Annotated in this window: 103 protein-coding genes, 1 tRNA gene and 11 pseudogenes (2 of these 115 only partly in view); 55 read left to right on the plus strand and 60 right to left on the minus strand. The window is 67.7% G+C overall.

What is annotated here, in order from left to right; translation table 11 throughout:
* Both CP977_RS00280 and CP977_RS00285 read left to right on the plus strand, forming a co-directional pair.
* Positions 1-56, plus strand: the 3' end of a protein-coding gene (locus tag CP977_RS00280; RefSeq protein ID WP_152369324.1) for a LysR family transcriptional regulator. The gene continues 901 nt to the left of window position 1, outside the view; the window shows 56 of its 957 coding nt (coding positions 902-957); the start codon falls outside the window, past its left edge; its stop codon occupies positions 54-56.
* Positions 57-103: 47 nt separating this feature from the next.
* The gene (locus CP977_RS00285) at positions 104-403 is read left to right on the plus strand and encodes a hypothetical protein (RefSeq protein ID WP_152369325.1); all 300 of its coding nucleotides are present in this window, start codon (positions 104-106) and stop codon (positions 401-403) included.
* A 992-nt stretch (positions 404-1,395) separates the two neighbouring features.
* Here the strand turns inward: CP977_RS00285 and CP977_RS00290 are convergent.
* Positions 1,396-2,013, minus strand: coding sequence for a HEAT repeat domain-containing protein (locus tag CP977_RS00290; protein ID WP_152369326.1), 618 nt, complete (start codon positions 2,011-2,013; stop codon positions 1,396-1,398).
* Between the two features lie 508 nt (positions 2,014-2,521).
* On the opposite strand from CP977_RS00290, the gene CP977_RS00295 reads away from it, so the two are divergent.
* Genes CP977_RS00295 through CP977_RS00305 form a run of 3 tightly spaced genes read left to right on the plus strand, consistent with a single transcriptional unit; the run spans position 2,522 to position 4,954 of the window.
* Positions 2,522-2,953, plus strand: a complete 432-nt coding sequence (locus CP977_RS00295; RefSeq protein WP_308017228.1) for an ABC-three component system protein — start codon at positions 2,522-2,524, stop codon at positions 2,951-2,953.
* Positions 2,950-3,216, plus strand: a complete 267-nt coding sequence (locus CP977_RS00300) for an ABC-three component system middle component 6 (RefSeq protein WP_152369328.1) — start codon at positions 2,950-2,952, stop codon at positions 3,214-3,216. Before CP977_RS00295 ends, CP977_RS00300 begins: the two co-directional genes overlap by 4 nt.
* Complete coding sequence (locus CP977_RS00305; protein WP_152369329.1) at positions 3,194-4,954, plus strand: ABC-three component system protein; 1,761 nt, start codon at positions 3,194-3,196, stop codon at positions 4,952-4,954. The genes CP977_RS00300 and CP977_RS00305 overlap by 23 nt, the downstream gene beginning before the upstream one ends.
* A gap of 239 nt (positions 4,955-5,193) precedes the next feature.
* Here CP977_RS00305 and CP977_RS00310 read toward each other — a convergent pair whose 3' ends face one another.
* The gene (locus CP977_RS00310) at positions 5,194-6,603 is read right to left on the minus strand and encodes a HEPN domain-containing protein (RefSeq protein WP_152369330.1); all 1,410 of its coding nucleotides are present in this window, start codon (positions 6,601-6,603) and stop codon (positions 5,194-5,196) included.
* Positions 6,604-6,759: 156 nt separating this feature from the next.
* Between CP977_RS00310 and CP977_RS00315 the strand changes: the two genes are divergently transcribed.
* Positions 6,760-7,491: a hypothetical protein gene (locus CP977_RS00315; protein WP_152369331.1), complete on the plus strand. Its 732-nt coding sequence runs from the start codon at positions 6,760-6,762 to the stop codon at positions 7,489-7,491.
* Between the two features lie 364 nt (positions 7,492-7,855).
* Here the strand turns inward: CP977_RS00315 and CP977_RS00325 are convergent, their stop codons facing one another.
* Entirely contained in the window at positions 7,856-8,320 is a 465-nt protein-coding gene (locus tag CP977_RS00325; RefSeq protein ID WP_152369333.1) for a hypothetical protein, read from the minus strand.
* Between the two features lie 472 nt (positions 8,321-8,792).
* Positions 8,793-10,004, minus strand: a complete 1,212-nt coding sequence (locus CP977_RS00330; RefSeq protein ID WP_152369334.1) for a hypothetical protein — start codon at positions 10,002-10,004, stop codon at positions 8,793-8,795.
* Positions 10,005-10,891: 887 nt separating this feature from the next.
* Here CP977_RS00330 and CP977_RS00335 point away from each other — a divergent pair.
* A complete protein-coding gene (locus CP977_RS00335; protein WP_152369335.1) occupies positions 10,892-11,554 on the plus strand; it encodes a hypothetical protein in 663 nt (220 codons plus the stop codon).
* A 184-nt stretch (positions 11,555-11,738) separates the two neighbouring features.
* On the plus strand, positions 11,739-12,182 hold the full coding sequence (locus CP977_RS00340; RefSeq protein WP_152369336.1) for a hypothetical protein: 444 nt from the start codon (positions 11,739-11,741) through the stop codon (positions 12,180-12,182).
* A gap of 552 nt (positions 12,183-12,734) precedes the next feature.
* Here the strand turns inward: CP977_RS00340 and CP977_RS00345 are convergent.
* The 5 genes and pseudogenes from CP977_RS00345 to CP977_RS00365 form a co-directional block, all read right to left on the minus strand.
* Positions 12,735-12,983: pseudogene (locus CP977_RS00345) on the minus strand (hypothetical protein); the annotation flags it as partial.
* Positions 12,980-14,748, minus strand: a pseudogene (gene mobF / locus CP977_RS00350) (MobF family relaxase). The pseudogenes mobF and CP977_RS00345, both read right to left, overlap by 4 nt.
* Before the next feature lie 444 nt (positions 14,749-15,192).
* A protein-coding gene (locus tag CP977_RS00355) for an IS5 family transposase (RefSeq protein WP_152369337.1) occupies positions 15,193-16,067 on the minus strand; the annotation gives its coding sequence in 2 pieces (ribosomal slippage) (positions 15,193-15,389 and positions 15,389-16,067; 876 coding nt in all).
* Between the two features lie 135 nt (positions 16,068-16,202).
* The gene (locus tag CP977_RS00360) at positions 16,203-18,011 is read right to left on the minus strand and encodes an endonuclease/exonuclease/phosphatase family protein (RefSeq protein WP_152369338.1); all 1,809 of its coding nucleotides are present in this window, start codon (positions 18,009-18,011) and stop codon (positions 16,203-16,205) included.
* Between the two features lie 219 nt (positions 18,012-18,230).
* Positions 18,231-18,479: pseudogene (locus CP977_RS00365) on the minus strand (relaxase domain-containing protein); the annotation flags it as partial.
* 61 nt (positions 18,480-18,540) lie between these two features.
* Between CP977_RS00365 and CP977_RS00370 the strand changes: the two are divergent.
* Complete coding sequence (locus CP977_RS00370) at positions 18,541-19,347, plus strand: AbiTii domain-containing protein (RefSeq protein ID WP_152369339.1); 807 nt, start codon at positions 18,541-18,543, stop codon at positions 19,345-19,347.
* A gap of 120 nt (positions 19,348-19,467) precedes the next feature.
* Here CP977_RS00370 and CP977_RS00375 read toward each other — a convergent pair whose 3' ends face one another.
* From CP977_RS00375 to CP977_RS00380, 3 genes are all read right to left on the minus strand, one after another.
* Positions 19,468-19,671, minus strand: a complete 204-nt coding sequence (locus CP977_RS00375) for a hypothetical protein (RefSeq protein WP_152369340.1) — start codon at positions 19,669-19,671, stop codon at positions 19,468-19,470.
* A gap of 166 nt (positions 19,672-19,837) precedes the next feature.
* Positions 19,838-20,200 (minus strand): hypothetical protein, encoded by a 363-nt coding sequence (locus CP977_RS33905; RefSeq protein ID WP_167309065.1) that lies wholly within the window; start codon positions 20,198-20,200, stop codon positions 19,838-19,840.
* A 283-nt stretch (positions 20,201-20,483) separates the two neighbouring features.
* A complete protein-coding gene (locus CP977_RS00380; RefSeq protein WP_152369341.1) occupies positions 20,484-21,119 on the minus strand; it encodes an esterase/lipase family protein in 636 nt (211 codons plus the stop codon).
* Between the two features lie 1,190 nt (positions 21,120-22,309).
* Here CP977_RS00380 and CP977_RS00385 point away from each other — a divergent pair.
* The gene (locus CP977_RS00385; protein ID WP_167309064.1) at positions 22,310-24,217 is read left to right on the plus strand and encodes an NHL domain-containing protein; all 1,908 of its coding nucleotides are present in this window, start codon (positions 22,310-22,312) and stop codon (positions 24,215-24,217) included.
* A gap of 241 nt (positions 24,218-24,458) precedes the next feature.
* On the opposite strand, the gene CP977_RS00390 is transcribed toward CP977_RS00385, so the two are convergent.
* Positions 24,459-25,157, minus strand: coding sequence for an HNH endonuclease family protein (locus CP977_RS00390; RefSeq protein WP_152371460.1), 699 nt, complete (start codon positions 25,155-25,157; stop codon positions 24,459-24,461).
* Between the two features lie 584 nt (positions 25,158-25,741).
* Here CP977_RS00390 and CP977_RS00395 point away from each other — a divergent pair.
* Together CP977_RS00395 and CP977_RS00400 are read left to right on the plus strand one after the other, a co-directional pair.
* A complete protein-coding gene (locus tag CP977_RS00395) occupies positions 25,742-27,169 on the plus strand; it encodes a glycosyltransferase family 4 protein (protein ID WP_308017227.1) in 1,428 nt (475 codons plus the stop codon).
* Positions 27,166-29,091, plus strand: a complete 1,926-nt coding sequence (locus tag CP977_RS00400) for a hypothetical protein (protein WP_152369343.1) — start codon at positions 27,166-27,168, stop codon at positions 29,089-29,091. Before CP977_RS00395 ends, CP977_RS00400 begins: the two co-directional genes overlap by 4 nt.
* A 49-nt stretch (positions 29,092-29,140) precedes the next feature.
* Here the strand turns inward: CP977_RS00400 and CP977_RS00405 are convergent.
* Positions 29,141-29,591: pseudogene (locus tag CP977_RS00405) on the minus strand (helix-turn-helix domain-containing protein); the annotation flags it as partial.
* 211 nt (positions 29,592-29,802) lie between these two features.
* On the opposite strand from CP977_RS00405, the gene CP977_RS00410 reads away from it, so the two are divergent.
* Complete coding sequence (locus CP977_RS00410) at positions 29,803-30,609, plus strand: transposase family protein (protein WP_152369344.1); 807 nt, start codon at positions 29,803-29,805, stop codon at positions 30,607-30,609.
* Positions 30,610-30,989: 380 nt separating this feature from the next.
* On the opposite strand, the gene CP977_RS00415 is transcribed toward CP977_RS00410, so the two are convergent.
* Positions 30,990-31,325 carry an STAS domain-containing protein gene (locus CP977_RS00415; protein WP_152369345.1) on the minus strand — a complete coding sequence of 112 codons (336 nt, stop codon included), beginning with the start codon at positions 31,323-31,325 and terminating at the stop codon, positions 30,990-30,992.
* A gap of 599 nt (positions 31,326-31,924) precedes the next feature.
* Entirely contained in the window at positions 31,925-32,260 is a 336-nt protein-coding gene (locus CP977_RS00420) for an STAS domain-containing protein (RefSeq protein WP_152369346.1), read from the minus strand.
* Positions 32,261-32,580: 320 nt separating this feature from the next.
* Between CP977_RS00420 and CP977_RS00425 the strand changes: the two genes are divergently transcribed.
* The 5 genes from CP977_RS00425 to CP977_RS00445 all read left to right on the plus strand — a co-directional run bounded on the left by CP977_RS00425 (position 32,581) and on the right by CP977_RS00445 (position 36,747).
* A complete protein-coding gene (locus CP977_RS00425) occupies positions 32,581-32,787 on the plus strand; it encodes a hypothetical protein (protein WP_152369347.1) in 207 nt (68 codons plus the stop codon).
* Between the two features lie 1,493 nt (positions 32,788-34,280).
* Positions 34,281-34,511 (plus strand): hypothetical protein, encoded by a 231-nt coding sequence (locus CP977_RS00430; RefSeq protein WP_152369348.1) that lies wholly within the window; start codon positions 34,281-34,283, stop codon positions 34,509-34,511.
* A 12-nt stretch (positions 34,512-34,523) separates the two neighbouring features.
* Positions 34,524-34,793: an RICIN domain-containing protein gene (locus CP977_RS00435; RefSeq protein WP_167309063.1), complete on the plus strand. Its 270-nt coding sequence runs from the start codon at positions 34,524-34,526 to the stop codon at positions 34,791-34,793.
* A 511-nt stretch (positions 34,794-35,304) separates the two neighbouring features.
* Positions 35,305-36,174, plus strand: coding sequence for an IS5 family transposase (locus tag CP977_RS00440; protein ID WP_152369350.1), 870 nt, complete (start codon positions 35,305-35,307; stop codon positions 36,172-36,174).
* A gap of 57 nt (positions 36,175-36,231) precedes the next feature.
* The gene (locus tag CP977_RS00445) at positions 36,232-36,747 is read left to right on the plus strand and encodes a PIN domain-containing protein (protein ID WP_167309062.1); all 516 of its coding nucleotides are present in this window, start codon (positions 36,232-36,234) and stop codon (positions 36,745-36,747) included.
* 58 nt (positions 36,748-36,805) lie between these two features.
* On the opposite strand, the pseudogene tpg reads toward CP977_RS00445, so the two are convergent.
* Positions 36,806-37,021: pseudogene (tpg, locus tag CP977_RS00450) on the minus strand (telomere-protecting terminal protein Tpg); the annotation flags it as partial.
* A gap of 127 nt (positions 37,022-37,148) precedes the next feature.
* Between tpg and CP977_RS00455 the strand changes: the two are divergent.
* The 3 genes from CP977_RS00455 to CP977_RS00470 all read left to right on the plus strand — a co-directional run bounded on the left by CP977_RS00455 (position 37,149) and on the right by CP977_RS00470 (position 39,937).
* A complete protein-coding gene (locus tag CP977_RS00455; protein ID WP_152369352.1) occupies positions 37,149-38,402 on the plus strand; it encodes a PP2C family protein-serine/threonine phosphatase in 1,254 nt (417 codons plus the stop codon).
* Positions 38,399-38,770: an STAS domain-containing protein gene (locus CP977_RS00460; RefSeq protein WP_152369353.1), complete on the plus strand. Its 372-nt coding sequence runs from the start codon at positions 38,399-38,401 to the stop codon at positions 38,768-38,770. Before CP977_RS00455 ends, CP977_RS00460 begins: the two co-directional genes overlap by 4 nt.
* 537 nt (positions 38,771-39,307) lie before the next feature.
* A complete protein-coding gene (locus CP977_RS00470) occupies positions 39,308-39,937 on the plus strand; it encodes a hypothetical protein (RefSeq protein WP_167309061.1) in 630 nt (209 codons plus the stop codon).
* A 153-nt stretch (positions 39,938-40,090) separates the two neighbouring features.
* Here CP977_RS00470 and CP977_RS00475 read toward each other — a convergent pair whose 3' ends face one another.
* Complete coding sequence (locus CP977_RS00475) at positions 40,091-41,755, minus strand: IclR family transcriptional regulator domain-containing protein (protein ID WP_152369356.1); 1,665 nt, start codon at positions 41,753-41,755, stop codon at positions 40,091-40,093.
* A gap of 5 nt (positions 41,756-41,760) precedes the next feature.
* Complete coding sequence (locus tag CP977_RS33910; protein WP_167309060.1) at positions 41,761-42,369, minus strand: RNA polymerase sigma factor; 609 nt, start codon at positions 42,367-42,369, stop codon at positions 41,761-41,763.
* 863 nt (positions 42,370-43,232) lie between these two features.
* Between CP977_RS33910 and CP977_RS00485 the strand changes: the two genes are divergently transcribed.
* From CP977_RS00485 to CP977_RS00495, 3 genes are all read left to right on the plus strand, one after another.
* Positions 43,233-43,514 carry a hypothetical protein gene (locus CP977_RS00485; RefSeq protein ID WP_152369358.1) on the plus strand — a complete coding sequence of 94 codons (282 nt, stop codon included), beginning with the start codon at positions 43,233-43,235 and terminating at the stop codon, positions 43,512-43,514.
* Between the two features lie 156 nt (positions 43,515-43,670).
* Entirely contained in the window at positions 43,671-44,900 is a 1,230-nt protein-coding gene (locus CP977_RS00490; protein WP_152369359.1) for a helix-turn-helix domain-containing protein, read from the plus strand.
* Between the two features lie 206 nt (positions 44,901-45,106).
* Complete coding sequence (locus CP977_RS00495; RefSeq protein WP_229991728.1) at positions 45,107-45,793, plus strand: HNH endonuclease family protein; 687 nt, start codon at positions 45,107-45,109, stop codon at positions 45,791-45,793.
* 58 nt (positions 45,794-45,851) lie between these two features.
* Here the strand turns inward: CP977_RS00495 and CP977_RS00500 are convergent, their stop codons facing one another.
* From CP977_RS00500 to CP977_RS00510, 3 genes are all read right to left on the minus strand, one after another.
* The gene (locus CP977_RS00500; RefSeq protein WP_152369361.1) at positions 45,852-46,844 is read right to left on the minus strand and encodes a helix-turn-helix domain-containing protein; all 993 of its coding nucleotides are present in this window, start codon (positions 46,842-46,844) and stop codon (positions 45,852-45,854) included.
* Positions 46,845-46,943: 99 nt separating this feature from the next.
* The gene (locus CP977_RS00505) at positions 46,944-47,390 is read right to left on the minus strand and encodes a hypothetical protein (RefSeq protein ID WP_152369362.1); all 447 of its coding nucleotides are present in this window, start codon (positions 47,388-47,390) and stop codon (positions 46,944-46,946) included.
* Positions 47,391-47,458: 68 nt separating this feature from the next.
* A complete protein-coding gene (locus tag CP977_RS00510; protein WP_152369363.1) occupies positions 47,459-47,647 on the minus strand; it encodes a hypothetical protein in 189 nt (62 codons plus the stop codon).
* Between the two features lie 9 nt (positions 47,648-47,656).
* On the opposite strand from CP977_RS00510, the gene CP977_RS00515 reads away from it, so the two are divergent.
* The gene (locus CP977_RS00515; RefSeq protein WP_152369364.1) at positions 47,657-48,028 is read left to right on the plus strand and encodes a hypothetical protein; all 372 of its coding nucleotides are present in this window, start codon (positions 47,657-47,659) and stop codon (positions 48,026-48,028) included.
* A gap of 158 nt (positions 48,029-48,186) precedes the next feature.
* Here the strand turns inward: CP977_RS00515 and CP977_RS00520 are convergent, their stop codons facing one another.
* On the minus strand, positions 48,187-49,023 hold the full coding sequence (locus tag CP977_RS00520; RefSeq protein WP_152369365.1) for an alpha/beta fold hydrolase: 837 nt from the start codon (positions 49,021-49,023) through the stop codon (positions 48,187-48,189).
* A 190-nt stretch (positions 49,024-49,213) separates the two neighbouring features.
* Here CP977_RS00520 and CP977_RS00525 point away from each other — a divergent pair.
* Positions 49,214-49,387: pseudogene (locus tag CP977_RS00525) on the plus strand (IS5/IS1182 family transposase); the annotation flags it as partial.
* A gap of 190 nt (positions 49,388-49,577) precedes the next feature.
* On the opposite strand, the gene CP977_RS00535 reads toward CP977_RS00525, so the two are convergent.
* Complete coding sequence (locus tag CP977_RS00535) at positions 49,578-50,738, minus strand: IS701 family transposase (RefSeq protein ID WP_152369366.1); 1,161 nt, start codon at positions 50,736-50,738, stop codon at positions 49,578-49,580.
* Between the two features lie 205 nt (positions 50,739-50,943).
* On the opposite strand from CP977_RS00535, the gene CP977_RS00540 reads away from it, so the two are divergent.
* Positions 50,944-51,417: a hypothetical protein gene (locus CP977_RS00540; RefSeq protein ID WP_152369367.1), complete on the plus strand. Its 474-nt coding sequence runs from the start codon at positions 50,944-50,946 to the stop codon at positions 51,415-51,417.
* A 34-nt stretch (positions 51,418-51,451) separates the two neighbouring features.
* On the opposite strand, the pseudogene CP977_RS00545 reads toward CP977_RS00540, so the two are convergent.
* The 4 genes and pseudogenes from CP977_RS00545 to CP977_RS00560 form a co-directional block, all read right to left on the minus strand.
* Positions 51,452-52,258: pseudogene (locus tag CP977_RS00545) on the minus strand (transposase family protein).
* A 263-nt stretch (positions 52,259-52,521) separates the two neighbouring features.
* Positions 52,522-52,905 (minus strand): toxin Doc, encoded by a 384-nt coding sequence (locus tag CP977_RS00550; protein ID WP_152371463.1) that lies wholly within the window; start codon positions 52,903-52,905, stop codon positions 52,522-52,524.
* 2 nt (positions 52,906-52,907) lie between these two features.
* Complete coding sequence (locus tag CP977_RS00555; RefSeq protein WP_152369368.1) at positions 52,908-53,147, minus strand: antitoxin MazE7; 240 nt, start codon at positions 53,145-53,147, stop codon at positions 52,908-52,910.
* Positions 53,148-53,414: 267 nt separating this feature from the next.
* Complete coding sequence (locus CP977_RS00560) at positions 53,415-54,032, minus strand: DciA family protein (RefSeq protein ID WP_152369369.1); 618 nt, start codon at positions 54,030-54,032, stop codon at positions 53,415-53,417.
* Between the two features lie 208 nt (positions 54,033-54,240).
* Here CP977_RS00560 and CP977_RS00565 point away from each other — a divergent pair, with 208 nt between their 5' ends.
* Positions 54,241-54,576 (plus strand): SCO4225 family membrane protein, encoded by a 336-nt coding sequence (locus CP977_RS00565; protein ID WP_152369370.1) that lies wholly within the window; start codon positions 54,241-54,243, stop codon positions 54,574-54,576.
* A gap of 1,030 nt (positions 54,577-55,606) precedes the next feature.
* Positions 55,607-55,924 carry a hypothetical protein gene (locus CP977_RS35305; RefSeq protein ID WP_152369371.1) on the plus strand — a complete coding sequence of 106 codons (318 nt, stop codon included), beginning with the start codon at positions 55,607-55,609 and terminating at the stop codon, positions 55,922-55,924.
* A 148-nt stretch (positions 55,925-56,072) separates the two neighbouring features.
* Here the strand turns inward: CP977_RS35305 and CP977_RS00575 are convergent, their stop codons facing one another.
* The 5 genes and pseudogenes from CP977_RS00575 to CP977_RS00605 form a co-directional block, all read right to left on the minus strand.
* Entirely contained in the window at positions 56,073-56,588 is a 516-nt protein-coding gene (locus CP977_RS00575) for a lamin tail domain-containing protein (RefSeq protein ID WP_152369372.1), read from the minus strand.
* Between the two features lie 136 nt (positions 56,589-56,724).
* Complete coding sequence (locus tag CP977_RS00580; RefSeq protein ID WP_152369373.1) at positions 56,725-56,925, minus strand: DUF6207 family protein; 201 nt, start codon at positions 56,923-56,925, stop codon at positions 56,725-56,727.
* Between the two features lie 120 nt (positions 56,926-57,045).
* Positions 57,046-58,290, minus strand: a pseudogene (locus CP977_RS00585) (IS3 family transposase).
* A 744-nt stretch (positions 58,291-59,034) separates the two neighbouring features.
* A complete protein-coding gene (locus tag CP977_RS00600) occupies positions 59,035-59,427 on the minus strand; it encodes a VOC family protein (RefSeq protein ID WP_152369374.1) in 393 nt (130 codons plus the stop codon).
* Between the two features lie 134 nt (positions 59,428-59,561).
* Positions 59,562-60,476 (minus strand): LysR family transcriptional regulator, encoded by a 915-nt coding sequence (locus CP977_RS00605; RefSeq protein WP_183953379.1) that lies wholly within the window; start codon positions 60,474-60,476, stop codon positions 59,562-59,564.
* A 231-nt stretch (positions 60,477-60,707) separates the two neighbouring features.
* On the opposite strand from CP977_RS00605, the gene CP977_RS00610 reads away from it, so the two are divergent.
* The 9 genes and pseudogenes from CP977_RS00610 (at position 60,708) to CP977_RS00645 (ending at position 68,861) form a co-directional block, all read left to right on the plus strand.
* Positions 60,708-61,349: a mycothiol-dependent nitroreductase Rv2466c family protein gene (locus CP977_RS00610; RefSeq protein WP_152369376.1), complete on the plus strand. Its 642-nt coding sequence runs from the start codon at positions 60,708-60,710 to the stop codon at positions 61,347-61,349.
* 54 nt (positions 61,350-61,403) lie between these two features.
* Positions 61,404-62,357: an EamA family transporter gene (locus tag CP977_RS00615; RefSeq protein ID WP_152369377.1), complete on the plus strand. Its 954-nt coding sequence runs from the start codon at positions 61,404-61,406 to the stop codon at positions 62,355-62,357.
* A gap of 46 nt (positions 62,358-62,403) precedes the next feature.
* Positions 62,404-63,615 (plus strand): MFS transporter, encoded by a 1,212-nt coding sequence (locus tag CP977_RS00620; RefSeq protein ID WP_152369378.1) that lies wholly within the window; start codon positions 62,404-62,406, stop codon positions 63,613-63,615.
* Between the two features lie 108 nt (positions 63,616-63,723).
* Positions 63,724-63,840 (plus strand): annotated as a pseudogene (locus tag CP977_RS35415) (peptidase inhibitor family I36 protein); the annotation flags it as partial.
* A 289-nt stretch (positions 63,841-64,129) separates the two neighbouring features.
* Positions 64,130-64,225: a helicase associated domain-containing protein gene (locus tag CP977_RS35420; RefSeq protein WP_375790332.1), complete on the plus strand. Its 96-nt coding sequence runs from the start codon at positions 64,130-64,132 to the stop codon at positions 64,223-64,225.
* Between the two features lie 478 nt (positions 64,226-64,703).
* Positions 64,704-65,642, plus strand: coding sequence for a helix-turn-helix domain-containing protein (locus tag CP977_RS00635; protein ID WP_152369379.1), 939 nt, complete (start codon positions 64,704-64,706; stop codon positions 65,640-65,642).
* A gap of 200 nt (positions 65,643-65,842) precedes the next feature.
* On the plus strand, positions 65,843-66,223 hold the full coding sequence (locus tag CP977_RS00640) for an ankyrin repeat domain-containing protein (RefSeq protein ID WP_229991732.1): 381 nt from the start codon (positions 65,843-65,845) through the stop codon (positions 66,221-66,223).
* 56 nt (positions 66,224-66,279) lie between these two features.
* Positions 66,280-66,389: pseudogene (locus CP977_RS35425) on the plus strand (transposase); the annotation flags it as partial.
* A 492-nt stretch (positions 66,390-66,881) separates the two neighbouring features.
* A complete protein-coding gene (locus CP977_RS00645) occupies positions 66,882-68,861 on the plus strand; it encodes a hypothetical protein (RefSeq protein WP_152369380.1) in 1,980 nt (659 codons plus the stop codon).
* 79 nt (positions 68,862-68,940) lie between these two features.
* On the opposite strand, the gene CP977_RS00650 is transcribed toward CP977_RS00645, so the two are convergent.
* The gene (locus CP977_RS00650) at positions 68,941-69,597 is read right to left on the minus strand and encodes a hypothetical protein (protein WP_152369381.1); all 657 of its coding nucleotides are present in this window, start codon (positions 69,595-69,597) and stop codon (positions 68,941-68,943) included.
* Between the two features lie 1,155 nt (positions 69,598-70,752).
* On the opposite strand from CP977_RS00650, the gene CP977_RS00660 reads away from it, so the two are divergent.
* Entirely contained in the window at positions 70,753-71,418 is a 666-nt protein-coding gene (locus tag CP977_RS00660; RefSeq protein WP_152369383.1) for a restriction endonuclease, read from the plus strand.
* A gap of 207 nt (positions 71,419-71,625) precedes the next feature.
* On the opposite strand, the gene CP977_RS00665 is transcribed toward CP977_RS00660, so the two are convergent.
* The 3 genes from CP977_RS00665 to CP977_RS00675 all read right to left on the minus strand — a co-directional run bounded on the left by CP977_RS00665 (position 71,626) and on the right by CP977_RS00675 (position 72,625).
* A tRNA-Met gene (locus CP977_RS00665) sits at positions 71,626-71,699 on the minus strand.
* Between the two features lie 48 nt (positions 71,700-71,747).
* The gene (locus CP977_RS00670) at positions 71,748-71,951 is read right to left on the minus strand and encodes a cold-shock protein (RefSeq protein ID WP_152369384.1); all 204 of its coding nucleotides are present in this window, start codon (positions 71,949-71,951) and stop codon (positions 71,748-71,750) included.
* Positions 71,952-72,118: 167 nt separating this feature from the next.
* Positions 72,119-72,625 (minus strand): ATP-binding protein, encoded by a 507-nt coding sequence (locus tag CP977_RS00675; RefSeq protein WP_152369385.1) that lies wholly within the window; start codon positions 72,623-72,625, stop codon positions 72,119-72,121.
* A gap of 164 nt (positions 72,626-72,789) precedes the next feature.
* Between CP977_RS00675 and CP977_RS00680 the strand changes: the two genes are divergently transcribed.
* Positions 72,790-73,167 carry an STAS domain-containing protein gene (locus CP977_RS00680; RefSeq protein WP_152369386.1) on the plus strand — a complete coding sequence of 126 codons (378 nt, stop codon included), beginning with the start codon at positions 72,790-72,792 and terminating at the stop codon, positions 73,165-73,167.
* A 102-nt stretch (positions 73,168-73,269) separates the two neighbouring features.
* Here the strand turns inward: CP977_RS00680 and CP977_RS00685 are convergent, their stop codons facing one another.
* Together CP977_RS00685 and CP977_RS00690 are read right to left on the minus strand one after the other, a co-directional pair.
* Entirely contained in the window at positions 73,270-73,527 is a 258-nt protein-coding gene (locus CP977_RS00685; protein WP_152369387.1) for a DUF1622 domain-containing protein, read from the minus strand.
* Positions 73,524-73,934, minus strand: a complete 411-nt coding sequence (locus CP977_RS00690; RefSeq protein ID WP_152369388.1) for a DUF1622 domain-containing protein — start codon at positions 73,932-73,934, stop codon at positions 73,524-73,526. Before CP977_RS00690 ends, CP977_RS00685 begins: the two co-directional genes overlap by 4 nt.
* Before the next feature lie 111 nt (positions 73,935-74,045).
* On the opposite strand from CP977_RS00690, the gene CP977_RS34575 reads away from it, so the two are divergent.
* The 4 genes from CP977_RS34575 (at position 74,046) to CP977_RS00705 (ending at position 76,775) form a co-directional block, all read left to right on the plus strand.
* Complete coding sequence (locus CP977_RS34575) at positions 74,046-74,309, plus strand: hypothetical protein (protein ID WP_167309059.1); 264 nt, start codon at positions 74,046-74,048, stop codon at positions 74,307-74,309.
* A gap of 5 nt (positions 74,310-74,314) precedes the next feature.
* Positions 74,315-74,545, plus strand: a complete 231-nt coding sequence (locus CP977_RS34580) for a hypothetical protein (RefSeq protein ID WP_229991734.1) — start codon at positions 74,315-74,317, stop codon at positions 74,543-74,545.
* Between the two features lie 376 nt (positions 74,546-74,921).
* A complete protein-coding gene (locus CP977_RS34380; RefSeq protein WP_183953378.1) occupies positions 74,922-76,010 on the plus strand; it encodes a hypothetical protein in 1,089 nt (362 codons plus the stop codon).
* 276 nt (positions 76,011-76,286) lie between these two features.
* Positions 76,287-76,775, plus strand: a complete 489-nt coding sequence (locus tag CP977_RS00705) for a DUF4265 domain-containing protein (protein ID WP_183953377.1) — start codon at positions 76,287-76,289, stop codon at positions 76,773-76,775.
* A 77-nt stretch (positions 76,776-76,852) separates the two neighbouring features.
* Here the strand turns inward: CP977_RS00705 and CP977_RS00710 are convergent, their stop codons facing one another.
* Positions 76,853-77,722 carry an IS5 family transposase gene (locus tag CP977_RS00710; RefSeq protein WP_152371466.1) on the minus strand — a complete coding sequence of 290 codons (870 nt, stop codon included), beginning with the start codon at positions 77,720-77,722 and terminating at the stop codon, positions 76,853-76,855.
* A 54-nt stretch (positions 77,723-77,776) separates the two neighbouring features.
* Positions 77,777-78,868, minus strand: coding sequence for an IS630 family transposase (locus CP977_RS00715; protein WP_152369389.1), 1,092 nt, complete (start codon positions 78,866-78,868; stop codon positions 77,777-77,779).
* A gap of 345 nt (positions 78,869-79,213) precedes the next feature.
* Between CP977_RS00715 and CP977_RS00720 the strand changes: the two genes are divergently transcribed.
* Positions 79,214-79,903: an HNH endonuclease family protein gene (locus CP977_RS00720; protein ID WP_229991736.1), complete on the plus strand. Its 690-nt coding sequence runs from the start codon at positions 79,214-79,216 to the stop codon at positions 79,901-79,903.
* Between the two features lie 118 nt (positions 79,904-80,021).
* Here CP977_RS00720 and CP977_RS00725 read toward each other — a convergent pair whose 3' ends face one another.
* The 9 genes from CP977_RS00725 to CP977_RS00770 form a co-directional block, all read right to left on the minus strand.
* The gene (locus tag CP977_RS00725) at positions 80,022-80,300 is read right to left on the minus strand and encodes a hypothetical protein (protein WP_152369391.1); all 279 of its coding nucleotides are present in this window, start codon (positions 80,298-80,300) and stop codon (positions 80,022-80,024) included.
* Between the two features lie 199 nt (positions 80,301-80,499).
* Positions 80,500-81,510: a helix-turn-helix domain-containing protein gene (locus CP977_RS00730; protein WP_152369392.1), complete on the minus strand. Its 1,011-nt coding sequence runs from the start codon at positions 81,508-81,510 to the stop codon at positions 80,500-80,502.
* A 697-nt stretch (positions 81,511-82,207) separates the two neighbouring features.
* On the minus strand, positions 82,208-82,759 hold the full coding sequence (locus tag CP977_RS00740) for an SUKH-4 family immunity protein (protein WP_152369393.1): 552 nt from the start codon (positions 82,757-82,759) through the stop codon (positions 82,208-82,210).
* A 39-nt stretch (positions 82,760-82,798) separates the two neighbouring features.
* Complete coding sequence (locus CP977_RS00745) at positions 82,799-84,316, minus strand: WXG100-like domain-containing protein (RefSeq protein ID WP_152369394.1); 1,518 nt, start codon at positions 84,314-84,316, stop codon at positions 82,799-82,801.
* A 99-nt stretch (positions 84,317-84,415) separates the two neighbouring features.
* The gene (locus CP977_RS00750; RefSeq protein ID WP_152369395.1) at positions 84,416-85,942 is read right to left on the minus strand and encodes a WD40 repeat domain-containing protein; all 1,527 of its coding nucleotides are present in this window, start codon (positions 85,940-85,942) and stop codon (positions 84,416-84,418) included.
* A 128-nt stretch (positions 85,943-86,070) separates the two neighbouring features.
* A complete protein-coding gene (locus tag CP977_RS00755; protein WP_152369396.1) occupies positions 86,071-86,940 on the minus strand; it encodes a nucleic acid/nucleotide deaminase domain-containing protein in 870 nt (289 codons plus the stop codon).
* A 305-nt stretch (positions 86,941-87,245) separates the two neighbouring features.
* A complete protein-coding gene (locus CP977_RS00760; RefSeq protein WP_152369397.1) occupies positions 87,246-88,745 on the minus strand; it encodes a UvrD-helicase domain-containing protein in 1,500 nt (499 codons plus the stop codon).
* A gap of 105 nt (positions 88,746-88,850) precedes the next feature.
* On the minus strand, positions 88,851-89,708 hold the full coding sequence (locus CP977_RS34585) for a DUF6083 domain-containing protein (protein WP_152371467.1): 858 nt from the start codon (positions 89,706-89,708) through the stop codon (positions 88,851-88,853).
* A 159-nt stretch (positions 89,709-89,867) separates the two neighbouring features.
* Complete coding sequence (locus CP977_RS00770) at positions 89,868-90,128, minus strand: helix-turn-helix transcriptional regulator (protein ID WP_152369398.1); 261 nt, start codon at positions 90,126-90,128, stop codon at positions 89,868-89,870.
* A gap of 627 nt (positions 90,129-90,755) precedes the next feature.
* Here CP977_RS00770 and CP977_RS00775 point away from each other — a divergent pair.
* The 3 genes from CP977_RS00775 to CP977_RS00785 all read left to right on the plus strand — a co-directional run bounded on the left by CP977_RS00775 (position 90,756) and on the right by CP977_RS00785 (position 92,931).
* On the plus strand, positions 90,756-91,328 hold the full coding sequence (locus CP977_RS00775) for a hypothetical protein (protein WP_152369399.1): 573 nt from the start codon (positions 90,756-90,758) through the stop codon (positions 91,326-91,328).
* 395 nt (positions 91,329-91,723) lie between these two features.
* On the plus strand, positions 91,724-91,909 hold the full coding sequence (locus CP977_RS00780; RefSeq protein ID WP_152371468.1) for a DUF397 domain-containing protein: 186 nt from the start codon (positions 91,724-91,726) through the stop codon (positions 91,907-91,909).
* Between the two features lie 167 nt (positions 91,910-92,076).
* The gene (locus tag CP977_RS00785; protein WP_229991738.1) at positions 92,077-92,931 is read left to right on the plus strand and encodes a helix-turn-helix domain-containing protein; all 855 of its coding nucleotides are present in this window, start codon (positions 92,077-92,079) and stop codon (positions 92,929-92,931) included.
* A gap of 13 nt (positions 92,932-92,944) precedes the next feature.
* On the opposite strand, the gene CP977_RS00790 is transcribed toward CP977_RS00785, so the two are convergent.
* Positions 92,945-93,727, minus strand: a complete 783-nt coding sequence (locus CP977_RS00790) for an SAM-dependent methyltransferase (protein ID WP_152369401.1) — start codon at positions 93,725-93,727, stop codon at positions 92,945-92,947.
* A gap of 214 nt (positions 93,728-93,941) precedes the next feature.
* On the minus strand, positions 93,942-94,220 hold the full coding sequence (locus CP977_RS00795; protein ID WP_152369402.1) for a hypothetical protein: 279 nt from the start codon (positions 94,218-94,220) through the stop codon (positions 93,942-93,944).
* Positions 94,221-94,272: 52 nt separating this feature from the next.
* On the opposite strand from CP977_RS00795, the gene CP977_RS00800 reads away from it, so the two are divergent.
* Entirely contained in the window at positions 94,273-94,932 is a 660-nt protein-coding gene (locus CP977_RS00800; protein ID WP_260321884.1) for a transposase, read from the plus strand.
* Here the strand turns inward: CP977_RS00800 and CP977_RS00805 are convergent.
* Positions 94,842-96,002, minus strand: a complete 1,161-nt coding sequence (locus tag CP977_RS00805; RefSeq protein ID WP_152369403.1) for an IS30 family transposase — start codon at positions 96,000-96,002, stop codon at positions 94,842-94,844. The genes CP977_RS00800 and CP977_RS00805 overlap by 91 nt on opposite strands.
* A gap of 50 nt (positions 96,003-96,052) precedes the next feature.
* On the opposite strand from CP977_RS00805, the pseudogene CP977_RS00810 reads away from it, so the two are divergent.
* Positions 96,053-96,799, plus strand: a pseudogene (locus tag CP977_RS00810) (IS256 family transposase); the annotation flags it as partial.
* A 168-nt stretch (positions 96,800-96,967) separates the two neighbouring features.
* On the opposite strand, the gene CP977_RS00815 reads toward CP977_RS00810, so the two are convergent.
* The 5 genes from CP977_RS00815 to CP977_RS33925 form a co-directional block, all read right to left on the minus strand.
* A complete protein-coding gene (locus CP977_RS00815) occupies positions 96,968-98,299 on the minus strand; it encodes an AAA domain-containing protein (RefSeq protein WP_152369404.1) in 1,332 nt (443 codons plus the stop codon).
* On the minus strand, positions 98,296-99,729 hold the full coding sequence (locus tag CP977_RS00820) for a hypothetical protein (protein WP_152369405.1): 1,434 nt from the start codon (positions 99,727-99,729) through the stop codon (positions 98,296-98,298). The genes CP977_RS00815 and CP977_RS00820 overlap by 4 nt, the downstream gene beginning before the upstream one ends.
* Positions 99,726-100,868 (minus strand): hypothetical protein, encoded by a 1,143-nt coding sequence (locus CP977_RS00825; protein ID WP_152369406.1) that lies wholly within the window; start codon positions 100,866-100,868, stop codon positions 99,726-99,728. Before CP977_RS00825 ends, CP977_RS00820 begins: the two co-directional genes overlap by 4 nt.
* Before the next feature lie 51 nt (positions 100,869-100,919).
* Positions 100,920-101,738 carry a hypothetical protein gene (locus tag CP977_RS00830; protein ID WP_152369407.1) on the minus strand — a complete coding sequence of 273 codons (819 nt, stop codon included), beginning with the start codon at positions 101,736-101,738 and terminating at the stop codon, positions 100,920-100,922.
* 185 nt (positions 101,739-101,923) lie between these two features.
* Positions 101,924-102,160 (minus strand): hypothetical protein, encoded by a 237-nt coding sequence (locus tag CP977_RS33925; protein ID WP_167538846.1) that lies wholly within the window; start codon positions 102,158-102,160, stop codon positions 101,924-101,926.
* Between the two features lie 123 nt (positions 102,161-102,283).
* Here CP977_RS33925 and CP977_RS00835 point away from each other — a divergent pair, with 123 nt between their 5' ends.
* The 5 genes from CP977_RS00835 to CP977_RS00855 all read left to right on the plus strand — a co-directional run bounded on the left by CP977_RS00835 (position 102,284) and on the right by CP977_RS00855 (position 110,749).
* Positions 102,284-103,525 carry a metallophosphoesterase family protein gene (locus tag CP977_RS00835; RefSeq protein ID WP_167538847.1) on the plus strand — a complete coding sequence of 414 codons (1,242 nt, stop codon included), beginning with the start codon at positions 102,284-102,286 and terminating at the stop codon, positions 103,523-103,525.
* A complete protein-coding gene (locus CP977_RS00840) occupies positions 103,522-106,728 on the plus strand; it encodes an AAA family ATPase (RefSeq protein ID WP_280117708.1) in 3,207 nt (1,068 codons plus the stop codon). The genes CP977_RS00835 and CP977_RS00840 overlap by 4 nt, the downstream gene beginning before the upstream one ends.
* A gap of 477 nt (positions 106,729-107,205) precedes the next feature.
* A complete protein-coding gene (locus CP977_RS00845; protein WP_244412624.1) occupies positions 107,206-108,804 on the plus strand; it encodes a Mu transposase C-terminal domain-containing protein in 1,599 nt (532 codons plus the stop codon).
* The gene (locus tag CP977_RS00850; RefSeq protein ID WP_152369410.1) at positions 108,801-109,577 is read left to right on the plus strand and encodes an AAA family ATPase; all 777 of its coding nucleotides are present in this window, start codon (positions 108,801-108,803) and stop codon (positions 109,575-109,577) included. The genes CP977_RS00845 and CP977_RS00850 overlap by 4 nt, the downstream gene beginning before the upstream one ends.
* A 131-nt stretch (positions 109,578-109,708) precedes the next feature.
* Positions 109,709-110,749: a hypothetical protein gene (locus tag CP977_RS00855; protein WP_152369411.1), complete on the plus strand. Its 1,041-nt coding sequence runs from the start codon at positions 109,709-109,711 to the stop codon at positions 110,747-110,749.
* Between the two features lie 64 nt (positions 110,750-110,813).
* Here the strand turns inward: CP977_RS00855 and CP977_RS00860 are convergent, their stop codons facing one another.
* Positions 110,814-111,476, minus strand: a complete 663-nt coding sequence (locus CP977_RS00860) for a hypothetical protein (RefSeq protein ID WP_152369412.1) — start codon at positions 111,474-111,476, stop codon at positions 110,814-110,816.
* 631 nt (positions 111,477-112,107) lie between these two features.
* Positions 112,108-113,843 carry the 3' portion of a hypothetical protein gene (locus CP977_RS35165; protein WP_152369413.1) on the minus strand. 271 nt of this gene lie beyond the right edge of the window, so the window shows 1,736 of its 2,007 coding nt (coding positions 272-2,007); its start codon lies off the right edge, out of view; it ends in the stop codon at positions 112,108-112,110.

The following is a 113,843-nucleotide window of genomic DNA, read 5'->3' on the forward strand; positions in this document are numbered from 1 at the left end:
CTGGCGTGTCTACCGCTGCCCCGAATGAAGCGGGCGCAGCTGAGAGAGAATGCTGAGCATGACGACTTGAAGGGCGCCGGCAGGGCGGTGGCACTGGGGCAAGGTGGCGATCTGGGACACGGTCGAGGACGGTGATCGCCGAATCTGTGCTGCCTGCGGGACCGCCGTCCGCTCCTACCAGTTCCGTCTCTATCCCACCGAGTCCTCGATGTTCGAGCGGTGCGTCGGCTTGGCATGGTGCTCCGGGTGCCGGATCTACTCCAGTGCGATGGTCCATATTTCCCGAACACGTGTCCTTGCCGATGCGCTGAGCTCCTTGCCTGAGGACGAGTCTGTTCGACTGCGCCGCAGCGAAGCGAAACTGGTCGACTACCTCGATCGCCAAGATCACCGGAAGCCGTGATCCACCCCAGGCGCACCACTTGGTCCCATTCGGTACGGCGTACGCCGAGGCGACGGACGGCCTGATCCGGGCCGAGAGGGACATGACGGTCCGGGAGCACGGGTAGGTCCCGGCGGCGGGCCAGAGTCGCGACCTGCTCGGGGTGTACGTTCGGGGTAGTGACATCGGCGCCGAGTAGGCGAGCAGGCCCGCGCGGACGAGGTGGCCGGCCGCCGTGGCGGTCACGGGCGGCTGGCCGAACGGCAACGGCTCCCCCGGTGCTGCGGTCAGCCGCTCCGCCGCCCACCGCGCCGACGCCGCCCTGGCAGCGCGGCCCGGATCCCCTCCGCGTCGGCCGCCTCCACCACCGCCCGTGACCACCGGCCCGGCATCGGCGGGCGGGACGGCCCCCGAGGCCGCCACCCACCGCCAGGCAGCCACCGACACCCGCAGGCGGCCCGCCGTCCCGTACACGTCGTACGACTCCCGCATTCCTCGCTCCTCATCCCGCACCATCACGCGGCCCGCCAACCAGACCAGGACCGAAAGACGCAGGAAGATCTCATCTGCTGTCAATAGCCTTATTTTCAGGGAAAGTTGGGGGGGACACCGCACAAGTCATGTACGTGTACGCGAGGACGAAAGTCACCCGTGCGGGGAACACGCCCGACGAGTCCGGCCGGGCGGAGCCGGCACGTCTGCGCCCCCTTGACCGGCGGGCGGTCAAGGGGGCCCGAAGATCCGTCGACCTGGGCGGGACGAGACGCTGCGCGGCAAGGCGCGCCGGGGCTCGCGGCGTGGGCGTACTCCTGACCACGCCCGGCGGAGAAGCGAAGGGTGGGGCGGCCCAGCGGTACTGCGTCCCAGAGCGCGTCTGGGCGCTGGGCCTCATCCGCGCACGCCATATCAGCACGGGCTGAACGGGGCCCTATCCGCCCCGGCTATCTTCTGGCAGGTGATCTTGATCGATTGCCAAGAGATCTTGACCGCTGGATTTTCTCCGGGGTAGGTCTCTATGAAGGCGAGTAGGTCTGGTACTTGCCCTGCAGAGATGAAGTGGCCACGTCGGCTACGTCGGCCCGGGGGCCGCCCGCGCATGTCTGGAGGAACTCCGTAACCCGAGGGCCCGTCCACCCTGCTGCCGCGGCAGCGGCCCAAAACCGGAGGCTGTCATGCGGGTCCAGGGGATCGAGGAAGTCGAGGAGATCCTCGATCGTGGCCGCGTCAAGGAGGAGTCGCTGCATGGCGACGGCGCGCAGTGCGCCGTCGGCCAGCATCGCGGTGCCGGTCTCCAGGCACCAGCGCAGGGAACGGGCCATTTCCTCCGGCGTACTCAACCGGATGACAGCGTCGCCAAGCGCGGTGTACACCATGGTCGCCTCGACAGGACGCTGGGCGAGTTCCCGGATCAGACCAAGGGCGGGCCGGTAGCCGCATGTCCCCAGAGCCATGACCATTTGGTACTGGGTCTCCCACGTGCGGGTATCACGGACCTCTCTCCTGAGGGCCTCCAGCAACGACGGGCCTGCAGCGGGATCGGCAAGCCGCCGCAGCCGCGCCGCAGCGGAACGGCGCTTGGTCGAAAGCCGATGGTCGAGCTGCGCCACAGCTTCGTCCAAGGTCAGTGCCATCTCAAATCCCGTCCGGTCGATTCCGTGCTGGTGAAGAGTAGGCCTTCGCACTGACAGCGCAGTACACGTCTTTACAACACCGAGGGATCCCGTCACCAACCAAGATCGCTTGGCAGAAACCGGTCGTCCGTCAAGAACACCTGGCAAACGATCAAGATCATCTGCCAGGGGGCGGTGACCGAGCTGGTCACCGCCAGCTGGCGGCTGCCTCACAGTTCACAGGACGCACGCCCACCAGGGGATTCGCCGGTCCTGCCTCACAGATCCACGGCCCGGGGCGGGCCTGGTGAGTACGACGACCGGGCAGTGGCAGGCGCGCTGAGTCTTTTCCAACCTGGCTGTCAGGTCCGCCGACCATGCCCGGCGAAGCATTCGTCTCACGGCGGCCGACTGTGGATCTGCTGGTCACAGGCCTGTCACCGGCTAACGTGGCTACTCACCGGCACGCCCTTGACCAGCACAAGCGTGAGGTTGGAAAAGGCTCAAGGACACGACTTTCGGCATCGGGATGGAGGACCTGGCGCCGTTGCTGAAGCAGCTGCAGGACATCCGCGCCGAGTCCAACCCTCTGATGTCCCTGCCCGACGTGCCGGTGGAGAAGCTGGACTTCAACCGGATCGAGGGAGCGGATCGGGAGGACCTCCTTCGAGGCATGCGACAGAGCTACCTGGTAGACGCGTTCTACGCCGGCACCCGGAGCGAGCTGGAGCACGACGAGGTCGCGGAGGGCTTCCGCCTGTACTACCAGCAGGTGCGTCGCGACTACAGCGACGCCGACGACGTTCTTTGGCAGCTCAAGATGTACTTCCTGGGGAGCGCCCAGCCGCGACCAAAGGTGCTGCGCGCCGCCCTTATTGTCCTGGCGCACTTTTTCGAACGGTGCGACATCTTCGAGACGCCGCCCGCCGGCTGGCAACCGGGCATCGGACTGACCGCATGATCACTCCGACGAAGGGAATTGCTCCTGACCGCTGCCTGCTCGCCGTCGGCGCGCAGGTTCTCCTCCAGCTCGATGAACCGCGGACCGTTAGTCAGACGTGGGCGAGGCTGAAGAGCTGGCGCGCTGATCAGGCCCATACCTCGCCGGTATCGTTCGAGTGGTTCGTTCTGGCCCTGGGCATTCTCTTCGCCATGGGTGCGGTGGAGCTGGTCCAGGACGTTCTCGTCGCAAGGAGTACGGATGCTGCGCCGTCTGAGCGCTGACGACGCGCGGTTCAAGACGGTGGAGTTCTCGCCGGGACTGAATCTGCTGGTCGCGGACACCACCTCGTCGTCGGCTGAGACCGACAGCCGTAACAGCGCCGGCAAGTCGAGCGTGATCGAGCTGATCCACTTCCTGCTGGGAGCGAAGTCCGCTGGGTCGCTGGCCACGAACAAGGCGCTGCGCCACATCACCTTCAGCCTCGCTATGGACTGGCCGTGGCAGGACGATCCGATCGAGGTACGACGACGCGGAGACAACCCCAAGGTCGTACGGCTGAGCCAGGATGTATCCGGCGTGCAGGCCGACACTCTCTTTACGGACAGCCAGGATGTCGAGCTGTCCGTGGAGCAGTGGAATCGCGTTATCGAGCGGGACCTCTTCGGGCTGGAGGGAGACCATCCCGGAGTGAGCGGTCGCACGCTCCTGTCGTTCCTCATCCGTCGCGTCTCCGCTCACGGCTTCAACGAGCCGACCCGGACGTTCTCCCGACAGGCCGCTGCGGAAGCGTCGTCGAACCTTGCCTATCTCCTGGGGCTGGACTGGCAGCTGGTCAACGGATACCGCGAGCTCAATGCCCGCAAAGCGACCAGAGATCAGCTGAGGAAGGCCGTCAACGATCCCGTATGGGGACGGATCGTCGGGTCCACGGCCGATCTCAGAGGCCAGATCGCTCTCGCCGAGGCACAGGTCGAACGCCTGCGGGCTCAGGTTGCCGCCTTCCAGGTGGTCCCCGAGTACGAGCGGCTCAAGGATCGGGCTGATCAGGTGAGCCGCCGGATCAAGCAGCTCGCCCAAGAAGACATCATCGACCAGCACAACCTCGAAGAGCTCCAAAGCGCGGTCACCGAGACCACTGATGTCGAGGTGTCCTATCTCGAGCCGGCATACCGCGAGCTCGGGGTCATTCTCAACGACCAGGTGCGGCGTCGCTTCGACGACGTCAAGGCGTTCCACCACTCCGTCGTACGCAACCGGCGCAGGTTCCTGGAGGAGGAGATCCAGGAACTCACCGCTCGCCTGGCCGCCCGGCGTCAGGAGCGTGCCGCCCTGGGCGAGGACCAGGCCCGCCTCCTGCGCGAGCTGGCGGAGGGTGGAGCGCTGGAAGCGCTGACCGCCCTGCAGACAGCCCTGGGCCGGGAGGAGGCCGCTCTCGGTGCTCTTCGCCACCGCTTCGACGCAGCGCAAGCCCTCGAAGCCAGCGCCCGCCAGATCACCGCCAAGAGCGTTGAACTGCAGCAGGCCGTCGACCTCGACCTCCGAGAACGCCGGCAGCAGACAGACGAAGCGATCCTGCTGTTCTCCCGGTACGCCCAGCGTCTGTACGGCGAGGGCCGCGAAGCCTACCTCGCCATTGAGGCCGGCCGGACCAGCCTCAGCATCACGCCCCGGATCGACGCCGACGACAGCCGCGGCATCAACAACATGGTCATCTTCTGCTTCGACCTCACCCTGGCCGTCCTCGCACACCGCCACGAGCGCGGTCCTGACTTCCTCATCCACGACAGCCACCTCTACGACGGCGTCGACGAACGACAGGTGGCACGAGCCCTCGCGCTCGCAGCCGAAGTCACCCAGGAAGAGCACATGCAGTACATCGCCACCCTCAACACCGACACCCTCAGCACCGCTGCCCAGCGCGGATTCAACCCCGAACCCCACATCCGAAGCCCCGGCCTCACCGACGCCGAAGAGGGCGGCCTCTTCGGCTTCCGCTTCAAAGCCGCAGGCAAGGCATAGCGCCGACAGCACGCTGGGTGTGCTGATGGACAGCTACCGCGGCCGGTGGTCCCAGCAGCGGAGGTAGCTGGCCCCCTGGGTACGGCTGCTGCCCGAGCAGCAGGCACGGCTGGCACAGAATCCCTTCAAGGCCGCCCCTCGGACCGAGTACCAGCGCGGCTTGGACTCCGGCGGCAGGCTGTACCGCCCGGACGTCTGGGGTACGGCGCAGGCAGGCTGCGGAGCTCCCCCGCCGGGGGCTAGATGGCGGTGATGTCGGCGGGCAGGCTGCTGGGCGGGGTGGCGGTGAAGAAGTCCCGCAGGGGCTGGTCGATGCGGTCTCTGCAGCTGGTGCACTGCGCGGCGTCGTCGAGGAGGGGCGCGAGGTCGTCGGTGTCGGAGGGTGTCAGGACGAGCCAGCGCAGGATGATCTGCCGGGTCAGGAGTCTGAGAGTTCGCAGGCCATCCAGCTTCTCCCGTTCTGTCTGATTCTTGATTACGTCGCCATGTACGTAAGTGGATCGGGCCGAGTAGGCGCGCTGGACGATGTCCCCGACCTGTTTCTGGTGTTCAGGGGTGAGGAACAGGGCGGACGCGCGAGAGCGGATGTTGTTGGCGATGCCTTGGCGTTCGTCGTGGGGGCTGATCAGGAGGGCTTCCAGGGCGATGACGTAGTCGAGGTGCAGTTCGTCGGCCTCTACCTCCCAGACGGTGTAGTCGTTGTAGGTGCGCTGGTAGGCGGTCAGGAGGTGGCGGGCGGCGCGTTCGAGGCGCCGGGCGCGACGGTTGAGGATGCGCCGCTGATGGGACGCGCCGGCCATGACCGCGTCGATCTTTGCTGAGATCGCGGTGCAGAAGGCTCTCATGGCCGGAAGGTCTGTGGCCGGGACGTAGAAGTCGCCGGTGTCGCGGACTTTGAACTCCTGCTCTCTTCCGTGTGAGCCGTCGTAGATCTTGGTGGTGGTCGGTACTTCCTGGGGGTTCAGGTCGAAGCGGCGTCCGCGTGCGACGGTGAAGGTCGAGTCCACGCGCAGGAGTGCGCTGTCCCACAGCATCAGAGGCAGAAGGGCCCGCCAGTGCTGGGCTTCCGCGCGCGGACCAGTGAAGTCGAACCAGGTCGGCCGGCGGGTGACCTTGCGGCCGGGATCGGGGACATGGAGGAACGGCGCTTCGGCGATTAGATCAAGGTCGAGGCTGTGGGGCAGCAGGCCGTGGATCGCCGGCATCGGGACCGCTCGGCGCAGCTCGTCCAGGGTGAAGGTCTGCAGGGTGTACTGGCCCAACGGGATCCGCGTCCCGCGGGGGAGGTCGGCGTTGAGGAGCAGCCATCGCTCGGGAACCGGCGCCGGTCCGGTGCAGAAGGCGACGAAGCTGTCGGCGACCTCGGCAAGGGGCACGTCCGCGCCCTGGGCGAGCAGGCGTGTCGCCTCGCCCAGGCCCGACTCGCCCAGCAGGGCGGAAAAGCTCGGGATCCAGTCCCCGTCGACCTTGCCGTAGAGGTCGGGGTGCTCGTACCTGGGCACCGCAGCAGCAACCGCGCCTTCCAGAAGTTCCCACTGCGGCAGGACCGCCAAGGCGACATCGGTGATGGCCTGGGGTGTCGGTGGCAGGTCGCGGGCGTACTCGAGCCACGACAGCACGGCTTCACGCAGGGGGAGAGTCTCGTTCATACGGCCCGAAAGTAGTTGGCCGCTGTGCTCACGGGCAGCGGTTTTCCCGCATTGAGCTCGGCCGGAGACCGTGACGGCACCTGGAACCGAGAAGGCACGGGGGCCGGGCCCGAAAACGCAGGACGCCCCGCTCTGGGCGGCTGCACACTGGCGAACATGCCCATGGAACCGACCGACCTGCCGATCATCGACGTGGACGTCCCTGCCACCTGGCCCGATCCGCTCGCCAACCTTGTCGGCCGGCTCGCCGACGATGCCCGCCGCTCAGGCCACCCCCCGCAGTACTACCAGGACCTCAACCTCCTGCCGTACGAGAACGCCGTCCTCGCCGAGCTCGAAGGGCACCTCGTCCGGGCCCGCCACCACACCCGTCTGCTGGACCACGAGAAGGACGCGATCCGCCTCCAGGGCCTGCGGCTGCTCAACGCCCACCTCGTCAACGACCGCTTGGACCAGGCTCTCGCGCTCGGGTACCTGACAGCGGCGGAGCACGAGAGGCTGCGGACAGTAAACGAGACGGTCCCCGGACAGCGCGGCTGGGGCAAGCGCGAGGGCCAGGTGTGCCTGACCCTGTCGGCCGCGCCCCAGGTCCATGACGTCGACGGGATCCACCGGCTGCTGACCTACTGGGGCGGCGAGGCCATTTACTGGCAGCACTGCGAGGGCTCCCCCGCTCTCGCTGAAAAGCTCCGCAGCCTGGGAGCCCCCTCGGTCGTCACCGCCCTGCTGGATCTCGCCGCCCCAGTCCCGGAGGGGCACAGCGTCTTCCCCTCCGTCGTCCACGTCTTCGTCGGCAAGGCCCTGGGCCACGAGCCGGCCGACGCCGATGTCCTCTACAGATCGCCGATTCCGCCCCAGCGGATCGAGTCCATCGTGACACCCGCCTGACCCCGGCTCCAGACGCGTCGCCCTACCAGTGGCCCCGGGCGCCGTGGAAGCGCCGACCGCCGACGCCATCCGAGCCGCGATGCCCTCCCCGCCGATCTATCGAGGTCCGTTTCAGCGCCAGCCGGGCCGGGGCCGCCAATGTCGCGCTCTACACCACGGCGTCCGTCGACGCGGTGCCCGCCGGACACCCCGAGGTCAACTGGGAGCAGCTGCGCACCGTGGAAAAGGGCCGGCGCTCCCCGCTCGCGGCACTGCGTCCGCAGTCGGCGCCCGTGGCGGCGTAAGCCTCCGGAGTCCGTATGCCCGCCCGCGTCCCGCACCGCCCGGAAGGGTGGCCCGGGACGCAAGCGTTCTTGCGTGCTGCTCACGCGTGCCCGGCCGCTGGCTCCCACAGGGGGCGGGCACGTCCGGTCCCGCCGCAGTGGAAGCACGGGCCGCTTCCCGGCGTGCTGCGGGCGCCGACGGTGCCGGCGGCGTGGCGGAAGAGCCGGGTGAGGCCCGCCGCGTGGGCCTCGTGGAGCGGGAGCTCCTGCCGTCTGCCGAGCGTGACCTCCAGCGCGACGCCGGGACCGGTGAAGTGGGCCTGCATGCCCCCGGCGACCGCACGCAGTGTCTCGTTCACCTCGCGCATCGACTCCGCGCCGGACAACTGCACCCGGGCCGCCAGGACGGTGTCGTCGGCCGCGGCGAAGGACAGCAGCCCGGCCGGGCGGGCGAGCGGCCCGACACGGCCCACGGGGTCGGGATGGGTGTGGTGGAGCTGGGCCAGGGCGTGCCACAGGTCGCCCGGCAGATCCTGGGGTGTGGTCTCTTCTCGGCTACGTCTCATACAGCCCTGTGTAGGGCCTGCGGGTTGCCGGCGGCGCCGGGTGGGCCCGCCCGTCCCGCGCGGTGGCACGGGGACTTCGGTGCCTGTTCCGCCCGCCGGGCCGCCCGCCCGCCCCGCGCCATGAGAGAGGAGGAGAACACCTCCTCTGTCCTACAGGGGAGGTGTCGGCGGCCAGCTCGACTGACCCACGGCCCCTGGCCTGTGCAGACGCGGGGCCAGCTCGGTGAGGCGTGCAACCGGTGACGCAACCTACCGCGCAATTGGCGACGCAACCGGTGGCGCAACCTACTGCGCAACCGGTGGCGCAACCTGAGCCGTACGCGCACCAGGCGCCGGGTCAGTACCCGGGCGCAGCGGGCGTGGCGAGGCGGGCCCTTTGCGTCAGACGCCGTGGTGAGTGACCCAAGCCATGACCCTCGCAGGTCACAGCGGTGCGGGCAGGGCGTGGCCCGGCTGGCGGCGAAGGGAATCGTCAGGGTCGCTGGCGGAGCCAGCCGCGGCCCCTCTTCGCCTCGGGACCGTCCTGCGGCTCCGGCGGAGCGGCGACCTCGAGGCGGGCGGCTTCGGCGGCGGCCTCCTGGCGGGCGACGTCGTCGGCGCGGCACAGGCCGCACACGGATTTGTCCCCGGCCCGGACGGCGGTCCGGTGCACGGTGATCTCCTCCCAGCGCTCGTCGCTGAACTTCCGCCCGCACCGCGTGCACACCGGGCGCTGCGCCTCTCGCTCGGCGGCCCGGCGCCGCTGGTCCTCCGCGTCCGCGCGGGCTTCCTGGGCGCGGTAGAGGGTGTGGCCGTCGGGGTTGTCGAGCGCGTCCGTCAGCGTCTGCTCGCCGTCCCGTCCCAGGCGCCGCCACACCGTCGCCCCGGCGCCGTGCTCCTGGAGCTGTTCCAGGGTGGTGACGACGACGGGCACCGCCTGGCGGTAGTCGAGCGCGGTGATCGCCTTCTCGTAGAGGGAGTCGTATCGGCGCGGCGCCCAGTAGCGTCGGCCGGCCTCCTCCAGCACGGCGACCGTGTTGGCGACCTTCGCCTCGGTGGTGTCGGCGAACACGAACGCCACCGGGGCCAGGCCCTCCCGGCCGGTCGGCGGGTAGACCCGGCGCCACAACCGCTGCTCGTGACCGACGTGCTCGATCGCGTCCGGCCGGGAGCGGACCAGGTCCACGGTGCGCTTGTCCACATCCTTCGCCAGCAGCCGGCCCCACTCCCAGTACCGGCGCAGCTTCACGACCAGGTCGTGCGCGTCCTCGGAGCGGCGGTCGACCTCCACCAGGAGCACGGGCACCCCGGCCTGCGGCGCCCGCACCACCAGGTCCACCCGCTGCACGTACCCGTCGCCGAGCCGGTGCCCGATCTCGGTGGCGAAGCCGAGCCGGTGGCCGATCCCGGCGCGGTGGAGTTCGGCGGCCGTCGAGGTGACCGCCGCGGCGTGCTCGTCGTAGCCGGCACCGAGCAGCTTCCCAGTGACCGGGTCGTACTTCTTCTCCCGCAGCGCCGAGATGCGTATGCCCTTCGGCTCCAGCAGCAGCTTCGCCTCGCCGTGGCCTCGCTTCGTCAGCACCCACACCTGCCGCTGGTCCTCCCGGACCAACTCGATCCTCACCAGGTGGTGGTCCTGAAGGTCCAGGAGGTTGTCCCGCGTCAGCTTGTCGTGCTGGTTGCCCGGACGGGTCAGCTTCCACAACTGGTCGGGCGTAGCCCGCTGGAAGATCCCCAGTGTTTGCAGCAGCTCCCGGCGCCGGGGCCCGGTCGAGTTCTTCCGGTGCTGCGGACTCCTTGCTACATCTACATGAGGGATGTCGGCGCTTCGTCGACCCCCTTTCCGCCTGACCTGACCTGCGGAAACGCCCGGCTTCCGACGGCGCGGCGCGGAGGGGGTGATGGAGGGGTCCACGGAGGGGGTCTGTCCGGCCGGGTCAAAGGGCTGCTCGGGCTCGGTGCTCGCCACAGGATGCTCCTGAAGGTGGGGCGGGCCTATCCCGCCATTCACCTTCTACAGGTGCGGAATTCGGGCTCCGTGTGACGCCGGCCTCAAAGAACCCCTCCGCCGTGACCGCATCGTGATCAACGCGAAGGGAGAGTTCTCCCCCGTCGGCGGCCGGACTCTGTCCACAGGCCCGCCGTTCGAGGGTGTCTTCAAGGCCGCCGCGATCAGCGGGGCGGCCCGTACGTCGAGGTGTCAAGCGTGGAACGCGTACGCGGGTGCCGGCGGTGATCGCCCCTGGACGGTGCGACGGCCAGGTTCGAGGATGCGGTTCCGGTACCGCCGTTTTGGTGGTCGCGGGACGGGCGCCATTTCCCGGGCTGGCACTGGGCGGCGACGACCGGGCAGTACGTCGGCTTCGATCTGTGGCTGGAGCGGGACCGTCTCGTGCTTGGGGCCGATGCGACTGGCGATCGGCTCGCAACGCTGCCCAACAATTGGGAGACCAACTACCGTTTTTCATCGCATCATTGACGGTAGCCCAAGCGATAGCACAACGAGGCGAACCTCTCGCCTGTCGCGATGAGGGCCAAGCCGGCGTAACGCAGCCTCATGGGCGTTGAAACCGCACACGAAGAAGGTGGCAGTTGAACTCTGGCAACATATACGGCGTTTGTCAGCAGATCGTCGATATCGATGTAGATGGCACTCTTCTTCCTCACTATGCCGGTATGAGCTTCATGCGATGCTGCGGATCCGGGAGGTCCGCCAGCGAAGAGCTCCGGGCTTCCGACAAGCGCGATCGAGCGCGACCGCCGACTCGCGCGAAACGCATCGGGGCAGGATCGGGAAAGATCCTCGCTTCTCCAGAATGGCTTCCGAAGTGGGATGGTGAGGACCTTCCGTCGGTTGCGCTTCCGGCTTCGGGGCCGCTTCGCGTGTGGATGCCCCGCCAGAACCGCTGGGTGCAGGAGATGCACCTCAAGGAGTACGTGAGCACTCGCCAGGGGCCGCAGTGGGACGGGCAACAAGGGTGTCTGACGATCCCCAAGGGGCACTTCCTCAATCTCGCCAGCAAGTTACTGGCGCGGAATCAGCGCATCGTGATCGGTCGTGAATATGATCCGCTCGAGGCGTGCACGGCCAGTTGCCAGGAAGCCGAGCTTCCGATCTGCCACTGCTCCTGCCGGGCCCGATATCACGGTGGGGGCCGTTGGATGGCCGGTTGGGCAATCCTCGAGGAGCGTGACACCCGGATCGGCAGGCAGTCATGGGACTGGATCGTCGTGACACTCTCTGATTCACCGTAGCTTGCCCCAAGCCAGTCCCTGCAGGCCAGCAACTTCCGCCGGACTGACTTCACTGTCAACGGACACAACCCAGAGGGGAGAGTTTCCCCCGTCTACGGCCGGACTCTGTCCACAGGCCCATGGTTCGAGGGTGTCTTCAAGGCCGCCGCGATCAGCAGGGCGGCCCGACGACGAGGAGCCACCCATGCCCAAGAACACCGTCACCGCGCCGCTCGCCCCGATGGAGCCGGACGACGGCGCCGCCGCCTTCGCCTACATCCGGGCGATGCAGGCCGACGACATCGGCACCGCCTGCGCGGTCGCCGACGACACAGGCCCGGAACTGCACCGGCTGCTCCTGGACGTCGCGGCGCGCGTCATCATCCCCATCACCGCCTCGGACGACCACAACGGGGAGCCCTGCGAGCACTCCTTCCTGGCCGCCTCGCTCGGCTGGCTCCTGCTGGAGCTCCTGCGCGACGGCGTGTGCCTGTGCGGTCTGCCGGGCATCGCCGACACCATCACCCGCTTCACCGAGAACATCCTCACCGAGGACCACGGCGACGTCGCCGACGTCCTCCGCCGGCTGGAGGCCGCGGGGATGAAGCAGGCGATGGAAGCGCACCCGGCGGACCGCCCCACCGCGTAACCGCACCACCGTGGTGCGCTCCACCCGCACCACCGCACCGCACCACTGTGGTGCGCTCCACCGCACCATCGAGACCGCACCGCCGGGCGCCGGCGGTGCGGTCTCCCGGCGTCACCGCGCCGGGGCGCGCCCTGGCCGGGCGGGCTCCTCTATCACACACCCCCTTGACCGCGACCTGCTCGCGAGCCGAAACCCGCGATGGCAAGGAGAAATGTCGCGGTAGCAGAGGTGGTCAAGGGGGGTGCAGCAGAGGTGGTCAAGGGGGGCGCGCGCGTCCGGCCGCACCCGGACAAGAGGCCGTCGGCAGGCGCACCGGCGCGGTGCGGAGCACCAGATACGGCGCACTGGTGCGCGTCGGAGTGGTGCGGTGCTGGAGACGGTGGCGCACCACAGTGGAGTCCACTCAGTGGAGCCCACCGGGTGGAGCCCACTCGGTGGAGTCCATGGGTGGTGAGGGGCTACGTCGGGTGGGCTCCACTCAGTGGACGGTGTACGGCATCGTCATCACAGCTAGGCGCTGGAGTGCCGCACCCGGGACAGGGCGCGAGGTCAGCGCGAGTTCCTCGCGGCGAGGCGACGCTTGGCGGCTTCTTGGAGTCGCTTGCGCTGCTTGCGCAGCTCCGCCTTCTTCGCCGCCTCCGACTTCAGCTTCCGCGGACGCTTCCAAATCGGCTGCCACCCCACGGGCTCATCGGCTTCGAGCTCCTGGTCCTCGCCGAGGGCGGCGGCCATCTGCTCGCGGGTGGCACGAGCACAGGCAAGCGCGTCGTCGAGGCTGGGCTGGTCTTCCGGGGTGCTCACGTGACTCCTCCAATGGTTCGGCCCGGCATGTGCTGGGTGCCGGACTGTTGGGTGTGCGGCGGCGGGACTGCCGCCGGGGCGGGTTGCGGACGCGGACCGTGGGCGGCTCCGCGCGCCCGCCGGCCCTCCTGGAGCGTGGCGGCCAACTTCGCGGCGGCGGCTTCCAAGGTCTGTCGGGTCCGCTCCACCGTGTCGACGCCGGTCTCCTGCTCCAGGACGCGGCCGTCCTTCCGGCCGTCGCGGAACGGCCGCGGGCGCGGGCGCGACCTCGAGGTGGCAGGCACCGCGACGGTGTACGGGCGGCGGCGCGAGCCCAGGCGTTCCGCACGGCGCGCAGCGTGGACCCGGGCGGCCAGGGCACCGGCGGCGAGACGTGCCCGCTCGTACGGCGGGGCGGTCCGCTTGCGGGTCAGCGGGCGCAGCACGGCCTGGTCCTCGGTGTCATACGGGTACAGGGCGCGCAGGTCGGCGGTCACCCTGCGGCCGCGCCCGACGGGGCGGGTGTAGTCGTTGAGGACCGTCTGCACGATCTGTTCGTCCAGGCCCGGTTCGTGGCGGCGGCCGCGCAGGGCGTAGGAGAGGTGGCGGCGGGCCTCGGCAAGCAGGTGGTGGCGCGCGAACGCGCCGCGCATCACGTACACCACGGCGACGACGTCGACGGCCGCCAGGGCGAGGTCGACCACCGGCCGCACCCGCGCCCACACCGCCGCGGCCGCCGCCCGCGCACGCTCGGCCAGCCGGTAGACGACGCAGGCGCCGAACACCCGGATCGCGGAGGTGCGCCATCGCGTGCGCAGCTCGGTCAGCGACAGCAGCTCGGTGCGCTTGGGCGGGCGGGTCTGATCGGCGGCCTGACAGGCCAGCGCATAGGCGGCCCGCTCCCCCGGCTCGTGCCCTTGCCGCTCCTCGTACCGGACGGTGAGGACGGACAGCGCGTCCTCGATCTGCTGGCGGCGGGTCGACTGCCAGCCGATCAGACGCCGGTCGATCCCGGCGATGTCCATCACGGGCCGGCGCCCCGGAGTCACTTCGCGCGGCTCCCACGCCCCCCGAGCCGCGCCATCACCTCCTCCATGAACAGGAGGGTGTACAGGGTGTCGGCGGCGACGATGCGGGTCATCAGCGAGTCCGCCGACAGGTTGCCCCACTTCCCGTCATGCGGCCGCCGGGCCCGGACCGACACCACCGCGTGGCTGTGGAGCAACGGCCGTGATTCCGTGGCGCGTGACTCGTAGTGCCGGAACACGGCGACGACCAGCCCGTCCTTGACCCGGGCGCGTTCCCTGCCGCCGGCCTTCGAGCGAATCTGGGCGACCGACTCCTCGATCCACGCCAGGGTCTTGTCGCGGGCGATGCCGTCGCACAGCTCTAGGACCCGGCGGTGCGTCTCGTCCATCAGGGCCCACGCGATGTGGGCGGTCGGCGGGGGCCGGAACACCAGGTCGAAGGCCAGCCAGGGCGTGCGCTCCTTGGCCTTGCCGGTCTTGGGTGAGCGGTTGTGCTCGATGGGCCTGCCCAGCACGGTCGCCCGCCGGGCGCGGGCCGGGCTCTCCCCCTGCGCCAGGAGCTCACGCTCGATCCGGTCGGCGTCCGGGTGTCGGCCCTCCCCCAGGAGCAGTTCGGCCTGCCGCTCGCTCACCACGTCTTCGGCCTTGAGGCCGAGCGCGGCCAGGCCTCGGCCCTTCCACACGCCGGGCGGGACACCGGCCTCGTCCTGGGCGTCGCGCAACGGCGTGCCCGCCCGGCGATGGCCGTCTCCGACCATCACGCCACGGAACAGGTAGCGCACCCCGGCCCCCGGACGAACTGGCGACATACTGATCACCCGCCCATGGAACCCCGCCGCTGACCTGCGCAGAAGCGTGATCCGGGGTCGGTCCCGCCGGGCGGGAAGGCATCACCAGATCTTCACCGCAGCGCCCGCCAGACGGGCCGCCGGATGAGCACGCGACAGTAAGCCACCGGTGTGTGCACCCTCCCGCCCATGAACACCACCAGGTACGGAGAGCCCTGTCCCCTCTGCCGCACGCCGCTGTTCCTGGACGTGCTTTAGGCCGTGTATCGAAAGTGGATCTTTATTCGTGAGACGGTGTGGTGATCGGGCTCGGGTATCGTCGTTCTCGGCTGCAATCTCGGTGCTGCAAAGACGGGCGATCGCGCAATGGAAGACCGGGAGTTCCCCTTGCGTGCGCCCGTACCAAAGCCCTTGTCACAGCCACTCGTTGATGGCAGCGACGAGGACGGTCGCCTCGTAGCGGACCGCGAGCTTGTCGTAGCGCGTGGCGACAGCTCTCTGCCTCTTGAGGCGGTTGATCCCGCACTCCACCGCGTGCCGCTCGCGGTAGTCGACCGGGTCGAAGCGCGGTGGCCGGCCACCGCGAGGTCCGAGCTTTCGGCGGTTCGGGCCTGGTCGGCCTTATCGGGGATGGTGCAGCGGATCCCGCGGCGGCGCAGGTAAACACGGTTCTTGTGGGAGGCGTATGCCTTGTCCGCGCGAACCCGGTTGGGGCGGACGCGTGGCCGGCCCGGCCCGATGCGGGGCACACGGACCTTTGCCAGGACGGGTTCGAACTGCGGCGAGTCCCCGCGCTGCCCGGCGGTCACCACGATCGCCATGGGCTTCTGGCCCTGCTCGACGGCCAGGTGCAGCTTGGTGGTGAACCCTCCGCGCGACCTTCCCAGTCCGTGATCTCCGGGCTCTTCATGGACACCGCCCGGTGGTTCCTTCTGCAGGTCACCCTGCCTTCGGGCGCCGGCCGCGTGCTGATGGGCACGGCAGACCGTGGAGTCGACGTTCAGGTCCCACACGATCGCCCCCTTCGCGTCGGCCAGGGCCTGGAGGCGGGTGAGGATACGGTGCCAGGTGCCGCTGCGCTGCCATCGGCGGAACGGGTCGTAGACGCGGTTCCACGGTCCGTACTCGAGGGGCATGTCCCGCCACGGAACACCGGTCCGGACCCTGAACCGTATGCCGTCGATCAGCTGCCGCCGGGGCCAGACCGGTGGCCGCCCCGGCTTCGTCCCTCTCGGCAGCAACGGCTCCAGCGTTGCCCATTGCTCGTCTGTGAGATCTCCCCGACCCATGAACCGTGATCATGCACAGCCCAAGATCCACTTTCGATACACGGCCTAGGTGTATTGGACCGCAGCCAGCGGAGCCTGGTGGCCCGATCACTCCTTGCGGCGTACGGGGTCAGCCGCAAGGAGTGGCGGGTCGCGTCAGAAGAGCAGGTCGGTGGGATCGAAGCCCCAGCCGCTGCGGTCGGCGTTCTGGTGGGGCCACGGCGGGTTTACGAAGGGTGCGGCCGCGTTCCCGGTGCCGGCGTAGAAGAAGACGTCGCCGTTCTGCTTGCGCCCGAGAAGGTCCGGGCGGCCGTTGCCGTCGCCGTCGAAGTTCCCCGGGGCCACGATCGTGTTGTAGATGTTCCAGCCGGTTCCGATCCGGGTGCGGGCCGCCAGGGTGCCGTCGGTCCGGCCGGCGTAGAGGAACAGGTCGCCTGCCGGGGTCCGGGCGAGGATGTCGGGGCGGCTGTCGCCGTCAATGTCGCCCGGCGCCAGGATCGTGTTGTAGGTCCCCGTACCCCAGCCTTCGGCGCCGGCGAGGCTCACCAGGGTGCCGACGGTGCCGTCCTGCCGGGTCGGGACGCGCCACAGGGTTCCGTTGTCGCGCCGGATGATCAGCTCGGGGTTGCCGTCGCCGTCGGAGTCGGGGCTGACGGCCATCGTGCGGACGTCGCCCCATCCGCCACCGAGGATGCGGGGTGCCCGAAAGTACAGCTCGGTGGGGTCACCGGGGTAGAAGCGCAGGTTGCCGGCGCCGTCGATGGCGTAGAGGTTCTCGACGCCCCCCGCGCCCGCGGCTCCCGTGCGGGCGATGTGCTGCATGCCGGTCCATCCGACACCGATCTTGCACGGGTCGGCCGCGATCTTGCCGTCCGCGCGGCCGAAGTGCCTCCACAGGTCGCCCGCGGCGTCGCGGCGCAGCATGTCGGCCTTGCCGTCGGCTGGGTTGTTGCAGTGCGAGAACGTCGCGGCTCCGAGGTACGGATAGTGGTCGGAGATGCGGGGGTCGCGCTCCTTGGCGTCGGCTGCCACGTTCTTGAAGTGGGCCTCGTCGACGAAGACGTAGTCCAGCTTGGCCTGCGTGCCGCGGCTGGCATCGTAGTTCGTGAACTCACCCGACCTGCAGTTGTCCGGGAGCGGTGCCGCGCAGTCGAAGTGGTCGGCGTCCGTCTCGTCGGTCTCGATGAAGCGTCCCGTCCCGCCCAGGGCGGGGCGGTAGAACGGGTCGAGGTCCGAGGACCGCGGGGCGTTGGCCCTGCTACCTCCCGGGTTGCGGTTGACCGGGTTGAAGTCGCCGCCCAGCACTACGGGGGTTCCCGCGTTCAGCCAGGGGTTCGCGGCCAGGTTCTTCGCCTGCGTGGCGTTGATGTCCGCAGGGACGACCGGGTGCTCGCCGGTCTTCAAGTACTGGGGGTAGAGGTGGACGGAGCAGGCGCGCGTCCTGACGGACTGGATCCTCGCCTCGACGCACGCCGCGTACCACTCCTCCGGGCCAGAGTACGTGTTGGTGTAGGCGTCGTCCGGGTCGAGGGGCACGCCCGTGCCACCGGTGAGGGGCCCCTTGGCCAGGACGGCGATCCCGTACGCACCGTTGGTGACGGTACCGTTCAGGCCCTTTACGTTGCACACGTCGGAGCGGGTGAGCGTGGGGACGAAGTAGCCGTCGTACCCCTCCGGCGTGAGCGAGCCCAGGATCCCGTCGTACTGCTGGCGGCAGACCTCCTGCAGGAAGATCAGGTCCGCCTTCCAGGCGCGTGCCTCCTGCACCACCTTGTCACGCCGCTGCTCGACCTCCCGAGTTAGGGAGCAGGCATCCTTGTTGTCACTGTTTCCGCAAATGTTGTAGCTCAGGAACCGGACGACCGGCGCGGTGCTCGGTGACGGCGCGTCGGCCACGGCCGGCTGCACCACCCCCAGTGCGACCAGCAACGCCAGCAATAGGGTGAACGTCTTGCGCCTCCGCATGGAGTGGCCCCCTCCTCGTTAGTCGAGCCGCTCGGAAGCGGAGCCGGCGTGCGCCGACCGGGCCCGAGCGGAGTAGATCAAAATCACTCGACGATACCTTTCGGCTAAGCGGGCCGAGAGTCGACCCTGGCACCCGGCTCCGCTGAACCGGCTGGTCACCGACCCCTCGTCACCGCCCGAGGCGCGGGCGGGCATCACGGCCGAGGCCGGTCGCTCCTGCGCGCAGCCGGCCTTCTCCCCCGGCGGGTGCCCCTGCCGTTCTTCGTACTTGTCCGCGAGAACGGACAGCGCGTCCTCGATCTGCTGGCGCCGGGTCGACTGCCAGCCGATCAGCCGCCGGTCGATCCCCGCGATCTCCATGACAGGCCAGCGGCCCGGGGTCACCTTGCGCGGCTCCCACGCCCACCCGAACCTCGCCGTCACCTCCTCCATGAAGTGGAGGGTGTAGAGGGTGTCGGCCGCGACGATGGGGCGCCGGATCCACGTCCTGGGCAGGGGCTGTTGTCAGTGGTGACGGGACAATGAGGTCATGAACAGACGACAGCGCGGGCTCTTGGCCGAGATCGAACAGGAAGCGCTCGACGAGTCGAAGCCGCTTTCTTCGGTTCTGCGCAAATGTGTGGTCCTCGGCGGTCACAGTAGTTCCGCTGAGCTTCGCGAGTGGGCGACACGTGAACTTCGTGGCTATGACGGCGTTGCCACGGATGCTCTGCCGGGGTACCGAAGGCTTCCAGCGCCGATCCAGGTGAATGCGCTGCTCGGACCCAACTCCGTACGAGGCCAACGGATCAATACATCCGAATTGCCTGAATTCGCACGAAACGAGGTGAGGGAGGAAGTCGCTCTGCGAAATGGCATCGGTGAAGTGGAGGCACTGGCACAGCGATGCGAGACCAGTGGGGAGCACGCGCATCTAGGTATCCCCGGCGGCCTAGAACTGACCCGGCTCATGGACGCGGCGTCCGGGAACCCATTCCAGCGCATCACGGACATCTATTGGTCCGTTTCTCCCGCAGCCTTGCGAGGGCTGGCGGACCAGGTGCGCACCACGGTGGTCGAACTGGTTGCCGAGCTGCGCGCAGCTATGCCCGATGACCAGCAGATACCCACGCCCGATCAGATGGAGCATGCTCTGCACGTTGTGGTGCACGGGGACCGGGCTCGAGTGAACGTTAACGCCGCGCAGACATCCGGCAGCGGCAGCAGTAACGTCGGTCAGGCGGCTGCGGACGAGGACCCGTTTTGGAGCCATGGCAGACGTATCGGTGCAGCTGTCGTGGGGCTCGCCACGCTGATAGGCACCGGAGCGGCCCTGTGGCCATTGCTGGGCAAGTAGATACGCAGGGGAAGCTAAGCGTGCCGATCACCTGAATTGTCATAGCGGTGCGGCCGCCCGGGAGTCCGGATGGCTGCCCCTTCTTGGTGCGCCCGGCGGGTCAGGCGGAGGTGGAGGAGGTCAGGACGGGGTGGTCGGCTCCAGGTAGGCGAGAGGCCGTGCGGGCGGAGGCGGGGCGATCTGTTCGGCCTGCGTGAGCAGGTCGAGCACGGCGGCCGTCCGGCTGGCCCGCCATCCGGCCGCCACCTCCTGCGACAGGTCCGGCAGAACGGTGGCGGGATCGTTCAGGAGCCGCTTGGCCGCGTCCAGGACGGCGGCCTCCACTCACCCGCAGCAGCTCCTCGGGGGCGTAGTCCGTACGCGTCCGGCATCGTGAGATCAGCCTGAGGAGCTAGGCGCGGGCACGGCGGGCCCAGGCCGGGAGACGTGAGGGGCAGCAGGCGGGCATGTTCCCCCAATAACCCGGATGCGTCGGCCGGTACGGGGCCGGTCAGGGATGGCCGGTCACGGCCAGGGCACCGTCGCCATCGCGCTCGGCGTAGTGGAGGGTCAGCTCCGGTGAAGCGTAGAGCTCCTGGCCGTCGAGGTACAGCTTGAACCGGTAACGCTCGGCGCGCTCGAGGTCGCGCCGCTGCTGCGGGTCGGCGTCCGGCAGGACGAGTTCCGCGTAGCCCTGGCCTCCTTTGGTGAAGCCCCTGACCGAGGTCTTCCCGACGAAGACAGAAGCTCGTCGCTGGGGAGGGCAATGCGACGGCCCGCACTTCGGCGACAAGCCGGCCGGTGGGCAGTGACCGCTGAAAAGCAACGGCGAGCAGGAAAACGGCCCTGCCGCCGGGCGAGGAAGCAGGGCCATCACACGAATCCGGCCCAAGATGGGAGGCCGGGGGCACGTGTCGCCGGCCTCAACGGCCCACCCGGCCACAGGTCACGCCAACTGGTCCATCCAGGTAACGCGCAGCGAGCCGGCATCGTCATCACAGTGCTCTCCCTGCCCAACCACCAGCTCCTGGCAGCTGCCTGTCGTCCGGCAAGCTTCTGAAAAATACCAAGAGCGCCAGGCCGAACCGGCCTCACCTGAGCTCCTGGCTCTCACCGGCGCGGGTGGCGGGACGGTTTCGCAGCGGAGCGTTGTTCGTTTAGCGGAGGTGCTTCTTGACCTCTTCGTAGATCGTCTGGTCGGCCTGCAGGTCGCTGTGGCCCAAGCAGGCGGTCGTGTTGTTGGCCGCACCATCGAGGGCGACGCTGTCGCCGGGGCTGATGACCATGTCGCACGGCGAACGCCAGGTGGCGTAGCGGGGGGATCCAGGAGTTTCGTCGCCGGAGTTGAGGGCGCTCAGAAAGTCCGAGCCCGGTCGCATCTCGGTGCAGGGGGCGCCGGCGCACCAGCGTGCGGCGTCGGTTCCGTGGTTGGGCCCTGCGAGGGAGACCCATGCGTCGACCTTGGCGGTGCCGTCGAGGTTCTTGAGGTAGTGACGGGAGGACAGCGCGCCCATCGAGTGGGTGACGACATCGACCCTGGCCGCCCCGGTACGGTCCAGGACGCGCTCGATCTCCTCGGCCAGCCGCGCGGCGGTCGTGGCATTGGACCGTGTGGCATCGTAGGTCCACTGGACGAGGTGACCGGTCGGCCAGCCGTCCGCCCGGAAACGCTCGGCCATGGTCCGCCAGGTCGAACCGTCGGAGTTCCAGCCGTGGACGAAGACGACAGGGTCAGGACGCACCGCCTCGTGCCGTCCCCCGGCGGCGGACGCGGTGGCGGGAAGAAGGGGCATGAGCGCGAGAAGAAGCGCGGACGAGCTCCGCAGCAGGTTTCTGATCACGCTCGGTTTGTAGCGCCCCCCGCCGCAGGACCGACAGGTCTTGGCGTGAGCACTCACCCGCCTGGAGGCGACACTTCACCCAGAAACGTGGCAGTGCCCACGCCACGGCAGCCGGCGAGGAGAACGCAAGTCGTGATGGCTCGATGGCCGTCTACAGCGTGGACTGACCGACAGGGGAAATTTGTCGACTGCCCGCTTCGTCGCTCGTCTCCAACACAGATAACTCATGCCTCGGCAAGACCGCCACGAAGGCAGGACCCGGCAGAACTCAAAGTAGAAGTTGGCGGGAAGGTGGATGATCTGTACGCCGACTACGATTCTGGCCGGACCACCGCGCTGGCAGGACTTTCCTATTATTCCCAAACGCTGACAGAAGGCAAGAGACGGCCGTATTGGCGGCAGGCTCCGGAGTGCCGGGCCCAGGAAGGACTGTTCGTGCGGTATCGGGCGCGCTCGTTGGCCCGGGTGTGAACGGCAGGGCCAGGACCGGGCAGCCGAACGAGTTCGCGGTGATCGAAACGCGGGTGATCCGCAGCGCACTCACCGGCGCCGGGGGGCGGAGCTGATCCGGCACAAGTCGGGCCTGCCGCCCGTGCTGGAGGCGCGGGGGCGGTGGGAAGCCGGACGTCGAGGCAATGGTTCGGTAAGCGCTCATATCCGGCCCAAGTGCCGTGTAGGGGTAGGTGTTGGGCTGGGGTCGGGTCAAGTGTCGGCAGGGGTGTGCAGGTCAAGCTGGATGGCGGCCAGGACGGGATGCCCGTTTATGGGCGCTTGGAGAGTTGCTCCAGAACACTCTGAGCAGCGCAGAGCGGGAACCTGACCAGCCTGTGATCGATAATCACCCGGCTTCGGATCGGCGGTCCCGGGCTGTGGCCGGGATGCATTCGTCTTCCGCGTCTGCAGCCTGATGTGCTGCAGGCGTCTTGAGAAGACCTGTTCATGATCGTGTCAGGGGCTCTAAGGATGCGGGCTGTCATGTCCTGATAGACGATGTTCGTGAGTAATGTACTGGCCTCTTCCTCTTTCGGCCTCCCTCTTTTCCCATGGAGGGGCGGCGTCGTCATGGCCGCTCACGGCAGGTGCGGCGGTATGAGACCTTCCGGGGCCATTCGTGTCGCACGATCAAGGTAGGAGCTTCAACGGTGACTCAGAGTGTGGATTTCGCTGAGATGAACATGCCGCCGACGATTCCGGCTTCGCTGGACGGTCAGCTTGTGTCAGCGGCTGTAGAAGGTTTCATCACCACGGTGTCCGTCACCGAATCGGAGGGCAATGGCGGAGGGGCCGTTGTCGATGCCGAATTCAGGCATCCGAAGGGTGTGGTGGTTGCCAGTGACGGCACTCTGTTCGTCTCTGAGTCCAGCGGCCATCGGGTCTGGAAGGTAACCCCGGACCACAGGATGTCCTTGCTGGCGGGAGACGGGACGAAAGGCCATGGCGGTGACGGCGGGCTCGCGACGGCTGCCCAGCTCGACAGTCCCGGGCCACTCGCGCTTGACGCCGAGGGGAGCCTGTACGTAGCCGAAAGCGGCCGGGTACGGAAGATCACGCCAGATGGAAAGATCACTACGGCGGTCGACGACCTGGTCTGGCCTCGGGGCTTGGCGTTCGACTCCCAGCGGAATCTGTACATCTCCGAAAGCGGTAAGCACCGGGTGCAAAAGGTGAACCTGGAGAACGGCGAGGTCACCACGGTGGCCGGCACGGAGAACCGGGAGGGTTCCAGCGGTGACACCGAGCGCGCGGACACGGCCCATCTCTATTACCCCGCTGGGCTGTGTGTGGACGAAGACGACAACCTGTACATCGCCGATCATTACAACGGTCGCGTGCGGAAGGTGGACCGCAACGGCATCATCACGACAGTTGCAGGCGGCGGGTCGAGGGACCTAGGTGACGGCGAACCGGCAACCGAGGTTGTCCTCCGTGCTCCCGAAGCGCTCGTGCGGGGCATTCACGGGAGTCTGTACATCGCCGATTCGGGCGGCCACCGGGTACGCAAGATGGACCGGGGCGGCATCATCACGACAGTTGCGGGAACAGGCGAGGGCGCGTTCGGCGGGGACAATGGGCAGGCCACGAAAGCCCAGCTGAAATTCCCCTACGGGCTGGCGATGGACCCGTACGGCAACCTTTACATCGCCGACTGCTACAACGGCCGGGTGCGCAAGGTTGAGGGCCCGCAGGAGCGGAGCCTGAGGATCCGCCAGGTCAAGGTCCCCCAGGTCAGTGTCGGCGAGAGCGCCGAGCTCACCGTGGAGATCACCGCCTACCGCGCCGGACAGGCTGTCGATGCCGGGAACGTCATTCAGACGTTCACCGCGCCCACCGGTTTCGCCTTCGGCGAATGGCCCACCTACTCCTACAACGGCAATGAGGCTCTGAGCGGAAGCCTGAACTGCCGGTTCGAGCGCGACCGCAAGGTCATGATCGTCACCAGCAGTCTGCACCTCAACACCTGCGCCGGGGACAAGGGCCCGCTGCTCTACACCATCCCGGTAAAAGCGGTAGCCGCAGTGGATCCCGGCACCTACCACGACGGGCGGTTGCTCGTGGGCCGCAACCCGGGCATCCGATTGAGTGCCACAGTCACCGGGGGGCTCCGGATCTCTGTGACGCCGGGAGACTCTCCGGTGAAGATCGCGCGGGGCGGCTTCCGGTACCCCGGGGTGGTGGTTAGCGGAGAGAGGCCGGTCCCTCCGCAGGCCATCACCGCGACCCTCCCCTCAGAGGTCGGTCTGGCCTTCAATCCGGAGCGCGGAACCAGACACCAGATGACCGTGCGCTCGCACTCCCCCGGGTCGGAAGATGACTTTTACGATGCGGAACTCTCCGATGATGGACAGATGCTGACATGCCGGGATGTGAGCCTCGGCTTTTCGCAGCAGTATCCGGTCTCCGTATGGGTCGCCGTGACGGCCGCGGCCACGGCGACAGCCGGATTTACCCATCTGACCTTTCGGGTGGGCGGCATCGAGTCGGCTTCTACCGAGCTAGAGGTGGTGTCCGGGGAGCAGCGCGACTTCCCGCCGGACATGAATGCGCCCTGACGGATCATTTGCGCGCCAGGCACAGTCGGGAAAGGCAGCGCCTTCGGCCGTCGCCCTCAGAAGGGCGACGGCCGAAGGCGCTGTGAGCGGACGATCAAGTTCCGGCGCGTGACGCAGTCCCTGGGGGAGGCAGACCGCTTGTTCCCTGCCGCGCTTGGGCGCGCCACCAAATGAGCTGCCCCGGGCACCTCACATCACGGCGCGAAGCACTTGATGGGGATCGGTAAGACGGATGCGAGTTCTACGGGGCGGGGGTGTATTCGACGTCGGTGCCGCCGCAGTCGGCCGCGATGTCCAGCAGGCGCTCTTGTTCGGCCTCGTCGACCGCAAGGCCCCAGCGAAGCTTGGTCGCGGTCCATTCGGCAACGTAGCGGCACAGCGCGCCGGGCGCCGGGGGCAGCCACTGCGCCGGGTCCTGGTCCGCCTTCGAGCGGTTCGACCGCGCGGTCACCGCGACCAGGGAGGCAAGCTGGCCTTGGTCGTTGGCGTAGGCCTCGCGCCGTTTGGCTGTCCAGGCGCTGGCGCCGGAGTCCCAGGCTTCGGCGAGGGGGACCATGTGGTCGATGTCCAGGGCGCCGGCCGGGGTGACTTCGCGGTCGTCGTAGTACGACCACCACACCCCGCCAGTCAGAGTGCAGCCTGGCCCGACCTCTGGGGCCACGACTGCCTCGGCCAGGAGGACTTCGGCGCGGGTGTTGCAGCCATCAGCGGGGATGTCACCGGCGTTCCAGTGCCGGAAAGAGGTACGCCGGTAGCCGGTGCGGTCCTCCGTCCCCAGAGGGAGTGCGGCAACCGCGGCGTTGATCGGCAGCACCTGCGGCACAGCCGATGCGGCTCGGGCCGGGACGGCGGATTGGCCGGCGGTGCCTGCGGCAGCCGAGGCGGGGCAGGCTAGGGCGAGGGCGGCGGCCGCGATGGCCGTGGCGGCAGACCACTTCATGATCATCACAGGCCGGTTCTAGCAGTCACCGTCCTGCCGACGGCAGAGCGTGCCAGGCCGGTTCACCCATCTGCGGGTGTGCGTTCACCTGAGAAACGCCACTGCACTCATTCCTTTTGCTTCACCTGACCGCGGTTGGGCGGGCAACGGATTGCGGTGTCGAAGGCCCGGGCCGACGGGTATGGGGTCGGTTTCCTCGGTGTGCTCGTACCGCCGCGCACAACGGCGCACTTCGTGACAGGTACGTGCGCCCCCGGGAGCGCCCTTGTACCACCCCGCGTCGCGGTGAACCTCGGCGCGGGCGGGGGTATCGCGGCGTTTTCGTGGAGCACTGCTGTTCGGGGCTGGGACACACTGACACCTGAGTTGATCTTCGTGCGGGAGATGGCCGGCTGATGTCCGGAGGCGTGCGCAGGACTGCCCCGGTGCTGCCGGATAGCTCTGCCGCGATGCGCCCCGGCGTGTTCGCGCCCTGACCCGGACAGCTATCCGCCCCCTGCAGCCTGAAGTTGCGGTGGCGGCCGGCGCCCAGGGCGCGCAAAAGGGCGCGTACCGGTGGTGGCGCACTCTACGGAAGGAGTTTCGTGCAGCAGGACAGGGCGGCGGCGGCCGGTTCGTTACCGCGGGCTACCGGGATGCCGACCGCGCGGCGGTTGTCGGTCGTGGCACGGGTGTACGGATATCCGCCGGACCACAACGCCGGGTCGGAGTGGATGCTGCACTCGATGCTGCGGCCCCTGGCCGAGCGCGGGCACCGGGTGGAGGTGTGGCTGTCCCACCCGGGCAAGAGCCACGAGCCCTACGAGATCGACGGCGTGCATGTGGTGCCCTTCCAGGCCGGGATCGACTTCGTTGCCCGCGCCCGCCGGGCGGACGTGCTGGTGTCCCACTACGAGAACGTGCCCCTGGTCGCCGGCATCGCGCAGGACCGCTCCATCCCTGTGGCGGTGATCTGCCACGACAACTTCGCCAGCAGCTTCCACAACGCCGCCGGCGCCGACCTGATGGTCTACAACAGCCAGTGGATCCGCCGCGACGGCGAGATCTTCTACGCCCGCTACCCGGCCGAGTTCCTGCCCCGGCGCAGCATCGTGGTGCGCCCGCCGGTCATCGCACACGAGTACCGCACCCAGCCCGGCGACTGCGTCACCCTGGTCAACCTCAACAGCGACAAGGGCGGGGAGCTGTTCTGGCGGATCGCCGCCTGGTCCCCGGAGTGGCGCTTCCGAGGGGTGCGCGGCGCCTACGGCGAGCAGGTGATGCCGCCCCCTCGGTTGCCGAACTGTGAGGTCGTCGATTCCGTCCCTGGCCATCAGATGCGCGAGCACGTCTACGCCCACGCCCGGGTGATGCTCATGCCCAGCCTGTACGAGTCGTGGGGACGTGTCGCGATCGAGGCGTTCGCCTCCGGTATCCCCGTGATCGCCCATCCCACCCCCGGCCTGGTCGAAGCGCTCGGGGAGGCCGGGGTTTTCGCCTACCGCGACGATCCCACCGCCTGGATCGACGCGCTCAGGTCCTTGCGCGATCCCGAGGTGTGGGCTCGCGCATCCAGGCGGGCACGGGCACGCTCCAAGGAACTGAGCGCTGCCGGCGATATCGATCTGTGGTGCCAAGCCGTCGAAGCGCTGGATGCCGAGCGTCCGGTGCGAGGCCCGCGCAAGCGCACCGTCGCCGATCTCGCGGACGCCGCCCTCACCGGGGCCCGCAGCCTCAGGGACAGCGCGGCCACCACAAACCTCCCCCGCCTTCCCACCCTGCGGCGGGTGAGGAAGGCGCTCGAAGACCGCGCCGAGGCGCTGCGTGCAGGCCTCGGGCAAAGCCCCACCCGGCCAGGAACAGGCCCGACACCCACCGCGGCCGATACGGCCCGGCCGGTCGGCCCGGACCACTACGACAAGGGCCTTCACAAAGCGGGCTGCGTCGGCGGCAATGCCCTTCGTCGCATCACAGCTCCCGGGCACACACAGGCCGATCTATTTGGTCTTCAGCGAAAGGACGTTACGCCATGACCACTCCTACAACCGGCTACCACTGCGTCAAGCGGTTCAAAGCCACCGGCAAAGTACAGGACTTCCGCGTCCCGGACGGGGTGACCTCCCTCGACGTCCGCGTCTGGGGTAGCGGGGGCGGTGGCGACCTGGGCGGAGGCGGCGGATTCACCTCCGGCGTCGTAGCGGTAACGCCCGGTGAAGTGCTGAAGGTCGTGGTCGGCAGCGCCACCTTCGGCGGCGGGATCAAGAAGGGCGGAGGTCTCAGCGCTCTGCACCGCTCCGGCAGCGGGCCTCTGCTCATCGCCGGTGGCGGCGGAGCGAGCAACGGAGGAAGCCTTGCCGGCGGTGCGGGCGGTGGCACCCGCGGCGGTGACGGGATGGGCCGAGACGAGGGCTGGTCCGCCGGAGCACCGGCACGCGGCGCCTCGGGCGCCAAGGGCGGCGCCGGAGCCGCCTGCCAGCCCAAAGTCGGCGGAGGCAAGGGCGGCGATCTGGGCAAGGAAGGCGGCAACGGCGGCGGGACGCTCCCGCTGCCCGAGATGGGCGGAGGCGGCGGCAACTCCTACGCGGGAGGCAACCACGGTGGAGGCGGCGGCTACGCGGGCGGCGGAGGCGGCGGAGGCGTCAAAGGGAACAAGAACGCCTACGCTTCCGGCGGAGGCGGCGGTTCCGGCTTCGTTGCGACATCGGGTGTGAGCGGCGGCAAGACAGTGACCGGCTCGGCCAACAAGGCCGCGGGCAAGTCCGACCCGCTGTATGAGACAGGCGTCGGTGATGCCGACAAGCCCGGACAAGTCGTGCTGCAGTGGCGGCTGCCGGCCGGAGTGCTGCATGCGCTGGCTGGAGATGACCAGATCGCCGACCAAGGCGAGGCGTTCACCGACCCGTTGACGGTGAAGGCGTGGTCCGCCGACGGGAAGACACTGATCACCGGCACGTCTATCACCTTCACCGTGACCGAGGGCGACGCGGTCTTCTCCGGCGGCAGCAAGTCCGCGACCACGAAGACCGACTCCGACGGGCAGGCCAGCCCCGCGGCCCTGGTCGCGGGCACGACGACGGGGACGGTGAAGGTGACCGCACAGGCCGACAGCGCCCAGGTGGTGTTCTGTCTGGAGGTCGTCCCGGCCTTCGAACTGGCGCCGGGCGGCCCGCCGGATGTGGACCTGCTCGGCGGCGGCGGGGTGGGGTACCCCGGTTTGAAGGTCCTCACCGACAAGGTCATCGGCCCCCTGGGCCCGCAGCGGGTCGAAGTGAGCCTGCCGGACGGAACCGACCTGCGGTGGGGCACCGCGGACGCACCCGACTACCAGCTGACCCTGCTGGGCAGCGACTCCTACCCCGGCACCCTGTCCGGCGACGGCATGACGCTCACCTTCGACGACGTCGACCTGGAGAAGATCTCCGGCACGGAGAAGACCGTGTATGTCGCGGTCAGCGCCGGGCCGGACGCCCCCCTCGCCTCCACTGCTCTGACCTTCACCGTGGGCCGCAAGACCTCACCCTCCACCCCGGTCGTCATCAAGCCGGCCTTCTCCCTCAACCCAGGCGGCATTCCCGTCGACCTCATCCCCGACGGCCAGGCAGTGCGCTATCCGGGCGTGGAAGTCGTCAACAACGGCGTATCCGGCATCGCCCCACAAAACATCACCGTCACCGCACCCACCGGCCTCCGCTTCGGCACAACAAGTAACCCTGACCACCAGCTCACCGTCATGGACACAAGCGGCACCATGACCCCCCACATCGGCAGCCTCTCCGCCGACGGGCAGACACTCACCTTCACAGGCATCGACCTGAAGATCCCCGCCGACCAGAACGTCGCCAACCTGTGGGTGTGCGTCAGCGCCGACCCTGCAACCCCCCAGGGCCCCACCGGTGTCCAGTTTACCGTCGGCCCCTACATGACCGCACAATCCACCACCATCAACATCACCTGACACCTGCAAGGGGCGGTGGAAACGACGGCATCATTTCGCTGCTCCGCAGCAGGTCGTGGGTGCGGCCGGGCAGCGCGGGCGAGATCCACAGCAGCCTGCCCGCGGGATCGGCCACGACCTGCACGTTCACGCCGTGACGGCGGTGCTTCTGCGAGAAGTCGGCCCGGCTGTCGCCGACGCGGTCGCACTCGGGCGAGCGTTCCGTCGAGCAGGACGTAGTCCGGATCGGCCTCGCGCAGAACCCGCAGGAGGTCCGGTGCCCGGCCGGACAGGTGCCGGACGACTGCTGTGACGTAGGCGTGGGCGGTGCCGACGGATATGCCGAAGCCGGCGGCGATCTGCGTGAGCGTGTCGTGGCGGCGGAGGTAGACCAGGCCGACGAGGGCGCGCTGGTGGGGCGGAAGCTTGCAGCGGCGGTCACCCTCACGGGTGACGATGAGCATGGATACCCACTCGACCAGAGCATGCGGCAGGTCGAGTGCGGCAGGATGGGGAACCAACAGGGCTCCTGTGCCGATGGGTTGAGACTTCGAACACCTCCCTCAACGGCACGGGAGCCCTGTGCGTTGCGGTCCTCATCCTGACTCGGCCTGGGTCACTCGACCAGTGGCCACTCTGAAAGAGCTCAGTGAGCCTCTTTCATCCTGTGCTGGAGGGTGAAAAGAGCTGGTCAGCGAGGGCGGTGACGAGGCAGGGCCCCTCGTCGTTGGCGTGGTGATCTCACTCAACACGCTGGCGACCGAAGGGGCCCTGGTGGTTCCATATCCTGCCATGCTCGATGTCCCGCACGAGCTGGTCGAGCATGTTTCCTGGCTGCTGCACGAGCACCGCCGGGCCCGCAACACGCGGTGGCGCAGGCTCGGCTGCTTCCAGCAGGCGCTCCTCACGCTGGTCCATCTGCGGAAGAACGAGACGTTCTCACAGCTCGGAGCGGGTTTCGGGATATCGCAGGCCACCGCCTGGCGGTACGTCGACGAGACCCTGGACGTCCTGGCCGGCTGGGCGCCCGGCCTCCATGAAGCCCTCACCGGCCTTGGTGAAGGGGACCACGTCATCGTTGACGGCACCCTGATCCCCATCGACCGGATTGCCGCGGACGAGCCGTACTACTCGATGAAACACCGCAAGCACGGGATGAACGTGCAGGTCATCGCCCGTCCCGACGGCACACCGCTGTGGTTCTCGCGTGCGACACCCGGCCGGACCCATGATCTGACCGCGGCCCGGGCCCACGGCATGGTCCAGGCTTGCCTGACTCGGCAGATCCTCGTCCTCGCCGACCGCGCCTACCAGGGCGCCGGCGCCACCTTCCGCACCCCGTACTACCACCACCGTGAACAGCCGGAGCACTACCAGCAGTTCAACCGCGACCACGCCCGGCTCAGAGCTCCTGGGGAACGGGCCTTCGCGCAGCTGAAGTCCTGGCGCCTCCTCCGCCGAGCCCGATGCTCCACCCGAAGCATCGGCACCATCGTTCAAGCCGTCCACACCCTGCTGACCTGCAACTATTCAGGATGAAAGAGGCTCAGTGATCCCACCCATCAACCTCTCATCCCATGACAGCGGCCTGCCCATCCGTAAACAGCCGCTGACCAGCCCCGTGTGAACAGGCATGCCCATGGCAGCCGGCCATCCTCATGATGGGCACCCGGCAGCAGTAACCTGGTCACCGCGCGACAGCCATGATCACCACTGCGGTGCACTCTGGGCAGGAAAAGCTCCCCCAGCCCTGCTGCTGCCCATCCGATGCCACCGGCGCACACACTCACAGGCAGACGGCTCCGGCACACAGGGCTGGACAGCCCTGCCGGGAACGCCACGGAAGACAGCCAGGAAGGCCCCGGGGGCAGCCGTGCAAATGCTGCGCGGCCACGCATGGGTGGGCTTGGTCCGGGTTTCTAGGCGCGGGGGTTGGTCTGGTCGATGACCTGCTGCACAGAGGCGGCGAAGGTGAAGTGGGCCAGGGTGTTGGTCACGGTGAAAAGGGAGTGGACCTCACCGGCCAGGGGGCTGGTGAGGACAAAGGCGCGGCCGTCGCGGTGGTGGCGGTCCTGGGCCTCCAGCAGGGCGCCGAGGAGGGTGCTGTCGGCAAAGGTGACGGCGGACAGATCGACCGCCGTGGCCGGCAGCCGGAGCTCGTCGACCTCGCCCCAGGCGGCCTGGAGCAGGTCCCTCTCGTCGGCATCGACCTCACCGCGGATCGTGACAACGAAGACGCCGGCTTCCTCGTGCACCTTGACGACGGCTCTGGAAATCCGATGACATGAAGATCATTCCCCGCCGCGACGCGGTCTGCCGCGACAGGGGGCGGAGAGGGTGTCGAGGCATGCTGCGCCCCGCCTGCACAAGGGTGTGCAAGTAGGACGCGCCGCCGATGTGGTCGAGTTCGCTGCGCTTGTGCAGTTCAGCGCCGAGGTCTTTCGGCCGATCTCCCGGGCGGAATGGGCTCGAAGACCCGATGGGTCTGGACGTTGTCGTGCCCTGTGCGGATTGAACTAGCCTGGCTGGGTACCCTCACGGCTGATCCTCGTCTGGATCATGTGGCCGCCGGTTGCCTGGGGAGGTTTTACCGGCGGCCACGCTGCGCGCAGACGCTGTAGCGGATCCCCACCGACCAGCCCTGGTGGAGACGGCCACGCTCGAATGGGCGCTGTCGCCCCGCCAGGACAGCAGGAGAGCGCACAGATAGTTCGCCGGGCCGAAGCTGTGCGGCGGCGAGGAGGAAGGTGGGGTGCCGGTCGTGGTGGCCGGCCGGTGTCAGCAGTCGATCTGGGGCCGGTAGCAGAGGAGCGGGCGCTGGCCCAGGCCCGGAGAAGTCTGCCTCCGGGGTGGGTCAGGGCTTGCAGGCGATCAGGTCGGCGGGGGTGTGGGGGATCAGTCGCGTCAGGTCATAGATCGCGGGGAACAGGTCGGCCGCGATGAGCAGGAGCTGCAGGGGCTGGTCCTGCAGTCCGGTCATCGTCGTGCGGTGGTGCGGAGCGGGGGCGAAGATCAGGCGCAGGCCGGCTATGTCGGTGAAGGGCAGGTGCTCCAGGTCCCACAGCAGGTCGGTGACCTGCGGCGGCAACCGGTCCACGACCGCGCGCAGTGAGGGCAGGGTGCCGAGGTCGAGTTCCCCGTGCGGGGTGATGCGGGCGGTGGTGCCGGTGATCGTGGTGGTGATGTTCATGCGGGGCACGGCCCCCTTCCGGGGGTTGATGAGCCCACAGACGAAGCACCCCTGAATCCGCAAGGAGGAGGGGTGGACGGCGATGGCGGGACCTGGGTGCCCGGAGGGGGGCAACTCCCTTGTCCCAAGGGCCGCCGTTATCGGTGGCGGCCGGTCTCTTGCCCCCCCCACCGCCCCACACCTGGTCCCGGACGCGAAACGGCGCACGAGCGCATGGCTGCCGAAGGGCAGGGGCCGGGTTCGGTATGAGGTGTCCGGTTCCCGGACCCGGACGGCTCTCGCCCAGCCGGTAGAGGGGCTGCGCTCCGTACGATGATCAAGTGACTTCTCACCGCGTCCTGGAGATGGGCCCGCAGATCCGGGCCGCCGAAGCGGGTCTCCTCGCTGCACTTCCCGGCGTCCGTCTGCCCGATCCCGACGAGCTGCGCGCCCGCGGCGTCCTGGGCACCCCTCCCGCAGACACGCCCGTCCGGCGCCGTGCGCTCGGAGCCGGCGGTCATGCAGACGAATCCGGAGACGGGAACTGAATCGACGACCCGGGTAAGGCCGACGCCCGCCAGGAGCGCCGAGCACAACCAAGAGGTGCCCGAGGGCCAGGACCAGACCATGACACACGAGCGCCATCGGCCCTACCCGGGAAACGACACCACCCTTTCACCGGCCGGACGACACCCGCCGCGAGGAACCACCCCCTACAGACGGCCTCGACACCGGTGAAAACAGACGACGCCCAGCAGTGAAAAACGTGCGACACCCATCAAGCAGGGAGAACGCCTCCGGCACCCACGGCCGGACAGCCCGCCGGGAGCGCCCGGAGGACGGCCCGGGAAGGCGGCCGTGCAAATAGCCGCGCCCCGCCTCCGAGGGGCCGGAGACGAGGCGGGGTTACGCGTACACGCGTCACCCGAGCCGCCCGGGCAAGGGCGGGCCGGTGGGCGGGCGTGCGGGCGTGCGGGCGTGCGGGCGCCTGACCGAGGTCAGGCCTCAGCCGGGGCATACAGGCCGAGCTGGACAGTGGCCAGGTCACCTACGCACACGGCAGTCAACCTTCAGCGGGAAACGACACCCTGCAATCGGCCCGCCAGACAAGACATATCCTGAAAGCACTGTCGCTGACCGCTGAAAATTACACGGAGCCCATCAGCCAGGGTTTGAGAGGGTAAAGCGCGAAGTAGCTCCGGGGGAAAGACCGGGGCTAGTCGGATGCCGCTGATTCGCGAAGCGGGCGCTGGAAGCGGCGAAGGGCTGACGGAGGGATCCGAAGGGGCGGTTCTTTTTGGCTTCCTGCCATGCTGTGGATTCTTCGGCGGTGAGGGTTTCGACTTCTTCTCGTTAGCGTTTTTAATGCTGGCGCAGTCGTTGCCCGGGGTCGGGTCTCACAGTCGTCATCGGAGGAAGACTTCGTGGCCGCAGGTCGGGCAGGCGATGCGGTCGCCTTGCGCCGGCTCCCGGTCTCCTTGCGCTCCTGGCGCTCGCGTTCCTCCCGGGGGCACGCTCGGTGCGGTGCTGTTCATGGCGGTGCCTTGGCAGACGTGGTGGTCGTCGGGGTCGTCGGGGTCGCCCAGGGTGTCCTGGAGCGTTTCCCGGCCGGGGTGTCCGTAGCGCCACCAGAGGGTCGAAGCGGCCCCAGGCCTGCGATCGGGCTGAACTCGTCGCCGGGATCCGCTGCTTCTTCCACCGATGTCGGCGCCGATGCCGGCTATGCGTCGCCTGCGGCTGCTTCGGCAGCCCGCACGTCCGCTGCGTCCTGGACAAGAGTGCCATGAACTTCCGGTTAATAGTTCACCCTTGCATTTCCAATTCCCTGCAGTGAGCGAGGGGAAGGAGTTGCGTAACACGCTATGGTAAATGGCCATCGCCAGCTTAAAGGATTTTCTTATCGCGACGTTTCACGGAAAGGTTTCCTCTACTTGTTTCTACTCCATCGAGTGGATAGGGCTTCCGTCTCGCGAAGATTGGTGGGTAATCTCCGTACGCGTCCCGAGGATGGGCCGTGTACAACTCACGACAAGGAGAGAAAATGTTCGGTACGAAGAAGACAGCGGTGCTGTGCGGAGTGGCGGCGCTGGCCTTCACCGGTCTGGTGGCGCCGGCCAGCTTCGCGGACGAGGCGCCCGCTCCGGGCACCTCGGCGCAGGTCCGCCTGCTCAACGTCGGCCAGGCTCAGCGCCTCGACAGCAACCACACCAGCGACGACCAGCCGAACGCCATCGTGTGGGCGCCGAACAACATCACGCCGGCGCAGGTGTAGACCACTCTGCCGGTGGGCGACGGTTTCCAGCTGCAGGCGGACACCGGGGAATGCCTCGAGGCCGCCGGAGTGGGCCCGGGCAGCAAGGTCTTCAAGTCGGACTGCAACGAGGACAACGAGCTTCAGATCTGGCAGTTCGAGGAGTCCGGCGACATCGTCTTCATCCGGCCGGAGTGGAGCACGAACCTCAGGATCGAAGCCCCTCGCAAGAACGCACCGGTCGAACTGCGGCAGCGCAGCGCCAACAACAAGAACCAGCAGTGGCTCGTCTCCAACCGGTAGTCACTGCCGTCCGTCCGCGCCCCGGCCAAGGGGAAGCCTTCGGGCCGGCGGATGAGAAAAGCAAGGGCCGGACCGTCCTGAGCTCGCGACGGTCAACCTGAGCAAGAGAGGGCCGGAACCAGTGAAAGTGGTTCCGGCCCTCTCGCGCGCATAGCGCGCTGAACAACTTTACAGCCACCCACGGCAGCAGACCCCACCTCAGTGATGAGCACCGCGACGCCTGCACCCGCCCGGCAGCCGTCCAGCCGACGACGTCGCCCAGCGGGCGCCCACCCAAGAGGGCGTTTTCGTCTGTACTGCCCCTGTATCCGGTGGATTTTTGACTGCCGGGTTGTGGTGCTTGTGCTGCTGGAGATGCGGGCTAATTCTTGCTGGTCAGGTGGGGTGGCAGGCGGGTCAAGAGATGACTTGTGCCTGTCTCGTCTCAAGATGCCCGGTCTTCAGGCCACGTGCCTCTACTGCCACTGCTGTGCGCCTGGGCGCATGTGGTTCGCGGCGGTAGGCCGGAAGCATGGCGAAGCGACGCGCGTATCCGAGTGATCTGTCCGATGCCCGCTGGGAGTTGATTGAGCCGGTCCTGTCCGCGTGGCGTCTCGAGCGCCGAAGCAGAGCCCTGCACTTCGGCCGGCCGCCCGAGCACGACCTGCGCGACATCATGGACGCGATCTTGTATGTCGACCGTACCGGCGTGCAGTGGCGCTACCTCCCCCATGACTTCCCGCCCTGGAACACCGTCTGCGGCTACTTCGCCAAATGGGCCGACGAGGGCGTGTTCGCCAAGCTCAATGGCTTACTGCGGCAACTGTTGCGGGAGAAGGAGGGCCGGAACGGCGAGCCTTCGGCCTGTGTGATCGACGCGCAGAGCGTCAAGACCTCCACCAGCGTTCCGGCATCGAGCCAGGGTATCGACGCCGGCAAGAAGATCGTCGGTCGCAAGCGGAGCATCATCACTGACACTCTCGGCCTGCTTCTCGCCGTGCTGGTCACCGCGGCGAGCGTGCAGGACTCCACCGCCGGCGCCGCACTGCTGGACCGGGTCGCCGCCGACCATCCCCGCGTCCGCAAGGTGTGGGTCGACGGCGGCTACCGCCAGCACCTCGTCGAGCATGCCGCCACCCTCGGCATCGACATGGAGATCACCGCCCGCAAGCCCGGGACCAGGGGCTTCACCCCCATCCCGAAACGATGGGCAGTCGAGCGAACCTACGGATGGCTCATGCTGAACCGGCGCCTGGCCCGCGACTACGAAAGCCTGCCCACCCGCTCCGAAGCCATGATCCACCTCGCCATGACCAGTCTGATGGCCCGCCGCCTCACCAGCGAGAACACCATCTCCTGGCGCGACCCAAGAAGTGCCACAGAACATCCCATCACGGGATGAAACATTGGGCGAAAACGACCTCTAAAGGCCGCGCATGCCCATCACCAGGGCCGGACCGTGGTTCTGGACACCAATGACCTGCTGCACTACTCCCGGTACGACAAGATCCCCTGGGCCAAGCTCTATGGCAAGAACACGGTCGTGGTCATCCCCCACGTGGTCGTCGACGAGATCGACAAGAAGTCCTACGCCACGAGCGACACCATCCGGCGGCGGGCCCGGGGCGTCTTCGCCTTGCTGGAGCAGACCCTTACGGAGCAGCGCCAGGGCGAGGCGACGGCCGGCGGGGTACGGTTTGAGGTGCTCCTGGACGAGCCCCAGCATGTGCGGCTGCCGAACAACGACGACGAGATCGTGGCCCGGGCCTGCGAGCTCCAGCAGGCCATCGCGCCCGTTCAGGTCACGGTCCTGACGGGGGACAACGGCATGAGGACGCGAGCGCTCGCCTGGGGCCTGGAAGCCGAGAAGCTGCCGGAGAAGTACAGGATCGAGCAGATCGCGGCCCGGCAGAAGGAAGAGTACCTGCAGATCATCACGGCGCCGGACGAGCTGGAGCCGGCTTCCGCTCCTTGACCGCACAGACCGAGCGGGCCCGGACCGTCTGGTCCGGGCCCGCTCGTCGTTCGGGGATCTACAGGTCGAACTCCAGGTGCTGCACGTCGGTGAAGCGCACTTCCTCCAGGGACCCGGCGCGGCGGCCGCCGTCCTGGAAGTACACCTCCTTCAGGGCCTCGGCGGCGATCTCCTGGAGCTCTGCGTCGCTGGCGTCGGCGTCCTGGACGTCGAAGAGCCGGGCGGCGTAGATGGGGGGCAGGGCGACGGTCAGGTACCGGATGCGGTCCTGGTCCGCTGGCAGAGGTGGCTCTCGTGTGGTGCGGTGGGACAGCCGGGGTACGAGAGCGGCTCGAAGGCCGTTGCCAGGCGAGGAAAAGGGTAGGGCTGTGGATGTGGACCGTGAGGCGGGTGGGCGAGCGATGCTCGCCAATCTGCTGGAGGCCAGCCACCTGACGCCTCTGGAAGCACTGCCGCAGGCGGCCGCCGAGCACGCCGGCGCCGCCGGGTTCACCGATCTGCGCATCTATGTGGCTGACGTCAGGCGCCAGCACCTGTATCTGCTGCCTGGACCGGACGACGTACCCCCGGACGCGGAAAGGGATATCCGTATCGAGGGCACAGTCGCCGGGCGGGCCTACCAGTACGGCCGCATCACGTCCGCTGCTCCGCAGGAGACGACATGCCCCGGGTGGTGGGTGCCCCTGGTGGACGGCACCGAGCGCCTGGGCATGCTGCGCCTGCGCTCCGCCCATGACGACGCGCGGGCCCGCGAGGACGCGGACCGTCTCGCTGCTCTGCTGGCGATGCTGATCGCCGGCAAGCGCACCTCCAGCGACACCCTCGCCCGGCTGACGCGGACCGAGCCGATGAACATCGGGGCCGAGATGGCCTGGAACCTGATGCCGCCGCGCACCTACGCCGATGGGCGGGTGGTGATCTCTGCATCGATGGAGATGGCCTACCGGATCAGCGGCGACGTGTACGAGTACGCCATCGATGGCCCGCTGCTGCACTTGACGATCTTTGACGCGATGGGGCATGACACCGCCGCCGGACTGTGCGGGGCTCTGGCGCTGGGGGCCTGCCGCAGCGCCCGCCGGCAGGGCGCCGGCCTCGTCGCCAAAGGCGAGGCGATTGAGAAGGCGCTGATCGAGCAGTACCGCCATCGGCGCTACGTCACCGGCATTCTCGCCACTCTCGACACCCGCACTGGTGTGCTGAGCTGGGTCAACCGCGGCCATCACCCGCCCGTGATCATCCGTAGCAACCGGTGGAGCAGCCACCTGAAGTGCCCGCCGGCCCACCCCATGGGAACCGGCCTGGGGCTGCCTAGCCATGTCTGCCGTGAACAGCTCGAACCCGGGGACCGCATCGTCCTCTACACCGACGGCATCACCGAAGCCCGCCGCCCGGGCGACGAGGAGTTCGGTCTGGAACGCTTCACCGACTTTCTCATCCGCCAGCACGCCGACGGTCTGCCCGTCCCCGAAACCCTGCGCCGCCTGGTCAAGGCCGTCCTCGACTACCACCACGGCGAGCTTCAGGACGACGCCACCGTCATGATGTGCGAATGGCTCGGCCCCGCCCTGGAGAACACTGAACCGGCGGCTACCCTGGCCGGACTGCCCTCCAGCAATTCGCCTGCCGCGCAGGAGGGAGACAGCCGGCCATGAACTCTGTCCTGCATCTCGGCCTCGTCGACACCCGCGGACAGACAGCCGCCCTCGCCGTGGCCGGTGAACTCGACCTGTTTACCGCCGCCGACCTTGGCCGCGGCGTGGAAGAGGTCCTCAACGAGTACTCCACGGTCATCCTGGATCTGGCGGGCGTCACCTTCTGCGACTCCTCCGGCCTCAATGCCCTCCTGCACTTGCGCCGCCACGCCCAGGACACCGGCGGGCAGCTCGCCCTGGCCGCGCCGCCGGCGCAGATGTTGCGCCTGCTCACCCTCACCGGCATGGACAGCGTCTTCGCCCTCTATGGCAGCCTGGCCGAAGCCTGGGCAGCACACCCCACGCCCGGCGCTCCGCCCACGGCCTGACCGGTTTCTTTTGTTCTCGCGGACACTGGAGCTCAACGTGCCGGGTCTCTACAGCTTCGCCGCCTTGGTCCAGGTCAGCGGTCTGCGCCCGCTGCGTGCCCCGGACGCGGCCGGGCTCGATGACGACGGGCAGGACTGACGGCCGACGCCTTGCAGACGCCGGCCCGTTTGCCGGCCGGGCGGCGTGGAGCCGGGCTGAGCGGGGCGGGTGTGCTCATGGCGTTCTCCTGGCGGGTGGAGAGCAGGGGGCTCGGAGGCCGGTGGCGGTCTCCCAGGCGTGTGGATCCTGTGCCTCCCTACCGTACGGGCACCTGCCCTCGGGAATCGCGCTCTTCCGGGAAAACCGGCGCGGACCGGCCACACCCCGCCCGCGCCCGCCCTGCGGTGGAAGCGCGCGCCGCCTGCGCGCACTACACCTGCCTGTGGAATATGTCGCGATCCGCCTACGGGAGGACCAGGACGGGTCGCATCGTGGTTCCGGGAAGTCCCGGGCGCCGTGCGCGGGGCGCCGGCTTCGAGGCAGAGGAGGAGCTTGTGATGTACGGGGAGCGCAGCGGGTGGCGGCGGGACGGGTTCGAGTCGCACGAGGGCATGGTCGGGGTGCTGCTGGCCGACGGCAGCGAGCCGAAGCCAGTCCTCTTCGACCTGGGCAGCGGCGCCACCTTCCACGAGTCGAGCGACTGGTGGCACTACGACGGCACCTTCCGCCGGCCCACCGCCGTGTCGATGCGGGGCCGGTGCGCGTGCGGCTGGCGTGGGGCGAAGACGTACCCGATCGACTGGGAGAAGGTCCGTGAGGATGACGACCCTGATGCCTACGACACGTCGGGGCCGTACGAGGAGTGGGAGGCGCACCTCGACGACGTCGCCGGGCGCGCGGTACCCCTGCCCGAGGACCTGGCGAAGCTGCTGGGTCAGGTGCGCGAGCGCCTGGACCGGCTCTGGCTCGAGGAGGACAAGACGCGCGCGTACGCGACGATGCTGAAGACCTGCGACGGCCTGGAGGCGATCGTCGCCGAGGTCGGCCCGGAAGCCGCCCAGACCCTGAGCTGCGAACAGGACAAGGACGAGGACGGGTCGATGTCCGCGCTCGCCGAGGCCCTCGGCATGACCGAACAGGCGACCTGCGCCCGCCTCCTGCACTATGAACACCTCACCTGGCGATGACTGCCGGACCTTGTTGTTTTCCCGGAACTCGCCTGCCGTGGTCGAACGCGATCTGTCTCGGCCCTTGCACGTTGGTGGGGCATGGACAGCTTGCTTTTCGAGAGTGCCTGGTCCCGGCAGAGCCACGGCCGGGACCAGGCGCGAGCGCCTCTTCTACGGCAGGGCGCGGCGAGGTGAAGGGGCTGTCTGCGACCAGTCGTCCCCTTCGTGCTGCTGCATGTCGTCGGTGAGCAGGTGGGCGAGGAGGAGGCCGGTGGCGCGGCGGCTGAGGGTGATGGCGGTGTCGATGAGGCGGAGGTGCTGGTGGGCGGGCAGGGAGAGGGCGATGCTGGACGCGCGGCCGGGCAGTCCGAGGGAGAAGGCGACGCACAGGGCCTTGTCGGAGTACTCGAGAAGGTCGAACTGAGCTGAGTGCGGTCCGGGACCGTCGAGTTCTTCGATGAGCGCGCGTCGGCTGGTGATGGTCCGTCCGGTCAGCTGGACCGAGGGGTAGCGGGTGAGGTGGTCCATGCGGGAGGGGAAGTCGAGCTGGGCCAGGAGGCTCTTGCCGTTGGCGCTGGCGTGCCCGCTGCCGTTGAAGGGGATGACTTCTTCGACGGGGGGAGCACTTGTGCTGGAGGCGGACTGCTGGACGGTGATCTCGCCGTCGGTGTAGGTGCTGAGGTAGACCGCCGCGCCGAGTTCGTCGCGCAGGGTGGTGAGCGCGTCCTTGAGGAGTGTCTGGTCGGGGTCGGGTCGTGTGGCCAGGGTCATCAGCGGGCCGGGAAAGTGGGCGCCTGCATTGGTGTGGATGAACTGTTCGTGGCGCAACCAGTCCAGGAGCCGGACGACGGCGTTCATCGGCATTCGGATCCGTCGGGCGAGGGTGCGGGTGTCGATGCCTTCGGTGCTGTGAATGAGCAGGAGCATGTCGCGTGCCCGTTGGGTGGTCTGCCAGCGCATGGGGACTAAGGCGGGGGTGGTGCTGTGGCGGGCCATGTCGGTGAGGATGGCCGGGCGCAGGGCGCTCGCTGTCCATGGTTCGCCCCTGAGGTCGGCTGAACCGTGAACGATGAGCGGGCGTGTGGGGGCGTCCGCAAGGTCGGGTACAGGCAGGGCTAGCCCGCCGGCGAGTGCGGTCAGCCGGGGCCGTTTCGTCTCTCGCGTTGTGTGGGGAGGCGGGATGGGTCCGCACTGGGTGGGCAGGACGGGGGCGGGGACGAGGACGAGTCCGTCTCGCCCTGACTGCCTTTCCTGGTGTTGCGGCTTGGTGGCCGAGGAGATCTTCGAGGTGGTGCCGGGCTGCGGGTGAGAGGTGGGAGCGATGGGTTCCGGGTCGGTCTGGAGGAGTTGAAGAGAGATGCCGAGGAGTCGGCGTAGTTCCTCGAAGAAAGAGGTGTCCTCGATCCGGGGGGGCGCGCCTGGGGCGGGCTGGCGGTTGCGGGCGGCGGCGAGCAGGCGTTCGGCGTCGCCGTGTCCGTGCCGGGCGGCTTCTTCAACGAGGAACCAGGCGTCGTCCGTCCGGTCGGTGCCGGTGCGCAGCACGACCAGGGCGAGGCGGATCATTGCTCCGGGATGTCCGGCCGAGGCTGCTGCGCCCAGCCAGCCTGCCGCGGCGGTCAGCTCGCCCCGGCTGAGTGCCTTCGATCCGAGCCGGTAGTGCGAGTTCGCCCGCTCCCGGCCTTGTGCGGTCAGTTTGTACATGTGGGTCAGGGGCCCGAAGTCCCCGTCGGGGCGGTCCCAGAAGTCTGGTGGTCCGGTGAGCTGGTGCATGAGCGCCAAGAGCTCGGCTCCGGCTTCTGACGCCGGGCGGCCGCCGTCTTGGTTGAAGCGGCTCACGGCCCTCACCTTTCCTTCTCCACGCGTCGTGTCTTCTTCTTGCGGTGCCCGTCCCGGATGTATTCGCCGAGCCGTCCTCGCAGCTCGAGCAGGGCCAGGTACCGGTCCCGGTGGACTCGGTCGGCGCCTATGCCAAGAATCCTGGAGATCTGTGTGTCGGTGAGGCCCTGGCTCTGCAGCTGCACCACTTTGCGGGGCCGGCTCAGTGGCATGGCGTCGATCGTGGGGACGACCAGTTCTTCCAGCGGATCGAAGTCGTCGGTGGGCTGCCGCTGGCCAGGGATCGCCACGGTGAGCCCGGTCTCATCCACGAAGTCGAGACGCATCTGTGCCCGCAGTGCGTCGATGGCCAAGTTCCTCGACGTCCTGCGCAGGTAACCCGCCAGCTGCACCTCAGGGCCTAGCTGGCCGTCCATGACCCTCTTGGTCACCTTCAGGTATGCCTCATGGGCAACGTCCTGGCATGCCTGGTAGGAGAGCTGGCGGTTGGTTTTCCTGCGCAGGATCCGCGGCTCTGCCTCCATGAACGTCGGGTAACACTCCCGCAGCCGCCTGACCAGAGCGGCGTCGATGACCGGGCAGAGCTCGCCTGATGCCTCGTCTTCCACTACCACGGACCGTGCTCCTTCACCGCTGGCACCGCCTGGCCGTCCATGCCACTGCCCTTGCCCGCCTGCACAGTCACCGAGGCCGCAATCGAGAAGGGCCGGAGTGTGCCGGTCTGGACGCGGACGGATCCGTGCGCCGGGTCGTCGGCATACACGGGTCCGGGGTGGCCGAAGGCAGGACGCCGTGTCGAGGCACCGTGCGGTCGCCGGTCCCGGTGCGCCTGCACCACGACGGCCGCTGTCTGCGCGACGGCCGCAATGACCGGGGCGCGCCCGGCCCAGTCCAAGGACGGCATCATGCGAGTCGTTCTCCATCTGAGGTGTCAGAGGCGCGTGGGATGCGCCTTCGCCCTCTTGACGGTCGAGCACCCCGCGTTCTCCTGCCGAGACCGAAGAAAACCGGAAATGTTCGAGGCGGAGGAGAAAGTGATCACTTTTGATAAAAGACCTCTTGGTGAACGGTGCTCGCCGGGGGCTGCAGGCCTGAGCGATCCGGCAGGCGCAGGTAGCCGGATGAGAGATCGAGTCGGTTCTGCGCTCGCGCCCCGGCAGTCGTCCGCCGGTGGGTTCGCCGACCCACGGGAGAGGCTCACGGCGGCTTATACCACGAAGGGAAGCTTTCCTCTCAAGGATGAGGAAATCAGGAGAGAAAAATTCGCCGCGACCCGCTATGGATCTTGAGGTGGCTCGAATTGGACCGATTTGCGAGGCGCAATCTTCGCGAAATGGTCGAAATGAAGTTCGCTTCATGGATTGGCGCTGGCACGCTGCGTGAGGCTAGGGTCGACGGCGTGGGTCACGAAGGGATCGCACCCCTGTAACTCGTGACTCACGCCGCCTAAAACACCTCAAGAACAGGAGGGCCATCCATGCCCTTTATCCCTGCCCTCGGCAGAACCAAACCCGCACGTGGGGGCCGGTTCCGCGTTAGTGACACTAGCAGGCGTGACGAAAATACCCAACGTCACGATCGGCTGGTTCACACCGGGTTTATCGCGATCCCGGCGACCCCGATCGTCGTCATCGCGATCCCGAACTGGAACCCGTGGGACGCATGGCAGTCGTGGATCGCGTCGGCAGTCCTCACCGGTCTGATGGTCATCAGCCGTCTGGTGTGGAACTTCGCCACCCAGCGCCACCTCACCGTCTGATTCGTGCGCCGGGGGCGCGTCATCGTGCCCCCGGCGCATTACCGGCCAGTGCGCCACAAGACGAAAAGGTGGAACTGCACCGGCCCACCGTGACGAAATATCCCTCGTTCAGAGGACGTCCAGCTGCGGTCCTGCCCGCAGGAGAGGATCTCCCCGGTGTCCAGCCCCGTTCCCGACCGCTATTGCAGCCATTGCCACAACCCCCTGCCGCCGCGCGCCCCCGGCAGGGGCCGCCCGTCCGCCTACTGCGGCCGCCCTTGCCGGCAAGCCGCTTACCGCGACCGGCACAAGGACCGGCAAGTCGAACTGACGCAGAGCCCCAACCCTGAGGACAAGCCACACAAACCCCCCCTCGAGCTCCTGCACGCGCACCTGTTCGGCCTCGCCGAAAACCTCAACACCGACGCCCGCCACCTCGTCCGGCTGCTTCAGCCCGGCCCGCTCGCTTCGGCCGTCGAATACGTCGAGATCGCCGTCCAGATCCAGCGACGGATCGACGCCCTCGTTGCCGGCCTCGTTCTTCTCGCCCGCACCCGCCAGATCCCCTGGGACGTCCTGGCCCATGTGATGAAGGCCAGCCCGGAAACCCTGCGCAAGTCCTTCCACACAGACAAGGTCGAGCGGCTGCTGGTCGCCGAGTCGGACAAAGCGGAAGCGATCGTGGAGACCCTTCGCGCAGCCGAAGACACCGCTGCGTCCGAAAGCCCTCCTCCCCCAACCGTGCGCGCCGCACGCCGCGTGTCCAACCAGCTGGCTCCCGTCCTCTCCCAGCTCCACCGAAGCAGCGGCATGCCACTGCGCGCGCTGAGCCTGCGCGTACGCGTTTCCGCCAGCTACCTCAGCCGCATCCTCGCCGGCGAGAAGCTCCCGACTCTGGAACTCACCGAACGGATCGGCCAAGCCCTGGGCGCCGACTGCGAGGTACTCAGGAAGGTCTGGGCAGACGAGAAGGACCGCGCACACAACCCCTCCCCCGACCCCGCAGCCGGACGGGGAACAGTCCCGAACTCACTGGTAACCGCAGTCCGCTACCTTCACCGCCGCGCCAACCGACCCGCTCTGCGCGTCCTCGCCGCCGCCACCGGAAACGCACTCACCGAGGCCGAGATCAGAGACGTCCTCCGAGGAGCGCGCCTGCCGGACTGGAACACCCTACAAATGATCATCCTGGCACTCGACGGCGAGCCGTCGTTCTTCCACCCGCTGTGGGAACGAGCGGCCCACGACGCCGAAGTCGCCGGCCCCACGCAGTCCAACACCCCCCAGGCCCGCGTAGGCCGGCTGATGTCAGCCTTCGGCGGAGTCCTCGGAGAAAGCGACCGATACACCACAAGCCGCCGCTCCCGCGAACTACGACACCGACTCGCCATGACCCGCCAGATCTGACAAGCGATGCACTACGAGTACCTGGGCCGCTGACCGACTGGCCGGACCTGCCGATAAGGGGTGGCCTCGTACGGTCTCGTCCTCGCGGGTGAACCTGGGAGCGGCGAGGCGGAGCGTTTCTTCAACGGCCCCCGGCGGCCCGCGCGGCCGATGACCGCTCCGGCCCCCGGCGTGTCCGCGCGCCCAGGTCCGCTATGCCTACGGGCGTGATCACCAACCTGCTGCGCGGAGCTGCCGCGTTCTGCCTCGCCCTGACCCCACTCGCCCTCCCCACCCCCACTGCCATGGCCGCGACCACGGCGCTGGTGACAGTCCCGGAAGTGCTGCCGCTGGAGGACGCCGTCGGCAAGCTCCCCGTCGCCGATGAGGACCGCACCGGCTATACCCGTGACTCCTTCCGGCACTGGAATACCGGCCTGGACGCGGGCGACGGCTGCAACACCCGCAACGAAGTCCTCCTCGCCGAAGCCGTCCAGGAACCGGCCGTAGCGGCCGGCTGCAAGCTGACCGGCGGAAAATGGATCTCCTACTACGACAACGTCGAGGTGAGCGAGACGGGCAAGCTCGACATCGACCACATGGTCCCCCTCGCCGAGGCCTGGGACTCCGGCGCCAACACCTGGAACGCCAAGCGCCGGGAGGCCTACGCCAACGACCAGGGCGCCGCCGCCTCCCTCGTCGCGGTCACCGCGCGCACCAACCGCTCCAAGGCCGACCAAGACCCCGCCACCTGGATGCCGCCCCTGCCCGACGCCCACTGCCGCTACATCGGCGAGTGGACGGCCACGAAGCTGCGCTGGGGTCTCGCGGTCGACCAGATCGAGGTCGAGGCGCTGAAGGTGTACGCCGAGGCCTGCGAGACCACCGTCGTCCACTACAACCCCGCGCCGTAGCCCAGCGGCGGTGGCGTACCGCGATACGGCCGAAGCCGGAGTTGGCGAGCTCCGGCGTTCATGCGCGGGCGCGGAGCGTCTTCGCCGACAGCCCGACCTCGGCCGCGATCGCCTCCCAGGTCAACCCCCGGGCGCGCAGCGCGCGGATCGTGTCCGCGTCGACGTCGGGGGCCGGTCGGTTCAGCCGCTGGGCCTGGAGGTGGCTGCGTCGCTCGTGTTCGGGGATGCGGCGCAGGATGGTGCGGCAGTCCACACCCGCAGCGCGGCCGATCGCGGTCGCGGACTGCCCGGCCCGGTAGCGGGCCAGGATCTCCTCGTCCGTGAGCACCAGCACCATCCGGACACCTCCCTTCCTCGGCTGCACAGGACGAGGCGGTGGGACGGAGGCTTCCTCAGCCGGGCGGCCGCGCCAGTCGGTGTCCGGGATCCGCGCCTGGATCGTGTGGGCGGAGACGCCGAACTCGCGGGCGAGCGCGTAGGCGCTCTCCCCCGCCGCATACTGGCGGCGGACCTCCTCCTCGACCAGCACCCGCCCAGACCGCGGCCGGGGGCCCGGGGCGCGGCCGCGAATCAGATCGTCGGGGATCCTGCGCCGGATCGTGGAGGGATGCACCCCGTAGAGCCGGCCGAGCTCGGCCATCGTGGCGCCCTGCACGTACCGGGCGACGATCTCCTCCTTCGGCAGGAGGTCGCCCTGCTGCTCGCCAGCGAGCCGGGCCGCTTCCTGCTTTGAGCGCCGCTGGGACGGCTCCAGGCGGGCCACTACCGCCTCGACCGAGATCCCCAGCGTGGCCGCCACCCGCTGCTGCGGCATCCCCGAACGGTAAAGACGCACCACCTGCGCGCGCAGCGCCTTCTCGTACGGAGTCTGCGCCCGGCTGCGGTGCCGCTGCCGCGCCGCGGCCGACGCATCACGCCGCTCCCGCACTGGCACATGCCGCCGCACGGTGCTCTTCGACACCCCCAGCTCCCGCGCCACCACCGCGAGACTGGCACCCTCGCGATACCGGCGCCGGATCAACACCGACAGCATCTTCACGTCCCGCACCACTCCGCCCCTTCCTTCCTCCGGGCCAACGAGGGACCTCTGCGAAGGGTGCGCCGATGGCGCCGGGGCTACGTCACCGCAGCGGCTACGACGAATGGTCCGTCATTTACGGGCATTGATGTCGCTGATCTGCCAGACACCATCGGCTTGAGTGAGGACCAGCCACGTGTAGCCCTTGGGGCAGTCGATGGAGACCTTGACCGAGTCTGCCTTCCTGTGCTCTTCCTCTTCGTAGTTGGCGGCTGAGCTGACGCAGTCGGGCTGAGTGAAGACGTAGCGGTCGTCTACAGCCAGCTCGGCAAGGGCCTCGGGGCACGGGAAGCCGCGACCGATCCCGCGGAAGCGGTCGTCGGCAAGTCCGCAGGCCACCTCCGGCCGGCCTTGCGCCAAGGCCAGGGCGAACTGCTGCGCGGTGCCGCGCGCGGTGGTAGGCGGGGTCAGCTCCGGCGGCAGGCCACTCGGGGAATCCGAGGACTGGGTGCACCCGATGAGGGTTGCGGCTAACAGGGCGACGGTGAAGGCCAGCGGACGAGCATGCTTGGTGATCATCTTTGCAGCGTAGTCAGCTGGTCGTGGTCATGGGCAGAGAGGGCGTGCAGGGCTTCGCCCGCAGCCGGTCAGCTGGCGCTGGTCTTCGTCAGCACGGTCACGAGTTCGTGGAGTACCGCCCTGAGCCGGGCCGGCGCGGGCAGATCGGCCATGGTGATCAGCGGCAGGCTGGAGCTGATGGGGCGGTGAAGCGCGTCGTGCGCGATCTCCTTGAATCTCACCAGCTCCTGGGCGTGCGCCTTGTCGGTCCGCTGCATCGCGAAGACGTGCTGAGCGGCGACCTGCTTGAAGTCGGCTCGCTCGAAGACGGGCGGGATGTGGTCGGTGACGGCCCGGATGAGTGCAGCGCAGGCGTAAGGGTTCTCGGCGGCGAAGTTGCTGTTGAACTCGCGGCACAGGGAGCCTTTTCCAACCTCACGTCTGTGCTGGTCAAGGGCATGGGATCGGTGGGCGTTCCCATCGGTACCAAAGTCCTGGCCAGCAGGTTCACGGCTGGCCACCACCCCTGGAACGCCCCGCCAGATACAGCCGATCGTGCCAGCAGCCAGGTTGGAAAAGGCTCAGTGGCCTGGACCCACTTCAACTTGACCATCCAGTCGGCGCCACCCTTCGCATCTGCGGATTTCGGTGATGGCTGAGCGGTGTGGTTATCGAGCCTGGAGCGTAAGGGCTGTCCCGTAAGTTGTGGTCGTTCGGGGTTCGGCGGTCACTTGGAGGTGGGTCGCGCTCCGCTGCGAGTACCAGTCCGAGTTCCAGGAGTGGTGCCAAGCGCCGCCGAACCGCTCGAACGACAAGCTCATCCCTTGAAGAACTCGATGATCTGCGGGGCGATTTTCTTCGGGGCCATGACGACGGCGCCGTGGTTGAGTCCGGGCAGAGTGCGGTGGTCGGCCTGCGACAGGATCTCGGTGACGGCGAGGGCGGCGCGCTGGAACGCGGTCGGACTCTTGGCGCCGGTCAGCACGCGGGTGGGTACGGCCACCCCTTTCCACTCCTCGGCTTCGAGCGGCTTGCCTTGCTGGGTATCGCCCATGACCGCGATGTCATAGGGGAGAGTGCTGGCCAGCTTGGTGAGGTTTGTCCATATCTTCGGCATGAGCTTCATGAAGAACACGGCGATGCCGGGCATGCCCTGCACTCTGGTCATGAAGTACTTGACCGCGTCGCTGTGCCGACCTTCCGCAAGCAACGCGGTGATCTGCTGCGCGAGATCCTTGGGCGGCCCGTCGTCGCCTTCGGCGACCACGAACGGCGGCTCGTACAGAGCCAGGCGGTCGACGTTGACTCCGGCCGCGGCCGCGCGCAGGGCGAGGACCGCTCCGGAGGACGAGCCGAACAGCGACGCCGAACCGCCGACGTGTTCGACCAACGCGGCGATGTCTTCAATCTCGCGGTCGGGGGCGTAAGAATTAGCGTCCCCGCTGGCACCGCGTCCGCGCCGGTCGTAGTTGATTACAGTGAAGTGCTGGGCGAGGAGAGCCGCGAGTTTGGTCGTGTCCGTGCGGTCTGCCAGTGCCGAGGCAACCAGGACGACGGCCGGCCCGCGGCCCGACTGTTCGAATGCGATCTCGGTGCCGTCGGCGGAGGTGACTCGGGCCTCGGCTCTGGCCGACTGCTCTCGCGCTGTTGCCATGTTTCTCTCTCCGGTTCACGTAGGGGCCGTACTGCTGCGGTGTGCGTTACTGCCGATAGGACCTCCGCAGTGCAGGAAACTCATCGGTGCGCCAGGCTTTCGGTGCCGAAGTTCTCGCATCTCGGAGCGGACGAACCCCCTCACGCAGAATCGAGGGCATGGGGCGGGTGGCAACTGGGATGATCCAGTTGTGACTGGTGTGATTACGGCATCGCAGCCGTCCTGGATAGCCCCGTTCACCGGGTTGAGCCAGCGTTCCTTCGGCAAGGTGGTGACGGTTCTGCGGCGCGAGGGTGCAGACGCCGTTGGTAAGGGGCGGCCGTGGAGCCTGTCTCTGGAGGACCGGACGCTGCTGGTCGCGGCTTAGTACTGCAACGGTCTTTTTCGTGATGGTTTATCGGCTTCTGGTGGTGTGTGGCCGCGTCGTTTGTAGTGGCTGATCCGGGCTTGGTGTTGTCGTCGGCGGCGCCAGGTCGACCAGTGCAGGATGTGGTCGACCGGGACGGGACGGCGGTGGGTGAGGCGGTGGATCAGACGTCTGAGTTCGGGAAGGCTCAGCGGGACGAGGCCGGAGGATCCGTTTCTGCTTTGCCGGTGTCGAGCTCGCGGGCCCGCAGGACGGTCAGGCAGGCGTGGGCGGCCATAGCCAGGGTGATGTGCCGGTGCCAGCCGGGATAGCGCCGGACCTGGTAGTCGTCCAGACCGCACTCCTGTTTCGCACTCTGGAAGCACTCCTCGACCGCCCACCGGCTGCCGGCAACATGGATGAGCTGGTCGAGCGTGGCGTCGGCGGGGCAGTAGGCGATGTAGTAGGAGATCTCCTCGGGCCGGCAAACACTGCGGCGGGCGATCACCCAGTGCCGCCGGTCGTCTCGGTGCCAGGGCCGGACCTCGACCCGTGCCCAGTCGAACACCCGGGGCCCGTGCGACCCGTTGCCGCAGGAGCGGCGCTTCCACTTCTGCCTCGGCAGATCATGGAACAGATCGTGGACAGGGTGGTCCAGGGCCCAGCGGGTGACGACGGTGTCGTGCCGGGTGGTGGCCATGACATGGAAGACATCGGCCCGCTCGAGCTCGGTCCGCCAGCTCTTGGAGTAGCCGTAGCCGGCGTCCGCGGTCACCCAGCCGAACGGGATCTTCTCCTCGATCGCCCGGCGGACCATCGCCCGGGCCATGGCGACCTTCGTCTCGAAGACGACGCCGTCGCCGATGCCGGCCCGCCGGCACCTTTCCCGGTCGTCGGTCCAGGAGGCGGGCAGGTAGAGACGCCGGTCGATCAGCGTGCGGCCACGGCCGGTGGCGTAGGCGAGGAACACCCCGACCTGGCAGTTCTCCGTCCGCCCGGCCGTCCCGGAGTACTGCCGCTGGACCCCGGCCGAGCGGACGCCTTTCTTCAGGAAGCCGGTGTCGTCGACGATCAGCACCGCCTCCCGGTCGCCCAGGTACTCGACAACGTACTGACGCACGTCGTCCAAGACCTCATCCGCGTCCCAGTCGATCCGGTTCAACAACCGGTGGATCCGGTCCGGACCCGCATGCCCGGCCTCCTCGGCAAGCGTCCAGCCATTCTTCCGCTCCAGCGGAGCGACCAGACCCTGCATATACGCAAGCGCCGACTCACGAGGCTCCGACCTGGCAAAACGGTGCACGAACCGCTCGTGCAGAGTCTTCAGTTCACCCGCCCACGACCGGACATCAACCAGCACCCCACCCATGACCAGACCAACGAGCCACCTGCCAAACCGTCACGAAAAAGACCGTTGCAGTACTAGGGCCTGTCCGGGCGATCTTCGTGATGCGGTCGACCGGCCTGGACACCTGAATCCGGGACATCGAGCAGATCCTGGCGCCAGGCTGCTGCGTTGTCAGTCCCCGCCGCTACCGTTCGCCCTTTCACGATTCTCAGGGAGGGGTGGCCCAATGGGAGCCAGCGGATGGGACTACGTCACCAGGTACGACGGCGATGTCGAGGCGGCCTTGGCGACATTGCAGGCCAGGGTGTTCCAGGAGGAGTACGGCGGTGATGCCCGATACCGAGGCCTGGGGGACCTCTACGAGGACGAGGAGTTCATGGGGACTGAGGGTACCCATACGATCCTCGACATCGACAGGGTTGTTGCTACGGATGACCCGCCGACGAGGTCCGGTATCGCTGACTATGGCACCCTGCGTCCTCTGGCTCTCAGCCGCGTGATGCACCACTTCGGCACGGACCGCCCGTCGGTCGAGCAGTATGAGGAACTCGCCGCTGCTGCCAATGAGGCTGCGAGCCATGAGGAGCACGAGCGAAGCCTGCTCGGCGAGTGTCAGATGCGGTGGACCGGTTACTACGTCGTCCTCTACTCCGGCGACAGGCCGACTCACCTGGGAATCTTCGGATTCTCAGGAGACTAGGACTGATCCGGCGGAGCATGCTACTGAGCCTCTTTCATCCTGAATAGTTGCAGGTCAGGAGCGTGTGGACGGCTTGGACGATGGTGCTTATGCGTCGGGTGGAGCATCGAGCTCGGCGAAGGATCCGTCAGGACTTCAACTGTGCGAAGGCGCGTTCCCTTGGAGCCTCAGGCGGGTGTGGTCGCGGTTGAACTGCTGGTAGTGCTCGGGCTGTTCGCGGTGGTTCTTGTAGGGAGTACGGACGGTGGCGCCGGCGCCCTGGTAGGCGCGGTCGGCCAGCACGAGGATCTGCCGGGTCAGGCAGGCCTGCACGATCCCATGGGCCCGGTCCGCGGTCAGATCGTGGGTTCGGCCCGGCGTCGCGCGCGAGAACCACAGGGGTATGCCGTCGGGACGGGCGATGACCTGCACGTTCATGCCATGTCAGCGGTGCTTCACCGAGTAGTACGGCTTGTACGCATGGATGCGGTCGATGGGGATCAGGGTGCCGTCAACGATGACGTGATCGCCTTCACCGAGGCCAGTGAGCGCTTCGTGGAGACCGGGAGCCCAGCGGGCCAAGACGTCCAGGGTCTCGCCGACGTAGCACCAGGTGGTGGCCTGCGATATCCCGAAACCCGCCACGAACTGCGAGAACGTCTCATTCTTCCGCAGATGGACCAACGTAAGCAGAGCCTGCTTGAAGCACCCGAGCTTGCCCCAGCGGGTGTTACGGGCCTGGCGATGCTCGTACAGCAGCCAGGAAGCATGCTCAATCAGCTCATGCGGAACGTCGAGCATGGCAGGATACGGAAACCTTCAGGGCTTCTTCAGCCGCCGGCGTGATGAGTGGAATCACCACGCCAACGATCAGAGGCCCTGCCTCGTCACCACACCCGCTGACCAGCCCATTTCACCCTCCAGCACAGGATGAAAGAGGCTCGCTGACGCGGGCTTACGGGTCCACGGGCATCACCCCAGCGAGGTCACCCCACCAGACACGACTCGGATCTGTGGAAAGGTCTTCGAGTCGGGCAGCGAGTGATCGCTAGAAGCCGTGCCTTCCCCGGCAGGACGGGGCGGCTTCGCTTGTCTACGGGCCGTGTGTGAAGAGCGGCATCAGCCTCATGCTTCAGGCGCCCGCCAGGACCGTAGTCGGTCGGCCACGTCATAGACCGTCAGCCGTAGGGCGCGGATGTCGGTGATCAGCTCACGCCAGGGCTCGTAGGCGGCGTCTATCGACTCGCCTGAGGCCTCGACGTAGGCGATGGCGACGCCGTAGCCGAAGAGTTCATTGCGTACTGGAAGCGGTCGGAGCAGCACGATCTGCTCCAGCAGGGCTGCTGCGCGCCAGAAGGCATCGGGTGAATCCTCGTCCAGGCTGGGAGTGTTCACTCGGTGTCTGGCCACAGCAGCCACCAGGGCGGAGTAGTCCCGCACTGCCAGCTCTCTGCCGAGGAGTTCCTCCTGGCGGTCCAGGAGCCAGCGGATGTCTACATGGAGGTCCAAGGTCAAGCCGCCCGGTCAGCGCGCGGAGGAAGCCCGCCGAAATCCTGGTCGAACGCCTCCGCGATGCCGGGGCGTGTCACGGCATCACGGAAGGCGGCGGTCGCGCGACCGAGCTTCAGCTGGTTCTCCTCCTCTATCGCGAGTTCGGCGAGGTACCCCCGCACGCTCTGCCCGCGAGCGGCAGCGATGGCGGCGAACCTGTCCCGGGTCTCCGAGTCGATCTTGACGGTTGTATCAGCCATAGGAGAAGTATACCCCCTTGAATACCTTCGCGAATATGGGCGGGATTGTGGCTGGACGGATAGAGGTGCTGGGCATACGGCTCGTGCTCTTCGACCTGAACAACACACTGGACGCCCGGCATCAGTTTTCACCGGCGCCGCAACCCTAGGTAAGTTGGGACAACCCACCTCCGCTCGGTTGGTGACCGCGATGAGCTTCGGCGTGATCCAGCGGGCCTTCGTGCTGTACGCGGAGGCGTCGGGGACGACGTCCAGGCGCTCGGACTCCTAGTCGACCGCGACGGCCCGGACGTGCCCAGCGAACTTGGTCGCGGCCGCGGTGAGGGTGGTGTCCCACTGGGCCAAGATGCTGCCGCCGGCGGCCGGGGCAACCAGGTCGCGCTCGGTCATCATCATGCCAATCGCCGTACCGAACGCGAGCGGCACGCGACTGTCGCGGACGACGACGGTGGTCCGCCGCTTTGGCTTCTGCGTCTGGGCGCCGTTCTTCTTCGCCGTCTCCCGGGCGGTGAGCAGGGCCTGGCGGGCGAGGTCGACGCCGGACAGCTCCGGGACCGTGTTCAGGTGATCACCTCCAAGGCCTCGCCGTCGACCGGGCGGGCGGCGAGCTCGGGCAGGCGCTGGGTCCACGGACCGGGGTGGGCCTGGGGTGTGCAGCTGCTCCCGCCGCACGGCGAGCAGGTGCTCGGCGGTGCGGGTCTGCGCCTGCGCGGCGGCCTCGGTTGCGGCGCGCTGGGCGTCGTCGCTGTCGGGCAGGTCCTGCTGCCAGGGCTTGGCGAGCTCGGTGGCGTACGCCTTGCGGGCCTCGGCCTGGGCGTCCTCGCTGCGGCCGAGCATCACCAGGGCCTCGTGCCGGTACTTCGCGGCCGCGCTCTCGGCGGTCAAGAACGTGTTGTGCGCGACGGCGTCCGGGCCGGATGCTTCCAGGGCGGCGCGTACCCCAGCCGTTGTCGCCGTGGCCAGTTACGCGGTCCGCGAGGCGCGAGCCCCCACGACGGTTTGAGTAGCGCTACTCAGGCGCCAAGGGCCCGCCCCGTCACACGATGGAACCGTCGCCGACACGGCGCGCCTCATCTGCCCAGGAGAATCGATCATGCGAGACAGCCGCTCCCGTGCCTTCGTCCGGCTCACCTTCGCCAACCCCGCATCGCTGGTCTACCTCGGGCTGGTGGTCGCGGCGGCGCTCCCCCTGATGTTCGCCTCGGCGACCGGGGACACCGGCTTCGCCGCCGTATGGATCCTCCTTATCACCGCGCCCACCAGTATGTTCCTGCTCCTCCCCGACTTCACGAACGGCGACTCGGCCCTTGCGACCGGGTACTTCCTCGCGGCGTTGGCCCTCTCCGCACTGCTCCACGCCTTCCTCCTCGGCCTTGTGTACCGAGGCCTCCGGGGCGGCACGGCACCGCGGGGCCACGCCTCGGCGTGACAAAGAGCAGTCCGCCGCCGGTCAGGGCGCCGCTACTGCCGGCCCGGGGCGCCATTGCCGAGGCGCGCGGTACGAGCTGCGGGTGCGTGGCACGGGCCGTTGACTCGATCGCCTCGCTGTAGGCACGCACCGGATCCGGGTTCCGCCCGTACACGGCATGCCACGTGATCGTCGGGTGGTCGGCTGCGGAGCCGGCGCTCTGCTGAGACGCCGCCTCCGCGGTGGTCCGCCGAACCACGTCGCGTACAGCCGAGGTGACTCGCTTCTCCAGTCCGCCCTCATCCCCATTGACCCGGTAGGTCGATCCGACGTCGTCGAGAAGTCGCTGGAGGAACTGGCGGGCCTCGGTCGAGCGCTTGACCGACGTCGCCGGCCTGCCCGGCGGCTGGTCCGGACAGCCTGCGCGTCCGAGCAACCCTCGCGGGCGCGGGAACGACGTAACCGACCCCGCTCTCACCGTCGGCGAGGAGGTCATCCCCGCGCCCGCGGGGGTTGCTCGCGGATGGGCTTCTTCGCGATGTCCTGGATGCTGTCGTCCTCGCGCCTGCGGAGGGCGGGACGAGGCGGGGCAGGGCGACGCGGGGGCGGGACGCACGGAGCACATCAGCGACGAGGAACTCGCCGAGTTCGACCGTACGCTCGCCCGTCTGGGCACTCTTCCCGCGGACACGCCGGCCCGCACGCGGGCCGAACAGGCCGCCGCCCGCTTCCTACGCGAGGGCCGGAACCGTCGCCGCAGGCCCCTCAGGGCCGCCTGGGCGCGGGCCGACGCCGCCGTGGCGGAGGTCACCGCCACCGGCGCGGCCGGCCCAGGCGAGGACGCCCCGCTGACAGCACGTCACGCGGGCGAGGGCGGCGTGCAGTGCCGCGTGTGAAAGTCGTTCTATCAACAGGTCGACTGCTTTTACCACCCGCTCTGCCCCGGCTGCGCCGCCGACAACGCGGCCCGGCGTTCGCTGCGGACCTACCTCACGGGCAAGCGGGCCCTGCTCACCGGAGGCCGGATCAAGATCGGTTCCCGCTGGCGCTGATGATGTTGCGCGACGGCGCGGAACTGCTTGTCACCACCCGTTCTCCCCACGCCACCCTGCGCCGGTTCCGCGCGGAGCCCGGCAGCGCGGCGTGGCCCGACCGGCTCACCGTCGTCGCCGTCGACCTGCGCGACCCGCGTCAGGTGCTCGGCCTGTGCGAGCGGCTCCGCGAGGACAGACAGCCGCAGGTCATCCTCATCGACAACGCCGCCCAGACCGTGCGCCGGCCGCCCGAGTCGTACGCTCTGCTCGCCGCGGGCGAGAGCGGCGCGCTGCCGCCCGGCTGTCCCCGGGTACACGCCGCTGCGCGCGCTTGAGGCTCCGGCGACGGAAGGCGCGTTGGCCTGGTCCTCGACGGGGGCTATGGGGCCCACGGGGCTGAGGGGGCCGACGAGGCGGGTGTTGCCCGATCTCTCAGCGGACAACTCGTGGACCCGCCAGCTGCGGCTGGCGGGCCCTTTCGTGTCAGCAGCCGTAGGTGGTGCCGTTGGCGGCGGTGTTCCAGTTGCAGGTGCTGATGCTGCCGGTGGAGGTGTTGTCGTCGCGGTTGCCGGGCTTCTTCAGTCGCAGGTCCGGGTTTTTGGCGGTGCTGGTGTTCGGCATGATGTGGCGGGCGTAGCCGCGGTAGATGTGGTGGTTGCCGCTGCTGTCGCGGTAGTTGCGGCCGCTGCCGGTGTGGACGTAGGCCTTGGCGCCGGCCGGCAGGTAGTAGGTGGGCAGGGCGCGGCCGTAGGTGTTGGTGGTGAGGTCGGGGATGTAGCCGCTGGTGTTGACGGTGCGGCTGGTGACGTTCTTGATGACGAAGTACTCGCCGTTCAGGTTCAGCTGGGTGGTGCCGCTGACATCGGCTCCGGCGGCGTTGGGCCGCACATGGGTGATCATCAGGGCGCCGGTGGTGGAGGCTGCCTGGCTCGGCGTGGCCAGGGCGACCATGCTGAGGGCGGCGGAAGCAACTGCTGCGATGCGTACGGTACGGCTCATCAAGAACCTTTCAGGAGAAAAAAAGGGGGGTGGGGTCAGAGGAGTGTGATCATCGCACCCAGGGATCACCGGATGTGTGGAAACTGTGAAGTTCGGCCAGGGTTGCGCGAAGCACCTGGCGAGCAGGCATCAGTGGTCAGTCCGGACGCCGGGTGTCTACGTGCACTCGCGCTCGCACGCCGGCCTCGCCCGGCACGCGCCACACCGGGGTCACACCTGAGGTGGCCCACTTCTGCTGGAGCCCGTCCATCACCGCACGCGCCGTCTCCTCGTCAGCGGCGGTGACATCCAGGACGACCAGACCCGGCTCGGCGATGTGCTCCTCGTCGATTCGCATGCCCTCAACGACGGCAGCGGCGAGCGGGCTGGTTCGCCAGACGGGGAGAAGCATCCGTATGGGTGAAGCGGCATCCGGGCTGGTGCTGCGACGTGAACCGCCCCGGGTTCGTTCGAGATCTCAGTTGGTGGCTGTGAGCTGGGGTTTCGTGGTTGCTCGGTAGTAGTTGGCTTCGTATTCGACGGGCGGAATGTGCCCCCTATCTCACCGTGGAGCCGACGGTGGTTGTACCAGTCGACCCACTCGGCGGTGGCGAGTTCGACGTGCGAGAACGTCTTTCACGGCCGCTGCGGTTTGATGACCTCGGTCTTGAACAGGCCGATCGTCGACTCCATCAGCGTGTTGTCATACGCGTCGCCGATCGAGCCGATCGAGGCCGCGATGCGGGCCGCGTCGAGGTGTTCGGCGAGGCGGAATGAGGTGTGTTGCGATCCGGCATCCGAGTGGTGCGCCAACTCGCCGGGAGTCGGCGGGCGGCCGTCGCGTTCACGTTGCCACAGTCCCATCTCAAGGGCGCCCAGGACGAGTTGGGTTTCCTTCGGCATCGACGCGGGCCAGCCGACGATGCGACGGAAGAAGGTGTCCACGATGAACGCGCTGTAGACGACGCCCGACCGGGCCGCGACATGTGTGAAGTCGGCGACCCAGGTCCGGTTCGGGACCGGGGCGACGAAGTCCCGGTCGAGCAGGTCCGGGGCCCTGGCGGCGGCCGGGTCCGGCATGGTGGTGATCACCTTCTTGCCGCGGACGGCGCCGGTAATGCCGAGCTCACGCATGAGGCGCTCGATCGTGCAGCGGGCCACGTCGTGGCCTTGGCGGTTGAGTTGTCTCCAGACCTTCCTGGCGCCGTAGACCTGGTAGTTGGACTCGTAGACCTCCTTGATCCGTTCTTTGAGTTCCTCGTCCCGCACGTTTCGCGGCGCGGGTGCCGGCTGGCGTTTCCTGGCGGCGTAGTAGGTGGAGGGGGCGATGCTGATGCCGTGCGCTGCCAGCACGGTGCAGATCGGCTCGACACCGCCGAAGCGGCCCCGCATCTCGTCGATGAACGCTACGAGCGCGTGTGTGGCCGGTCGAGCTCGGCCGCGAAGAAAGCCGAGGCTGCCCTGAGGATCTCGTTCGCTCGCTTCAGCTCGGCGATCTCCTTTTTCAGGGCCTTGACCTGCGCGGCCTCCTCGGTCGCCGTCCCCGGCCGCTGCTCGGTGTCAATCTGGTCCTGACGGATCCACTTGCGCAGCGTCTCGCGCGAACCGATGCCGAGCTTCTCCATCACCGCGTTCAGCGCGGCCGTCTCGTTCCGGTAGTCTCCGCGACCATGCGGACCGCGCGCTTGCGCAGCTCGGGCGGGTACATCGAGGGTCGTGCCATGACTCGGAATGCTTACACGGAATCGAGTCTCCACCTCACCCGGGGCGTGTTCACAGCGCATCGTGCAGCGGTGGGTGACGAAGAAGCCAGGAGCGCGTCGTCCGCCAAGTCGGATGCAGGTCTGGGCGATCGAAGAAGCAGTCCTGGCACGGTGGCAGCCCCGAATACGGGCCCGCCGGCGTGCCCGGGCCGAAGCGGAGGGCTTCGTCTTCCACACCAGGGCACGATTCGGGTTCGCGGCTCCGACAGGCTCCTCGGACGACCCGCGGGTGCGGTGGACCACCCAGGACCTGCCGGGAGAGGTAGCCCGCGAGCTGTTCGCCGCTTGAGATGCTGACGCGGGTGAGCAGCAGCAGACGGTGACCCTCGTCCGGGCGCTGGGGCACGCCTACTTTCGCGAATGGGGCCGCCGGGCCCACGGTCTGCACATCGCGTTCAGCGACGTCGAGTTCGCCGACTTCTCGATCGGCTGAGCCTGGCCCGTCGCGTCACTAGGTCAGGGTGTTCAGCGTCGTGAGGGCCTGACGCGACTGGTCGGCACCGCTTCGTACCGCTCGGCTTCCTGCCGCTCGCGCCAGTCCCACTCCACACGGCCGACCGGGCCTTGGCGGCGGGCTACGGGCGGCTGGGGCGGACGCAGCTTGGCTGCCTCCGCCACGCGCAGCAGGTACGCACGGTCGCCTGGCGCGGCGAACAGTTCCCAACGTAGGGATCTGAACGGGCTCCAGGCGCCCTCGGGGCCCGTCAGCCCCGTACGTCCTGCGCGTACCAGCGCAGCTCGACGGTGTTGCCGTCCGGGTCCTCGACGTAGATCGACTGCGCGTCGCCTCGGGCGCCGTAGCGGCCGACGGGGCCTTCCAGCACGGTGAACTCGCCCGAGGCGATGACCTCCTGCCAGTCCAGCGGCTCGACGCTCAGACAGAAGTGGTCGACGTTCGACTCGGTGCGCGGGCGGTCGAACAGATCGATGATCAGGGTGGAACTGACCCGTGCCGACGGGAACGGGGCCTTACCGGCCCGCCATTCGTCCACGCGGACCGGTTCCAGGCCGAGTGACCCGCAGTAGAACTCCAAGGAACGCTCGACGTCGCGCACGTTGAGCACCAAGTGATCGAAGTCTTTTACTCGCACTCGCATGGAAACATGCCTTCCAGTGATGACGGCCCCGTACGTTTCGGCAGCCCGCAGCCGTGTCCGCGGGATGATCCGATGTCCATGAAACCGTGGCCGGGAGGGGAAGAACAGACGGTCCCCGGACGGGGTCCGGCCGGTCACTCCCCCTGGATGCCCAGCAGCTCCAGGAAGGCGGTGGCCGCCGGGGTGCGGCTCTCTCGGCCCCAGATCACGTACTCGGCGCGGGCCGGTGCGTCCGTGACCTCGATCGTGGCCATCCCGGCCAGGCCCGCGACGTACGCGGGCGGGAGCAGGGCCACGCCCAGACCCGCGCCGACCAGACGGGCCAGGTAGTCCGCGTTGGTCACCTCGAAGGCGACCTCGCGTGTCAGGCCGGCGGCGGTGAAGGCCAGATCGGACTGGGTCCGGCCGGCGGTCTTCGCCGGGAGGTCCACGAACACCTCCGAGGATAGTCGGCGGAGGTCGACCGATGCCTCGCCGGCGAGTGGGTGGTCCGGGGCGACCACGGCGACCAGCCGCTCCTGGGCCAGTTTCCGGGCCATGACGCCCCGGGGGCGGGCCGTGACCGGGATGCCGAGAAAGGCCACCTCGATCTCGCCCTGCCTGACCTGCTCGACGAGCTCGTCGCTCGCTCCCACGCTGAGGCTGATCCGGGCCTTCGGATGGCGCTGCTGGAAGTCCTTGAGGACGGCGGGAACGTCCACGGCGGCGACCGTGGGGATCAGCCCCACCGCGAGGCGTCCGCGCACCTCCCCGACGGCCGCCGCGACCTCGGCGGCGGCCCGCTCCGCCGCGTCCAGGCACTGGCGGGCGGCGGGCAGGAAGGCCGCGCCCGCCGGGGTCAGCCGCACCCGGCGGCTGGTGCGTTCGAAGAGCCTCGCACCCAGTTCCTTCTCCAGACGGGCGATCTGGTGGCTGAGCGCGGACTGGACCACCAGACAGCGTTGGGCAGCTCGCGTGAAGCTGGTCGTCTCGGCCACGGCGATCACGTAGCGCATCTGTTGCAGCTCCACGGATCCATCGTGATACGAGATCCATCGCGTGACAAGCATGTGTTGGACTCATCGACATCCCCGGCCCGACACTGGTGACGATCACATACGACGGGAATGTCCGCGGGCCGCCCGCGCCGGGCGGGCCCCTGATCAGGGTCCCTCGGCCTGCTCGCAAGCCGCTCCGCCGCTGCCATCTCCCCTACTTACTCCCGGACCTGGGCGCACCGCGCCGAGGCATGCCCGCGCGCGCCCTCACGCCGTGTGACACCGAAAGGACGAGCGACCGCCATGAGCACCACGCCACCGCGTTCCGAGACGACCGTCGCCGACATCTGGGTCGACCCCCGCTGCCCCTGGGCGTGGATCACCTCCCGCTGGATTCTGGAGGTCGAGCAGGTCAGGCCGCTGGAGACCCGTTTCCACATCATGAGCCTGTCGGTCCTCAACGAGGGCCGCGAGGTCCCGGAGAAGTACCGCCAGGGCATGATCGACGGCTGGGCCTGCGTGCGGGTGTGCGTCGCGGCACAGCAGCGGCACGGCAACGAGGCGCTGCGCCCCCTCTACAACGCCATGGGCCGCCTGATCCACCACGAGAAGGCCGGGCTCGGCCACGACATGATCCGCGCCGCCCTTGAAGAGGCGGATCTGCCCGCCGACCTGATCGAGGCCGCGGAGGACACCTCCTGGGACGAGCCGCTGCGGGCCGAGCACCACGAGGGGATGGACCCGGTCGGTTCCGAGGTCGGCACCCCCGTGATCCACGTGCCCGGTCCGGACGGGAAGCCACTGGCGTTCTTCGGCCCCGTGCTCACCCCCGCTCCCCGTGGTGAGGCAGCCGGAAGGCTCTGGGACGGCGTGCTGGCCGTGGCGGGCACGGACGGCTTCTTCGAGCTGAAGCGCGGGCGCGATCGCGATCCGATCTTCGACTGAGCCGGCCGGATGGACATCGGGAGCCACGGTGACTCCCCCGGGATGCGAGGCAAGATGAAGAACAGACAGAACGTACTCACGGCGGCCCTGACCGGCCTGGCTCCGGCGGTCTGGGGCAGTACCTACCTGGTGGCCACCGAGCTGTTGCCTCCGGACCGGCCGCTCCTGGCGACCACCATGCGGGCCCTGCCCGGTGGCCTGGTGCTGCTGGCCTTCGGCCGCAAGCTCCCCGTCGGTATTTGGCGGTGGCGCGCGCTGGTCCTGGGCGTTCTGAACATCGGCGCCTTCAACTTCCTGCTCTTCGTCGCGGCCTACCGGCTGCCCGGTGGCATCGCCGCCATGATCATGTCGGCGCAGCCCATGTTCGTGGTCATCCTCGCCGCCCTCTTCCTCAGCGAGCGGATCAGACTCGTCCACGCCCTGGCATGCGTCATGGGCACGGGGGGCGTGGCGTTGCTCGTCTTCAAGGGCACGGTCTCGCTCGACACCGTCGGTGTCCTCGCCGCGATCGGCGGAGCGCTGTGCATGGCCTCGGGCATCATGCTGACCAAGCGGTGGGGCCGGCCGGAGGGCGTCGGCCTGCTCACGTTCACCGGGTGGCAACTCACGGCGGGCGGCCTGGTCCTGCTGCCGTTCTGGCTGTCGCTGGAAGACCTCCCTGACGGTCTCACCGGCTCTAACGTCATCGGGTTCGCCTACCTCGTCACCCTGGGCGCTGTCCTGAGCTACATCGTCTGGTTCCGAGGCATCGAGCGGCTGCCGGCCGTCGCCGTCTCCTTCCTCGCGCTGGGCAGCCCGATCGTGGCGACCTTGCTGGGCTACCTCGTCAAGGACCAGACGCTGTCCGTCCTCCAGATCGTCGGCATGGCCGTCATCCTCCTGGCGGTCGTGCTCGGTCAGCCCCGTCCGCCCAAACCGAAGCCCGAGCAGACTCCGCCGGCTCCACCCCGCAGCACCGCTTCTTCCTCCCCCGACCAACCCGCTCTGGAACAGGAGCGCAGCGGATAACGGCGGGCGCACGTCCCCACGCCATGACCACATCCGGAGAGATGACATGACCATTCAAGATGAGACGAGTTCCCCCGCCACACCACAGAAGCCGCTGACCCCGACCCGGGGATGGCTGGGTGTGGCCGCCATCACCGCCAGTCTGTTCGTCTTCCTCACCACCGAGCTGATGCCGATCGGCCTGCTCACCCCGCTCAGCGAGAGCCTGGGGGTCTCCGTGGGTTCGGCCGGCCTCATGGTCACGGCACAGGGCGTCGCGGCCGGTCTGGGGGTGCCGTTCATCGTGGCGTGGACCCGTCGCGTCAACCGGCGCCGCCTGCTGACCGCGCTGCTGGCCGTCCTGGCCGTCGGTAACCTGATCACCTCGATCGCCCCGAACTACCCGTTGATCCTGGGCACTCGCCTGATCATGGGCTTCGCCAGCGGCGTCTTCTGGGCCATCGGCGTCAGCATGGCCATGCGCATCGTCCCGGAGAAGCACGCCAACCGGGCCGCCGCCGTCGTGATGTCCGGCATCTCGATCGCCACCGTCGTCGGTATCCCGCTCGGCACCCTGCTGGAGGGCGCCAGCGACTGGCGCGCCACCTTCCTGATCTGGGCCGGCCTCAGCGCCCTGGTGCTCCTCGCGGTCGCCTTCACGATCCCGTCGCTGCCGTCGGCCAACGCGGTCTCGGTCCGCGAGGTCTTCGAACTGCCCGTCAAGAACGTGCCGCTGCGGGTGGTCCTGGTCATGGTCGTCTTTTTCGTCCTCGGCCACTTCGGTGCGTACACGTTCGTCCGGCCCTACCTTGAGGACAGCACGTCCGCCAGTGTCGGCTTCATCACCGTCGTCCTCATCGTCTTCGGCTTCGGCGGCGCGATCGGCAACTTCATCGGCGGCCAGACCGTCAACAAGAGCCTGCGGGGCAGCTTCATCATGGGCGGCCTGATCATGATCGCCGCACTCGTCATGCTGCTGGCCATCGGCACGAACGACGTCGGCGTGATCGCCGCGATGATCCTGTGGGGCCTCGCCTTCGGAGTCGTCCAGCTCAGCCAGATCAACATGACGCTCGCGGCGGCCCCCGACACCTTCGAGGCCGCGATGTCGCTCAACACCATGGCCTACAACACCTGCATCGCCCTGGGCGCCCTCATCGGCGGCCTGTTCGCCGACCACGTGGGCGTCACGAGCGTCGTCTGGTTCGGCATCGTCCTGGTCGCCCTCGCTGTGATCCTCCGCGCCTCCTCCAGCCGCCAGGCCGCGCCAGCGAGCTGACCCCCCTGACCACCGAAGCCCGGTCGCGGTCTCGCCCACACACACGGGGCGGGGCCCCGGGAGCGGACGTCGCGTCATCCCCCGCCACGACGATCCGCACCGCCTCCGGTGCCGTGGGCGCGTGTCCCGACCGGCGACGGCGGAGCGCGCATCCACTCGCGCTGCCCGTCCGGCTACGTCTGCATCTACCTCGAGATCAACTTCGGCGGGCAGCTCTGGGTACGCCGCGCCTCGGGGACGACAGCGTCAAGGACCTGCCCTCCGCGAGCCCCGACCGCGGCAGCTCGATCCGCAACAACTCCGACCGCACCGCCCGTGTCTACGAGAAGCACAACCACGTCGGCCGCTGGGCCTGCGTCACCCGCAGCGGCGGCTCCATCCACGACAGGCCGACAAGTGGGCCATGAACTACGCCGCCGCGAAGCAGTTCTACGAGCGCGAGGGACACCTCCAGGTACCACGGAAGCACATCGAGCGGACCGTGGGCGAGGACGGGCACGTCCGGTAGGACAAGCTGGGGGCATGGGTCGGGAACCAGCGGAGCAGGGCCTCGACGCTGTCCCCGGAGCGGGTGGACCTGTTATCCGCGATCGGCATGCGCTGGACCTGATACACCGACGCCCGCACGCGAGGTGCGGTGGCTTCAGCAGCCCCTGGCCCAACGGGGAGGGGGCCAGAGGCTGCCTGCCGTGACAGGACGCGCTCTCTAGATGAATGAGTCCAGGGGCTCGTAGCCGTAGGCCCCGCGAGCGGTGGCACCTTTCGGTTCCATTGCTCGCGCCGCGTGTGTAAGGCAGCCCACCGTCCGGGCTGTCCATGGAGACGGCGTGACGCGTGCCCGGTGACTTGGAGTGAGCTTTTTCCAACCTCACGTCTGCGCTGGTCAAAGGCGTGCCGGGGAGTGGTCATGTCAGTCGGTGACAGGCCTGTGTCCAGCAGATCCACAGTCGGCCGCCGTGCGGCGAACGCTCCGCCGGGCATGGTCGGCGGACCTGACAGCCAGGTTGGAAAAGGCTCAGTGCCTCGGCCGGGGCCCAACTGTGGAATAGCCTTGAGTCTCCAGTGACTGGAGACAGCAGAGTAGGGGCATGGACGTTACGACCCTCTACTCGATCGGGGAGCTTTCCCGGCGGACCGGCTTGTCTGTGAGGACCATCCGGTTCTACTCCGATTCGGGGGTGGTAGCGCCGACCACCCGTAGTCCCGCCGGTTACAGGCTCTACGACCTCGACGCCCTGCGTCGTCTGGAACTTCTCCGCACACTGCGTGAGCTGGGCATGGACCTGCCCACTATTCGACGGGTACTGGACCGTGAACTCTCGGTGGCGGAAGTCGCCGCGACACACGCCGACGCCATGGACGTCCAGATTCGGATGCTGCTACTGCGTCGGAGCGTTCTGCGAGTCGTGGCCAGCCGCGGGTCCAGTCCCGAGGAGATCAAGCTCATGCACAGGCTCACACTGTTGTCCGGCGAGGAACATCGACGCTTGATCGACGATTTCGTGAATGGCACCTTCGGCACAGTGGATGCCGACCCGGCCGCGGTGGCCATGGTTCGCGCTGCAACTCCCGACCTCCCCGATGATCCGACCGGCGAGCAGGTCGCCGCGTGGGTGGAGCTCGCCGAGCTGGTCGGCGACGAGGAATTCCGTGCCCGGATGCGCCGGACGGCCGTACGCCAGGCCGCCGGGCGCCCGGTCGGCATCGAGTGCGATGCTGGCGAGGAACTGATGGAGTTCACCCGCCAGAAGGTGGCCGAGGCCAGGAAGTCGGGCATCGACCCGCTCAGCGACAGGGCCGTACCCGTCATCGACGACCTCGTGCACCGCTTCGCCGAGGTGTTCGCGCGCACCCCTGACACGGCATTCCGGGACTGGATGGCGCAGCAGTTCGAGGAGGTGCACGATCCCAGGGTGGACCGGTACTGGCGGCTGGTGTGGATCGTCAACGGCTGGCAGGTAGTACCGGACCTGATCCCGGTATACCCCTGGCTCATCCAGGCCCTGCGAAATGACTGCGCCGCATAGTCACCGCAGTGGGCTCCGCCCCGGATCCCTGAATGAGTCCAAGAGATCGTCTGCGGATATGAGACGAGGGCGTCCAACGTCGTGTGAGTAGCAGGCAGGCTAGTGGAACCGCCACCCTTGCGAGCGGCGGTTCCACTAGGACCTGTCCGGCCGATCAAGGTCGCGTTCCATCGGGCAGAATGCCCTGGGTGGATGCCTCAATGACCATGGTGGATGCCCTGAATCGCAAGAACCCTTGGACGCCCGCTCACCAAGCGGTGGAGCTGAGCGAGCACGCCACGCTCACGCGCATCCTCGACGAGGGAGCCGATGCTGACGAGGTCTGCTGCCAGATGACTCTGCTGATGCACGCCATCGACACGGAAGCCGATGTCGCGAACCAGTCGGGGGAGCCGATCGACAGCGCAGCGACCGCGATCCTCCTGGCATACGGTGCTGATCCACATCTCGCGGTCAACGGCGAAACTGCATACGACTGGGCCCGCAAGCTCCGCCACGAGATGGCGGTCAGGCTGATAGATCGGTTCAGCACCCGCCAGGCCAAGCTGAAAGCCCGATTCAGAAGGGCCCGTCGGCGGTAGCTGAACCGATGATCAGCCGGACAGGCCATAGACCTGTCTGATTAATTGATCTTGTGATGGGTCGCGGAGAGCTGCCGGATGCGGCGTGGGAGCGGATATCGGCGCTGTTGCCGGGTGCTGACGGGCGGGGTCGTCCGTGGCGGGTGGTCACAGGCGCGTGGTGAACCGGCCGTCGGGGGAGTTTCCGCAGCAAGCCGGGATCGATAAGGCTGACCAGCTTGACGCGTAGCGGTTCCAGCTTGGCCCGCGCGCTGACGTCCGCCCCCACCGCCTCACCGACTTCGCGGGCCATGACTGGTCCTGCGGCCTGCCGCACAACAGTAGGAATGCGCTGGTAGGCAGGCGGTCCGATAGGGCGCGTGCGTGTGGGAGCGTTTTCGGGCGCCTTGAAGGGTGGAGTGTGGCGATGGTGTGTGGCGTCTTCCCCAAGCCTTTACGCGTGTGGGTACAACCGTGGTGTGTGTCACGTCTGTTAACTCCGGATGAGGAAGAACGCCCCGGGTTGGGGGCGTTGCTGGCTGATCATCAGCGCGCGTAGGAAAGGGGGCGGCGCGACACGCACCAGCAATGTCCTGCCGTCCGGGTTGAGGGGCGGTGGGGCCAGAAGGGACATGTCTTGTTCGGCACGTCGAGAACCAGAAGGAAAACCGCTCTCGCGGTGGGCACCGCGGCACTGATGCTGTTAAGTGCCGGCGGAGTGGCGGGCGCGGCTCCGGCCGTAAAGCCCGACCCCAATGCGGCACCGCCGAAGGTGCACGGTCCGGAGAAGACCACGTTCGCTGCGGCGGCGGGCGCGCGCCCGGTGTCGGGTAAGACGCCCAAGGCCGCGCCGTTGTCGAGGAACGCGGCGCCTGGCGGGTTCCAGCGGGTGAACTCGCAAAAGGTGCAGCTTACGAACACGGTGACCGATCCCGATGGGGATCGGGCCAACCTGACGTTCGAGGTGTGGACCGCGGACGCGGCCGGGAAGCCGGTCACCAAGGTCAAGCTGAACGACTCCACCTATGGCGTCATCGTCTCCCCCTATGTGGCTTCGGGGGGTACGGCGAAGGTTGACGTTCCGGCGGGCAAGCTGGCGTTGAACACGAACTATGTGTTCCGTACCAATGCCTACGACGGTTCGCTGTATGAGACGGTGTGGTCTCCGTGGGCGAAGTTCCGGGTGGAGCTGCCGGTGGATCTCACCCTGCCGTCTCCGAACTACGCGAGCCCCAACCCGAACCACTTCGATGCGCAGCAGCCGCACTACTACCAGACCAAGCCCCTGGGCCAGGCCGGTACGCCGTTGTCGGCGCGGCCGACGTCGGCGGCGAAGGATGCGGTGGAGCAGTGCAGCGAGCCGGACGCGGATGGCCGTCAGGTGTGCTTCGGCAAGTCGATCCCGGCCCCCAAGGGCAAGGCGCCCCGCGCGTCCGCGAAGGCGGGTGCGGCGGCGGCGACCGCGGGTGTGGAGTGGTGCAACACCGACTTCGAATCCATCCTCGCGACCCGGTTCATCGAGTGCGATGTGCGTACGGTGCCGGTCATCATCAGCATGAACGGTGTGCCGCAGGCTGTGGCGAATTTCATGTTCTTGCGGATGCTGGAACTTGACGGACAGAACACGTTCACAGAGCACCTGACGATCGAGCCCGCCCAGCAGATCCCGCCCGCGTTCCGTGAGATCAACTTCGTGGGCTGGAACCACCTGTGTGAGAACTTCTGTACTCCGCAGGAGCAGCCGGTGACGGCGTGGAAGGGCAAGCCGTGGTGGGTGCCGGGTGAAATGCACTCGGCGACGCTGACGACGCCGTACACGTGGGATACGTCGCTGGCCGGTACGGACTACCGCTTCAAGCCTGACATTCAGATCGACGCGAACATTCTCCCCGCCGACGGGAAGATCCGCCCGTTCAAGACCGGCTACCAGTGGTCGCTTGACTACGACGGCGGCACCGAGGACCTCGACCGTATCCGCTGCGACACCCCCGCAGCAGACGCCCCGGCCGGGTCCGTTCCGGGCTGCGTGTTCGTGAATGTCGCGCCTACGTACACGTTCAACGCGAAGGCGTTCCCGCAGGCTGCCGCGCACGCGTGGCTGATCCAGAAGGCCACGCCGAAGCACCCGGGTTCGATGACGGATCAAAAGCCTCTGTACTACATGGGCGACGAGGCGCAGAACACCCGTTCCCGTGGGCGGATCTGCCCCACGGGGTGGGCCGCGAACAACGGTGACGCCTCCGCCCTGGTCGACGCGGGCGACACCCTGAACTGTGACGAGTTCGCGTTTGCCTCGTCGTACAACAGCGGCGGCATGTCGTCCGCCGAGGGTGGCATCAACCCGGCGATCCCGCCGGGGAAGACCACCCCCAGCGGGGATGCGTGCATTTCGATGTACGCGAAGAAGCACGGCAGCATGATCCACCTGTTCTCGCAGAACGGGGCTGACCCCACGTTCAACGAGGTGTGCGGCCGGGCGGCGATCTCGGGCATGCACAACCAGGAATCCATGGGCGGCCACTTCGCGAACTTCATGAAGCAGATGCGCATCAAGGACAAGGATGCGTACTGGCTGGATACACGCATGAGTGACGGCGGCACCTGCCGTTACGGTGTCGGCGGCGGTCAGCTCGTGATCTGCCAACTCGTTGCGCAGTAACACCCCAGCGCCAACACGCTTCGGCCCCCGCCCTGACCGTCAGGGTGGGGGCCGAAGCCGTTGTGCAGGCGCGTGCGGCTCAAGGAGTGAGGAGGTGGACGGCGGGGAGATTCCCGGCCTGTGCGGCATCCTGGTCGATGCTCAGCCCCGTGTACGCGCCCAGCGCGGTGAACACCAGGGCGGGCAGGCGCGCGCCGTGCTGTTCGTAGTAGGCGGTCACCTCGTCGGCGGTGGCGTCGGGGATGGAGGGGAAGACGGCACCGGCGGCGGTGAGCGCCGCGTCCAACGCCGACTCGTGGCCGGTGGTGGTGCCGAACTCTGCGCGCCGTATCACCTCGTCGCCTTCGACGTGCAGGATCGCGGCGGGCGGGCTGTACAGGTTCCGGCTGGCGCACAGGATCTCTTCACCCGGGCCGGGCCTCATCGAGGGGACACGGCGAAAGCCGGTTGCCCAGGTCGCGGCGTGGTCGTTCTCCAGCACGTACGTCCACTCACCCTCGCTGCCGTACATCGCGTAGGCGTAACGGGTGGGATCATGGCCGGGCGGGGTGGGCCGGCTACGCAGTTCGGCCAGCGGGGTGCGGGCGGCAAGCTGATCGAGGTCGGCCCCGAGGTTGATGAGGAACTCGTCAGGATCGATGCCTCGGGCGAGGGTGAGAGAGATGCCGCCGCACATTCCGGGGACGGGCGTGGCGGTATAGGCGTGGGCGCCCATCCAGGTCAGGCCGTTGGTCATGGAGGGGGATCCGTTCGCTGGCGGAGTGGGGTGGGGTGGGGTGGGGTCGAGCTTAGCCTCGCGCTTTCACGAAGCAGGCTTTCCGACGGGCATCACGTTCGAGGTCACTACCGCAAGGACGGCTCCTACGTCCGGCCCCATACGCGACGATCCCGTCCAGCGTCGGGCCGTATCCCCTCCCCCGCAGAGCACCGGAGGCGCAGGCCCTGCCGGAGACCGTCCGCACCACCAGGTGCGGGGCACTACCGAGCCAACGGCTCCTACATACGGGCACACCACCGGCAGATCGGGGCCCCGGCCGCCGCGGCGGCCGGCGGAGACGGGCTGCTGTTCTTGCTGATCCTGGCGGCGCTCGGCAGCGGAGGCGGCAGTGCAACGCAGACGCTGACTCCACCGGCTCCGGCGAGCGTGGCGCCGGGGTTACCCCGGTAGCCAGCAGCACAAGAACGAGGGGCCCGGCCAATGGCCGGGCCCCTCACTTTACGAGCAGTTGCACCTGCTCAGATGCACGCCGACAAAGGCGATGACAGGGCCAACGGCCGCCACAGCCTTGATGAACCACAGCTCCACCAGGTCGCCGGACTTGGCGGAGTCGGTTTCCGTATCCTGCCCGGTCCCGCCATGCCGAGAGCAGAAGTGCAGCTCCTCCTGCTCTGGGACCTGGTCGGGGCACTCAAAGATCACGATGAGTGGCCTGTGTGTGACCTGTTGTCAGCGCCGGGGCCTACATTGGCCGATTGCGCGGGAAGCGCGCGATCGATCAGGGGAGGGGGCTTCGGCCTTGCCGTTCATCAGGGGATACGCCAAGCGGGACGGGACAGCGGTGCGGGCGCACTGGAGGGCGCCGGCCGGAACGCACAAGCAGACCGTGCTGGCCATCGGGATCGTGGCGGCCGTGTTCATCTTCGGCGGCTCCGGCACTCCGGCAGGCGGCGCACCGGGCGGTGGGGAGCGGTTACCGGCGCCACGGTCCTCGTCGGGCGTGACGTATCCGATCAAGTGGCCGGGCTGGGAGAATCCCGCGTCCCGTAAGGATCCGGTGCCGGCTCCGACGGTGTCGTACCCGATTCGGTGGCCCGGGTGGAAGCAAGCCGCGCCGCGTCCGGTGCCGGCGGTGTCCTACCCGATCAAGTGGGACCGCAGCGGAGGCGGACGGTGAGCCGGCGGCGGTCCGGGAAGGCTGATGGCAGCGAGCAGCTCCTGCTGGCCCTTGGTTCTCTGGTCATCGCGGGGTCTGTGATCGCGGCGGTGGTGGACTTCGTACGCGCGCACCCCTGGGTGCCGGTCGTCCTGGTGCTCGTCGCCGGCGCCGCGGTGGCCCTGTGGGTGGTCGCCAGGCAGCGGGCCGCGCGGTGGAAGCGGGTGCGCCTGCAGGGCCTGCGCTACGCGCTGGCGCAGCTGGACGCGCTGCATCACCGGCAGTTCGAGCACGCGGTACGGGACCTGATGCAGCGCGACGGGTGTATGGACGCGGTGCAGGTCGGCGGTGCCGGGGACAACGGCGCGGACGTGAAGGCCACCGACCCCTACGGGCGGCGCTGGGTGATCCAGTGCAAACACAGGAAGAACGGCCTGTCCGGGGCGGCGGTGGGCAGCCCGGACCTGCAGATCCTCAACGGCACCGGCCGCCCCGTACACGGAGGCGACATCGTCGTCCTCGTCACCAACGGCAGATTCTCCAAACCCGCCCTCGAGTTCGCCCGCTCCCAAAGACTGCACCTGGTCGACCGCACCCTGCTCGGCACCTGGGCCAGCGGCTCCAAACCCCTGTGGGAACTACTGCGAGCCGTACCACCACCCCGCCGACCACTGTCGGGCTGACCGCCCGGACCCCATCCCGAGAAGTCCCCGGAACCCTGCCGGTTCCGGGGCTCCTTACGGCATGCGGAGAAGACCGTACTCGTGCGGAGCTGTGGATCGGGCCCGCGTGCGACTTCTACGGCTCCCGGGCAAGCTCAGTGAGGGGCGGAGCGAAGTGGGTTCGGATACAGCGAAGGGCCCGGACCAGGGCCCGGGCCCTTCGGGCAGTAGCGAGGACAGGATTTGAGCCTGCGACCTCTGAGTTATGAGCCCAGCGAGCTACCGAGCTGCTCCACCCCGCGTCGGTGAGACCACTCTACACAGCGATCTCTACAGGGCGGCCTGCGGTGTCAGGCGGGGCGGATGTTCTCGGCCTGAGGACCCTTGGGGCCCTGGGTCACGTCGAACTGGACTTTCTGGCCCTCGCTGAGCTCGCGGAACCCGCTGCCGGAGATGTTGGAGTAGTGCGCGAAGACGTCCGGTCCGCCACCGTCCTGCTCGATGAAGCCGAAGCCCTTCTCGGCGTTGAACCACTTCACGGTGCCACTGGCCATGCTGTTTTCCTTCGATATCCCGGGAAGCCCCGGTGGATCCGTATGCGGGGCCGTCCGTCGGCGGAGGGCGCCCGGCGTCCGTTGTACCCCGTGGACGACTGCTCCACCTCGTTTCCAGGCAGCACGGCGCGGCGCGCTTTCTTACCCATGACAGCTTCGGGTCGGCTTCAGTGTTCCAGGGCGGGCGCCGGTGGCGGGTCCGTCTTTGAGGAGGAGAGGGTGTCGGGGTCGTCGGTGAGAGCGATGCGTGCGGTGACGCGCTTGCCGCCCGCCTCGCTGCGCACTTCGAAGTCCAGGGAGAGGGCCATCACGATCTCCAGGCCGTGCTGTCCCACCCGTCCGGCGTCCGCGGGCCGCGCCGCCGGCAGGGCCGGCTGGCAGTCCCACACCACGATCTCCACCACACCGCCGGTGATCCTCAGATCCATCCGTGCCGGGCCGGGCGCGTACTTGCGAGCATTGGTGACCAGCTCGCTGACCACCAGCTGGGTGAGTTCCACACCGGTGCGGGAGACGGCAATTCCGTGCTCGGTCCGCGCTGTAGTAAGGAAGGCGGTGGCCAGCAGGCGGGCGTGGGCGATGTCGCTGTCATCACCGTGCAAAGCGGCCGTGGTCTGTATGACCTGTTCCTCGCTGCGGGGAGCGGTGTCATCACCTGCGGGCCCTGATTCCATCACTACCGCCTTCACTGCCCCGTTTGCCCCTCGCGCCTCTACCCGCGCCCGCGCGGACGACGCCCCGGCCGGTGCGCGGGCTTCACCGTATACGAGCGCTGCCAGGCGCCCGGGGAAGAGGACCGAGGTTCCGGGCGGAGGCCGGGCTGTGCCAGGATCACCGCATGGCTGAGAGAGAAGTGACGCAGAACGGTGCGGCCGAACAGGCCGGGCGTTTGTCGGCCGTGACCACCGCCACCGACAACATCCACATCGTGTCCCTGACCGGGGAGATCGACCACGCCACCGGCGACACCCTCCGCCAGGCCCTGACCTTCCCCGACACTCCCTGTCCCCGCGTCATCGCCGACATGCGCCAGGTCACCTTCATGGACTCCAGCGGCATCAACATCCTCATCACCTCCCACCACACCCTCGCCCAGGCAGGCGGATGGCTCCGCCTGGCCGGGCCCACCACCCCCGTGATGCGCACCATCAGCATCGTCGGCCTCGACACCGTCATCGACTGCCACGACACCCTCGCCCAGGCCTTCAACACCTGAACCTCCTCACGATAAGGGTGCTGGACGTCTGTCAGGAGACCGAGTCGGCCAGTCTGTTCGCTCCGGTTGTTCTGCGGATCTGCGGCAATGTCCTCCTGCCGGTCATGCCCGGCCTGAGCTCTTAAGGGGAAGCGTCAGTCCCGTGCTGAGGAGCTTGCGCAGTGCGATGACTGCTGCCGCTTGGAGGATGCTGTTCCACGACGGGTCGCCGGCCAGCTGGATCAAACCGGCCGCCGTCAGAAAGTCGAGCAGGACGGCCAGGGCGGAGCGGAAGGTATGCGAGAGGCGGTAGGCGGCTGCCGCGCCGAGGAGCCCGCACACGGTGAGCAGCAGGGACGCGGTGTGCAGCAATGTGTTCACGTCGGCAGGCCCTTGGAGGAGGACGGCGGTGTTGTGTCACTCTGTTCGATCTCGGCCCGCTCCTGGGCGATCTCCCGGCCGAGGAAGTAGTTCAGCGCGGTCCGGATGGCCGCGATGGCGGCCAATTGACCGATCTCAGTGAAGCTCGGCGCGACCGCCGTGCGCAGCACATCACCGGCAAGCTGGAACTCCAGGCCCAGAACAAGAAAGCGGCCCAGGCTCAGCCTGATCCGGTTGAACCCCTCGACCTTCCCGCGACCCCCCACCCCGGCCCGCAGGAACTGCACGAACGCCCACACGGCCCCGACGAAGATGATCAAAGCACCGGCGAACTCGATCAACCGGACCAGAAACCCAATGACCTCACGCAAGGCCGACTCGGACAGCACTTCCCACGACAAGATCATGCATAACCTTCTACCCGCTGACGCCCAAAGCCGATCAAGCCCCGCTGATCCAGCAGAGCAGTAACCGCAACCGGCGGTTGAGCCCTGGACGCCGGCACCGTGGAAGCCGCGATGCCCCAGAAGCCGATCTCCGGCGGGGAGGCGACGGACCGGATCACCGCCGCGCTCGGCGCACCGAACAAGAGGGGCGAGAAGACGGCGGTCACCTCGTTCGTAGTCCGCCGGTTCATCACCCGCGGCCTGCTGACCGACCTGTCCAGCAACCCGAAGGGCACACTGCACCATCCCGGTCAGGTCGCCGAGGTCTGCGCACGGGGGACCTGGCCAAGCTCGTCGCCGCGGACACCCCGCTCGGCCCCGACCACCTCGGCGTGAGGAGGGTGGAGTTCGACTGGATGGTCAAGCTGAAGTGGCTCCGGGCCACCGAGTGGGCCGAGGTGCAGTACGGTACCTCGCGGGCCGGAGCGGTCCAGGTCTCGCTCTACCGCACCGCCGACGTCGACGCCCTCCCCGGCGCGCACCCCGAGATCGACTGGGCGGAGCTCCGCCACGTCGAGAAGGGCCGGCGCTCGCCGCTCGCCACCCTGCGCCCGAAGGCGAAGACGGTGTAGGGGCTGGGCAGGCGAAAGGGGCGGCTGCCCGGGGTTCCCGGGTGGCCACCCCTTGTTGGTGCGCCGGTCGGGTCAGGCGGGGGTGGAGGAGGTCAGGACGGGGTGGTCGATGTGGTGGTGCTCGATGTCGACGCCGTGCGCGCCTCCCCACGCCTCCCAGACGAGCCGGCCGGCCGTCTCGGCCGCCGTAACACTCCGGTGCCTGCCTCCCCTTCTCGCGCCTCTGCCGAACTGTTGCTCTCGGCGTCAATCGATCACGGCTTAGCGGCTGTCCCTTGTGTCAGCGGACGTTCCTGGACACCGCGTTGTCGGAGGTGACGTCTAGGTTGATCCGCAAGATCACTGGCGGGTGGCGCCAGAGGTATGCGGAGCGGTCGTGGGAGTTGTCGTGCGCTGGTGGAACAGGAAGCCCGGGGAGCGGGTGGAGTGGCTGCTTGAGCCATTGGTGAAGGTAGGGCCGTTGCGGTTCGGGATGAAACCGGACGAGGTGGCATCGGCCCTGGACGGAGCGGTTGCCCACGTCTCGCAGGGGTTGGGCAGCGGCATCGGCTGGGGCTATTACACGGACTGGGGTGTGACCGCGGTCTACGGCGAGGACAACGGCCTGGTCGCCGTAGCGATCAATGCGATGGATGGGCCGCTGGTGCGCCTGCGGGACATCGACCTCATAGCCCGGGTGCCGTCCGAGGTACGCGCAGACATTCAGGACCTCGCACTCCGGGAGGGGCTTTCCGTGCGAGTGAACTGGAGCGGTGATCCGGAAGTCGAGGCATGGGGGGTCTCCATGGGCGCCGCACAGGAGCAAGGGCTGTCGCCCGAGGGGTATACACAGCGGTCGGACACGATGATCACCAACGCGCTGCTGGTTGGTCCTGAGCTGGCGAAGGACCCGTTCGGGTCCGAGCCGGTCATTGGTTGGCGCGACGTCCGTGATGAGCCTCCGAACACGGGGGCGTGGCCTGTGAAGGCTGAGCAGGAGCGACGGTGCTGGAACTGGACACCGTTGGAGAGCGTCGGCCCGCTCAGGTTCGGTATGAAGCCGCAGGAGGTGGCTGCTGCACTGAACGAACAGCCGACCACTCGCCATGGCCGGTATCCCTTCGGAACGTCGTGGGAAGGCCTGGGGCAGTGGATCTTGAGGGAGGATCGCTTCGACCGCGTAGGCGTGACCGCTCACTACTCCAGTGGCTACAACTGGCCCCCTACTCTCGGGGCTGTCACCATTCACGGCCGGACCGGGCCGCAGGTCGAGTTCGAGGGCATCCGACTGATCGGCATGACGGTCTCGGCCGTTGACGCAGCCCTGATCCAGCACATCGAAGAGCGAGATCTGGGCCTGGTGGTCGGCTGTGGTGGCGATCTCGGGGCGGACGGTCTCAACATGTACGTACGAGCCAGTAGAGCCGGGGACACCGTAGTGAGTGAGGCCCGGTTCTGCCAGGCGCAATGGGAGGACCACGGCTGATCCACGAGGCACCTCGATCGCTCCGCGGTGTGCCGCATCTTGCTCCTGATCCCACGCTTCTACCTCACGGCTTGGGTGCCGGCGCAGCTGCCTACTTGGTTGAGCGTGCCAGAGGTGTAACACCTGGCTAACGAGCTCGTGCACGGTAGGCCGTGTTTTGGAAGCCGATCATCTGGCGGCGGTCGGCGATCGTCGCGGGCTGCCAGTCGGGTCCGGAGACACGCACCTCCGTGCTCCGCAGTCTGGTCTGGTGGATGCGAAGTGGATGATGGTTCGGTGACGAACATCAGTGACGACCACGTGAAGGTCCATTTCCGCATGGAGATAGACGAGGACGGATGGCCGCCGGCGAGTGTCGAGAGCCTGTGGGCTGTCGACCTCGGCGATGGCACGGTGCGGCTGGACAACACGCCCTGGTTCGTCCGCGGAGTCGCCAATGGTGACGTCATCCGGGTTCAACCGGATGATGACGGCGTTCTCTGGGCCGGAGAAGCGGTGCAGCCTTCGCAGAACTGCACCATCCGGCTCATCGTGCTGAAGGACGCCGGCTCAGCCGCCGCCCGGCAGAGCGTGCTGGAGGTCTTCCATCGCCTCGGCACGACGGGCGAAGGCATCGAGCGGTTCGGGATGGTGGCCTTGGATGTCCCGCCGCAGGCAGACCTGCTAAAGATCCGCGAGCTGTTGGAGCACGGCGAGACGAAGGAGTGGTGGCACTGGGAAGAAGGATGTGTCACTGCCGCCTGGGAAGCCACTGCGCGACCGTGAGGACAGCGGTGCCCCGTCCCAGCCCGCAGTGAGCCAGGCTGCACCATTCGCGTGCAGGAACCGACCGCTCAGGCCCGTCACAGCCATTCGCCGATCGCGGCGATCAAGACCGTGGCCTCGAAGCGGACCGCGAGCTTGTCGAACCGAGTGGCGACCGCCCGGTTGCGCTTGAGCCGGTTGATCCCGCACTCGACCGCGTGCCGGGCCTTGTAGTCCTCGCGATCGAAGACCGGAGGCCGCCCACCGGCCTTCCCGCGCCGCTTGCGGTTGGCCACCTGATCGGCAGGCTCCGGGATCGTGCACCGGATTCCCCGCTTTCGCAGGTAGGCCCGGTTGGCACGGGAGGAGTACGCCTTGTCGCCCCGCACCCGCAGCGGGCGGACACGGGGGCGGCCCGGTCCGGTGCGGGGCACTCGGATGCCTTCCAGGACGGTGGCGAACTGAGGACTGTCACCGTGCTGGCCCGCGGTGACCAGCAGGGACAGCGGCCGTTGTCCTTGCTCGCAGGCCAGGTGAATCTTGGTGGTGAAGCCTCCCCGGGACCGGCCCAGGCCGTGGTCGTCCGGCTCGGCGCGGGACCCGCCCGGCGGTTCCTTCTGGGCCTGCCCGTCGCGGCGGGCACCCGCAGCGTGCTGATGGGCCCGACAGACTGTGGAGTCGACGTTGACCTCCCACGTGATCAGCCCCGCCGCATCCGCCCGAGCCTGCAGCCTGGTCAGCAGTTCGGGCCAGGTGCCATCACGCTGCCAGCGGCGAAAGAGTCCATAGACCGTCTGCCACGGCCCATAATCCGACGGCAGATCCCGCCACGGAGCACCGGTCCGCACCCGCCACCGGATCCCGTCGATCAGCTTCCGCCGACCCACCGCCGGCCTGCCCAATACGGCGACCGGCAACAGCGGCTCCAGTACAGCCCACTGGTCGTCAGAAAGATTCCCTCGCCCCACACCGCGATCCTCGCGATGCGGGACGAGGAGCAGAGCCGACTTCCAAAACACGGCCTAGTCTTCTGAGTCAGGAATTCTGTTCAGATATGAGGCGAGGCGTTCGAGGATCTCGTCCGCGGTCTTGGTCCAGATGTAGGGCTTGGGGTCGGTGTTCCATGCGGCGATCCAGTTGCGGATGTCCTTCTCCAGGGCCTGGACGGACCTGTGGACGCCTCGCCGTATCTGCTTGTTGGTCAGTTCGGCGAACCATCGCTCGACGAGGTTCAGCCAGGACGAGCCGGTCGGCGTGAAGTGCAGGTGGAACCGGGGGTGGGCCAGCAGCCACTTCTTGATCGCCGGGGTCTTGTGGGTGGCGTAGTTGTCGCAGATCAGGTGGATGTCCAGGTCGGCAGGAACTTCTTTGTCGAGCTTGATCAGGAACTTCTTGAACTCCTCGGCTCGGTGCCTGCGGTGCAGGGAGCCGATCACTTTGCCGGTGGTGACCTCGAGCGCGGCGAACAGCGTGGTGGTGCCGGCCCGGACGTAGTCGTGAGTCGCCCGCTCGGGTACCCCGGGCATCATCGGCAGCACGGGCTGGGACCGGTCCAGAGCCTGGATCTGCGACTTCTCGTCGACGCAGAACACCAGGGCCCGCTCGGGCGGGCCCAGGTAGAGGCCGACGACATCGTGGACCTTGTCGACGAAGTACGGATCGGTCGACAGCTTGAAGGTCTCCGACCGGTGCGGCTGCAGGCCGAACGCCCGCCAGATCCGTGATACCGACGACTGCGAGAGGCCCATCTCCTTCGCCATCGACCGCGTCGACCAGTGCGTCGCGTTCTTCGGAGTGGATTCCAGCGTCTTGGCGACCACTGCGGCGACCTGCTCGTCCGTCACCGTCCTGGGGCCGCCCGGACGTGGCATGTCACCCAGACCGGCGATCCGGTACTGCACGAACCGGGCCCGCCAGCGGCCCACCGCGTGAGGTGTCGAACCCACCTGCTCAGCAACGTCCTTGTTCGATGCGCCGGTTGCGCAGGCCAGGATGATGCGACACCGCAAGGCCCACGCCTGCGGCGTGGAACGACGCCGCACCCACTCCTCGAGCGCGGCCCGTTCCTCGTCTGACAGTGTCAACTCGGCCTTCGGCCGACCCGCCCGTGCCATGGAGCAAGCCTATACATCTGAATGGAATTCCCGACTCAGAACACTAGGTGCCCTACGCGCCCGGGCCCTGGCTCGCGAGCAGGAGAAGTCGATGCTCGAGGTCGCCGAGGCGCTGGGCATGACCGAGAAGGCCGCCCGCACTTGCCTCCTGCACTACGAGTACCTGGGCCGCCGACCGGCTGGACGGACCGGCCAGTGGGAAGACTCGTACGGTCTCGTCCTCGCGGGTGAACCTGGAAACGGTGAGACGGAACGTTTCTTCAACGGTCTCCAGCGGCACGCGCGGTCGATGAACGCCCCGGCCCCCGGCGTGTCCGCGCGCCCAGGTCCGCTATGCCTACGGTCGTGATCACTAACCTGCTGCGCGGCGCTGCCGCGTTCTGTCTCGCTCTGACCCCGCTCGCCCTCCCCTCCCCCACCGCCGCGGCCACGACCGCAGCGGTGGGGGTTCCTGTTCCGGCGGTGCTGCCATTGGAGGACGCCGTCGGCCAGCTCCCCGTCGCTGAGGAGGACCGCACCGGCTACACACGCGACTCCTTCCGGCACTGGAACACCGGCCTGGACGCGGCCGACGGCTGCAACACCCGCAACGAGGTCCTCCTCGCCGAAGCCGTGCAAGAGCCGGCCGTCGCGGCCGGCTGCAAGCTGTCGGGCGGAAAGTGGGTCTCGTACTACGACAACGTTGAGGTGGTCGAGGCGGGCAAGCTCGACATCGACCACATGGTCCCGCTCGCCGAGGCCTGGGACTCCGGCGCCAACACCTGGACCTCCACCAGGCGCGAGGCGTACGCCAACGACCAGGGCGCCGCCGCCTCCCTCGTCGCGGTCACCGCGCGCACCAACCGCTCCAAGGCCGATCAGGACCCCGCCACCTGGATGCCGCCCCTGCCCGAAGCCCACTGCCGCTACATCGGCGAATGGACCGCCACGAAACTGCGCTGGGGCCTCACGGTTGACCAGACCGAGGCCGAGGCGCTGAAGGTGTACGCCGAGGCCTGCGAAACCACCGTCGTCCACTACAACCCCGCACCGTAGGCCAGACACGGGAGCACGGCGTGCCTCGTACCAGGGTTACCGGGTACGAGGCACGTGCGGGCCTCAAGGAGCGTGCCGTGATGCGGCTGAAGCCGGGGCCAAAAGGGTGCAGGGCTCCTCAGAGCATGTCTCTGTCCATGAAGTCCTCGGCTTCGGCCCAGGTGATGAAGGAGCATTCACCTGTCTTCAGGTCGACACAGACCGGAAGGTTCCCGCCCAGCCGGGCGTCGTCCACACCCCGGTCGAGGTAGGCGGTGGTGTTATAGGGCGCGATGAAGCGGCCTTCTTCAGTGAAGCAGTACTCCCGGATGATCCTGACATCGCTCAAGGACCAGGTACGGCTCTGCGCGTCCAGGAAGGCAGCTGCCCGCTCCTCGGCTTCTTTCTGCCCGAGCATCTCAGTTCGTCCTCATGAGGTAGTAGGCCCGCGTTTCGGCCCGACCGTCGATCAGACCGAAGCAGACGCACTGAAGGTGTACAAAGAGGCCTGCGAGATCACCATCGCCCAGTACAACCCCGCCCTATAGCCCAAGCGCAGGAGCGTATCGTGCAGGGCGTGCCGCGGTACAGCGACGCCGAGGCGCAGGACCCTACATTTACGCGCGGGCGCGGAGAGTCTTCGCTGACAGACCGGTCTCAGCGGCGATCGCCTCCCAGGACAAGCCGCGGGCGCGCAGCGCGCGGATCGTGCCCGCGTCGATATCGGGGGCCGGCCGGTTCAGCCGTTGCGCTTGGAGGTGGCTGCGGCGTTCGTCTTCGGGGATGCGACGCAGGATGGTGCGGCAGTCCACACCCGCCGCGCGGCCGATCGCGGTAGCCGACTGCCCAGCCCGATAGCGGGCCAGGATCTCCTCGTCCGAGAGCACCAGCACCATCCGGACGCCTCCCGTCTTCGGCCGCGCAGGACGAGACGGTGAAACGGGGGCTTCTTCGGGCAGGCGGGCGCGCCAGTCGGCGTTGGGGATCCTGGCCCGGATCGTGTGGGTGGAGACGCCGAACTCGCGGGCGAGCGCGTAGGCACTCTCCCCCGCCGCATACCGGCGACGGACCTCCTCGTCGACAAGCGTGCGCTGGTACTGCGTTCGAGGCCAAGACCGGGGCTGCGGGGTGCGGCTTCGGGAGCGGACTAGGTCGTCGGGAATCCTGCGGCGGATCGTGGTGGGGTGCACCCCGTAGAGCCGGCCGAGCTCGGCCATGGTGGCGCCCTGCACGTACCGGGCGACGACCTCCTCCTGTGGCAGGAGGCCGCCCTGCTGCTCGACGGCGAGGCGGGCCGCTTCCTGTTTCGAGCGCCGCTGCGACGGCTCCAGCCGGGCCACTACCGCCTCGACCGAGATCCCCAGCGTGGCCGCTACCCGCTGCTGCGGCATCCCCGAACCATAAAGACGCATCACCTGTGTGCGCAGCGCCTGCTCGTACGGCGTCTGTGCCCGGTTACGGTGCCGCTGCCGCGCCGCAGCCGCCGCATCCCGCCGCTCCTGCACCGGCACATGACGTTGCACGGTGGTCTTCGACACCCCCAACTCCCTGGCCACCACCGCAATACTGGCGCCTTCGCGGTAGCGGCGCCGGATCAACACCGATAGCACTTTCACATCCCGCACCATTCTGCCTCCTCTCCCGGGCCAACGACATACCTTGACGAAGGATGCGCTGACGCCAGGAAGGCCGCCCCGTGGAGTTTCTGAGTGACTCGTGTTCAGGCGATTTTGTGCTGGAGAACCCGCTGACAGGCACTTCCACCCCGGAGAGTCTGAGCCCTATTCCGAACGTCATCGATGCTCGATGCGGGAGTCTGCTCGTCCTTCATCCCGGGTATCTGGAGGGCCAGCGGTGGCCTCTGGCGAGGGTCGCAGAGCTGATCAATACCCATTCGGCTACCGGTACGCCCCGCGTGGGGTGTCGTATCTTCTGCGTCGGTTGGGCTGCTCGGCGCAGTTGTCCGCGCGTCGGACTGTTGGGCGGGACGAGGAAGTCGTGGTTCGCTGTGGCTGGAGTAGTGGTCATGGGTAAGAGGACAGCCCAGTTCCTGGGCGGGTGGATGGTCTTCGAGGACGAGACCGACTAGAACTTAAAAACCCGACAAGGGCCAGGCCTGGTCAAGGCGTGCTGGCACGCCGCTGGTTGGAGTCACGGACAAGGGATCGGGCCGGGTCCTGATGGCCGGGGCGATCCGTGTTCGATCAGCCCGCGAGACCAAGCTGATCTACCGTCATCCTGGTGAGTGTTCCGTGCCATTGCATGGTGTCGGTCTGGCACGTCATTGGTACGACGCTCTCGGCAGTCCCGGACCTGCGGTGAGGGTTACCAGATGCCGTCGATGACTTCTTCGAACGCGAGGTGCCACTGTGAATCTTCATCCGCGAACGGAAGGGGGTCGAATGCGGTGATTTGAGCGCGCAGGACGTCTACGCGTTCTTCGGTGCCTTCATCGTTTTCTTCCAGAGCCTGGCGCAGGGATTCAAACTTGGTGAGGGCATAGATGAGGGATTCAACGTCCCGGTGCAGGGGGCTGTAGGTCATTTGGGTAGGGCCGTCGCCGAGGGCGTAGACGGTTCCGGAGTCCGGGTCGAGTCCGAGGGTGGTGTCGGCGAAGAGGCCGAGGACAAGCCAGTTGCGGCACTCCTTGGGGGCGACTCCCCACTTGCTGTACCACTGGGGGATGTTGATGTAGTCGTCCGCGCGGAGGCTGGCTTTCGACATGAACCATTCGGTGTCGGGGAGACCGATGCTGCTGAGCAGGTGTGCGGTGCGGATGTCGAGGCGGTTGTGGGGTGCGCTGTAGAGGGGGAAGTGGACGACGCCGGTGAGTCCGAATACGGTGCGTACCTCGTCTGCGGTGACGGCGAAGTTCATGCGGGAACCTTACGCTCGAAAGGGTGACTGGTTTGGATTCTAGCGGCCGTGACGGGCCTTGAGTTCCTTCATGTAGTCCTGATGCTCGATGTCTCGCTTGCTGCGTGATACGGACTGGTCGTATTCATTTGCGTAGTCTACTGTCCCGACCTTTGGGAAGTGTTTGTTCAGCCAGGCTTCGCATCGGGGGCGTTTTTGGCAGGGTGCTCGCTCACTGAAGACCTTGGTGAGGCCTTGCTTTTTTCCGTTGTGCAGGATCGGGTAGCCGATGGACCGTTCTGAGTGAAGGCTGGTTTTGCTGTATCCGACAAGAATGCTTTCACCTTTGCCGTCGGGGTCGACGTACCGGCCTGCGGCATAGTTGTTTTCTGTGTAATCGTTGCGGGCATAGCGAGCCAACTGGGTGGCCTGGCCCAGCTTGTCGGTGTAGGGGTCGACCTTATCGGTATCAACCTTGCCCGTGTGGGTGTTGCCGACGCTGTGCTCTTCCCGGTCTGCCCGGGTCGAGGGCCTCCAGGCTTTCCCATCGTTGAGGATGCCGTCGAGGCGGTCTTTGTCGGTGGCGTCGAGATTCTTCAGGTCGCCGTTGGCTTCCAGGCGGCGCACGGTGCCGTCGGCGTCCAGGAGGTACGTGCGGACGTCTTTACAGCCGTCGATGTCATCCTTGGCTTTTTTATCGCTCTTCTTGTGTTCCTTCTTGGCGGCATCAATGTCCGCGCCGTGCTTTTCCAGGACGGCGACGGTTTCGTCGGCCTTCTTGTCGACGGCGTCTTCGGCCTTGTCCATGACGGTGGCGAGCTTATGGAAGCGGCTGTCTTTGCTCACGGAGCCGCGTCGTTTGGAACCGCCGGTTTTGTGGAGTGTCTTCTGCTTGTCGAAGTCATCCTTCGTTTTGCCGTAGTCGCCGGATGCCTTGTCGAAGTCGTCGAACTCGATAGCCAGGTCGGTGGCCATGTCGGCTGAGCCGAGTCCGTACTGGCCGAGGTTGCCGTCGTCGTGAGCGTCGAGCGCGTCGGTGAACAGGCCCTCGATCTGGCTCAGGATCTTTGCTTCGATCCGTTCAGTGACGACTTTGGTGATCTCGCCGATGGCGTAGTCGATGGCTTCGTGCAGGGCGATCCGGCAGGCAGCGATCGCGAGCGCGCTGACTGCAGCGCTGGTACCCAGGGTGAAGAACATGCCGACCACGCCGGCCGTTGCTGTTCCTGCTGCGATGCTGAGGTCGGTGATGCAGGCGATCTTGCAGCCTTCGATGAACCCCGCGCAGTCGTCGAGGGCGTCGGCCAGACTGTCGAGTGCGCTGGAGAAGGTCTTGAGGTCTTTGGTGGTGAGTTTGCCCCAGCGCCGGTCGATGGCCTGGACTGTCTGGCCTTTGCTCTTTCCGGAGACGATATGGGAGCAGGCTTGGTTGCCCTGGGTGATGACGTTGCGGACGCCCTTGGCGAGGTTGCGGTAGTCGGTCGCGTTGCTGCGGACCTCGTCCTCGTCGATGTTGGGCCAGCTCACCCCGACGAGATCGAGAACCCCCACTAGGTCATCAGGCAGCGTCTTTCCCATGATCGTCTCCCCCGGTCGGCAGCACCAGCCCTGCTCAGCACATTATGTGACGTGACGTCACGGCGCTGGGCTGGGGGTTCTGGCCAACCGTGTTCCTCTTCAGCGCGGTTGCAGGCAGATGAGGCTCTCATCGGTACCGATCACCAGGTCACCTTCCGGCAGGAGGCTCAGGGCTCTGACCGGTGGTCCGGGCCGGAAGGTGCGGCGGGAGGTTCCTGAGTCCGGGCTGGTGGTGGAGTATTCGACCAGTCCGTCGGCCCAGCCGATCGCGAGAGTGATTCCGTCCTCGGCAGGTGCCGCTGCCAGTGCGACGACCGCGCAGTCCCGTTCGGCGACCGGGCTTGGAAGAGGTTCACGGTCTGTCGCCCAGAGCCGGACGCGGCCGTCCTGGCCACCGCTGTAGACGAGTGAGGAGCCGGCGGATATCTGCACGGTTGCCAGCGCCGTGACCGTTGCGTTGTGCAGTGCTGTGGAGTTGTGCTCGATGCTGGTGTTGTTCCATGCCAGTACGTGGACGGTGCCGTCGCGGTCGCCGGTGGCCAGCTGGTCGTGGCCGCTGGTGAGCGCCGTTATTCCCGTGTTCGGGGCTGCTTCCTGCAGGAGCCGTTCCCAGATACTCGGGCTCTGGTCCAGAAGGCCGGCAATCCCGTGGGGACGTGTGGCTGTGGGGCTCTTGTGAAGGCTCAGTCGGCCATCAGAGCCCAGGATGATCGTGGTCTCGTCGTCTGCGACCGTGATGGCTGATGCTTCCGTGACGGGGTGGGTCAGTCGGCCCAGCGGGTGTCCGTCGTCCGCGAGGAGCAGCCGGACCACGCCCTGATGGTCCAGCACTGCCAGGGACCTGTGCTGGCTGACGGGGCTTGTGCTCATGCTCTGCGCGGGGCCGGGCCAGGGCGGGTTGATGTCACCCCTGACGCGGTTCCAGCGCACGCTCCACCCGCTCTCCTGCGCAAGGGTTTCCAGGGCGCCCCGCAGGCGGGGGTCCGCGTCGTCGCCGAGCGCTGCCCGAAGGACGCAGGCACGAGAGGCGGGATCTTGGGGGCGGGAGAGTGAGGGGCCGGAGCGCAGCCAGGCAGGGCGCAGGCCGCCGTGCGGGTTGGTTGTGTGCTCGTAGGAGGCTGTGACCAGGAGTGGGTCGGCGGCGCATACGGAGGCTGGATCATCCAGGTCAAGGGGAGCCTGATGGTCTGGTCCGGTGGGGGTTCTTCCTTGTTCGGCGGCCGGTGTGGTGGCTGCCCAGGCGGCCTGCCGGTCGGGGTCTGTCCACTGCGGGTGAGTAAGGTCCATGACGGCCGGCGCTTGTGCAAGGAGCACTGGGGAGGGCTGTCGTGTCTCGAGGATTACGCGGACATGGGCAAAGGCCGCCAGTGCACATGCGAGTTCTTCGACCGCTTCAGGTTCGGTGCTCTGGTGCAGGTCGGGAAGGACGATGACGGTGCGTCGCTGGTCCTGCGCCACTGCGGCAAGCAGTTCGCCTGGGGTACGGGCGGACAGCTGGAGTTGCTCGGCCAGCTGCCACGCAGTGGTGCTGGCCGAGTGCCCTGTCAGAGGCACCAGTCCGTGGACGCGGCGAAGGACGCTGGTGTCCGGCTCGGTGGCATGCTCGGCCAGCCAGGCCAGAAACATCGACTTTCCGGAGCCGGGGGCGCCGCTGATCAGGCACAGTCGGGGAGCCCGTGGATCCTGCAGCCAGCCGAGGATCGCCGCCCCCGCGGGTTCGCGTCCGGCGGCCGGCGGGCTCCATGGCCGGCCGCTCACCGCTGTGCCTGCTCGGCGGTGTAGCGGATCAGTGCCTTGATGCCTTCCTCACGGGACTCGGCTGTCGGGCCGTAGTCGAAGGCGTGGGTGAACTGGGCGGCGGGGAACTGCCGGGCCATCCATGCCGCGCAGTAGTGGCCGGGCATCATGCAAGCCTCGAGTTCGCAGTACACGCGCGTGATCTGGCCGGGTGTAACGCCTTGGACTTTGAGCCGTTGCCAGATCAGTTCTTCCGGGTGCGGTCTTCCCGGCCCGGTGGCTTCGGTGACGATCTGCTGGTGCCCGTGCTCATCGGTGTATTCGAATGCGGCTGAGAAGCCGATGTTGAGGGTGTGCCGTACATCGTCCAGCACACGCGGCCACCAGTTTTCCCGCTGTGCGAACGCTGCGGGATCGATACGTCTCAGTTCGGTGTTGAGGTCCCGGTAGGCGGCAGCGCCGTCGGTAAGGTCCCGGGAGCCGGCGATGATACCCAGGTGCCTGTCCAGGGCTGCCAGGCTCTGGATGAAGGCGTTGAGGTCCGAGCTCACGAACATGTCGGGCTCGATGCCGTCCAGGAAGACTGCGTGAATCGTGCCTTCGGTGCTCACCGCCACATGGGCAAGACCGTCGGTCCCGATACGCACCCAAGAGGTCTGGGTCTTGTCGATGCGGTGCCCGTGGTGGCCGGCGAACATTGCCAGTGGCAGTGCGTCGGTGTCGCCGGCGGCAGTGAAGTAGAAAGCGACGTGCAGCGGCACACCAATCTGCTGCAGCATCGTCCGCGCGTCCTCGTTCACGCCGGTGCTGAAGCTGGGCAGGATCAGCTGGCGCATTCCCTGGTGGCCGAAGTGCCCCAGAGCCGGATGCGGAACCTGATTTGCCATGGGCGCGCCCTCCCCGTCGGTAACTGGACGTCACGACCTTATCGTCAACCTCCGTGACGTCCTGTCGCCGTATCAAGGCCTGTGCCTGCGGTACAGGTGCGGAGCCGAAGGCTCGCTCGTCTGTACTTGCATCCGCCACCGCAGGCGCGCTTGCTGATGTGGGTGTGCAGAAGCCTGGTCGCCAGATCATGATTAGCCGCTTCTGAGGTTGGTGAGGTCCTGGCCTCTCGCACGAGCTGGTGCGTGGTGGTGGAGCTGTGTTGGCCTGACCGGAGTCGTGGTTCTTCGTGCTGTAGCCCGATTTTTCAGCGTTCTGAAAGCCCGGCGGCTCGTGTGGTCAGGGGGCGGCCGTCGGGGTGTGTGTCGATCCAGGCGAGTCCGCCGATGTCGAGGCGTGTGCGGGCTCGGGTGACGGCGACGTAGGCGAGGCGGGCTTCGGCATCGTCGATAGGGCCGGGTACGGGGCGTCCTTGGCTGTCTTGTTCGTCGGTGTCCTTGGGCGGGGCGAAGTCGTCGGCGATCTGTACGCGTGCCCATTCGCGGCCTTTGGCTTTGTGGGCGGTGGAGACGGTGACCTGGGCGTGTTCTTCGGTGGTGAGGTGGTTGACGGCGGTGAGGATGGCGTCGGTGCCGTGGGTGTCGACGAGGTCGACCAGGGGCTGGAGGTCGCGTCCGCAGGGGTCGTGGGCGGCGTAGTCCTGGACGGTTTGCCAGGTGGGGAAGAGGACGAGTTCGGGGTGGCTGGTGCGGCGTCCGTTTTTCAGGTCGCGGGCGGCCAGAGCGAGGGCGCGCAGGGATGCTCCGCCGCCGACGAGTGCGACCTGGGTTCCGGTGGCCAGGAGGTTCATGACGTGTTTCATGGCGCCGACGTTGGTGCGGCACAGGATCGCGTCGGGGTGGGTGAGGGGGCCGAGTTCGGTGGGGGTGGTGTCGGTGCCGGTCAGGCGGATGGGGGCGCCGGCGATGGCGAGCCAGCGGTTTGCTTCCTCGGCCAGGCGGGGGCCGAAGCGGAAGGAGCGGGACAGCGTGAGGTGGGTGCCGTTGAAGGCGGTCATGACGTCTTTGGCGCCGCGCCAGTGGTAGATGGCCTGGGCGGAGTCGCCGACCAGGACGAGCTGGGCGTGGTCGCGTTGACTGTTGAAGATGTGTTCGACGACGGGGTTGGTGTCCTGGGCTTCGTCGAGGAGGAGGAAGTCGGCGGGGATCCGGGGATTGGTCAGGGACCAGATTTTGAGGAAGTGGTCGGGGTCGAAGCGCACCACGCCGTTGTTGGGGTTTTGGAGGTCCTCCCATGCTTTGCGGGCGTAGGGCAGAACGAGGCTGGTGAGCTGGCCTTGTACGTCGGGATTTTCCAGGCCGCGTAGCGGTGGGACGTGGTGGTCGGTGATCTCGGGATCGGCGGAGTGGCAGAACCGGGTCACGGTGCGCAGCGCGCTGTTGGACAGGGTGGCCGGCATCAGAGTGTGGTCGCCGACGCGGACAGGTTTGGTGATGCCGAGGTCCTGTCCGGTGCGCCAGGCGGGGCGGCGGGGTGCGTCGAGGCGGCGGGCGTAGCGGTGGCCGATGACGGCGTAGGCGAGGGCGTGTGCGGTCTTGCAGGTGACGGTGGCCGGGAAGCGGGCGGCGGCTTCCTGGGCGATGGCGCGGTTGTAGGCGATGTAGCGGCCGCGGCGGCGGGTGCTTTGGGCGAGCAGGGCCAGGGTGGAGGTCTTGCCCGTGCCGGCGCCGGCCTGGAGGGCCATGTGGTCACCGGCGCCGAAGCGGTCGGCGGCCCTGGTCTGTTCGTCGGTGGGGGTGAACAGCATGAGTCTGCTCCGGATTCGTGGTCGGTGTGGCTGCCTGGTTGCGCAGCGGTCTTGGCTGGTTGTTCTTGCCACCGGCCTGTTGGGGCGGGTTTGGAACACCGTTCTTCACCGGTAAGGGCGGGATGCTTCTGGTAGCCGTGTGACAAGGAAGGCGTGGTGCAGCAGTGGGTCGAAGACGTCCCATTCGGCCAGGGCGAGGTCGGGCGCGCTGTGCGCTGCGGCGTGGGCGGGGCAGCGTTGGGTGCGCCAGCGCATCTGCTCGGAGTAGGGCAGGTGCCCGAGGTTGTAGACGGCGATGTTGGCTGCCGGCAGGGCGAGCTGTCGTCGGGTGTGGTGGGGGGCTGCGGGGAGGAGCGTCCACTTTCCCGGTGTGCTGTGGGGGCTAAGGACGGGATGGGGGCAGCGGGTGCGGCGGAGGGTCTGGGCGACGCAGCGGATGTCTTCGATGGGCTGGGCTGCGAGGTAGCGGCTGTAGAGGAGCTGGACGACGGGGCGGGCGGGTCGGCAGGGGGCTGCCGGGGTTTGTTCGTTGTCTGGCTGTTGGGGGGCGAACAGGCCAGTGTCGAGGAGCTTGCGGGTGTGCAGGGCCAGGCGGCGGCGGAGTGCGCCGAGGGCGGGTGGCAGTTCTTGGGGCAGGGTGTGTGCGGGGCAGAGCGCGGGGTGTGCGATGCGGCACCAGGGGGCTGCGTCGTCTGCGTGATGGGCTACGCCGGAGGCGACATGCCAGCGGTGAGGCGGGGGAACGAGGGCGGTGGGGAGTTCGGCGGGGTGCAGGGGGATGGTCTGCTGGGTGGGGGTGGGGTGCCAGTCGATGCGGTTGCCGCATGCTTGGCACAGGCTGCGCTGCGCGATGCGTAGCAGACGGCTTGGGCTGGTGGCGTCTACGCGTAGGGCGCGGCGGCGGGCCGGTGTGTGAGGGGTGCCGTCCCAGTGACGGCTGCGGGAGGAAGGGGTGAGGGGCATGGCCGTGAAGGTTCCAGGCGACACGCCGCGAGGGTGTCGGCCGCGCCGGCATTGCCCTCGTCCGGCCCTATGTGGAGGCACCCGTGTGCGACCGGCCGGACAGGGGTTCCTATCCGGTGACCGATTCGGGTGATCCGTGCGGCCGGAGGAACGGGGTTGCTACGGCGTCCGCCCAGGGGGTGCGTGGCCTTCGCAGAGGGCGGAAAAGAGGCCGCCGAGTGGCAGTTCGAAGGCGTGCCCCAGGGCGTGCCAGGTGGCGAGGGATCCGATGGTGCGGCCCTGCTCGATTTCGATGAGAGTGCGTCTGGACAGGCCGGTTCTGGCGGCAAGCTCGTCGTAGGTCCAGCCGCGCTCGCCCCTCAGTCGCGCGAGCTGGAGGCGTAGCGCGTCGAGGTTGGGCTCGGGCGGCAAGATCGTCACCCGTCCATCCGATGGGGCAGCCCCACCCCCTGTCAGTGCAGACCTCTGCCCTAATTTGGGCGGATGGTTACACCTGTGCCAAGGACAGGGCTCTGCACTACGGTGTGCCGCCGTCACCACACTCCCCTGCCAGGCCATTCGGCGCCCGGCGGGCCGCGGAAAGGGATCACGGGGCCGATGAGGCTGTGCACCACGCGCATGACGGCACCACGCACGTGGACGGTCGAACTACGGCCTCAGCCCCACGGCACGCTCTTGGTCTGCGCTCACTGCAGCAAGCCCGAACCGCTGCCGGGGCGGGCGGCGCGTTCGGAGGCCCTGGCCCATCTCGCCCGTCACGCCCGCTGCTCCCTGCTCCCCGAACACCTGCGGACGTGCCAGTGCCACGAGCGGGGATGCCGCTGGCACCCCCGGAGCCGAGGCTGCGCCGGCCCTCTTTTGCTGGTGCTCTCCCGTGAGCTCGGCGGCCGGCAGTGGCGGCTGGCCGATGCGTGCGCGGCGTGCGCGGCCTCCATGAAGGAGGCGTGCGTTGTACCTGACACCGCGCTCACCGTTCGCCGCCACTCGCACCCGGACCGTGCTTCTCGCCGGCCCGGACGGACAACTGCAGGACAAGAACGAGAACTGGTGCGCAACATGCTCAGCTACCTCGCCGCCTCACTGCCTGCGTCCGTCAGCGCGCCGGCCCGGCTTCTGGCTCTGCAGTGTGCCCTCAGGTCCGATCCGCTGGGACACACAGATGTACCTGCCGGCCTGACCCGCGGCATGGCACTGGGCTGCATCGCTGCTCTCCGGCAGGAACTGCAAGCCGCCCGGTGGCTTCGACCAACGGCCGACGACGCCTGGGATCGCGCCGCCCGGCTTACCGATCCGCTCAGCGGACTACCAGGAGCCAAGGCACGCTCTCAAGCCGCCGACTGGGCCTTGCGTGTGGCGCGCGGACGCAGCCTTATCGGCATGACCGCGGGAACCAGGCTGACCGCCCTGGTCCTGCTGGCCCACACCCGGCCCCACAGTAATGACAGCGCGGCTGATGCCCATCACGTGGCACGCATGTGCGGGGCTTCACTCCCCCAGCTCATCGAAGAGGTACGGCGCCTTGCTGAGCATCAACTGCTCGCCGCGTGGGTCCTCGACGCTGTCACTGATGATCTGTCGTGGAAGCTGCCAGACCTTCCACACGCCCCTCGGCGGCCCTAACCAAGCAGGACGGCCAGGTGCTACCGCTCTGATGAGTCCGGCCCCAAAGGGCCTGGCACGCCAGGGTCCGCCACCAAGGCCGTTCCGGTCAAGCTCGCTCATGCCGCCAGGCGCCTGCTGTTGGCGGGCCTTCGCCCTCGATACATGCGATCACCACACAAAAAAGAACGCCCTTTCGAGGGACGGCGTGCATGAAAACGGCGCCCTAAGATCGACTGCATTCCACGCACCCATGAAATTTCATCGGGCTTCCTGCGGCCTGCGCCGGGTTCGCTCGGCGCGGTGGAGCCTGTGGCTGGGTGCGTGACCTGCGGCGATGGAAGCGGCGAAAGGGATGAGGAGTGGAAGGTTACGTGAACGGGGTTGCAGGCGACGCCATCCCGGGGGTGCAGTGGATGAAAAGTTCCGCGAGCAACCCCGAGGGGGGCAACTGTGTCGAGTTCGCCCGGCTGCCGAACGATGAGGTCGCGGTGCGCAACTCCCGCTTCCCGGGTGGGTCGGCACTGGTGTTCACCCCTTCGAAAATCAGTGCGATGCTCATCGGGGCGAAGCGTGATGAGTTCGACCGCCTGATCGTCTGAATTCAGCCGGTAGAGGCTTGCGGCCGCCCTGGCCGGGTTCCAGTCTGAGATCCTCACGGTAAAGGCGACGGACGGCCAGGGGGTTACGGGTGTCGGGCGGTCAAATCCTTCGGGCTGTCGGAGGCGCAGAGGACTCGGGCGGCCACCTGGCCGGCGCGGGAAGAGTCGTGGGAGCTTACCTGCGTCGGCTGCGCAAGGAACGGGGGCTGCGCCTGGTGGATGTGGTGGAAGCGGGCCTGGTAGGTTCCGCTCCCACCCTCAGCCGTCTGGAGAACGGCGAGTCCCCTTTGAAGTCCGAGCGCCTGCAGGCTCTGGCGCGGTTCTACGGTGTCACCGACCCCTCGGAGCTGGAGTCTTTGGAGCGTCTGGCCAGCCGCTCGCAGGACGTTCAGTGGTGGGAGGAGTTCCGGGATGCGATCCTGGGCTGGCTGGAGCGGCTGATCAGCGTGGAGGCGTCCGCACAGGAGATCCGCACCTACGAAGTGCAGTACGTACCCGGGCTTCTGCAGAGGCCGGAGTACGCCAAGGCGCTGATGCGGCATGCTCTGCCTGGTACTTCGGTCGAGGATGCCGAGAAGCAGGTCGCTACACGTGATCGTGCGGTGCGTGTACGGCAGACCCGACGGAACGTGCTGTCCGACGCAGGCGGGCCGGACTACTACGCGCTGGTGGACGAGGCTGTTCTGGCCCGGCCGGTGGGCGGGGCCCAGGTCATGCGGATGCAGTTGCGTGAGCTGTACAGCCTGGAAGAGAACATGGACAAGGTCCATATCCGGGTGCTGCCGTTCAGCGCCGGGGACGAGGCGATGGCTCCTGCGCCGTCCATCACCTATCTGTCATTCCCCGCGCACCGGGAGGTGGACATGGTCTACCTGGAAGTCCGTAACGGCGGTAGCTACCTCACCAATCCTGAGGACGTGGACAGGTACCGGCTGGTGCTGACGTCCTTGTGGCACAAGGCTGCGGACCGTGAAGAGACTCTGAGGCTGCTGGACAGTTACATCCGTAAGCTTTCCGACTGAGCATGCACATGGTTCATCCCTTGCGGGCGACGCCGCCGCAGATGGTCCAGGTCCGGTCGACCGCTTGGAGGCTCAGACCGGTTACCGGCTGCCAGCGTGCGACGTCGCCGATCGGCCCTCCGATGGGCTTGAGGCCGTCGAAGGATCTCTCCACCTCGGCAAGAGACCGAATCTTGGCCCACTGCTGACCGGTCAGTTCCTGCATAAGAGCAGACACTTCCTCGTTCAACGCACCGTTCTCACCGGTCAGATGGCTCAGGACCAGCACGCTGCCCGCAGGGAGCTGGTTGAGCAGTTCCGCCACGTGCCGCCAGGGATTGCGCATGTCAGAGACGCAGTGCAGAACGGAGGTGAACAGCACCGCCACGGGCGCAGCGGGGTCGAAAATACCGGCTTGCTCGCTGCGGGTGAGGATGGTGGGGAAGTCGAACAGATCGGCGTCGAGGATCAAGGTGCGGTCCTCGTCGAGCATCATGCGCGCGTGGGCCAGGACGACGGGATCATTGTCGATGTAGACCACACGGGCATCCGTGCCCGCACGGCGGGCGATCTGGTGCACGTTATCGCGGGCCGGCAGGCCGCACCCGTGGTCGAGGAACTGGTCGATCCCTAACTGAACACTCAGGTAGCGCACGGCCCTTGCCACGAACTCGCGGTTGATGCGAGCCAGTTGAGGGATGTTCGGCGCCAGTCGCATCAGGTGTCTGACTGCATCCCGGTCTGACTCGTAGTGATCGTGTCCGCCGAGCAGAAAATTCTGGATCCGGGCATCTTTGGCCTGGGTTACATCGATCACCGTTGCGCGCCCCGATTGCCTTCACCCGTCACACACGCCTGCCCGGCAGTGTCTGCCCGGCACGCTCAGGTCAAGGCCCCATGCTAGGAGTTACGCACCTCGCGATCCACCCTGAACGGTCAAATTCATGTGGTCCTCAGGAGTGAAATGACGACCTGTGTGCGGTACCGCTGCGCGGGCGCACAATCTACCCGCAGGCGCTAAGAACGGGTCTTCAGGCGGCCGCGCCGGTTCTCACCGTCTGTTTCAGCAGCCAGGCGAACTCGGCCGGCTCACGGCCCATCACCTCGGCAGCCTGCTCGGCAGGCAGGCCAAGACGGTAGCGCAGGAGCACGGCGTCGGCCTGAGCCGCAGGCAGGACCCGGTGCGGACCGGCTGTTACAGCGTCGCGGCCGGTCCGGACAGAAAGCAGGCGCCAGGCCAGCGCGGAGGGCGAGGGGCTCTGCAGCACTTCCGTCCAGGTCATGGCCAGGTCGCCCAGAACGGCGCTCACCAGGGGGACTGTAAATCGTTCGGTGTAACTCCCGATCAAGGAAGATGCACCGATGACGAGTGAGAACGCGACCGAGGCGGAGTCCGTCGAGACTGGGCCGCAGCCGGCGAGGGCAGCGGACGACCGGCTGATCGATGAGCTGGTGTCCCGGGCTCAGGCCGAGGGCCTGCAGCTGACGGGTGAGGGCGGGCTGTTGCAGCAGCTGACGAAGCGGCTGCTGGAGTCCGCCCTCGAGGGTGAGATCACCGACCACCTCGGCTATGACAAGCACGATCCGGCAGGTAGGAACGGTGGCAACAGCCGCAACGGCTCCCGGGCCAAGACCGTCCTGACGGACGTCGGGCCGGTGGAGATATCCGTGCCCCGTGACCGTGACGGCTCGTTCGATCCGAAGATCGTCCGCAAGCGGCAGAGGCGTCTGTCCGGCGTGGACGAGATGGTCATCTCGCTGTCCGCGAAGGGCCTGACGACCGGTGAGGTCCAGGCCCACCTGGCCGAGGTCTATGGTGCCGAGGTCTCCCGCCAGACGATCTCCACGATCACGGACAAGGTCCTTGAGGGCATGGCCGAGTGGCAGAACCGGCCTCTCGACCCGGGGCGGTTTCCATCAGCGGTTGCGAATCACCTGGTCAGTGGGCCTGCGAGGCATTCTTGCATGACCTCGGCGGGCGTTCTGTCGCCGAGCACGATGCGGGGCCGATGGTTGAGCTGACGTGCGACGTTGCGAAGGTCGGAGGCTGTGTGGACCGAGAGGTCAGTGCCCTTTGGGAAGTACTGCCGCAGGAGGCCGTTCATGTTCTCGTTCGTTCCGCGCTGCCAGGGCGAGTGCGGGTCGCAGAAGTAGATCCGGAAGCCTGTGAGAGCCTCGATGTCCTCGTGCAGAGTCAGCTCGCGGCCCTGGTCCCAGGTGAGAGTCTTGCGGAGCTGGGGCGGTATGTGGGCCGTCTGGGTGATCAGCGCATTGCGGACCTGCGGGGCCTTCCAGCCGTGGGGCAGGTGGATCAGGTGAACGTATCGGGTGGTGCGTTCGACCAGGGTGCCGATCGCTGAGCCTTGGCCGCGGCCGATGATGAGGTCACCTTCCCAATGTCCCGGCGTTTTGCGGTCGTTGACCTCCGCAGGGCGCTGGTGGATCAGTGTCATGTTCTTGATCTTGTTCAGTGTGGGGACACCACGGCGCTGCTTCTTGCGACGGGTTCGACCAGTGCGGAGCTTGACATCGCGCCGGCCGAGGAGGCCGGCGAACAGAGCTCGGTAAATCGTTTCCGGACACGCCCGCATCACTGCGTCGTGGGCGTACTCGCGGGCCAGGTGACGTGCGATCTGCTGGGGCGACCACTTCTCGGTCAGTTTCACGGGTACGAGCGTGCGCAGAGGCTCGCTGGTCCGGATCCTTTCTGCCTTGGGGCGCCTGCGGCGCAGGAGGGCCTGGTTGTGGGCCCACCAGGGGTTGTAGCGGCCGTCCGTCTTGGCGTTCCGTTTGATCTCCCGGTAGACAGTCTGAAAGCTTCTCCCGATCGAGGCCGCGATCTGCTTGACCGGCTGCTGGGCATGGAGGCCGTCGGCGATGGCGATGCGCTCGTCCTGGGTGAGGAAGCGCGGTGATATCGGGCCAGGGTCGGGAACGATCATGCTTCCAGCATCGATGAACCACAATGAGCCGCAGCTGGTGGAGACCCCCACCACCCGAGCAGCGGCCGCACCCTTGTATCCCGCTCTCAGCAGCTCGAAGTACCTCTTCTTCACCGACGTCGGCATCTTGTTGGGGGCGTACGTAGGCATCCGAACACCTTTCATTTGAGGCGTTCGCAACCACCGATAGAACTCAAGCGGTCTATCCGGTGGTCTTCATTGACGCGATCCACGTGAAGATCCGCGACGGTGCGGTGGCGAACCGGCCGATCTACGTGGCTCTGGCCGTCACCGTCGAGGGCCGCCGCGACATTCTCGGGCTATGGGCCGGCGACGGCGGTGAGGGTGCCAAGCACTGGATGCACATCCTCACCGAGATCAAGAACCGCGGCGTGAATGACGTGCTGATGCTGGTCTGCGACGGACTGAAGGGTCTGCCCGACGCGGTCGAGACCGTCTGGCCCTGCACCACCGTCCAGACCTGTGTGGTCCACCTGCTGCGAAACTCCTTCCGCTATGCCGCCCGCCAGGACTGGGACAAGATCGCGAAGGTCCTCAGGCCCGTCTACACCGCCGCGACCGAAGAAGCGGCACTGGAGCGGTTCGCCGAGTTCGCCGACGCCTGGGGGAAGAAGTATCCGGCGATCGTCCGGCTGTGGGAGAACGCGTGGGAGGAGTTCACCCCGTTCCTCCGCTTCGACACCGAGATCCGCCGCATCGTCTGCACCACCAACGCGATCGAGTCCGTGAACGCCAGGATCCGGCGGGCGGTCAAGGCCCGCGGACACTTCCCTAACGAGACCGCAGCCTTGAAGTGCGTCTACATGGCGATCATGTCGCTGGACCCCACCGGCAAGGGACAAGCCCGCTGGACCATGCACTGGAAGACCGCCCTGAACGCCTTCGACATCACCTTCGACGGCCGGCTCTCCGCAGCCCGTCAGTAACCCCAACCACCCTTGTTACACCGTTCGATTGACAGATCCGGCAGAGGCCAAGGCGGGTTACCTCGACTGATCAAGCTGTCCCGGTGTGAATACGTAGCGGAAGCCGTCGAACATGCCATTGCCGAACGTCTCAATGAGTGTCTTGTAGTCGCTTGGCAGGGTCGGTGGTCAAGCTCGAATGGTGTGGTGAGCAAGGTGCTTGTGGACGGTGTGATGGGCCTGCCAGCCATCGGGAGATGTGGTGCCGGGGCCGGGGTATGCGGGGTCGATGGAGGGGTGGGCATCAAGAAGTTCAGGGATGCCTGCTCGGGCCACGACGATGCAGGCGTGGCGGTGGCGTGAGGTGAGGACGCACAGGCGTCCGGTCTCCAGGTGGAAGGCGGAAGCGCTGTCGCGGCCGGACAGGGGGTGCAGGAAGAGGGTGACTTTGCGTTCGATGCCCTGCAGGCGGTTGGCGGTGTCGACGGTGATGCCGTGGAGACGTGGGTGGTGGCGGGAGACGAGGGTGCGGATGTGCTGGGCCTGGCGGCGGTGGGTGGTGCCGATGGCGATGTCCGCGGGTTGCAGGAGGTGTCCTTGGGGGTTTGCTTCGCAGGTGGTGAGGGCGCCGCGGAGGATCAGTCGTTCGGCGATGTCGATGATGGTCTGGTGGGCTTGGTTGTCGAGGTGGTGGGTGATGCGCGGGGGTAGTTCGAGCAGGGCCCATCCGGTGCGTGCTGCGTGCTCGATGGTCTGGTCGGTGAGGGTGTGCATGCCGGTGATGGTGAAGGTGAGGGTGCGGTCGTTGTCGCTGCTTCCTGCGTGGAAGGGCCTGGTGTAGAAGGCGTCGCTGATCAGGGGGGCGGCTGAGGGGGGCAGGCGCCAGGAGACCGGGAGGTGGTGGACTGGTACGTCGGGGTTGTAGGTGAGCAGGGCGCTGACGGCGCTGGCCATGGGGTCGTTCGGCAGGTGGGTGTAGCTGTCGGTTTCGGCGGTGGAGAAGGGTGCGAGCTGGCCGGGGTCTCCGACGAAGAGGGTCTGGTCGAAGAGGCCTGCGGTGTGCAGGAGCATGTCGGAGCGCATCTGGTAGGCCTCGTCGACAACGGCCCAGGGCCATCTGCGTCCGGTGACGGTGGCCCATTTCATGGCTGTGGCGACGATGACGTCGGTGGTGCGCTCGAGGTCTTCGATGCGGGTGGCGATGCGAACGCGGGGATGTTCTTGCAGGTCGGTGGGAACGTTGTACTCGGTTCCGGTGAGCCGGCCCGTGGTCAGCCGGTGAGGGTGGTGGGCGAACCGCTGGACGAGGTGGTCGGCCTGGGTGTTGGTCTGGGCGACGATCGCGCAGGGGCCGCTGGTCTGGGTGAGGGTGTCTGCGGCGTGGGTGACGAGGGTTGTTTTTCCGGCTCCGGGGGGAGCTTGGACGATGATTCCGCGGTGGGTGAGGGTGGGCAGGCTTTCCAGCAGGGCTCGGCTGGCTTCGTCGGCCTGTGCGCTCAGGTCCTGGTCGGTGGGTGTCATGGCTGCTTCTCATCCCTGTCTGGTGGGCCGACAGGGGGGCCGCCGTGGGTCCAGGGGGTCTGGTCCCGGGCGGGGAGTTGGGGCTTGAGGTAGTGGTCGGGTGCACAGGTGAAGAGGAGCTGGGCGCCTGCTTCGGGCAGGACGCTGTGGTTGGGGCGGTTGGCGGTGCCCATGCCTGCGGTGATCTCGAGTTCGACGAGGGTGGCGTGTTGTGTGGGTTGGATCGTGCAGATGCGGTAGCGGGCTTTGCGGTGGGTGTGGCTGGCCAGGAGCTGGCCGGGTTCCATGAGAACCGGGTCCTGGGTCGCGATGGTGAACCTGGGCCGCCATCGTGTTCGTCCGGTGGGGCCTGGCTGGGTGTGTCTCTCGTCGGTGGTAGTGACGGGGCCGCCGAAGGCTTCGCCGGTGGTGCGTAGTTCTGCGCGGGTGAAGGGGTCTTCTGCGGCGCGTTGGGCGGCGAAGGTCCTTGCTGCGTGTTCCATGCAGGTCAGGTGGCGGGCGGCTGCGATGACGTGGTCCTGGGCCGGTCGGGGCCGGCCGTCCTGGGCGAGGTAGGCGCGTTCTTCGGTGAACGCGGTGCGTTCGTGTTCCCAGCGGCTTGGGGTGCTGGGTGCTTCGGGGATGGCGGTCAGCAGGCTGTAGGCGTGCCACATGCGGTCCCAGGTGGGTTGCATGCGGTAGTTCAGCAGGTGGTGGAGTTCCTGCAGGACAGAGGCCTGGTCCTGGTTCTGGCGCCATGCCTGGGTATGGGCGTGGAAGAGGGGGGCGAGTTCTTCGTTGTCGAAGTCTGCGTCGGTGGCGGGTCCTGTGAGCGGGCGGGGGGCGGCGTCTTCTGCCTGGGCTGCGGCGTCACGTCCTGTGTCTGTGTGGCGGGGTGGGTCGATCCAGGCGAGGAGAGTGGTGAGGTCCTCGTCTTCCAGGGGGCTTTGGCCGGTGATCCAGTGCATGGCGAGGAAGCCGGTCAGCGGGATGAGGGCGGATGTTCCCGTGACTTCGGCGCGGTCGGTTGCGTAGGTGAGCCAGTGTCCGAGGCGTTGGATGGCCTGGGAGTGGGGTGCCTGGTCGTCGGTGCGGCGCAGTCTGAGGTCGGTGCCGAGGTGTTTGAGGTACTGCACGCTTCGGGTGTTGGGGACGAGGATCTGGGGGGCGGTGCCGGCTCGGTGGCAGGTGTCGATGTAGGTGAGGAAGGTGTCCGCCAGGCTGGCGAGCATGGGGGTGTTGTTCCCTGAGGGGGGCGCGGTGTGGAGCTGGGGCCGGTAGGGGTCGGTGCCCAGCATGACGGTCAGTGGTCGCGCTGTGGGGCCGGTACGGTTCAGCACGATCATCATCAAGGGCCGTTGGCTGAGGGGCAGATGGCGCAGTCGGCAGGCGGGTTGGGCGTGACCGGTGGCGGCGGCGCGTACCCGCAGGAGCGAGGCCAGGAGACTCATGTGCTGTCTCTTGTGAGTTCGTCGTGGATGCGCTGTGCGTGGCGCAGGGCGTGGGTGGTGTCTTCGTGGTCTGAGATAGCGCGCACGTGGTTGTCGGCGAGGTCTAGGGCTGTGTGGAGGGTGTCGATTCCTGCGAGGTCGTCGCGGACGGTGGTTCCCAGGGCTCCGATGCTGCCGCGGTTGCGTGCCTCGGTGCGGCAGTGGGTGGCGAGATCGCAGTGGTGGCGGCAGCCGGGTGTGTAGTGGGGCTTCATGGTGGCGAGTGCGGCGATGAGGTTGTCGCGGGGCCGGGTGGGTGTGCCGTCCGGGCTGGTGGCCAGGTCGCAGGTGGTGTCTGGGGGGAGGGTTTCCAGCAGGTCGGGCAGGCGGTCGAGGCGCGTCAGGTGCCGGCTGAGGCTTTTGATCTGGGGGGCGGCGTTGTAGGTCGTGGCGGTGGGCTGGAAGGTGAAGTTGCGCGGGTTGATGAGGACGACTGTGTCGGAGACTTGGGTGGCGGGACGGTGGGTGCGTGTGAGGAGTTCTCGCAGGGCGAGGATGTAGGCGGCGGCCTGGGTCAGTGCCACTGCGGCCTTGAGAGGGTCGGCCCGGCCGTGGATGACGGGGAAGGATCTGATTTCGACGATGTGGAAGACGTCGTCGTGGCGGAGGGCGATTGCATCGGGCTCGAGGTATGTCTGCCGGCCTGCGACGTTCAGGGTGAGTACGGGGTGGTCGAGCAGGGTGTGAGGTGTCGATTTACCTTCTGCCGTGCCAAGGATGAGCTGGCTGGTGTGGGTGCGGCGCAGCCCCAGGGGTGCTGTGCCGTTGCCGTGGCGGAGGTTGTTGATGTCCTTGTAGTAGGCGCGGGGCAGGGGGAGTTGCAGGGCTTTGCGGAGTAGGGAGAGCAGTACGCCTTGCTCAGGGTCGGTGACCTGGCGCTCGAAGGCGAGGCCGTGGTCGAGGGCGAGTCGGGACTTTTTCATGGGCTGGGGCAGGCCCAGGTGTGTGGCGAGGGCAGGTTTGTCGATGCCGGCGGCGTCGAGCAGGGTGCGGCGGTCGCATCTGGGATTGGCGGTAAGCGCTGCCAGGGTTCGTGCGCTGTGCGGGAGAGGTTCGGCGGGGCCGCGTAGCACGTTCAGTCGTGCGTGGAGCGAACTCACTGTGTTTCCCTGGGAAGAATGTGGGCGCGGGCCTTGGGTGGTGGGGGTGTTTCACGCAGTGCGGTGCCGGCGTGAGACGACGCGCAGGGTGCTGCCGAAGTTCTGTTCAGCGTCGCCGAGTTGTTCGCGGGCTCGCTGGGCCGCCGCGGCGCAGGTGGCTGCGTCTTCGTCTGCGTGGATATCGAGCTCGGTTGCGGCGGCCTGGCGCAGGGCGGTCAGGTCGAGGGTGCCGCTGCGGTTGTCGTAGCCGTGGATGTTCTGGCTGTAGCGCAGAAGGAGCAGTTGGACGGACTGGGGCAACTCTGCTTCTCCGCTGAGGTGTTCGGCGGCGTCTGTGAGGCGAAGGGCTGCGGTGAGGAAGTGGACGCGCTGGGTGAGTGGTCCCACGATGCGCCGCTCCAGGGACCAGGTGCTCAGGGCGAGGAGAGCGCGGGCGGGTGCGAGGAGGTCGGAGGTCAAAGTGGAGCAGATGTAGTAGGGGCGGGCGTAGGGCGCGGAGCGGAAGGAGCGTTCCTCGTCGCGGCGCAGGGTGGTGAGGCGTGCGGTGTTCAGGGGGGTGGAGAAGAAGGCCTGGTGGACCTGGCTGAGGAGTTTGGGTGAAGCGGGCACGGTGAGGAGGGTGAGTGCCTGGTGGACCTGATCGCGCAGGGGCAGGTTGTCCCGGGGGTGTTCCGGGGTTGTGGGCTTTGGTTGCTGGTCTCGAGTGGGGTTGCTGTCCAGGCCGCACAGCACTTCCCAGGCTCGTTGGGCGCGCCTCAGCTCCTCGCCCAATGTGCCCAGCTGGGCGTTGTCGCCCTGCGTGAGCGCCTGCCGGACCGCATGCTGCAGTTGCTGCATACGTTCCTCGAGTGCAACCAGATGCTCATGCATACCGGGATGCTAGCAGCCAACCCCAGTTTCCAGTTTTCTTCCCGCTTTTATCGACTGAGCTTTCCTGTTGGGTGACATGCCGATCTGGTGTGCGATTTAAAGGAATTCTGGAGAGGAATGCGGGCGGGCCTGTTAATCCGTTCGGGTGGACGTGACGGGGCGGCAGATAGCCGGCGCCTGGGGTCTCATTCGCCGGGGTGCGGGCCGCTCAAGCCGTGCGGAGATGTGGACGAAGCAGGCCCGGACTGCAGGTCAGGCGAGGGGGCGCTCAGGCCGCACAGCACTTCCCACGCCTGCTGAGTGCGTCTCAGCTCCGCGTGCAGCATGCCTGTCCGAGCGGTTTCGCGCTGCGCGAGTGCCTGCCGGATCGCGTGCCGCAGTTGCTGCATGCGTTCCTCGAGTGCGACCAGATGCTCATGCATGGCATGACGCTAGCAGTACCCGCGATTCCCCTTTTTCTCCTGTTTTTTGGTGTACAGTCCCGGACTCATAAGGCACCTTCGAGTGCCGTCCTACGCCTCGCTTCCGAAAGGGCGCATGCAGGCATGAGCAGAATGCTCCACACATCCGACTGGCATGTCGGTCACACCTTGCACGGTTATCCGCGGACCGATGATTTCGAGGCTGTGTTTGCCGAGATCGTCGATATCGCCCGGGAAAGCAAGCCGGATCTGATCGTCCATACCGGGGACCTGTTCCACACCTCCAGTCCCACGGGCTTGAGCCTCTTCAGCGCCACGGAGGTCCTCAGACAGCTCGCAGATGTCGCACCGACCGTGGTGGTGGCCGGCAACCACGACTCCCCCACGTACTTCCGCTTCCTCGACATGGTCAACGGCCCGTCCGTGGGGCGGGGACTGTACTTCGTCGACCGGTTCCGCACCGTCGAGGAGGGAGGTGTCTTCACCTTCGATGCGTGTGGCGGCGAACAGCGCATCCGCCTGGCCGCCATGCCGTTCGTGCACCCGAACCGGTTCTGGCGAAGGCCCGCGCTCAGCACGTCGAACGCAGACTACGCTGAGGGGCTGCGCGGTCTGCAGCAGCAGCTCGTGGATGCCATGCGCGAGGGATACGACCCCGATCGGGACGTGCTGTTCTTCGCGGCGCACGTGTACGTCACGGGCGCCACGCGTTCCGAGAGCGAGCGGCAGGTGGACGAGTCCTTTGAGGTCGCGCCCGAGAACCTTCCGCAGGTGTCGTACACGGCGCTGGGACACATTCACCGCCCCCAGGCCGTGCGTGGGCCTGCGTTTCCGGCCTGCTACGCGGGCAGTCCGCTGGCCATGGACTTCGGCGAGGCAGGCGAACAGAAGAGCGTTGTCATCGTCGACGCCGATCCAGGGCGGCCCGGCCGGCCGCTGCCTCGCTCCTTGCACGCCGCAAGAAGGTTGGACATCTTCGAGGGGACCCTCGACGAACTCAGAGCCGACGCCGCCCGGTATGACGGGACCTTCCTGAGGGCCGTGATCTCCGGGGAGGAGCCCGACGTGCGGCTCGCTCAGAAGATCGCCGAGATCGTGCCTCAGGCGATCGCCATCAAGCCGCGGTTGGACCTGAAGCCGGCCGCCGACATCCTTGTGAACGTCGACCCGGGCAAGGAGCTGGAGCTGCCGGACGCGTTCCGCGCCTACCTCGGGCAGGAAGGTGTGACCGGTGCCGCCGCGGACGACACGGTCGCCGCGTTCATCAAGCTGCTCAACGAGGTCGACGACGAGACGCCGTCGCCGGTCCTGGCCGAACAGCTGCTTGGCGCCGCCCTGGAAGACGTCTGGTCGGAGAAGCCGTGAAAATCGGGAAGCTCACTGTCCAGGGGATGCGCAGCTACACCCACGTCGTCACCATCGACTTCACCGGCAAGGGCCTGCTCGCCGTCCTCGGCGACACGGGCGAGGGCAAGTCCACCATCCGCGAGGCGATCGTTTTCGCCCTGTTCGGGACGAGTTCCTGGGCGAGTTCGGCTGCCGGGTTGATCAGCCGCGGCGTTGCCAGCATGCATGTGTCGCTGGAGTTCGAGCTGGGAGACCGGCTCTACAGCGTCCGGCGCATCGAGTACGAAGACCCTGATAAGAGGCCCAGGGCGGTGCTCGAGCGCGTGTCCCCGGACGCCGAGAGCATGCGTGTCGACAACAAGAAGCAGGTGAACAAGGCGATCGTGGGCCTGCTTGGGATGGAGCGGGACGGGTTCATCGCCACGTTCATGCCTCGCCAGGGGGACTACGCCGTCCTGCTGCAGGCGACTCCGGCCGTCCGGACAGGCATCCTGCGCCATCTCTTCGGCATCACCTCGCTCGAGCACGTGCGGGACAACGCCAAAACCCGTCTGGATCGCCTTGAGCCCCAGATCTTCCAGGCGAGGGCGGCACGGGGAGATCTCGGGAAGGACCCCAGGGCCACTGCAGAGCGGGCGGCGCTGGACGTCGAACGCACCCGCAAGACCGCCCACAGCCGCGGAGAGCGGCTGAGCGTTCTGCGTGAGGCCCAGACCCGCACCGCCGGCCGTTGCCGTCACCTGCGTGACGTGGAGAAAGCCGCGCAGCTGCTGAAGGGGCGTGCTGTGCCTGACGCAGGTGCCACCCTGGCTTCCCTCTTACTCACGGACCGCGAACTGGACGGAGAGATCGCAGCCAAGGACGCGGCCGGGCGTGAGCTGATCCTTCAGCTGGACACGGCGCAAAGTGCCCTGGCCGCGTGCGCGCAGGAAGGGGACACCCTGCCTGTTCTGCATGGCGCGTTCGCGGTCCTGTCCCGCATGCCTGACCGGATGGCAAGCCTGGACACCTTGCAACAGCGGTGGGAGCAGGAACAGCAACAGCACGCCGAGAACCAGCGGGAACACGCGCAGGCGCGGCAGGCGCTGGCCGATCGTGCCATGGCGAACGCGGAACTCGCCGAAGCTGCCGCGGGTGCCAGAATCTTCGCCGACCAGGCCGGCGCGCTCCGCGAGCGCCTCCAGGAAGCTGTCCGGGAGGCGCTGCAGGAGGCCGCCTCGGTGGCCACTCAGTTGCAGTTGCACCAGGCAGCGCTCAAAGCGGTCGAGGAGCACCGCCAGCGCTGTTCCGCGCTCGAGGACACACGTGAGGAGCTGAGCAGCGCCCTGGCAGCAGCCCGGGAGCATCGGGCTGCAGCCGAGCGCGGTGAAGCGGCACACACAGCCGGCTCCGGCCTGGCCCCGGGAGAGGACTGCACGGTCTGCGCCCGGCCCCTGCCCGACGGATTCACACCCCCTGCCCCACTGGACGGCAAGGCGCTGGGGCGCGCCAAACGCGCGGCCGTCAAGTCCGGCAAGGCTGTCGAGGAGGCGGTGGTAGCCGAGGCGCAGGCCGTCGGGGAGTTGAAGGCCGCGCAGGAGACAGTCGGCAAGTGCCGCAGTGCACATCAGGTGGCCGTACAGCGCACCCGGACGGCGCTGCTGGGAGTGCGCGAGCTGGCCGGTGCGCTCAAGGCGGGCTGCTCCCCCGCAACGGCCGCGGTCCTGGACGCCCTGCACGGGCAGGCGAAGACCGAGGCGGATGTGCTCAGCCAAGGTGAGCCGGTCAGCCGGCAGCGGATCACCCTAAGGGTCAGCACGCTCGTACAGCCCTTGCTCGACGCGGAAAGCGAAGCGCGTAGCGGCCACACGAGCACCGAGGCCGCCTTGGCGGCGGCGCAGGCCGAACACGATGCTGCCAAAACCGAGCTCAAGCGGCAGCGCGGCCGCCTGCAGCGTGAGGGCAAGCGCGTGGAGGGGCTCGGGCAGCAGTACGACTCGGAGCTGCAGGCGATGTTGGCGGAGATCGCAGGTCTGCCGGCTTCCGTCCGTCCCGCCCAGACCGGTCCCGATGCGCTGCCTGCGCTTGATGGCATCACCGCCGCCGTCAATGCGGCCGGACTACGGCTCGAGCAGCTGGAGAAGATCACCCAGGAACGGGACGGGATCAGGCAGGCACTGGCCGTACACACCGCAAGCCGGCAGGCCCTTGACGAACGCCGCCGGCGCAGCGTGGAAACCCCTGCACGTCAGCTCGTCAAACAGCTGGAGCGATGGGCGGACGCAGCGCAGGACGCCGCGGGCCTCGTCGAGGGCGAGAGCGTCACGCTGCCCGCCGCGCCGGACGGGGCGGACCTGGCCGCCGTCGAGTCCTACCGGCTGTCCCTCGAGTCACGGGGGCGAGACCTCGCCGAAGCGCTGCGGCAGGAGGCCCAGCAGGCCCGCGACGAAGTCCTGGCGTTCGAGAAGGAGCTCGTGCGCCAGGGCGCGGAGCCCGAAAACGCCATGGACGCCGCCCCGGGGTTCTACGTGCCCTCCCAGGGCGATCTGCTCGACCCTTCCGTCCTCAAACCGCTCATCAACAAAACGGACCAAGCACACGCCGCCTATGAGCGGGCCAAGGACGACCTGCGGATCGCGCGCTCCCGCATCCCCCACGCCGACGCCCTCGACGCTGCCATCAAGGCCGGGGAGCAGCAGGCCGAGTTGTGGCGCAGCGTGCGCAAGCTGCTGACGGATGGCAAGTTCATCGGCCATCTCGTCGAGCAGCGCACCCATGCACTGCTCCATCACGCCAGCCGGAACCTCGAGCAGATCTCCGGCGGCAGCTACGCCTTCACCGGATCGTTCGAGATCGTGGACTGTGCCATCGGTCATGCACGTGATCCTCGAACCCTCTCCGGTGGCGAGTCCTTCCAGGCTTCGCTGGCTCTTGCCCTGGCGCTCGTCGAGATGAACAGCCGCAGCCGGGGCCAGGGCCGGCTGAAAACTCTGTTCCTGGACGAAGGGTTCGGCTCACTGGACGCCGAGAACCTGGACCAGGCGCTGTCTGTCCTGAGCCGCAAGATGGCCCCGGACGCGACAGTCGTCGTCATCAGCCACATGTATCCGGTGGCCGACGTCATCGACGACATCCTCCACATCACGAAATCCGCCACCGGCTCCACCGCCACGTGGCTCTCACCTGAGGAACGCACCCGCATCATCCACGACGGCCTGCAACGCATGCTGCACACCATGTAGAGGCCGGCGGGCCCCGGCGGCGCAGCCGCCCGGGGCCTGCTCTCGAGGGCCCACCCGCTCCGCTGGCGCAGTTTCCCCGTTGTTCCGGGAGTAAGAGGCGTTCTGCGTCTCCTGGCTGACCACGGGACTGTGCCGGAAGAGGTCTGTTGCCGTCCGCGGCAGCGGGCCTGTGCCAGTGGCGGCGTCGGCCGTGTGAACCACCTCTTGGACGTTCGCTAGGCATGTCCCGCCTGGTGGTTCAAGCCGGTACCCCGTCCACCGCCTTGTCTGGTGCGTGGCCGCGTGCCTGTGGTCAGCGGGCGCTCGGTGTCCGGAGTTGTGCCTGCCATCACGGCCTGCTGGTGCGGCGACGGCGTTGTGGCAGGTCCGCATCTGGTCACTCGTATCTGAGCACCCCGTCTTTTCCGCCCTCCAGGTCTGGCACACCACGTCGCTGACCTTTTTGTGTTGATTTACTTGTCTGAAGGGAGCAGAACCGTGAGCGATTCCACGACGGACAGCGCAGACTGTGCCCTCACGCCCGTCTTCACTGCCGGAACGGGACGGCTGGCCTCGATGCCACGGCTGATGGCGCTGGACCAGCAGGGCCAGCTGACCAGCGCGCACGTGCGACTGGTTGCCGCCGCCGTCGGCCGGTCGGAACGGACGGTCTGGCGCTGGGTCAAAGAGGCACGAGCCACCGGCCAGACAGAGGCGAAGCGTCGGCCGCGGTTCACTGTCACCCCCGAGATCCGCAGGCTGCTGGCTCTGTGGGGAGGCAACGCCTCGGCTGTCCTGCGCGAACTGAAACAGCGGGCCGCCACCGACCCCCGGCAGCCCGAGGTCCCTTCCCTTGCGACCCTGCACCAGGCACTGCGGCGGGACCTGACACCTGGCGACCGGGCCGGCCTGGCCCGGGGGGAGGCTGCCCGGCGGGCGTTCGATGTGTTCGGGCAGCGGCCGCCCGGAAACCGCAACGAGGCATGGGAGGGCGACCACAAGTGCGTGCCCGTCAAGGTGTGGGTCGAGGACGAACTCATGCAGCCGTGTCTGACGTGGTTCATCGACTGCGCCAGGAAGGTCATCATGGGCTGGGCCGTGACGCCCCATGCGGCCAGCAGGGACGCGGTGCTGGCGGCGCTGCGCACAGCGCTGGACCGCAGCGATCCGTTCGGACCGGCCGGCGGGCTGCCCGGTCTCGTCCGGGTGGACCGCGGCAAGGAGTTCCTGTGCGCACCCGTGACCTTGGCGTTGGGTGCCTTCGCCGTGCCGGTCGTCGACCTGCCCGCCTACAGCCCGCATCTGAAGGGCACCATCGAAGCGCTCAACGACTCGGTCGAGGAGATGCTGTTCGTCTCCATGCCGCGCTACACCAGCCAGCAGAAGCTCACCGGAGGGCGCACCGCGGATCCCGACGAGCCCGCCCTCACCTTCGAGGCGTTCGTGGGGCTGCTGCAGGAGTGGGTGCGGTGGTGGAACTACGAGCATAAGCCCGACAAGCTGAAGGGTCTCACCCCCATGGAGGCATGGCGGGCCGACCCCACTCCTCTGTATGACGTGCCCGCCCAGCAGCTGGCCCACTTCGGGCTCGAGGACGACGGGAAAACCCGCGTCATCACCACCCGCGGTGTGCAGTGGCGCAACCACGCCTACATCGGCCCCTGGATGGTCGGCATGGGCGGCAACCGCGTCGCGGTGCGCCACCTCCCCCACCACGACGCGTCCATCGAGGTCTTCGCTCTCGACGGCACCTATCTCGGCAGTGCTGTCCTGGCCGAGCAGGCCAGCCGAGAGCAGGTCCGTGCCGTGCGTAATGTCCGCAAGGCCAAGGAACGGCGGCTCCGTGCGGACCTGAAGGCCGCCGCCCGGTTGCGGCGTGACCGGTACGAGGCCGTCACCTCGGCCACCCCTCCCCGGCGTCTTGGAGCCCTGACCGAGGCGGAAGCCGAAGCTGAGCTGGCCGGGGAATCCACCGCTGCCCTGCGGCGTGCTGATCCCGGCTACATCCCGCACACTGCGGTCCCTGACGGCTGGGCCCGGCCGGTGCCCGCAGACCCGCCTCCGCCCGAGGAGAGCCCCCTTGAGGAGGGCGAATGATCGACAGCCTGGACTACTACGGAACCCTCCCCTCCGAGAAGGAGGACCACTTCCACCGGCTGAACGCGCACCTGGTGGCCACGGACACCCTCATGACGACCCTCGACAACGTCAAGGCGACGATCGAGGACAAGGGCATGATGGTCGCCTACGGAGCTGCCGGTTGCGGCAAGACGATGTCAGTGAACTCCGCCCTGCGGCAAGTGGCTCCCGACATCACCTACCGCCTCGAGCTGCGGTCGGGCCCCACCCCCCGCGACATCCGGCACGGCCTGTTCCGCGCCTTGGCGCTGGCCGGTGAACCGCCCACCCGCCCAATCGAGTTCGACACGCTCCTCAAAGACGCGCTGTCGGAGAAGTTCCGGGTCCTGGTGTGCGACGAAGCGCAGTGGATGGGACGCAGTTCGTTCGAGTACTGGCGTCACCTGTGGGATGACCGGCGCACCGACATGGCGCTGATCTTCGCCGGGGGAGACAACTGCTACAAGGTCCTCAAGCGCGAGCCGATGCTGGCATCGCGGATCTACATCTGGCAGAAGTTCACACGCATGCCCGAGGACGAGGTCGTCATCACTCTCCCGGCGTTCCACTCCCTCTGGGAGGGGACCGACCGCAAAACGATCCTGGGTATCGACCGCGCAGCGGCCCACGGCAACTTCCGCAATTGGGCCACTATCACCAAGCATCTGATGCGGGGCATGCGGCAGAAGGGACTAACCGAGATCAACCAGGACCTCGTCAACTGGGTCTACAGCAAGCTCGACGGCATGTAGCGCCGGGTTGGTTACCGGCTCCTGTCCGCCACAGGTGGCGGGCCGGCGCCGGTAGTCGTGCAGAAGACCGCCCGTACAGCGGTAGGCGGCATGGTGGCCCGGTGGGCGTGATGGGCAGAGATGGGAGCAGGGTGATCGCAACAGGCTATGGCGATGTGACCGTGGTGGTGGACGAGGAGGACGACCTGTTCTACACGCAGGCCGCGCTCGCTGCGCACTGCCCCGGCCGGGGCCGCATCACGGTTCATCCGACGCCGGCCAGTGGCCATCCGGCGGCGCTGGCGCACGACATGCTGTATGCCCTGGGCAAGCGGCTGGCTCCAGGACCTCACTCCCCCGACGGGTGGCTGGACTCGGTGGGCGAGGCGTGGCGCGCGGCGGCCGCCTGGGCGCAGGCGACCGCGGTACGCCATGTGCTGGTTTCCCGTGTCCACCTGCTGACGCCCCGGCGGATCGACCAGCTGCTTGCCTGGCGTACGACAACGGGGGTGCAGCTGACGCTGCTGTGGCAGGGCAAGGAGTGCAAGCTCCCGCCGGTGCTGGGAGGGGTGGAGCGCCGTCTGCGCGGCAGGGACAGCTTTGAGGCCCTCCTTGCCGAGCCGGGACCGATCCCCGCGCGTCCGTCCTTTTCTCCCGGAGAGCCGATCGCGTGCAGGCCTGGTGTCACGGCGGTGGCGGGGGTTTCCAGACGGTCGTCTGCGCGGCTGGTACGGGGGCCTGCGTCGGCGGGGCGAGGGCGGCCGGCTGCTGACTGTGGCGGCGTGGCGGCATATCTGGGGCACGTTGTGCCTGCGATCGCCGTCGGTGGGCAGAGCACAGCGATCGTGTCGGCTCTCGCGCATCCGCTCGCTGCCGGGGCGCTGAGCGTGCTGGCCTTCACCCGGGTCGGTCTCGGCAGTCTGCGCTGGACTCGCGAGGTCGATATCACCGGCGACGTGTCTGCCATCAAGGTTCACGGCGTCGCGCACCGGTCGTGTGCCGTGTACACGGTCCCGGACTGGGCCCGGCCGCTGCTGGCCGCCGCCCAGGCCCACCACCGGCTGGGTTCTCATCGCACGGGAGAAGGTGTGTTCGCCCCCGTGCTGCGGGCTGAGGCGCGTCATCTGCGCACCCACGCTGCACGTCTGCCTCGTCTCGGTCTGACCGTGCTGGCCGACAACCTCGTTCCTTGATTGGTGAGGCAGCTGGCTCAGGTGGGAAAGGCCCAGGTGAGGCAGAGGCGTGGGCGGGGGTTGGTCAGTCTCGGCCGGCGGCTTCCTTCTCAACTGCCATCCAGCTCCAACTCCTTCCGTCCATGAACCGGTTGTCTTCGAACAGGATGTTCCACCCGTTCATCCAGTCGCCATGAGCATGGTTTCTGGCCTGGCACGAGCAGGTACATCGCGGAGTCTGTGCGTTCCGGCACCGCCAGTTGCACGCCTCAAGTGCGTTGTATTCACGTCCGACTGATACCCGTCGATGGCGTTTGAGGAGGATGTCGACGAGCTGGAGGAAGTGATCGTCGGACACAGTCCAGCACGTGTGTTTCCCTCCCTCCCATGTCGGGCGCACGTTCTTGGCGAGCAGTTCCTTGATGATCTCCTCATGGTCCGCTTCGCTGACGCTCGGCAGCCAGTAACCCATGCGGCGCCGGGCGAAGAGAACGATCGACGGGTAGCTCTCTTCTTCCCATCGGGGGAACCAGGCGGGCATTTGCATGGGAGGTCCCGCCAGCTTGTGCTGGATTGCGGTCCTCTTGGTGAGACGGCGCTGGACTCCATCGGGTGTCATACCGGATGCCCAGCAGGTATCAGACTGGCCCGGTGCCGCATGGATGAAAATCTTCTGCCAGCTCGCGGACGTTTTCGTCTGCGAGCCGCACACAAAGCACGTGAACGACGAAGCGTATCTGTGCCCCACGCGCTCCCCCTTCCCCTTCAGCTCATATCTGAGCCGATCTGTGTCAGCAGCCTCATCCTCCCCCCTCAGGTCTGGTCTGTGCAGCCGCGCTCGACAGAATTCTCCTCTCTCCCACAGCAGCATCGGTGGTCACCCAGTGCTTTCAGAAGCGCATGCCGCTCTCAGCCGGGTCGGTCTCGGCAGTCTGCGCTGGACTCGCAACCTGGCCATCACCGGCGACGTGCCTGCCGTCAAGGTCAACGGCATCGCGCACCGGCCGTGTGTCTTGCACACGGCCCCAAACCGGATCCGGTCGCTGCTGGCCATTGCGCGAGTCCTGGACTCGCCACGGATGCCTGAAGGCGTTCCATGTCTGGCAGCGCCCGCCCAGTGCAACGTGCGACGGCTTCCCGGGGGGGATCTCGCCGTCGGTGTGCTTTCTCGCCTCGGCGCACGTGATGCGCCGGTCTCGGTGACGGCGTCGAGCACGCCAGTGAACTTGCAGTGGTCAGCTGATCGGTGTCCTCAACCTCGCGGGGTCGATCGCCACCGTTCGCGCCGCTGGTAAGCATCTACGCTGGTCAGGGCCCGGGGAGCAGGTGGCTGTCGACAGATTCGGTCAGGACCTGTGGCGTCTCTCCCCCGGCAGGGATTACCGGGTTTGGGAGGGTGTGGCACGGCCGATGGGCAGCACTCCGATGATGATGAGGCGGGGGAGCTCGGTGGGGCTGCGGGCATGCAGGGTGGTCCAGACTCGGTCTTTGACATGGGAGGAGCCGCCGCTGTGGTTGCTGTGGTCGCCGACGAGGAGCAGGGCGAAGGGCACGCTGGTTGCGGTGTAGGTGGCGGTCTGAGCGAGGTAGGCGGTCTGGACTTCGCTGTGTGTGAAGGGGGTGGTGCGGCGTTTGACTTCGATGGGGAAGCGCATGCCGGGCCGGGGTTCGTACTCCAGGTCGCTGCGTCCGCCACCGCGGTCGGGCTGTTCGCGATGGATGGTGCCCTGGGGGAAGGCGGCGACGAGGTCGCGGTGATAGTCGTCTTGTAGTGCTTTTTCGGGCCAGAATCGCGTGGGGTGGCCTGGTGGGGGCGGTCCGAGGTAGGCGGTGCTGTCGCCGTAGAGGTTGGGCGTGGCATCGAAACGCAGGTAGAGGAACTTTAAGAAGTGCTCGACTAGTCCGGCCAGGTAGCCGTCGGTGGGATGGGTGAAGGCAGGATGCTTCTTGAGCTGGCCGAGCAGGGTATCGAGATGTTTGTCGAAGAGATGGCTTTCGTGACGGGCGGAGGCCTGCCGGCGCTGGATGAGGTTGCGTTCGAGGCTGTCGAAGAGAAGCGGGTCGGGGTTCGTGCTGGTGAGCAGGTCGTGTAGCTGCGGATAGCCAGGCAGTGGGTTGTCTTGTTCGAGGCTGGGTGGCGGAGTTTTGGGGCTAGGGGCTCCGAAGCTGTTGATGCTTTCCTCTGCGGCTTGGTGGAGGGTGGTGGCGTCGGGGTGGTGGGCGAAGTCGTGCTTGAGGGCCTGGCGCAGGTGGTGGAGCAGGCCGGCGTGACGGGTGAAGGCGTCCACGACGACGGGATGGATGAGGGCGTGGAGACCGGAGGTCGGGCCCGAGGTGTGTACGGCGCGGCTGGCGCTGTAGATGTCGAGGACGTCGGTGAGGGTGCGTGCGGCTTCGTACCAGCTGGGCTCTGCGAGGTGGGCTGCGGCGCGATGGAGGCGGGCAGTGAGCCGGAACCAGGCGGCTTGGGCGGTGCCGCGGGCGGTGAGCCAGGGGATGTCGCCGAGGCGGGCGGTCCATGCCTGGTGGTGGGCGGTGGCGTGCTGCAGATGGTGGAGGGCGGTGTCGAGCTGGTGGGGGCGGTTGGGGGTGAAGGTGAGCACTGCCTGGGTGGCGGCTAGCCAGGCCCTGGCGTCGGGTCGGGCTTCCGACTGTTCGATCACGTGGCGTAGGCGCAGAACAGCGTGGTCTAGGCAGGCTTGGGCCTGGGGGCCGTCGGCGGCCTCGGTGGCCTTCTTGATCTGGGCAATGGCGAGTTCGAAGCACACGTCGGCGTGCAGTGGGGCGGGGAGGGCTGCGTGGTTCTCGAGCCGGGTCAGGGCTGTCAGCAGGGCTGGGTCGTCGAAGTGGCTGTGGGCGACGCCGAGAAGCACGGGAAGCATTTCCAGGGCGTCATAGGGTTCCGTGGCGTCCAGGTCGGTCAGGATCAGCAGGAATTGGTGAGGGTTGCAGCGGCCGGTGATGGCCAGGTGGAGCAGCCCTGCCAGTGCGGGCCGGGCGAGGTGAGGGTTGGCCTGTGCGCTGAGTGCGGCTTCTGCGTGGCTGGCGAGTAGGCGGCTGAGGCGTTTGGGCTCCATGGCCTGCAGCAGGGCAGCGTGGTTGCAGAGGGTGTCGA

The organism is Streptomyces cinereoruber, from assembly GCF_009299385.1.
Lineage (GTDB): Bacteria > Actinomycetota > Actinomycetes > Streptomycetales > Streptomycetaceae > Streptomyces > Streptomyces bikiniensis.

Coding starts and splice junctions, on each gene's coding strand:
- CP977_RS00505 (WP_152369362.1), bottom strand. CDS start 47,390: ATGATCACCAAGCATGCTCGTCCGCTGGCCTTCACCGTCGCCCTGTTA.
- CP977_RS33905 (WP_167309065.1), bottom strand. CDS start 20,200: ATGGCCCTGCTTCCTCGCCCGGCGGCAGGGCCGTTTTCCTGCTCGCCG.
- CP977_RS00670 (WP_152369384.1), bottom strand. CDS start 71,951: ATGGCCAGTGGCACCGTGAAGTGGTTCAACGCCGAGAAGGGCTTCGGC.
- CP977_RS00690 (WP_152369388.1), bottom strand. CDS start 73,934: ATGATCTTGTCGTGGGAAGTGCTGTCCGAGTCGGCCTTGCGTGAGGTC.
- CP977_RS35305 (WP_152369371.1), top strand. CDS start 55,607: ATGATGTTGCGCGACGGCGCGGAACTGCTTGTCACCACCCGTTCTCCC.
- CP977_RS00575 (WP_152369372.1), bottom strand. CDS start 56,588: ATGAGCCGTACCGTACGCATCGCAGCAGTTGCTTCCGCCGCCCTCAGC.
- CP977_RS00835 (WP_167538847.1), top strand. CDS start 102,284: ATGAGCAGAATGCTCCACACATCCGACTGGCATGTCGGTCACACCTTG.
- CP977_RS00640 (WP_229991732.1), top strand. CDS start 65,843: ATGACCATGGTGGATGCCCTGAATCGCAAGAACCCTTGGACGCCCGCT.
- CP977_RS00305 (WP_152369329.1), top strand. CDS start 3,194: ATGCTGCGCCGTCTGAGCGCTGACGACGCGCGGTTCAAGACGGTGGAG.
- CP977_RS00580 (WP_152369373.1), bottom strand. CDS start 56,925: ATGCGAATCGACGAGGAGCACATCGCCGAGCCGGGTCTGGTCGTCCTG.
- CP977_RS00830 (WP_152369407.1), bottom strand. CDS start 101,738: ATGCATGAGCATCTGGTTGCACTCGAGGAACGTATGCAGCAACTGCAG.
- CP977_RS00565 (WP_152369370.1), top strand. CDS start 54,241: ATGCGAGACAGCCGCTCCCGTGCCTTCGTCCGGCTCACCTTCGCCAAC.
- CP977_RS00740 (WP_152369393.1), bottom strand. CDS start 82,759: ATGAACTTCGCCGTCACCGCAGACGAGGTACGCACCGTATTCGGACTC.
- CP977_RS00850 (WP_152369410.1), top strand. CDS start 108,801: ATGATCGACAGCCTGGACTACTACGGAACCCTCCCCTCCGAGAAGGAG.
- CP977_RS00815 (WP_152369404.1), bottom strand. CDS start 98,299: ATGACACCCACCGACCAGGACCTGAGCGCACAGGCCGACGAAGCCAGC.
- CP977_RS00820 (WP_152369405.1), bottom strand. CDS start 99,729: ATGAGTCTCCTGGCCTCGCTCCTGCGGGTACGCGCCGCCGCCACCGGT.
- CP977_RS00360 (WP_152369338.1), bottom strand. CDS start 18,011: ATGCGGAGGCGCAAGACGTTCACCCTATTGCTGGCGTTGCTGGTCGCA.
- CP977_RS00635 (WP_152369379.1), top strand. CDS start 64,704: ATGGACGTTACGACCCTCTACTCGATCGGGGAGCTTTCCCGGCGGACC.
- CP977_RS00745 (WP_152369394.1), bottom strand. CDS start 84,316: ATGGGAAAGACGCTGCCTGATGACCTAGTGGGGGTTCTCGATCTCGTC.
- CP977_RS00430 (WP_152369348.1), top strand. CDS start 34,281: ATGTTCGGTACGAAGAAGACAGCGGTGCTGTGCGGAGTGGCGGCGCTG.
- CP977_RS34575 (WP_167309059.1), top strand. CDS start 74,046: ATGCCCCAGAAGCCGATCTCCGGCGGGGAGGCGACGGACCGGATCACC.
- CP977_RS00420 (WP_152369346.1), bottom strand. CDS start 32,260: ATGAACATCACCACCACGATCACCGGCACCACCGCCCGCATCACCCCG.
- CP977_RS00540 (WP_152369367.1), top strand. CDS start 50,944: ATGGGAGCCAGCGGATGGGACTACGTCACCAGGTACGACGGCGATGTC.
- CP977_RS33925 (WP_167538846.1), bottom strand. CDS start 102,160: ATGCATGAGCATCTGGTCGCACTCGAGGAACGCATGCAGCAACTGCGG.
- CP977_RS00800 (WP_260321884.1), top strand. CDS start 94,273: ATGACGAGTGAGAACGCGACCGAGGCGGAGTCCGTCGAGACTGGGCCG.
- CP977_RS00760 (WP_152369397.1), bottom strand. CDS start 88,745: ATGCTGTTCACCCCCACCGACGAACAGACCAGGGCCGCCGACCGCTTC.
- CP977_RS00485 (WP_152369358.1), top strand. CDS start 43,233: ATGCCCTTTATCCCTGCCCTCGGCAGAACCAAACCCGCACGTGGGGGC.
- CP977_RS00440 (WP_152369350.1), top strand. CDS start 35,305: ATGGCGAAGCGACGCGCGTATCCGAGTGATCTGTCCGATGCCCGCTGG.
- CP977_RS00615 (WP_152369377.1), top strand. CDS start 61,404: ATGAAGAACAGACAGAACGTACTCACGGCGGCCCTGACCGGCCTGGCT.
- CP977_RS00680 (WP_152369386.1), top strand. CDS start 72,790: ATGGCTGAGAGAGAAGTGACGCAGAACGGTGCGGCCGAACAGGCCGGG.
- CP977_RS00340 (WP_152369336.1), top strand. CDS start 11,739: ATGCCCAAGAACACCGTCACCGCGCCGCTCGCCCCGATGGAGCCGGAC.
- CP977_RS00650 (WP_152369381.1), bottom strand. CDS start 69,597: ATGACCAACGGCCTGACCTGGATGGGCGCCCACGCCTATACCGCCACG.
- CP977_RS00755 (WP_152369396.1), bottom strand. CDS start 86,940: ATGGCAAATCAGGTTCCGCATCCGGCTCTGGGGCACTTCGGCCACCAG.
- CP977_RS34585 (WP_152371467.1), bottom strand. CDS start 89,708: ATGCCCCTCACCCCTTCCTCCCGCAGCCGTCACTGGGACGGCACCCCT.
- CP977_RS00455 (WP_152369352.1), top strand. CDS start 37,149: ATGCTCGCCAATCTGCTGGAGGCCAGCCACCTGACGCCTCTGGAAGCA.
- CP977_RS00370 (WP_152369339.1), top strand. CDS start 18,541: ATGAACAGACGACAGCGCGGGCTCTTGGCCGAGATCGAACAGGAAGCG.
- CP977_RS00300 (WP_152369328.1), top strand. CDS start 2,950: ATGATCACTCCGACGAAGGGAATTGCTCCTGACCGCTGCCTGCTCGCC.
- CP977_RS00290 (WP_152369326.1), bottom strand. CDS start 2,013: ATGGCACTGACCTTGGACGAAGCTGTGGCGCAGCTCGACCATCGGCTT.
- CP977_RS00295 (WP_308017228.1), top strand. CDS start 2,522: ATGGAGGACCTGGCGCCGTTGCTGAAGCAGCTGCAGGACATCCGCGCC.
- CP977_RS00510 (WP_152369363.1), bottom strand. CDS start 47,647: ATGCAGCGGACCGACAAGGCGCACGCCCAGGAGCTGGTGAGATTCAAG.
- CP977_RS00390 (WP_152371460.1), bottom strand. CDS start 25,157: ATGAAGTGGTCTGCCGCCACGGCCATCGCGGCCGCCGCCCTCGCCCTA.
- CP977_RS00605 (WP_183953379.1), bottom strand. CDS start 60,476: ATGCTTGTCACGCGATGGATCTCGTATCACGATGGATCCGTGGAGCTG.
- CP977_RS00310 (WP_152369330.1), bottom strand. CDS start 6,603: ATGAACGAGACTCTCCCCCTGCGTGAAGCCGTGCTGTCGTGGCTCGAG.
- CP977_RS00730 (WP_152369392.1), bottom strand. CDS start 81,510: ATGGTGCGGGATGTGAAAGTGCTATCGGTGTTGATCCGGCGCCGCTAC.
- CP977_RS00315 (WP_152369331.1), top strand. CDS start 6,760: ATGCCCATGGAACCGACCGACCTGCCGATCATCGACGTGGACGTCCCT.
- CP977_RS00805 (WP_152369403.1), bottom strand. CDS start 96,002: ATGCCTACGTACGCCCCCAACAAGATGCCGACGTCGGTGAAGAAGAGG.
- CP977_RS00675 (WP_152369385.1), bottom strand. CDS start 72,625: ATGGAATCAGGGCCCGCAGGTGATGACACCGCTCCCCGCAGCGAGGAA.
- CP977_RS00610 (WP_152369376.1), top strand. CDS start 60,708: ATGAGCACCACGCCACCGCGTTCCGAGACGACCGTCGCCGACATCTGG.
- CP977_RS00325 (WP_152369333.1), bottom strand. CDS start 8,320: ATGAGACGTAGCCGAGAAGAGACCACACCCCAGGATCTGCCGGGCGAC.
- CP977_RS00400 (WP_152369343.1), top strand. CDS start 27,166: ATGACCACTCCTACAACCGGCTACCACTGCGTCAAGCGGTTCAAAGCC.
- CP977_RS00620 (WP_152369378.1), top strand. CDS start 62,404: ATGACCATTCAAGATGAGACGAGTTCCCCCGCCACACCACAGAAGCCG.
- CP977_RS00750 (WP_152369395.1), bottom strand. CDS start 85,942: ATGTTTCTGGCCTGGCTGGCCGAGCATGCCACCGAGCCGGACACCAGC.
- CP977_RS00600 (WP_152369374.1), bottom strand. CDS start 59,427: ATGCGAGTGCGAGTAAAAGACTTCGATCACTTGGTGCTCAACGTGCGC.
- CP977_RS00535 (WP_152369366.1), bottom strand. CDS start 50,738: ATGGGTGGGGTGCTGGTTGATGTCCGGTCGTGGGCGGGTGAACTGAAG.
- CP977_RS00520 (WP_152369365.1), bottom strand. CDS start 49,023: ATGGCAACAGCGCGAGAGCAGTCGGCCAGAGCCGAGGCCCGAGTCACC.
- CP977_RS00380 (WP_152369341.1), bottom strand. CDS start 21,119: ATGCCCCTTCTTCCCGCCACCGCGTCCGCCGCCGGGGGACGGCACGAG.
- CP977_RS00555 (WP_152369368.1), bottom strand. CDS start 53,147: ATGGCTGATACAACCGTCAAGATCGACTCGGAGACCCGGGACAGGTTC.
- CP977_RS00725 (WP_152369391.1), bottom strand. CDS start 80,300: ATGCTCGGGCAGAAAGAAGCCGAGGAGCGGGCAGCTGCCTTCCTGGAC.
- CP977_RS00470 (WP_167309061.1), top strand. CDS start 39,308: ATGTACGGGGAGCGCAGCGGGTGGCGGCGGGACGGGTTCGAGTCGCAC.
- CP977_RS00715 (WP_152369389.1), bottom strand. CDS start 78,868: ATGGCACGGGCGGGTCGGCCGAAGGCCGAGTTGACACTGTCAGACGAG.
- CP977_RS00460 (WP_152369353.1), top strand. CDS start 38,399: ATGAACTCTGTCCTGCATCTCGGCCTCGTCGACACCCGCGGACAGACA.
- CP977_RS00780 (WP_152371468.1), top strand. CDS start 91,724: ATGAAAAGTTCCGCGAGCAACCCCGAGGGGGGCAACTGTGTCGAGTTC.